This window comes from Streptomyces sp. NPDC051286, assembly GCF_044455345.1.
Taxonomy (GTDB): domain Bacteria; phylum Actinomycetota; class Actinomycetes; order Streptomycetales; family Streptomycetaceae; genus Streptomyces.
In genome coordinates, this window is sequence record NZ_JBITER010000007.1 from 1 (window position 1) to 113,917 (window position 113,917).

Consider the following 113,917-nt stretch of genomic DNA (forward strand, 5'->3'; position numbering starts at 1 on the left):
GTATCGGGGCGACCCTCCGCCTTGCGATCGCACGCACCAGACGCCGCCCGGCCCGCCCTACGGGCGGACGACGCTACTTTCGAAACACGCCCTAGGGCGTGTTTCGTCCTGGGGCCTCTTGTTCGGATCATGCCGGCCCGGCGCCCGTCACCAGCTCGATGATGCGCCCCCGGGCGAGCCGGCGCATCTCGTCCGCCGTGACCACCCGCTCCTCGTCGGGGTCATGGCCCAGCCTGGCCCGGATGCCGGCCAGCACCTGGTCCGGGTGCTCGGCGGGGCGGAAGGCGTCGAGGCAGATCACGAAGACATGGCCGAAGCGGCTCTCGTACGCGGCATGCGCGGCGCTCAGCGCGAGGTGCGCGGAGTGCGGTGCGGCGTGGTGCAGTCCCGGGGAGACCTCGGCGGCGAGCGCCTCGGCGAGATCCGCGGGCGCCATGTCGTACCCCGCCTCGTCTGCGGCGGCGAGGAGGGCGTCCAGATCGGGGTACGGGCGGTGAGCGGCCAGCCGCTGCGCCCAGCGGGCACTGCCGCAGCAGCCGAGCAGCGCGGCTTCGGCGTCGGCGGTGGGTGCGGTGTTGAACCGGTCGAGGCCGAGGGGGCGGGCACTGACGCAGGCCGGGGCCGGGCCGCGGTTCTGGGCGGGTAGCGAGGGCGGGCCGACCCGCCGCTGCGGTGGTTCCGGGAGGCCGGCGTGGGACTCGCTGGGCCTGGACAGCGTGGGACTCCTCGAAACATCGGCATCTCTGTGAGCCTGGTGCGGTGAGCGGGGTCGGAAACCAGGGAGACACAGGGTGAAGGGAGGGACGAATGTGCCCCAACGCTATCGGGGCCAGGCAACGGTTGTGCGACGGATGCACGAATTTCACCCGGAAGGGAGAGTTTCGGAACGCCTGATGGACGATTTGTCGTGGAGAATGCCCGGCTATCTCCTTATTTCTTCCCTTTATCCGCCACAACCGGAGGTTTCTGACCGATGTCGCCCTCGCGCGGAGCCCTCGCGGCCGGTGCGGCCCTCGTCGCGGCAGCCGCCGTGACGATCACCGTCGTCGTCTGGCCGGAAGGTGCGGACACCGGACGCACGGGGGAGGCGTCCGTGGCCGGCGTCTCCTCCCTCGCCCCCTCGCCGACCCGCAGTTACCCGCTCTCCATGGCGCCCCGGACCATCCCCGCCGTACGCGAGCACATCGCCGCCCGCGGTCCCGGCTGGCGGCCGGGCCCGACCAGCGGCGTCGTGATCGCCGGGGGCAGCGGATCGCTCGCGGACGAGGCGCAGCTGCTCGCCAAGGAGCTGAAGATCGGTTACCGGGGCGCCGTCCCGGCCCGTGCGGGCGATGTCGAGCTGGCCCTCGGCGCCCCCGGTGACGGGGCCCCCGAGTCGTACACCCTGAAGACCCACGACCAGCGGGTCGTCATTACCGGACCCGACCAGGCGGGTGTCTTCTACGGAACCCGCACGCTGAAGCAGTCGCTGCGCGCCGACGGCATGATGCCCGAGGGTGAGGTGCGCGACCGTCCCGACCGGCCGCAGCGCGGACTCAACCTCGACATCGCGCGCAAGTACTACACGGTCGGCTGGATCGAGGACCGGTTGCGCGACATGGCCGACCTCAAGCTCAACCAGCTCGGCCTGCACTTCTCCGACGACCAGGCGTTCCGGATCCAGTCCGACACCCACCCCGAGGTGGTGTCGCCCCAGCACCTCACCAAGGCGGAGGTCCGCCAGATCCTCGGCCTCGCGGGCCGGCTGCACATCGACGTGGTCCCCGAGATCGACTCACCGGGCCATCTGGGCGCCGTCCTGCGCGCCCATCCGGACCTCCAGCTGCGCGACACGGCGGGCGTGCGCTCGATCGGATCGCTCGACATCTCCAATCCGGGCGCGGCGAAACTCGTCGACCAGCTGATCGGCGAGTTCGCGGAGCTCTTCGGCGGTTCGTTCTGGCACCTGGGCGGGGACGAGTACCGCGCGCTGATGGTGAAGGACCCGGCCGCCTCGTACCCGCAGCTCCAGCGCGCCGCCCAGCAGAAGTACGGACCGGCGGCCGGGATCAAGGATCTCGCCACCGGCTGGCTCAACGACCGCGCGGCGGTGGTGCGCCCGCACGGGCTGCAGCCCAAGGCCTGGAACGACGGCTTCTTCCGCGGCGGAACCGTCCAGGCCGACAAGAACATCGAGGTCGAGTACTGGACGGGCAAGGAGTACGGCGCCCGGCCGCCGGAGGAGTATCTGAACGAGGGCCGGCGCGTAATGAACCTCAACGACGAGTTCCTCTATTACGTGCTCGGCCAGCCCCATGCGTTCGTCTACCCGACCGGGAAGCGGATCTATGAGCAGTGGACCCCGCTCGTCCTGCGCGGCACGCAGCCGGTACCGGCCCGCTACTCGAAGCAGATCCTGGGCGGCCGGTTCGCGGTCTGGGGCGACCTGCCGCAGGCGCAGACGCCGGCGCAGGTGGCGGCAGGGATCCGGATGCCGCTGCGGGCCACGGCCCAGAAGCTGTGGGATCCGAGGAGGCCGACGCTGAGCTGGGGTCAGTTCCAGGCGCTGGCCGGGGCGATCGACAAGACGGGCTGAGCGGGCGGTAGCGGATCACGATGGACAGCACCGTGGGCCGGGGGTGTGTTCGCCTGCCGCGCGCTCCGGGGAGGGGCGCGTTCCGTGCGCCTTCAGCTCAGAATCCTGGCGGTTCCACTTCATGCCCTTCGGCGGGGCGGGCCCACTGGACGATGTGATTCGGCCTCCCGTGGTGACGATTTTGAGCCATTCGGCGCTGAATGCGGTAACGGGAAGTGCCGTGTCCCCGTGCATGCGCGCAGGGGGACGGGTCGACGGGAGACGCCGATGAGCCTGCTGGAACTGATCGCCGCCGCCGACGAGCGGGGACTCGCCGCAAGCGCGGTCGCCTGCCTCGACCGCTGCCTGCCACAGCCCGCAGACGGAGCCGATCCGGATCCGCTGCGCCCGCTCTGGGTGGGGTGCGCGGACGGCTCCGGGTGGCCGGACCGCCTCGCCGAGGTGCGCGCGGTACTGGATGCCGCGGCCGATACGGAAGGGGCGGCGCCGCAGATCCGGAAGCTGCTGGGCGACGCGCCCGTGGACCGGGCGGCGCCGCAGCTGCGGGAGTGGGCGGATGCCTGCTCGCTGCTGGCCCTGGAGGTCCACCTCCGGCAGGACGCGGCGCCGCCCGCCGGGCTGGAAGCGGTGCGGTGCTGCCGCGAAGGTGATCCGGAGGGGGCCGGTCCGTTGCTGGCCGGGGAGTTGCGCCGACAGGTCCGGATCTTGGAGATGCTGGCGGAGACCATCGAAGCAGCGGGGGCGGGCGCCGGATTGCGTCAGGTGCTTGATGTCTCGACCGAGGGGCAGCGCGTGCTGCGCGCGGCGGTTTCGCGCCGGGCGCGGGGGCGGGGCTGACCCGGGGGACTCCGCACAAGGCAGGAGCCCCCCGGCCCAGGCGCCTGCGTCGAGGCCGGGATCAGGCCGGGTGCTCATCATCGCCATCGCCATCGGATGAGAGATGCGGAAGAGAAGCAGACCTTCGAGCAGAGGTGAAGGTTGCGCTTGCCGAACAGATTTGGCGTGTTCACAGCCGTGAGAACGAACACGATGGCCTTCGCGTGATGTTCCAGGGCCCCTGAGCGCTGGGTCAGTGTCGGTGATCGTCCGCACGGCGAAGGGCAGGGTGAATCATGAGCGGGGACGAGCGGACAACGTTTCCCGAGGCGGCGGTGATGCGCTCCTACACATCAGAGTTCGTCGCCCGGCTCACGGCGCGCAATCGGCTGCCCCTGGACTACTCGGTCGCCAGCCTCCGGCTCGTCGATCTGGTCGTCGACGGTCTGCGGCGGGACCAGCCGCAACGGAACCGGGTCGCCGGGACTCTGCTGGGGCTCGGGGCGTACACCGGCGAGGTGATCGTCCGTAGGGCCGGCGGGACATGGGTGGACTTCGACGCCGCACAACGGGAGCTGTTCCGGCAGGCGGTGGGCGTGCGGATGCCCGACGGACGGGTCTGGAATCCGCTCGGCAAGGTCGTCAACCGCTTCGAGTCGGGGGCGGAGGAATCGGTGCAGCGGCTGTATCTGCTGCTGCACGGACGGACAGCGCAGCAGAAGGCTGCATGCGGGTAGCTCGCACGTACGGGGAACCTGTGACGTTTCTGTGGTTGCGAGCGCAGAAGGAGAGAGGGGGGCTGCCTCGGCAGGAAACGGGCACGGCGGCCGGTGCCGGATCGGGCATCGAGTAGGGAAGTGTGTTGGGCACGGGCGGGGAGCAGCGCCGCAGGCAGATGTACGACGCCGAGCTCGGCGATGCCGTCGAGCGTGCCCAGCAGGGGGACAAGGACGCCTTCGCCGTCGCGTACCGGATGGTGCAGCCAGGCCTCCTCGGCTACGTCCGCGGACTGGTCGGCGACGACGCCGAGGACGTGACCTCCGACGCCTGGCTGGAGATAGCCCGCGATCTGGGACGGTTCCGCGGCGACGGAGCAGGGTTCCGCGGCTGGACCGCGATGATCGCCCGCCACCGTGCGCTCGACCACTTGAGGAAGCTGAAGCGGCGGCCCCGTACCACCTTGATCGAACAGGACGTGCTTCAGCTGCCCGGCGGCCACGACACGGCCGCCGCGGCCTTGGAGACGCTCTCCACCCAAGCGGCGCTGGAGTTCATCGGCACACTGCCGCGCGAGCAGGCCGAGGCCGTACTTCTGCGGGTGGTCGTCGGCCTGGACGGTCCTGCGGCGGCGCGCGTGCTCGGCAAGCGTGCGGGGGCGGTCCGCACGTCCGCGTACCGCGGACTCAAGCGGCTGGCGGGGCAGTTGTCCCCGGACCGGTCGGCAGGTGCTGTGACAAACAGGGTGAGCCGGACGCTGGGAAATGAAGAATGAGACACGAATCGCAGCGGCTGCCCGAAGCGCCGAAGACACCTGAACTTGCCGCCCTGCTCGCGGCAGCGCGGCGTACCGGGGCGCTCGCCCCCGGCGACGAGCAGCGCGCGACCGCCGCCTTCGTGGCCGCGCGGGACGAAGGCGCGCACGCCGCGGTGGTGCGGTGGCGGCGTCGACGTGACGACTGGCGTCCGGCGGAACGACGGCGCGGTGTGCGTTCGTTGCGGGTGATGCTCGGCGGCTTCGTGGCTGCGGCGGCGTTCGGCGGTGTCGCGGTGGCCGCGGGGTCGGGGGCGATTCCGGCACCTTTCGGCGGCGGTGAGCCCGACGGCGCGGCCGTACGCCCCACGCACACCTCTCCCGCAACTCCCGGTGGACGTCGCTCCAGTGAGGAATCGCTGCGGCCGGACGGCGACGGTACGGCGCTGGGGGACACGAATGCTCCGGGCGACGTGCACCCTTCCGGCCGGCCCGACCGGGCACAGGACGATGTCGCGCTGTGCCGTGTGTACCTCGGCGACCGGGGCAGGGGGAAGGCCAGGGACGCGGCCGCCTTCGCACGGCTGGAGGCGGCCGCGGGCGGTGCGTCGGAGGCGGCGGTGACGGCCTACTGCGACGGGCTCCTCGGACAGCCGTCACCGGGCGAGTCGAAGAAGGCCCAGGGCAACTGGGGCGTGAAGGGGAAGGCGGAGAAGAAGGCCGTGCCTGAGGGGAAGCAGGGCGGGCCGGCGCCTTCGAAAGAGAGCGGGACCCGGACCGGGAGCGACGGCAAGAACAGGGCCGCTGTCGACTGAATCGCCGACCGGTCCGTCACCTGGTTGGAGGGGCGTCCTCCGGGAACGGCGCCGGGCGGGATCCCGGACCGGCCGAACAGAGAGAACCGAGGGAGAACGAGGACGACCGGGGCCGCCACCCCCCACAGGAGAGGCCCCGGTCGTCTTCCGCGGGGCCGCAGGACGACCCCGTACTCTTCTCAGCGCCGTGAGTGCGTTTTCTGTCACACCTCACTGTGTCCGAGGACGTTGCGGCTTGTACAAGTCATGGACGCGGCCCCCACGGAGGACGTAGCGTGCGGAGTCGCGCAGGGTGGCGCGGTAGTGGTGACCAGCTGTGATTCAGGACAGCAGGGCGGGTTGAGGGAGTGCTGGGGGACGACGCGGAGCTGACCGCCGCGGTGCTCGCGGCACAGGACGGGGACGAGGACGCCTTCCGTTCTGTGTACCGCGCTGTGCAGCCGCGGCTGCTGGGCTACATACGAACGCTGGTGGGGGAGCCGGACGCCGAGGACGTGGCGTCCGAGTCCTGGCTGCAGATAGCGCGCGACCTCGACCGGTTCAGCGGGGACGCCGACCGGTTCCGCGGCTGGGCGGCGCGGATTGCCCGTAACCGGGCTCTGGACCATCTGCGCATGCGCGGCAGGCGCCCCGCGATCGGCGGCGACGAGACCGAACTGTCGGAGAAACCGGCCGAGTCCGACACCGCCGACGAGGCGATCGAGGCCCTGACCACCGGCCGTACCATGTCCCTCATCGCCCAACTGCCGCAGGATCAGGCCGAGGCCGTCGTGCTGCGCGTGGTGGTCGGCCTGGATGCGAAGAGCGCGGCCGAGACGCTGGGCAAGCGGCCGGGAGCAGTACGGACCGCCGCGCACCGCGGACTGAAACGGCTGGCGGAGCTGCTCCGCGCGGACAGCGACGACGACGGCGGCGACGAGAGCGGCGAGGAGGGCGGCGAGGAGGGTGCGTCGCGGGGAATTCTGCCGCACGGGAGCGCGGCAGGTCATGCGGCGGAGCTCGGCGCCGTACCCGCGCAGCGCCTTTCCCGGACCGGTCTGGCGAGGTCCGCCGGTGTGACGGATTCGCGTCAGTGGACGCAGAGGGACATGTGATGGCCGACGAGCAGGACGCATGGCTTGACAGGGACGCGGCGGAGCGACTGCTCCGTGGCGAACCGGTCGATCCCGGCGAGGGCCATGCGCGCGACGCCGCCGAACGGCTCGCGGCCGCGCTGGGCGCGGCTGCCCGCAGTGCCCGCCCGGCCACCGGTGAACTGCCGGGCGAGGCCGCCGCGCTGGCCGCGTTCCGGACAGTCCCGCGCACCGCGCGCGCAGGAACGAGGGCGACGGCATCGGCGGACGTCCCGTCGGCGGGACACACCGCGAAGGGCAGCGGGCCGCAGACGCTGGGACCGGTGCGCATCGGTCCTTCGTCCTCCCGGGGCGGCCGCACGCGTGCGCCGCGCTGGAGCCGTCCCGTCCGTTTCGGCCTTGCCGCCTCCCTCGCCGGCTGCGCGCTCGGCGGGGTGGCCGTCGCGGCAGGTACGGGTGTGCTTCCCGGTCCGTTCGGCAAACAGGCCGGCCCGCTGCCGGCCTCCTCGGTATCGGCGTCCGCGTTTCCGGAGGAACGGGACTCCGGGGACGCGTCCGGCACGACGACCGCCCCGCCGTCGGGATCGCCGGACGTGAACCCGTCCCCGGATTCTTCCGGGGGAACCCGCCAGGGCGAGGACGACCGGGACGGCACGCCCGGACCGGCCGGATCGCCGGACGGGAGCGATGCCCGGAACGGCGGGAGCGCCGGCCCCCGTTCCCCGGACGCGACCGACAGCAACGGCACGCCCGGCGGCGGCCAGGACGACACGTCGGGTGACTGGTTCGCCCGGACCCTCAAGGCGTGCCGCGACTACCGGGACGGCAAGCTCAACGACGCCCGCAGACGCCGCCTCGAAAAGCTGGCCGACGGCGCCGACAACCTGGACCAGTTCTGTCAGCGGATATTCGACGAGGCCGGTGACGAGGGCGACCAGGGGCAGGGAAACGGCGGCGCCGACGAGCAGAACGATGCGGGCGCAGACGCGGCGGGCCGGGCCGACGGCAGTGCGAACGCGCTCCAGTCGCTCTGGTTCGCGCCCGGTACCCCGGCCCCGTCGGCCTCGGAGTCCCCGACCGGTGTCGCCTCCCCGGAGGGCACGGATCAGGCTGTCCCGGTCGACGGCTGACAGCCTGTCGGGTGACCTTCGATCGGCGAGCGGCCACGCCGTGGCCGCCCGATCGGAGGTCGCCCGACAGGCTCTGAGCCGTTCCGGCCGCTCCGTCGGCACCGGGTGTGACACTTTTCGGCCCGTCGGCGCTGTACAGAGTGAGCCGACTGGTCATCGGCAGCGCACAGAGCCGGGGTTCCCCCCGTACCTTCGGCTCAGCGCATCTGGCGCGGGCGGGACACGTTCCCCCGGTCCCGCCCGCGCCCCCTTTCCTCGCCTCCGCTCACCAGTAGATGACGACCTTGTCGCCGTTGCGGACCTGGTCGAAGAGGGCGGCGATCTTTCCCTCGTCCCGAACGTTCACGCAGCCGTGTGACGCGCCGTTGTAGCCGCGGGCCGCGAAGTCCGCCGAGTAGTGCACCGCCTGACCACCGCTGAAGAACATCGCGTACGGCATGGCCGTGTGGTAGATCGTCGACACGTGGTGCCTGGACTTCCAGTAGATGGAGAAGGTGCCTTCGCGGGTCGGCGTGTACTGCGAGCCGAACCGCACATCCATCGAGGAGACGACCCGGCCGTCGATCATCCACGACAGGGTCCGGCTGTTCTTGCTGATGCAGAGCACTCGCCCGGTCATACAGCGCTTGTCGGGCCTGGCGGCGGGCCGGGAGGTCGGCGGGTTCAGCTCGGCGGCCGTCGGCTTCCGCGTCATGGCGACCAGCTTCTGCCAGGTGACGGTGTCCGTCCGGCCGGTACGGGACAGACCGCGCTTGCCCTGGAAGGACTGCACGGCGGCGACGGTGAGCGTCCCGTAGTAGCCCGTCGGGCTGCGGTCGAAGTGGCCGATCTGACGGAGCCGGGCCTGCAGCTCCCGGACCTGCTTGCCCTCGGAGCCGGTGGCCATCAGCGTCCTGCCCTGCGGAGCGGGCTTCGGTGCGGCGGGCGCCGACGGCGAGGGTGCGGCGGTCGGTGGCGAGGGGGTCGGCGGCGAGGGGGTCGCGGCGGGCTTGGCGTCGTCGGCCGCCGGGGCGGAGGTCTTCGGCGGCGACGAGGGCTTCGCCGCGGAACCGCCGGAGGCATGCGCCTGGCAGCCCGCGGTCGTGGCGGCCAGCGCCAAGACGGTTACGGCGGTCACCGCCGTAGCCCCTGTTCGGTGTGCCGTTCCTGCCCCGTGCCGGGTTCTGTGTATCCGCATCAGCCTCGGCCCCCTGATTCCTTCGTTGTCTCCTGGGACGGATTCCCGCTCTGCCCGGTTGCCAAAGCCCGCGCATGATGGTGAGTGCGGTGGCGAAGGCCGTAGGACGCACCCTGTGAGCAAGGTCCCAGCCGGTGCCCCTCCACCGGTCGCGTGCCCGCCGCTACAGTCCGTCGCGAGGACCGTTGGTTACCAGTTAGTAGCTTCAGTGGGAGGCACAGCAGATGACGCGCGAGTCGGAGTCGGGACTGCCCATCGAGCCGGTGTACGGGCCGGACGCACTCGACGGGTGGGACGCCGACGACAAGCTGGGAGAGCCCGGCGCCTACCCCTTCACGCGCGGCGTGTACCCCACGATGTACACCGGCCGGCCGTGGACGATGCGGCAGTACGCCGGCTTCGGCACGGCCTCCGAGTCCAACGCCCGCTACAAGCAGCTGATCGCCAACGGCACGATGGGTCTCTCCGTCGCCTTCGACCTGCCCACCCAGATGGGTCACGACTCCGATGCGCCGATCGCTTCCGGTGAGGTCGGCAAGGTCGGGGTGGCGATCGACTCGATCGACGACATGCGGGTGCTGTTCGGCGGTATCCCGCTGGACAGGGTCTCCACGTCCATGACGATCAACGCCCCCGCCGCCCTGCTGCTCCTCCTCTACCAGCTGGTCGGCGAGGAGCAGGGCGTCCCGGCGGACAAGCTGACCGGCACCATCCAGAACGACGTCCTCAAGGAGTACATCGCCCGCGGCACGTACATCTTTCCGCCGGGGCCCTCGCTGCGGCTGATCGCCGACATCTTCAAGTACTGCAGGGCCGAGATCCCGAAGTGGAACACCATCTCGATCTCCGGCTACCACATGGCGGAGGCCGGAGCCTCGCCCGCGCAGGAGATCGCGTTCACCCTCGCGGACGGCATCGAGTACGTCCGTACCGCCGTCGCGGCCGGCATGGACGTCGACGAGTTCGCCCCGCGTCTCTCCTTCTTCTTCGTCGCCCGTACGACCATTCTCGAAGAGGTCGCCAAGTTCCGTGCCGCCCGCCGGATCTGGGCCCGGGTGATGAAGGAGGAGTTCGGCGCGAAGAACCCCAAGTCGCTGATGCTCCGCTTCCACACCCAGACCGCGGGCGTCCAGCTCACCGCGCAGCAGCCCGAGGTCAACCTGGTGCGCGTCGCGGTCCAGGGGCTGGCCGCGGTCCTCGGCGGCACGCAGTCGCTGCACACCAACTCGTTCGACGAGGCGATCGCGCTGCCGACCGACAAGTCCGCCCGGCTCGCACTCCGTACCCAGCAGGTCCTGGCGTACGAGACGGACGTCACCGCGACCGTCGACCCGTTCGCCGGTTCGTACGTCGTCGAGAAGATGACGGACGACGTCGAGGCCGCCGCCTTGGAGTTGATGGGCAAGGTCGAGGACATGGGCGGCGCGGTCAACGCCATCGAGCGGGGCTTCCAGAAGAACGAGATCGAACGCAGCGCCTACCGCATCGCCCTGGAAACCGACAGCGCCGAGCGTGTCGTGGTCGGCGTCAACCGCTTCCAGCTCGACGAGGAGGAGCCGTACGAGCCGCTCCGCGTCGACCCGGCGATCGAGGCCCAGCAGGCGGCCCGGCTGACGAAGCTGCGGGCCGAGCGCGACCAGGGCGCGGTCGACGAGGCGCTGGGCCGGCTGAAGAAGGCGGCCGAGGGAACGGACAACGTCCTGTACCCGATGAAGGACGCACTGGCGGCGCGGGCGACCGTCGGTGAGGTGTGCAACGCGCTGCGGGAGGTGTGGGGGGCGTACGTGCCGTCGGACGCGTTCTGAGGCGATGTGCACCCGCGAGGGCGATCTCTCGCCGAATGTCCGTGGCCACGGATAAGCTCGTGAACAGTGGTCCCCGAAAGGAGGATGCCGTGGCCGTAATACAGCACGAGGAGCAGGTGCGGGAGCAGGAACAGCCCGAGCTGACGCTCGGCGAGGCAGCCGAGCAGCTCGCACGCTCGCTGCCTGGGCATCGCGTGGAGATTCTCCAGGGGAGGCTCACTGTGACACCACCGGCGGACGGAACGCACGCGCTGGCGCTGTCCTGGCTCAGCGAGGAATTCGGCGCCAAGGCACGCACGGTGGGGCTCAGGCTCGTCCAGGCGGTCGGCCTGTGGTTGCCCACCGGGCCGGACGACTACGCGATTCCCGATCTGTCGGTCGTCGAGGCAGACTTTCGGGACGCCCATGCAATGAAGAACTGCTACGCCGCCCACGCCTTCCGCATGGTGGTGGAGGTGACCTCGGCCAACTGGGCCGACGACCTCGGCCCCAAGGTTGAGGACTACGCCCAGGCGGGCATTCCGGTCTACGTCGTGGTCGATCGCAAGCATGACCAGGTGCTGCTCTGCAGCGATCCACGGAGCGGCGAGTACAAGAACAAGGTGTCCCACAAGCGCGGGACCTCGTTCACTGTGCCGGACGTGGTCGGCGTCGAGATGAAGCTCTCCGTGGACCGCCTCCTGGACGGCGGCGAGGACTGACCCCGGGACTTTCCGGACCCCCGAACCGTCCGCTGAGACACCCGAGCGGAGTGTCGTACCCCCGTGCGACACTCCTGCTCATGCTGGGTGTCACTGACCTTCCGACCTATCTCGTCGGCCTCGTGCTGATCGTTCTGCTGCCGGGGCCGAATTCGCTGTACGTGCTCTCGGTCGCCGCCCGCCGCGGTGTGCGGACCGGGTATGTGGCGGCTGCCGGTGTGTGGACCGGTGACACCGTGCTGATGACGCTGTCCGCGCTCGGCGCCGCCTCCCTGCTGCAGACGACGCCGGTGCTCTTCGCCGTCGTCAAGTACGCGGGCGCGGGCTATCTGACCTGGCTGGCGATCGGCATGCTGCGGGCCGCGGCGTCCATGTGGCGCGAGCGGCACCGGCAGATCGCCGAGCTGAGGGACGAGGCCGCCGGACCGGACGAGGCCGCCGGACCGGGCGGGACGAGGCCGACTGCCGGAACGGTGGAACGGCCGTACCGGCGGGCGCTGGTGGTGAGCCTCTTCAACCCGAAGGCGATCCTGTTCCTGATCTCCTTCTTCGTGCAGTTCGTCGACCCCGGGTACGCCTATCCGGCGCTGTCCTTCCTGCTGCTGGGCACGCTGCTGCAGATCGCCAGCTTCCTCTACCTGTCGACGCTCATATTCGGCGGCACCCGGCTGTCCGCCGCGTTCCGCCGCCGCAAGCGGCTGTCGGCCGGGGCCACTTCGGCGGCGGGTGTGCTGTTCCTCGGGTTCGCGGCGAAGCTCTCGCTCAGCAGCGTGTGACGTGACGTGACGTGTGACGTGACGGGGCGGGCGCCGATGCCGCGACGCCCGCCCCCGGCGCGGTGGATCAGTTTTCGGACGGCTTGGGGAGGACCTGCTCCTGGAACTCGGGCGCGGCCTGCTCGGTGCTCGCGGCGGTGCGTGCGAGGCCGTAGCTCTGCTTGGCGGTCGTGTAGATGAGATCCTGGTTGTCGGCGGTACGGAAGGTGTAGGCCCAGGTCTCGCCGTCGAGGGTGGTGTAGGGGAAGGCGGTCGGCACCGTGGCGGCAGCCTCGGACGACGCCCGCTGCCAGTCGCGCCAGACGCCGCTGGCCTGGAAGGTCTCGCCGGTGCTGTGGATGTAGCCGTCGGTGCCGCGCGCGACGATCTCGACGAGGCCGGTCTTCGGGGCGAGGACGGCGCTCGGCGCGCCGTCGGCGGTCAGCCCGTCGATCGTCTCCCAGGCGCTGTACGCGCCGTTCTCCACGGACTGGTGGGCGGTCACGATGTGGCCCTGGCCGTCATTGGCGAACACGTGGATGCGGTAGCCCGGGAAGAGGATGAGCGAGGGCGCGCCGCTGATGTGCTGGGCGCCGAGGCCGGTCCAGTCGGAGATGCTGCCGTCCTGGGTGAACCGGGCGGTCGTCAGCGTCCCGCTGGTGGTGGTGGCGAAGAGCTGGATGCCGTCCCGGACGGTGACGGCCTGGAGGGTGCCTTCGAGGCCGGAGCCCGTGAGCGGCATCCAGCCCATGAAGTCCGCATTGGCCCGCTGCTGGATGCGGTACCAGGGCTTGCCCTCGCCGTCGACGGCGAATTCGACGAGCAGCCCGGTGGGAGTCTTCGCGGTGATCGGGGCGTGGGCCATGGCTCCGGCCAGGTCGATCCATCGGTCCCAGCCGTCGCTCGCCTTCGCGGTCTGGTTGCGCTGCCAGATCCTGCCGGAGGTGTCCTGCGCGGTGAGGACCACGCGGCCGTCGCTGTGCTCGGAGACGGCGGGGCGTCCGGTGAACTGCTCGTCGATGAACGGGGACGACAGTGTGAACTTGAGGTTTGAGGCGTCCGCGATCCGGCTGTGCCGCAGGACGCCGGCCCCGTTCGTGTGCGCGAACTCCAGTGATCCGGTGGACGACTGGAAGACCGAGGTCGGGGTGTCGCTCTGCAGCGGCACCGGGGTGGACGCGGGGGTGTGGTCCGTGGTGATGCGGCAGGCGTCCGGGGCCCCGGAGACATTGGTGAAGTTCTGCCAGCCGGAGCTTCCGACGGTCTTCTTGTAGACCGGGAAGTCGCGGATGTTCTCGTCGAACCGGTAGTAGTGGGCGATGCCGGCCGACGTCACGCCGACCAGGGTGTCACCGCCGATGGAGGTGATCCCCTTGCTGTACTGCCGCCAGTCGGCCAGGCTCTCCACGACGTGCCGCTCGAGCCAGCGCTGGCTGGTGAAGTCGTAGCGCGAGCGGTAGAGCCGGCCGTCGGCGGCGGAACGGCCGTACACCACACCGGAGTCGGCGGCGACGATCAGGTCGTACCGGTTCCAGCCCTGGTCGATGATCTTGCCGCTGTCGGCGCTCCAGGTGTCGGCGGCGGAGTCGTACTTGAATGTGCGCAGCGCGCCCTCATTGTCCAGCACCCAGAGCCGGTCGCCCCGGTCGACGGTGACCTGGTTGCGGTCCGCGGCGTTGGCCAGCCAGCCGAAGTTGTCGCTGATCTTCTTGTGGTGGATGTCCCAGGTGCCGGTCGAGCCGACCCGGTGGCTCAGATACAGGCCGTCCGACTTGATTCCGTAGAAGCGCGCGCCCTGCCCTGCAAGCACCCGGCCGTATCCGTTCCAGCCGGTGTCGATCGTGCTGGGGGTCTCCAGACTCCCTCCACTGAGCGGAGTCGGCATGTCGTAACGCAGCAGCTTGCCCGCGGTGTCCACGGCGTATGTGGGACCCGTGGTCGTGCAGGTGGCGGAATCGGCCGCGTGCGCGGTACCGGGCAGGGCCACGAGCAACGGGAACGCGGCCACCACGGCGGTCATGGCAGCGGCCCAACGGGCGCCATTGAACTTCGAGTTGGCAGTCATGCAGCCGGACACTAGGCGAGCGGCGGTGAACGGTGCGGCATCGGATCGGTGAACAAGGCGACTCATTGATTGGCATGCGCATGAATATTTATGTCTGTCCCGGCGTGGGTCGGTCACGCCTCCGACATCAACCGGCCTGTTTTTTTCAAGCCGGTGGCGATGCACGCGTGTGCGCCGAAGGATCGCGCCCCGTCCGCTGATGCCCCGTGTGGCACGTGGAACCAGCGGTGGCTCCGTGGGCCTGGCCGTTGTCGTGACGCCGGCGTTCGGCTCGCCGTGGACGGCCCCTCGCGTGATGTGGTGGCCGGGGGAGTGTCCAGGCGCCGCCGGCAGGTGATGGAGGCACGTTCGAAGTGGGTGGCGGGGTCTCCGTCCCGCAGGCGGCCCGCCGTTGCCGCGATCACGCCGGGCGTCACGTGTGTGTCATCCAGAGTTCACTACCCGTCGCCCCGACGGCCACTCCGTCCTCGACGTGCCTGATTACGTTGAGCGGCTACAAGATCGAAGGCGAGGGCCGGCGTGCCGAAACTGTCCGTTGTCGTACCGCTCCACAATGTCGCCCCGTATGCCGACACCACACTGGGCAGTCTTGCCCGCAACGCGGCCGGAGACGTCGAATTCCTGCTGGTCGACGACTGTTCTACGGACGAGACGCCGTCCGTCATCGACCGCTGGGCCGCGAGACTGCCGCAGGCCCGGGTCATCCGGCACGACACGAACGTGGGGATCGCCACCGCACGCAACAGCGGGATCGAGGCGGCGAGCGGTGAGTTCCTCACCTTTCTCGACGGCGACGACTGGTACGCCCCCGGGCACCTGGACCGGCTCCTGGAAGCGGCGGAGGAACTGGGCGTCGACTTCGTCCGCAATGACCACGTCCAGGCGACGGGTACCAGCCGGGTGATCCGGCGCGCCCCCGCCCGGGTGCGGGACCGGGCGACGGACCCGCGGGCGGGGATCGCGTACCCGGCGATGGAGACGATGGTCGACTACCCCTTCGTCTGGGCCGGGCTCTACCACCGACGGCTCTTCGAGGACGGTGCCCTGCGTTTCGACTCCGCCCTGCGCACCGCCGAGGACCGGCTGTGGACCTGGCGGCTGCACCTGCGCGCTCGCACCTGTGCCGTCCTGGGGCTCCACGGGATCTTCTACCGGCGCGGTGTCACCACCTCGCTGACCCAGATCAAGGACTCCCGCCAGCTGGACTTCTTCCCCGCGTACGACACCCTGCTGGAGGAGCTGGCGCAGGACCCGGACGCGGAACTCCTCCTGCCCAAGGCGGTCCGTACGTACTGCGCGCTGATCGCCTTCCACAGCGAGAAGGCGGGCGAGTACGAGGCCGGCACCGCCCGCAGCCTGAGACGGGAGTCGATCGCCGCGCTGCACCGCATGCCCCAGCACGTACTGGACCACACACTGACGACGATGGACACGAAGCGCAGCACCTTGCTCCGACGCCTGCGTGACAAGCAGAAGGCCGCCTGATCCATGCCCACGCGCACCCAGATCTTCCAGGTGTCGACCCTGTACGGGGCCGCCACGCTCGCTGCCGCGCTCGACGCCGGCCAGTTCGGACCACCGGCGGAGAGCCGTCGGATCCTGCTGGTGTGCAACAACGCCCTGATACCGGAGACGGCCGCCGGACTGGACGCGATGCTCGGCTACGACCGCATCGCCGCCCGGTTCGACTCCGTCGTCAGCTGGAACGAGGCGATCCGCCCTTACCACCCGGGCGCCTGGGGTCCGCGTGCCGAGGACGTCGTGCTGTGGCAGCGCGCACTCCGGCTCGCCTGGGGGCTGGGCGAGGACCCCGTCGAACTCATCCTGGAATCCATCCAGGTCGACCCGGCCCGCGCACTCGGTGCGATCTTCTCCGAGAGCACCCTGCACGTCTACGCGGACGGCCTCATGAGCTACGGGCCGACCCGCACCAAGCTGCCCCAGACCATGGGCTGCCGCGTCCAGCGCGTGCTCCACCTCGACCTGGTGCCCGGGCTCAGGCCCATGCTCCTGTCCGAATTCGACGTGGAGACCGAACTCGTACCGGCGGACGCCTTCCGCAAGGTCCTCGGCGAGATCGCCGGTGCGGCGGACGGTGACCCGCAGCTTACCGACGCGGTGGAGCAGGCCCCCACCGCCGTGCTTCTGGGCCAGTACCTGGCCGCCCTCGACATCCTCACCGCCGACGAGGAGGAGGACCTGCACATCCGTATGCTGCGCGGGGCCGCCCGGGCCGGCCACACGTCCATCCTCTTCAAACCCCACCCCACCGCCCCCGCCCGCTATTCCGACGCCCTGGACCGCGCCGCCGCCGAGGCCGGGGTCCGGCTCGTCACGATGGACACCCCCCTGCTGGCGGAGACCCTCTTCGAGAGGTGCGCGCCCGCACTCGTTGTCGGCTGCTTCTCGACCGCGATGCTCACAGCCGCGGCGTACTACGGCATTCCCGTCGCCCGCGTCGGCACGGGCCGGGTGTTGGACCGCGTCGCCCCGTACGAGAACAGCAATCGCATTCCGCTGACGATCGTCGACCACCTCGTGCCCGATCTGGAGGACCACGACGGCGGCGCTGTGCCCGCACTGCCGCTCAGCTCACCGGCGACCCTGGGCCCCCTCGTCCGCACGGTCGGCTACTGCATGCAGTCCGAACTCCACCCGGAACTGCGCGGCGAGGCGGAGGACTGGCTGCGGGACCGGCTGGACGCCGGCACCCAGCGCTACTTCAAGCGCCGCCGTCTCGGCAAGCTCGACCTGCCCGGTGGCAGCGCCGAGGGCACCGCGGCCCGGCTGCGCCGGACGGTGCGGCGCACCCGCAACACCCTGAGCCGGTGACGGCCGCTCAGCGGGCACCTGTCCTTCACCTCCGCGCCATCCGCAGGAAGTGACTGTTCACCTCCCCGCAGTTCCCCGGGCCGCGGTGCGTTCATAGCCTTCGAAGACCATGTCATCCACCGTCTCCCCGGCCGGAACACCGGCCTCCTCGCTCTCACCCGCACCAGCGGACCCCCAGGCCGAGCGGGCCCAGGCGGCCCACCCGCGCCGCGAGCACCGTTACGACATCGATCTCATCAGACTGCTCTGCTCGGTCGGCGTGATCCTCTGCCATACGGGCTCCGCGTTCGTGAACGCCGTGGGCCGCAAGCCGTCGGGCGGCTCGGGCACCTACTGGGCAGGGCTGGCGGCGGACTCGGCGGGCCGGTTCGCCGTGCCCCTGTTCTTCGCGATCGCCGGGTGGGTCGTCCTCGTCGGCGCCCCGCCGAAGGACGGCGCGCGGCTGCGGCAGCGCATCGTCCGCATCGCGGTGCCGCTCGCCGTGTGGACGGCGGTGTACCTGGCGTGGGGTCGCTGGCGCGGTACCAATGACGATCCGGTCGGTGACCTGGCGCTCGACTCGGTCTTCGCCTCGGTGCGTCCCGCCTACCACCTCTGGTACCTGTACGCCTACATTCCCGTGATCATGCTCCTGGCCTTCGCGACGATGGTGAAGTCGGGCAAGCGGCCGTGGGGCCTGGGCGCGGCGCTCCTGGTCCTCGCCGTGGCACCGTCGTTCTTCGGTGACCTCTCCTCGGTCACGGGCTGGGACGTGCCGCGTTTCGGCTGGGGCTTCGGCCCGTACCAGTTGATCTACGCGGTGCTCGGCGCGCTCCTGTTCGCGCTGCCCGCCGGAGTCGTCGGTAAGCGACGCCTGCTGTGGCTGCTGCCGACGGCGGCGGCCCTGGCCGCGGTGATCGCCTACCAGTACAAGATCCACTACGCGATTCCGTACGCCAGTGTGCTGGTGGCCCTGTTCAGCGTCGGTGTGCTGCTCACCCTGCACCGGTTGAGCGTTCCCGAACGGCTGCGCCCCCTCCTGACCCGGCTGGCCGACGCCTCCTTCGGCGCCTACATGGTCCACGTCCTGATCCTCGGCGTGCTCACCGACCTGTTCGTCTCCGCCGACCTGACGTTGCCGGTGGCCGCTGCCCTGGTCGTCGCGGTGACCGCGGCGACGACGTTGCTGGCGTTCGGTGCGGCCCTGCTGTGGGCGCGGCTCGGGATGAGCCGGATGCTCGGCTGAGCCGCCGGGTCAGGACGAGCCGCACGTGGCGCGGGCCTGGAGGGCCGATCCGCCGCATGCGGCCCGTCCGAGGCCCAGACCGAAAGAACTCCGTCAGCGCAGTACGGTCCGCCCCAGCCGGCGGGCCCGGCGCGCCGTCCGTCGCAGGGCCGGATTGCGGGAGAGCGTGGCGAGTCTGCCGGGCAGACCGCCGGGGAGCCCGAGCACCGTCAGTTTGCGACGGGAGAAGAACTGCTGCTCGTCCGGTGTGACGCCGTCCTCCAGATATGCGACGGCGGCCGGCCTCAGATGCGGGTAGATCCGCGGCTGCATCATGAACCCCAGGGTGGTCACGAGCCGGCCCGGATCCCCGGGCGTCCGGGTGCGCCCCGTTTCGAGCTCGGGCAGCAGGGTGTGGGCGAGGACCGCCGGTACGCGATTGCTGTTCTGGTACGGGGTCAGGCGCTCCAGCAGCGTTCCCGTCCCGGTGCGGGCGGTGTCCAGACCGTACAGGTGCCGGGCGGTGAAGAGCGCGGTGGAGAAGCAGCCCACGACGAGTGCCGGGCGCAGCTGCTCGTACAGCGTCTCGGCGAGCACCGGTACGTCGAGAACGGTGAGTTCCACACCGAGCCGTTCGGCCTCGGACTCCAGGAGACGGGACCAGCGGGCGGGCGCCGTCGGATGGGGCTTGAAGACGATCTGCCGGTGCCCGAGCGCCGCGGCGCCACGCAGCATCCGCAGGTGGAGTTCCTCTTCCTCCTCCGTCGTGAGGATCTTCAGCGCCGAGAGGTACTGGCCGAGAAGGAGCGCCGGACTGTTGTACGGGACCTTCGGCGCGGGCGAGACCGCTCCGGCTTCCCCGAGGACCCTGCGGAAGGTGTCACCGGGGATGATCTGCGACTCCACGCCGAACTCCGTCAGCAACAAGGGCTTCAGACCCGGCACCAGATCGAGGTGGAGAAGGCGGCGCACGCGTGTACCGAGCAGCGGATTGATTCTGATCCGGGTGGGCCCGTAGCTCATCAGCCCGTCCGCGTACACGTCCACGGGCGCGCCCATGAAGATCCCGGTGATGGCGAGAGCCGGATTGACCTGGATGGATTCGACGGTGAGCTCGACGTCGTCGTCACCGAGCTCCCACAGCCTGCGCAGATGGCGTTCCCAGAGCGGGACGTCCTCGGGCCGTGGGGACCAGCCCGACGGATGGAACGGTTCGATCGCCGCGTTCCAGGAGAGCACGTCGTCGAACCGGCCGCGCAGCGCCTCGAAGCCCGGCATCGTGTCGAGCGCCGGTGCGACCTCGGGGACGGCGGCGTTGTTGCTGATCAGCAGGATGCGCCGGTCCGCGGGCCGGACCAGGCCCGCGTCGATGGCCGCGGCCAGGGTGGCCGCACCGTAGAGGGTGGAAGCGCAGAAGATCTGAGTGGTCATGCGGTGGCCCCCGCACCCGCGAAGGGCCGGCGGCGCAGCCGCCGCAACCGGGCGGACCTGTCGATGTCCATGGAGTCGATCGTCTCTTTCAGAATGTCCTGCGGCATACGGCGCAGTGCGGCCGCACTCATGTCGAGAAGACTGCGGGCCACGGTCGGTTCGAATTTGGAAATCGTCGCCAGATGATGGGAGATGATCGCGCAGTAGGTGCGTACGGCCTTCGGCAGCAGCGCGTCGGCCTCCGGATCCTGCGCGGTCTCCTCCAGTACCTGATCGAACGCGCGGATGAAGTCGAGCTGCCGGATGTCGCCGATCTGGGTGAGTGAGGAGGCGACACCGCGCCGGTAGAACACCCCGAGCAGCCCGACCGCGGCGAACGACTCCGCCTCCCGGTGCAGCCGCCAGATCCACGGCCGGTCCTCGGCGGTGCGCAGCCCGTCCGTGAAGTGGATCAGACCGCGCTCGACCAGGCGGCGGTGATAGGCACCGGCCCAGGCGAACGGGTAGTCGACGGAGGTGGTGCGGCCGACCGGGAGAATCGCGTCGCGCGGGCGCATCGGCACGTCGCGCAGGCCGTGGGGTACCCGTCGCACGGTGCGTGCCTTGGCGGTGCACTGCACATGGTCGGTCCGTACGAAGTCGCAATCCAGCCGGTCCATCGCGTCGACCAGGGCGGCGCAGTGTCCGGGAGCCAGCCAGTCGTCGCCGTCGAGGAACGTGACGTACAGGCCGCTCGACGCGTCGAGACCCGTGTTGCGGGCGCTCGCCAGCCCCTGGTTGTGCTCGTGCTGTCTCAGGACCACCCCCGGGATCTCGTCCCGCGCCCGGCGCAGGATGTCCGCGGTCCCGTCGGTCGAGGCATCGTCGACGAGGATGAACTCGAAGTCCTCGCGCGCGTTGGCACGCAGGCTTCTGAGGGTGTCGGGGGCGTATGTCTGCACGTTGTAGAACGGCACGATGACGGAGAGCTTAACCACCCGCGTCACGCTAAGTGCGGGTTCGGCATTTACCTTGTCCCGGAAAAAGACTGCGGGTGAACGGCGCATGTGGGAATAGTGAACCGGCGTGAATCCGTGGGTTGCCCGGCCGTTTTTGCGAGTCGATTAGCCAACCGTCGGTGGGCTGTTAACCATTTGTTGCCGTCACGTTGGGCCGCGAATTGAAATGCCTTCCTAAGTTCTGGGACGTGCCCCCACGTACCGATAAGACGACCGCCCTCCGGGTAGCCGTGCTCGCCGACTCCGACACCCGGTGGAAATGGGGCGCGCTCACCGCGCGCCGCCTCACCACCGGCGCTCCCGCGGGGTCGGCGCAGCGCGTCGAGATCAGCGGGCTCCTGCTGCGCGGCCGGGCCACCCCGACCCCGCGCCAGCTCGCCGAGGTCGGCGACGTCGGTATCGACGCCGACCGGGTGCGCGAGGTGACGGCCGTCGAGTTCCTGCACGCCGTGCGGGACGAGGGGTACGACGTCGTGGTCCTCGCCCTCGTCGGCGGCGCGGTCCAGGCCATGCTGCACGGCCTCGCCGCCCTGCGGCTGCCCGCCAGGCCCGTCGTCATCACCGGCTATGTCGGTGTCGTCTACGAGAAGCTCGCGGACGGTCTGCTGCTGCGCCACGGCGCGGACGTCGTCCTCGCCAACTCCCGCCACGACGCGGAGCGTTTCCGCGCGGTGTACGAGGGAGTGGGCGCCGATGCCTCGGCCGTCACGGAGGCCGCCCTGCCGTTCCTCGGCGGCGAGCCGCACCGCCCGCAGGAGGGCCGCGACACGGTCGTCTTCGCCGCCCAGCCCTCCGTGCCGGCCTCCCGCGCCGACCGCACCTATCTGCTGCGCAGGCTCGTCGAGCACGCCAGGCTGCATCCGAACCGCGAGGTGCTGCTGAAGCTGCGTTCCAAGCCCGGCGAGCACACCACGCACATCGAGGAGCTCCCGTACCAGCGGCTCGCGGAGAAGCTGCCCGGCGGACTGCCGCCCAACTTCCGTCTGGTGTACGGGCACATGGGCGAGGTCCTGGACCAGGCAGACCTGCTGGTCACGGTCTCCTCGACCGCCGCGCTGGAATCCCTGCACCGGCGCATCCCGACCGCGATCCTCACCGACCTCGGCGTCCGCGAGGCCCTCGGCAACCACCACTTCGTCGGCTCCGGCCTGCTCACCTCCTGGGACCACCTGGACGGCGGCCACCGCCCGGAGCCCGACGGCGCATGGCTGGCCGGCCAGGGCGTCGCAGCCGACGGCACGTACGCCACGGCCTACGACCACGCCCGCGCACGCGTCGAAGTCCTGCTCGCCGCCACCCGCCTGCCCGACCTCGCCCCGTACTACACACCCGCCACCGCCCCCGGCTACCTCCCCGGCATCCTCGCCCGCCACCACCTGGCCCCCGACGGCCACCCGCTGCCGGGCGCCGCGGCACCGCGCGAGACCGGCGGGGTGCGCGGCGCGGTCCGCGACGCGGTACGGGAAGCGGCGCGGGGCGCGTACCGGCAGGGCGTCCAGCGGGTCGCCCCCGTCATCCGACGGATGGGCGAGCTGTGACCACCTCCACTTCCACCACGACACCAGGAGCAGCGATGACGCCGCCCACCGTGCTCGCCGTGATCCCCGCCCGCGGCGGATCCAAGGGCGTCCCGGCCAAGAACCTCGCCCAGGTCGGCGGCATACCGCTGGTCGCCCGTGCGGTCCGCGCCTGCCTGACCGCCCGCGAGGTCACGGACGTCGTCGTCACGACGGACGACGCGGCGATCGCGGACGCGGCCCGGGCGGCGGGCGAGGCGCTCGGCGCCGCCGAGCGCGTGCACTGCGTCCAGCGCCCGCCGGCCATCGCGGGCGATACCGCCACCAGTGAGGCGGCGGTCCTGCACGCACTCGACGCGTACGAGGCGATGCACGAGCGCATCGCCGACGTGGTGCTGCTCGTCCAGTGCACCAGCCCGTTCGTCACCCGCGAGGACATCGACGGCGTGGCCGCCGCGGTCGCCCGCGACGGTGCCGACACGGCCGTCACCGTCGCCCCGTTCCACGGCTTCATCTGGCGCGACGGCAGCGCGGTCGAGGACGACACCTACGGCGTCAACCACGACAAGGCCGTCCGCCCGCGCCGCCAGGACCGGCCCCAGGACCTGCTGGAGACCGGCGCCGCCTACGCGATGGACGTCGCGGGCTTCCGTACCCACCGGCACCGCTTCTTCGGCCACACCGCGCTGGTCACCACCGACCCCGCCCGGGTCCTGGAGATCGACGACCCGCACGACCTGGCCCGCGCCCGCGCGCTCGCGTCGCTCCTGGACCCGTCACCGCTGCCCACCCGCGAGGACATCGACGCGGTCGTCCTCGATTTCGACGGCACGCAGACCGACGACCGGGTCCTGATCGACTCCGACGGACGCGAGATCGTCGCCGTCCACCGCGGAGACGGTCTGGGTATCGCCGCCCTGCGCAGGGCGGGCCTCGACCTCCTGATCCTCTCCACCGAGCAGAACCCGGTCGTCGCCGCCCGCGCCAACAAGCTCAAGGTTCCCGTCCTGCACGGCATCGACCGCAAGGACCTCGCCCTCAAGCAGTGGTGCGACGAGCACGGCATCGCCCCCGAACGGGTGCTCTACGTCGGCAACGACGTCAACGACCTGCCCTGCTTCGCCCTCGCCGGCTGGCCCGTCGCCGTAGCGAGCGCCCATGACTCGGTACGTGCCGCGGCGCGCGCCGTCACGACCACCCCCGGCGGCTTCGGCGCCATCCGCGAAATCGCGGCGTGGCTGCTCGGGCCCACCCTCACCAGCCACCTTTCCACCCCCACCAACCCCACCACCAAGTAAGGAAACACCCCCATGAGCACCTCCCGTCTGCGCACCCTCGGCACCCGCACCGCCGGCCCGGGTCAGCCCGTCTACGTCACCGGCGAGATCGGCATCAACCACAACGGCGACCTCGACAACGCCCTCGCGCTGATCGACGTGGCCGCCGAAGCCGGCTGCGACGCCGTCAAGTTCCAGAAGCGCACCCCGGAGATCTGCACCCCGCGCGACCAGTGGGACATCGAGCGCGACACCCCCTGGGGCCGGATGACGTACATCGACTACCGCCACCGTGTCGAGTTCGGCGAGGCCGAGTACCGCGCCATCTCCGACCACTGCGCCAAGCGCGGCATCGACTGGTTCGCCTCCCCGTGGGACACCGAGGCCGTCGCCTTCCTGGAGAAGTTCGACGTGCCCGCCCACAAGGTCGCCTCCGCCTCCCTCACCGACGACGAGCTGCTCCGCTCGCTGCGCGCCACGGGCCGCACGATCATCCTCTCCACCGGTATGTCGACCCCGCGCCAGATCCGTCACGCGGTCGAGGTCCTCGGCTCGGACAACATCCTTCTCTGCCACGCCACCTCGACGTACCCCGCGAAGGCCGAGGAGCTGAACCTCCGCGTCATCAACACCCTCCAGCAGGAGTACCCGAACGTCCCGATCGGCTACAGCGGCCACGAGACCGGCCTGCAGACCACCCTCGCCGCCGTCGCCCTCGGCGCCGCTTTCGTCGAGCGCCACATCACCCTCGACCGGGCCATGTGGGGCTCCGACCAGGCCGCCTCCGTCGAGCCGCAGGGCCTGACCCGACTGGTCCGCGACATCCGCACCATCGAGGCCTCCCTCGGTGACGGTGTCAAGAAGGTGTACGAGTCGGAGCTCGGCCCGATGAAGAAGCTCCGCCGCGTCGCGGGTGTCGTCGCCGAGAACACCGAGTCGGCCCCGGCCGCCGAGCCGGTCGCGGTCTGACGGGCCGACCGGTGAACCTCGCCTTCGTCGAGAGCCCGGTCCAGCTCCTGAACGTCCTGGAGTGGGCCTTCACAGAGGGAGGCGACGACCATGTCCTGGCGGACATAACGGTCGTCGTCCTCCCCCCGGTCGACCCGATGTCGCGCGGCCAGCTGCGCCGGATGGCGGAGCTGGCTCGCGACGAGGGCGTCAACGTCCGCTGGCAGGAGGCGCGCGGCGGGGCGAGCGCGCCACTGAAGACCCTCCGGGCCCTGACGGGACTGCTGCGCAGGGCGGACCGGATCGTGATCGGCGACCCGTTCTCCCGTTACGTGCAGCTCCTCCTGTCCATGGTCCGCGCCCGTCGGCTCACGGTGGTCGACGACGGCACGGCCACGATGGAGTTCGTCGCCCAACTCGCCCGTGGTGAAAGGCTGGTGCGCTGGCACCGGCGGGGCAGCTCGGGTCCGCGCGACCTGATCCTGGCCCCGGTCACGGCCACCGCCCGCCGCCGCTTCACCCCGTCCGCGACCCGCGAGGTCGAGGTGTTCACCGCCATGCCGGTCGAGGCTCCGGCCGGCGTCACGGTCACTCCCCACACCTTCGCCTGGACCCGCGCCCGTTTCGGCCCGCCGATCCTCACCAAGGGCGCGGACCTGGTCGGCACGTCCCTGGCCGAGACGGGCGTGATCGACCAGGCCCAGTACCTGGAGGCGGTCGCCGCCCTGGCCCGTACCCACGGCGCGACCCGCTACTTCGCCCACCGCCGGGAGTCCGCCGACAAGCTGCACGCCCTGGAGGCCGCCACCGGCCTGGAGATCGTCCGCCCGGACCTCCCTCTGGAACTCATCGCCCGCCGCGGCCCGATCGGCCGCACGGTCCTCAGCTTCCCGTCCACGGTGGTCCACACACTGCCGCTGGCGCTGGCGGGCACGGAGGTCAAGGTCGCGGTCTGCGACATCGCCCCGGAGTGGCTGCGCGACACGGCGTCGCCACGCGCGCAGGGTTTCCTGAGCGGTGTCACGGAGACGGCCCGCGACGTACAGCGCCTCGCCCCGTGGCGGGCGACTGCGGTCACGGAGGCCTGAGCCTGCCCCTGCGAAGGGCTGAGGCCGCCCGGGCGGACTGCCCGAGCGGCCTCGATGCATACGCGGGTGACCGGGCCCATCACCGGCGGGTCCGGGACAAGCCGGTGCGAGGTGTTCAGGGAACGCGCAGGAGACGGGGACTACTTCTCGGCGAAGATGTCCTCGATGGACGACGCGGCGGGGGCGCGCAGGAGCCAGCGGCTCAGGGTGTCCAGATCACTGCAGCCCGTAATACGCCGGCGAGCCTCATCGGGCACGTCGATGCCGGCCTGCGCAAGGAAGAGCAGGATGTCTTCCTTGCGGCCCTCCGCGCGGCCCTCCAGGCGGCCCTCTTCGCGGCCTTCGTCCCGGAGCTCTTCCGAGAGGGGCGACTTGTAGAAAGAAAGGTCCACGGCCACCAGGTTCCTCCACTGTTGTGCGGCCGGGCGGTTGCCCAGGCCCTGTGCGGTGAGTTCGACGATGGGGTCGACGATTGCTTCCGGAGCCTCCCGCAGAGCGGCAGACAGTGTTTTCAGTATGGCACCGATGTCCGGATCGCCGGCGTGTGTGATCGCGGCCAGTGTGGCGAGGGCCAGGTCCTTGCGGGCCTCGGCCACGTCGGTGATCACCGGCATGTTGTGCGGGCCCACGACGAGGGGGCACAGGGTGATGATCGGATGCCCGACGCCGCCGAAGACTGTCGGGCGTGCGGCCCATTCGGCGGTGGCGCGGTCCTGGCAGACGACCAGCAGCAGGGCCTGCTGCCGGTACTTATTGAGCAGGTACATGTAGTAGTAGCCCCAGCTGGCGGGCTTGTCGGGGTCCTTCTTGCCCTGGGCCTCGATGGCCAGAAGGAAGGGCTCGCTGTCCTCCATTTCGATGCGCAGCAGGGTGTCGACGCGTCGTTCGAGGGGCCGGTTCTCGGTGAGGTCGGTGGGCATGACAGTGACCGAGGTGGGTGGGGCGATCGCGACCCCCAGTACCTCGGAGACGCGGCAGAACAGTCCTGGGTACTCCTGGAAGATGCGGTGCATCGCCTCGTGGGGCGAGCTGACCATGGGGTTCGTTCCTTTGGTTGCGCGGGTGGGGTGGAGGCGTTCGCGTCAGGCGGCTTCGTGTACGTCCGTACGGCAGTCGCGGCAGCACCCCGGTTCCGGAGCGCGGAAGGGCCGGTCGCATCCGTCGCACTCCTGGAGGGGTTGCGGCCGTGGTGCGGATACGGGGGCCGGAGCCGCCGGGAGCGGGGGTGGCAGGTGCGTGGTGAGGCGGTGCGCGAGGAGGCCCGCGGGTTGTTTGAGGTGTTCGGGGAGGTTGGTGGTGAGGGCGTGCCGGACGGCGTCGGGGTGGGCGTCGCGTTCCAGCCAGGCGGCTACGGCGGGAGTCAGGCGGTGGATGTCGTTCTCGGCCAGGAGCAGGCGTGGTTCGTGGCGGCGCAGGTCGACCAGGAGCTCGGCGGCCGCGCGGTGACGCTCCAGGTCGGGCACCTGCGGCTGGGGCAGCAGCGGGCGCGGGGGTTCGGATGTCCGTTGCGGTTCGGGGGCGGGTGCGAGGGCCTGCGTGTCCGGCCGGGGTGTGGGGGCAGGGGTGGGCTCCGGTGCTGGAGTGGGGGGCGTGGCCGCGGCCGGACGCCTGGGCGCCGTGCGGCGGGGACCGAGCTCGGGCCTGGGCTGCGGCTCGGACACCGGCGTGCGGCCGGCCTCGGAGCTCGGCTGGTTGTACGAGACCGTGCGGGTGACGACCTGGCCGCTGGGGAGCCGTTCCCGGGTGCGCTGCAAGTAACCGTGGGCCTCGAGTTCGCGCAGGGCAGCGGCGATACGGGTCTCGCTCTCCGGGAAGCGGTCGGCGAGGAACCTGATACTGATCTTGGCTCCGGCGGGCAGCGACTGAATGTGCGCGGCAAGTCCGATCGCGGTGAGGGACAGCTCGCGATGCTGGGTGAGGTGGTTACCGACGACCGTGAACCGGCTGGTGTGCCGGGAGTTGATGTGCACGACACCGGACGACGGCGTGGCGCTCCCACGTACGCGGGACGGGGCGCGCGAGGGCGCGGTAATCTGCTGGGTATCCATCGGGAAGGCTCGACTTCCTCGTTGGTCAGGCCCTCGATCAGGATTGCAGTCCTGGCCGGGGGCCGTCGCATGTCTGGGGTTGTTGGTCGCCGCGAGCATATGCCGACCAACCAGGCGCGAATCCAGCCGAATTGGCCAAACTCACCCGTGTGAGTGACGGGAGGTCGGGTGGGGTTGGGAAGGGTGATTTCCCCGGGTACTTCATAGACCTTTACGTCGTGCGTCATGGCGTCGCGGTGCTCCGCGTCGCAGGAAACCGGGTCGTGGAATTCCGCGACTCGGTGGCGGCGGTCACGGTACGAGGGCGAGCTCCGCCCACAGGGTTTTCCGCGGCAGAGGCGTGGAAGTGACCCCCAGCGGTCGGCCAGTGCCCCGACGATCGGTCTTGATTCCCCAGCAAGGGCTGCTCGTTGATCGCCTCGACGGTTCCCCCGCGTCACCCTGGGATCTGGAGACGGGCGGTCTCACCGGCCGAGGAACGGCTGAGGCCGCCCGGGCGGACTGCCTGAGCGGCCTCAACTCATACACGAACTATGACCGGCGTTATGAGTTGTACCGTTCGAAGAACTTCACTCGGCCGAAGGTCCAGTTACCGGGGCCGTTTCCCAACTGCCGACGGGTTCACTGAGGCTGCCGTCGCAGGACGTGCCCGGTGCGATGCCGCTCGTCTACACCGTGGTGCCGATGCTGTTCTGGCTCGGGCTGCTGACCCTCGTCACGCTGCTGGCGTTCTTCCGGCGGGACGTCGTCAGGGGGTGGGCCCCGGTGCTGGTGCTGGCCGGGATCGTGCTGGCGGCCATGAGCCTGGATCTGCTGCCGGTCGGTGCCGTGTGCCTCGGGGCGGCGCTGCTGCCGATGCGCCGGGGGCTGCCCGAGGGCGGAGAGCGGCTGGGCCGGCCTCAGGGACGACCGGGCGCGGCGCGCAGCACGGAGCAGTCCTTCTCCGAGACAGCGCCGTAGTCGATGTGGTCACCGGGACCAGCCCTGCTGCCTGCCCGCCGCCCGCCCGTCCACCTGCCGTTGAGGATCCGGCGGGCGGGCGCACTACGGAGCCGGACAGCGGGGGCATCGGAGGAGAATGGGCGAGTTTACCCACCTCCATCTCACGGCACACGCTCCGACGCCGCATTTTGTTCCTCTATGCGGCTGAACTTTTGTTGATCTGTGGCCAGTTGAGGGGTGAAGGGGCCTACCCTTCACCAGGTGAACCAGTTGATGTCCCTCGAATCAGATGCCGACCTGCCCGAGGACCCCGCCCTGCCCGGCACGCTGCCCGAACCCCTGCGGGCTGAGCTGATCGCGTTCCGGCGCGATCTGCACATGCACCCCGAGCTCGGCAACCAGGAGTTCCGCACCACCGCTGCCCTCAAGGCACGGCTGGAGAAGGCAGGGCTCCGGCCCCGGGTGCTCGCCACCGGAACCGGGCTCCTGTGTGACGTGGGTACATCGGGAGGGGCGCGAAGCTCGAACAAGGGTGGCGGTGGGCGACGGGCGGGCAGCGACACCCGGCCCATGCTCGCCCTGCGCGCGGACATCGACGCCCTGCCCATTCCGGACACCAAGGCCGGCGTCCCGTATCGGTCCACCGTCCCCGACCGGGCGCACGCCTGCGGGCATGACATTCACACGACGACCGTCCTCGGCGCCGGGCTCGTGCTCGCCGAGCTCGACCGGCAGGGGCTGCTGCCGCACCCCGTGCGGCTGATCTTCCAGCCCGCCGAGGAGGTGCTGCCCGGCGGTGCGCCCGATGCGATCGAGGACGGGGTGCTGGAAGGCGTCGGGCGGATCATCGGGGTGCACTGCGACCCGAAGGTCGACGTGGGGAGGATCGGGCTGCGGGTCGGGGCGATCACCTCCGCCTGCGACCGGCTGGAGGTCACGCTCGACGGGCCCGGCGGGCACACCGCCCGGCCGCATCTGACCACCGACCTGGTCACGGCCGCCGCCAAGGTGGCCACCGAGGTGCCCGCGCTGCTGGCGCGGCGGGTCGACGCGCGGGCCGGGCTCGCCGTGACCTGGGGGCGGCTGGAGGCCGGGCACGCGTGCAATGTGATCCCGCAGCATGCCGAGCTGTCGGGAACGGTCCGCTGCCTGGATCTGGCGGCATGGCGGGAGGCGCCGGACCTGGTCCACGCCGTGATCGACGAGGTGGCCGGAATGCACCGGGCCAAGTCGGTGATCGACTACATCCGCGGGGTCCCGCCCGTCGTGAACGATCCGGCCGTGACCGATCTGCTGGCCGCCGCGATGACCGGGCGCCGCGGATCGTATGCGATCGAGGACACCGAGCAGAGCCTCGGCGGCGAGGACTTCTCCTGGTATCTGGAGCACGTCCCGGGGGCCATGGCGCGGCTCGGGGTGCGCACGCCCGGTGACACCCGGCGCCTCGATCTGCACCGGGGCGATTTCGACGCGGACGAGGAGGCGATCACCGTTGGCGTGGAGCTTTTCACCGCCGCGGCTTTGCTCGACGGCAACCGTCCGTAACCGGACAGGTCACCCCAGGTTCGCGACGATCCGATAACGGCTTCCGTACAGGGCTTTATCTGACATCTACGCGCGTTACGATCTCGGCGAAACCAGCGCCGGAAGAGGCGCTTCGGTCAGGTTTGAAGGAGCCTTCCCTTGCGCCGGGTATCCAAGATCACCGCTGCGTGTGCCATCACCGCGGCTTTCGCGCTCACCGCCACCGCGTGCGGCAGCTCGTCCGACGAGAGCACCAGCTCCGACAAGGGTGAGATGAAGATCGGCATGGCCTACGACGTGGGCGGCCGGGGCGACAACTCGTTCAACGACTCCGCCGCGCGTGGTCTGGACAAGGCCAAGGCCGAGTTCAAGGCCCAGACGAAGGAGCTCACCGCCAAGAACGGTGAGACCCCGGCAGACCGTGAGCAGCGTCTGCAGTCGCTCGCCGAGGGCGGCTACAACCCGGTCATAGCCATCGGCTTCGCCTACAAGGACGCGGTCGACAAGATGGCCGCGAAGTACCCGAAGGTCAACTTCGGTCTGGTCGACTCGGTCTCCGACGCGAAGAACGTCGCCTCCATCGTCTTCACCGAGGAGCAGGGCTCGTACCTCGCCGGTGTCTCGGCGGCGCTGAAGTCGAAGGACGGCCAGGTCGGCTTCATCGGCGGTGTGGACCTTCCGCTGATCAAGAAGTTCGCCGCGGGCTTCCAGCAGGGTGTCCTGGACACGAACCCGAAGGCCAAGGTGCAGATCCAGTACCTGTCCACCGGTTCGGACCTGTCCGGCTTCGGCAGCCCCGACAAGGGCAAGGAAGCCGCCAAGGGCATGCTCGACAAGGGCGCGGACGTCATCTTCGCCGCCGCGGGCGGCTCGGGTGCCGGTTCGATCGAGGCCGTCGCAGGCAAGAAGGGCGCCTGGTCCATCGGTGTCGACTCCGACCAGGCCCTGGACCCGGCGCTGGCGAAGTACAAGGACACGATCCTGACCTCGGTCGTCAAGAATGTCGACGGCGGTGTCTACGACCTGATCAAGTCCGTCAAGGACGGCAAGCCGGTGACCGGCGTCCAGTCGTACTCGCTGGCCAAGGGCGGCGTCTCGCTGACCACCACGGGTGACCACCTCAAGGACATCCAGGCGAAGCTCGACGAGGCGAAGAAGAAGATCGTCGACGGCACGGTCACGGTCAAGACCACGACCTGATCCGACCCGTCGACCGGGGCCCGGGCCAGGGGGTGCCCGCGACGTTCCGCCTGATCCGCCCTTCGGGCGGACGGCGGGATGTCGCGGGCGCCCCCTGGCCGCTTCGGCTGATCGGCCGGGCCCCGATTCGCGTACGGCTTCCGGCCGGGCCCGGAACGTAGCCGTACGCGCACCATCGGTCACCTGTTATCAGGTGGCCAACGATTCGGTGGCACTACGCGCGTAGCGCGTGCCGGGCGCGGTAACTTTTTCCGCCCCCACCCCATCCCGCCCCACCGCCTCCGCCCTCCGCCCTCCGCCCTCCGCTCCTGCCAAGGAGAGTGCGCCATCAACGCGTCCAGTAGTCCCCATGCCGTGGAGCTCCGCGGCATCACCAAGCGGTTCCCCGGGGTCGTGGCCAACCACGACATCGACATCACCGTGCGCCGCGGCACCGTCCACGCTCTCGTCGGCGAGAACGGTGCCGGCAAGTCCACTCTGATGAAGATCCTTTACGGCATGCAGAAGCCGGACGAGGGCACCATCGCGGTGGACGGCGAGCAGGTCTCGTTCCACAACCCGGGTGACGCCATCGCGCGCGGCATCGGCATGGTGCACCAGCACTTCATGCTCGCCGACTACCTCACCGTCCTGGAGAACGTCGTCCTCGGCTCCGAGAAGCTGTACGGGATCGGCGACCGGGCCCGCGCAAAGATCAAGGAGATCTCGGACGCGTACGGCCTCGGTGTCCGCCCGGACGCCCTGGTCGAGGACCTCGGCGTCGCCGACCGCCAGCGCGTGGAGATCCTCAAGGTCCTCTACCGCGGCGCCCGCACCCTGATCCTCGACGAGCCGACCGCCGTCCTCGTGCCGCAGGAGGTCGACGCACTCTTCGACAACCTTCGTGAGCTCAAGGCCGAGGGCCTGACCGTCATCTTCATCTCGCACAAGCTGGGCGAGGTGCTGTCGGTCGCCGACGAGATCACCGTCATCCGGCGCGGAACGACGGTGGGCACCGCCGACCCGAAGCGCACCACGACCAAGCAGCTCGCGGAGCTGATGGTCGGCAGCGAACTGCCGTCGCCGGAGACCCGCGAGTCGACCGTCACCGACACGCCGATGCTCACCGTCGACGACCTGCGGCTGACCGCCACCGACCCGGACGGGGTGGTGCGTGCCGTGCTCGACGGCATCACCTTCACCATCCACAAGGGTGAGGTCCTCGGGATCGCGGGCGTCGAGGGCAACGGCCAGTCCGAACTGGTCGACGCGATCATGGGGATGCGCCACCTCGACACCGGCGTACTGACCCTGGACGGCGTCGACATCTCCCGGACGCCGACGCGTAAGCGCCGCGAGGACGGCATGGCGGTCATCCCCGAGGACCGCCACCGGCACGGACTGCTGCTGGAGGCCCCGCTCTGGGAGAACCGCATCCTCGGCCATGTCACCGAGCGCCCCAACAGCAAGGGCGCGTTCCTCGACCTCAAGGCCGCCCGCGCGGACACCGAGCGGATCGTGCGCGAGTACGACGTCCGTACTCCCGGCATCGAGGTCACCGCCGCCTCGCTCTCCGGCGGCAACCAGCAGAAGCTGATCGTCGGCCGCGAGATGAGCCACGACCCGAAGCTGCTGATCGCCGCGCACCCCACCCGGGGCGTGGACGTCGGCGCGCAGGCGCAGATCTGGGACCAGATCCGCGAGGCGCGTCGCGAGGGCCTGGCGGTGCTGCTGATTTCCGCCGACCTGGACGAGCTGATCGGGCTCTCCGACACCCTGCGCGTCATGTACCGCGGCCGCCTGGTCGCGGACGCCGACCCGGCGACCATCACCCCGGAGGAGCTCGGCTCGGCGATGACGGGCGCCGCCACCGGCCGCCTCGAAGCCCCGGACGAGACAGCAGCACCGAACGAGACTGCAGCGCCGGTGGAGACAGCAGTGCCGAACCAGGCGACAGCACCGGACGACTCGGCTGCCGGAAACGGAAGCGAAAGCACCGACACCGACCCCCGGGACGGGGGAGAGGACCGATGAAGAAGATCGACAAGGAGCGGCTGCTCCTGGGGATCGCGGCCCCCGTACTCGCGATCGTGGTCGCCTTCCTGGTGACCGCCCTCGTGCTGGCCGCCACCGGCAAGGAACCGTTCAGCGCGTTCGGCATCATGTTCGACTACGGGGTGAAGTCGGACAGCCAGGTCTACATCCTCAACAAGGCGACGACGTACTACCTCGCGGGTCTCGCGGTGGCCGTCGGCTTCCGGATGAACCTCTTCAACATCGGAGTCGACGGCCAGTACCGCCTCGCCGCCTTCTTCGCCGCCGCCGTCGGTGGCGCGCTGACCCTGCCGGGCGCCCTCCAGATCCCGCTGATCATCCTCACCGCGATGATCGTCGGCGCGATGTGGGCCGGTATAGCCGGCGTCCTCAAGGTCACCCGGGGCGTCAGCGAGGTCGTCTCGACGATCATGCTGAACGCCATCGCGACTGCCATCATCGGCTATCTGCTCCAGCAGGGCCGCCTCGGTCACCTCGACGAGGCCGGCACGAAGATCTCCACCACCCCGCTCCCGGAGTCCTCGCACTTCTTCGAGTTCCCGACCACCCCTTCGCCCGTCTGGGGCTTCATCGTGGTCGCGGTCGTCGCAGGCATCGCCTACTGGTTCACGCTCTCGCGCACCCGGTTCGGCTTCGATCTGCGTACGGTCGGCCAGTCCGGCTCCGCGGCCGAGGCCAGCGGCGTCAACGTCAAGAAGATGGTCGTCACGTCGATGCTGATCTCCGGCGCGGTGGCCGGTCTGGTCGGCATGCCGACGCTGCTCAACGACAGCTACGAGTACAGTGGCGACTTCCCCATCGGCATCGGCTTCACCGGTATCGCCATCGCCCTCCTCGGCCGCAACCACCCCGTCGGCATCGCGCTCGGCGCGCTGCTCTGGGGCTTCCTGGAGCGCGGAACCGGAAAGCTCGAGTTCGAGGGGTACGACAAGGAAATCGTCGGCGTCATCCAGGGCGTCATCGTCCTGTGCGTCGTCATCGCCTACGAAGTCGTCCGTCGCTACGGACTCAAGCGCCAGCAGAGCAAGGTCGGCGCGGAACTCGCCGCACAGGCCGCCCGTAACTCCGACCAGCAGGAGGTGTCGGCGTGACCGCCACGGCGACTTCCACCCCGCCGCCCGCGGCCACCAAGGTCTCCGGTGGCAAGGACGGCCTCACCCGCCTCTCCTTCCCCGTCGTTCTGCTGATCGTCGCGGGCGTGCTACTCGCGCTGTCCGCGGTACGCGCCATCACCGGCGCCCAGGACGTCACCTCGGCCGGGCAGATCAGCGCGGCGCTCGCGATGGCCGTGCCGATCGGGCTCGCCGGTCTCGGCGGCCTGTGGGCCGAGCGGGCCGGTGTGGTCAACATCGGCCTCGAAGGCATGATGATCCTCGGTACGTTCTTCGGTGCCTGGGCCGGCTGGCAGACCAACCCCTGGCTCGGCGTGCTGGCCGGTGTCATCGGCGGCATGCTCGGCGGGCTGCTGCACGCCGTCGCGACCGTCACCTTCGGCGTCGACCACATCATCTCCGGTATCGCCATCAACATCCTGGCGCTCGGCTTCACCACCTACTTCGCCAAGCTCTGGTTCAACTCGGGCGAGGCGGCGGCCAAGGGCGGCAGCCCCAAGCAGTCGCCACCGTCCGACGACATCACCTCGGTGACGATCCCCGGCCTGTCCGACTGGCTGCACTCGATCGAGAAGCACCACTGGTTCTTCGTCTCCGACGTGGCCGGTGTCATCGGCGGTCTGGTCACCAATGTGTCGCTGCTGACGGTTCTGGCCGCGGTCCTCTTCGCCGTGACCTTCTTCGTCCTGTGGAAGACCTCGTTCGGGCTGCGGCTGCGTTCCTGCGGCGAGAACCCGATCGCCGCCGAGTCGCTCGGCGTGAACGTCTACCGCTACAAGTACATCGCGGTGATCATCTCCGGCGGCATGGCCGGACTCGGCGGCGCCTTCCTCTCCCTGGTCACCTCGCACATCTACAACGAGGGCCAGACCGGCGGCCGCGGATACATCGGTCTCGCCGCGATGATCTTCGGTAACTGGCGGCCCGGCGGACTCGCCATGGGCGCGGGCCTGTTCGGCTTCGCCGACGCGCTCCAGCTGCGCAACGGCGGCGAGTCCGTCCACGCGCTGCTGCTCCTGCTGGTGGTCGTGCTGGCCTTGCTCGCCGTCTGGAAGCTCTACCGCAAGAGCTTCGTCCAGGGTGCAGTCAGCGCCGTCATCGCCGCCGCTGTACTGGTCTGGTACCTCGCCACGGACACGGTGCCCACCGAGTTCGTGAGCGCCACCCCGTACATCGTCACGCTGCTCGTCCTCTCGCTCTCCGCGCAGCGGCTGCGGATGCCGAAGGCGGACGGCATGCGGTACCGGAAGGGCCAGGGCAAGTGACCGCGGCCGGCGACGTCGACTGGGACGCCCTGCGCGCCGCTGCCCGGGACGCCATGTCCCGGGCGTACGCCCCCTACTCGGGCTACCCGGTCGGCGTCGCGGCGCGCGTCGACGACGGCCGCACGGTGGTCGGCTGCAACGTCGAGAACGCCTCGTACGGACTCGGCCTGTGCGCCGAGTGCGGCCTGGTCTCGCAGCTGAACGCCACCGGCGGCGGCCGGCTGACCCACTTCACCTGTGTGGACGGGGCGGGCGAGATCCTGGTCCCCTGCGGCAGGTGCCGTCAGCTGCTGTACGAGTTCGGCGGACCGGAGCTCGTCCTGGAGACCCCGGACGGTCTCCGTACGCTCGACGAGATGCTGCCGCAGGCGTTCGGGCCGGACCATCTCAGGTAGAACTTTGCTTTCGGATCAGGCCGGATCAGGGTGCGCGCCAGTACCCGCGAGCCCGGCCTGATCCGAAAGAACAGGCCCAGAACTCCCGTGGCCCTCCTGAAACTTCGGGAGGGCCACACCCGTTTCCACCCTCTATGCGCGTAGAGTCATTCGGGACTCTTGCGCACGTACCGGCCGGAAGGACACCCAGGACATGGACGCCATCTCCGTCATCCGCACCAAGCGGGACCGCGGCGAGCTGAGCCCCGAGCAGATCGACTGGGTCATCGACGCATACACCCGAGGCGAGGTCGCCGACGAGCAGATGTCCGCGCTGGCCATGGCGATCCTGCTGAACGGCATGAACCGTACGGAGATCGCCCGCTGGACCGCCGCCATGATCGCCTCCGGCGAGCGGATGAACTTCGACGCGCTCTCCCGCCCCACCACCGACAAGCACTCCACCGGCGGCGTCGGTGACAAGATCACCCTGCCGCTCGCCCCGCTGGTCGCCGCCTGCGGCGCCGCCGTGCCGCAGCTCAGCGGCCGCGGTCTCGGCCACACCGGGGGCACGCTCGACAAGCTGGAGTCCATCCCCGGCTGGCGCGCCCACCTCTCGAACGCCGAGATGCTGAACGTCCTGGACACCACCGGCGCCGTGATCTGCGCCGCCGGTGACGGGCTGGCCCCCGCCGACAAGAAGCTGTACGCGCTCCGCGATGTCACCGGTACCGTCGAGGCCATCCCGCTGATCGCCAGCTCGATCATGTCCAAGAAGATCGCCGAGGGCACCGGGGCGCTCGTCCTGGACGTCAAGGTCGGCTCCGGCGCCTTCATGAAGACCATCGAGGACGCGCGCGAACTGGCCTCCACCATGGTCGCGCTGGGCAGCGACAGCGGCGTACGGACGGTCGCGCTCCTCACCGACATGGCCACCCCGCTCGGCCTGACCGCGGGCAACGCTCTGGAGGTGCGCGAGTCGGTGGAGGTCCTGGCCGGCGGCGGCCCGAAGGACGTCATCGACCTCACCCTCGCCCTGGCCCGCGAGATGCTGGACGCGGCCGGGCTCAAGGACGCCGACCCGGAGAAGGCCCTGGCCGACGGCTCCGCGATGGACGTCTGGCGCCGGATGATCTCCGCCCAGGGCGGCGACCCGGACGCCGCGCTCCCGGTCGCCCGCGAACAGCACGTGGTCACGGCACCGTCCTCCGGCGTACTGACCCGCCTGGACGCGTACGACATCGGCGTCGCCGCCTGGCGCCTCGGCGCGGGCCGGGCCCGCAAGGAGGACCCGGTGCAGGCGGGTGCGGGCATCGAGCTGCACGCCAAGCCGGGCGACCCGGTGACCGAGGGGCAGCCGCTGCTGACGCTCCACACGGACACCCCGGAGAAGTTCGACTACGCACTGAAGGCCCTGCCCTCCGCGTACGACATCGCCCCGGCCGGTACGGACTTCACGGCCACCCCCGTGGTGCGGGAACGTATCGCCTGACCTGCGGCTTACTCGTCCGGGTGAACGGGACCGGTGGACTGCCGCCGGTCCCGTTCGGCATGCTGGACTCGGTGACGCACCGATAGAGGAGACCGCCATGAGCGCACTCACCGTCGACCCCGCGCCGGGCCACGGCCAGGACTGGGACGACCTCGTCCGGATCTGGGAGGAGACGGACGCACCCGAGGGCTGCAAGGTGGAGATCATCGAGGGGATCGTCACCGTGTCGCCACCGCCGTCCAAGGACCACAACACCACCGCGGAACTGCTGCAGCGCAGGCTCTACACCGTGATTCCGGAGGACTGGGGGATCTATCAGACCCTCGGTGTCGCCGTGCCGGGCCGGGCCGGGCTCTACGTCCCCGATCTCGTCGTCGTGCCGCGTGCCGTGGCGACCGGGCCGGGCAACCGCGTACCGGCGGAAGAGGCCCGGCTCGTCGTCGAGATCACCTCGCAGGCCAACGCCAACCACGACCGCATCGGCAAGGCACACGGGTACGCGAAGGCCGGTGTCGAACTCTTCCTGCTCCTGGACCCCTGGCACTCCGGCCGCCCCACCGCCACCTTGTACGGGGAACCCGCCGACGGCACCTACCGGGTCCTGGACGCGGTCGAGTACGGGGAAAAGCTGACGCTTCCCGAGCCGTTCGCACTGGTACTGGACACCGGGGTCTTCCCGGCCGGCTGAGAAGCGATGCCGCACCGGTCCCGTCGTTGCGCGAACGGCCCGCCAGGACGGAGTGATCCGTCCTGGCGGGCCGCCGTCATGCGTCGCCGCCGGGGTGCCTACTTGCCGAAGTAGGCGTGGTAGATCGACACCGACGATGTGTTGCCCTGCTTGTCCGTGACCTTGGCCCTGAAGGAGATCGACTTCCCCTTGGCCGGGTTCTTCACGGAGATCCTGCCGGACTTGACCGTGACCTTCTTCCAGGTCTTGCCGGCGTTGTAACTGACATAAACCGTCAGCGACTTGAGGTTCTTTCCGGCGGCCGCACCCTGCACCTTCACCGGCACCGACGCGGTCCGGCCGGCCGTGACCTTGCTGTCCAGCGTGACAGGGGGCGTGAACCGCACCGTGGAGGCGGGAAGTTGGACGAACTCGCTGGTCTTCTTCGACCGGAACGTCCAGCTCGCGTCGATCCGGGTGGAGACGGCGGAGATCCTCACGTTGCGCTGCACCGAGGTCGTCACCTTGTAGTCGGCGACGCCGGACGGCACGGTGAAGGGGATATCGCCCTCCAGCGGGTCCTTGTTCTGGGCGAACTTGGCGCCGTTGCGGTACAGGACGGTCTTCACCGAGCTGTACGCGGACCTGCCGATGTTCCCGTTGCCGTCGGCCACGAGCGGCAGGACGCCGAGGATCTCGTTGCCCTTGCGGAAGAACCCGTACCCCTCGGGGAGCGCGGGGCCGAACACCGCGGTGTTCACCCGCTTCCGGTACGTCTTGCCCGCCTTGAGGGTCTGCGAGTCACCGAGCGAGTAACCCGCCTCGGCGTCCGGGAAGCGGTCCCGCTTGCCCCGCTGTTCGAAGTCGAAGTTCCACTTCACCTTGTCGGCGGTGGAGACATAGACGGTCTGGGTCCCGGGGGCCGGCTGCCCCGTCGACGTGGCCCAGCCCCCGTCCATGTCGGGCAGCGTGCCCCAGGCGGTGATCGATCCGGTCTTGCCCTTGCCGGACGCGCCGAGACCGATCGTGACCTTCGCCAGCTGGCTGCTGGTGAACTTCCGGGTGTAGCCGGTCGCCGCCTGCGTCACCGGACCGCCGACCGTCACGTCGTAGCGGGTCGAGGAACCCTTGGCCCAGGTGCCGAGCCAGTGCTGGGAGAGCGAGCCGTCGGTGACCTTCGGGCCGACGTGCGCGGTACGGAAGCCCTTGTACGAGTTCAGCACCCAGCCGAAGCCGGCACCGCTGTCCTTGCTGTCGAGCTGGAGGTCGGGGGCGGCCAGCAGGGACTTCGTGCCGGTGGCGGGAAGCGTGAACGTCACCGGCTTCGTCTTCCGGGCGTCCAGCGTCACGGTGAGGTTCTTGGTGACGTCCAGCTTCGGCTGGGTGATCCAGTCGGTGCCCTTGGCCATGTCGTTCGGGTCGACGTAGACGGACGAGTTCAGCACGTAACCGCCCTTGGGGACACGGACCTTTGCCGTCCCGTCGGGGCCCGCCGGGTTCAGCCAGACGCCGGCCGCGGTGCCGGAGAGGCCGCAGAGAGTGTTGTCGTAGTACGTGGCGGGCTTGCCGTCACGCCCGATGTTCTTGATCGTGACGTCGTACGACTCGATCTCCCGCTCGACCGCGGCCGCGGTGCGGACGCTCTGCCCGCCGCCGGTGGCGACGACATACGCGGAGTAGGCGCCGTCCGCCGTGCCGCCGAGTTTCGTGTTCACGGTGAGCGGTACCTCGGCCGTGCCGCCCGCCGGGACGGTGACGTGCTCGGTGCCGAGGGTGAAGAAGCCGGCCGGGGCCGGCTTGCCCTTCGGGCCGGTGGCGGTCAACGCGAGGTCGAGGGTGACATCGGTCGTCCCGAGGTTGCGGTACGTCACCTGCTTGGTGACCGGCGCGTCATCGGTGTGCGGCCACTGCTGCACCCCGAAGCCGACCGAGACCGGGTCGGCGATGACGGTCTGGGCAATCGCCCTGTCGACGGCGATCCTGCCCGTGCCCTGCTCGAACGGCGTGTACGCGCCCGGCTTGGTGGAGGCCGCCAGCGCGCCCTTCAGCTCGGTGTTCCTCCACTCCGGGTGCTCCTGCTTGAGCAGCGCCGCGGCGCCCGCGGCATGCGGGGCCGCCATCGACGTGCCGGAGATCGTCAGATAGCCGGGCGGGTTCTGGCCGACCTCCTGGTCGATCACGGAACCGGGTGAGGCGGCCGCCGTGATGTCCACGCCGGGTGCGGTGACATCGGGCTTGATGCCGCCGTCGCCGACGCGCGGTCCGCGGCTGGAGAATTCCGCCAGCTTGTTGTTGTCGTCGACAGCGCCGACGGTCAGTGCGGCGTCCGCACTGCCCGGGGAGCCGACCGTGCCTGCGCCGTCGCCCTCGTTGCCCGCCGAGATGGCGAACAGGACGCCCTTGTCGGCCGACAGCTTGTTGACCGCTGCTTCGAGCGGGTCGATGTCGGGGCTGTCGGGGCCGCCGAGACTCAGGTTGATGATGTCGGCGCCCTGCGCGACCGCCCACTCCATGCCGGCCAGGATGCCGGAGTCCCCACCGAAGCCGTTGTCGTCGAGGACCTTGCCCTCGAGCAGCTTGGCGTCCGGTGCGACCCCCTTGAACCTGCCGCCCGACTTGGCGCCCGTACCGGCCGCGATCGAGGACACATGGGTGCCGTGCCCGAACCGGTCCTTGGTGTCGGGCGACTCGGAGAAGTTCTTCGTCTCGAGGATCTGCCCCTTGAGGTCCGGGTGGGTGGCGTCCGCACCGGTGTCCAGGACCGCGATCTTGATGCCCTTGCCGGTGTAACCGGCCTTCCAGGCGGTCGGCACACCGATCTGCGGCACGCTCTTGTCGAGGCTCGCCCGGCGCACCCCGTCCAGCCAGACCCGGTCGATGCCGGCCGCGGTGGTGCGCTGGGCGCCCCGGGAGGCCTTGCTGGTGAGCGCCTGCCAGATGTCCTTGGCGTCGCTCTTCGGAGTGGTCACCGACTGGGCGTTCAGCGACTTCAGGGTCCGGACGACCCGGGTGGCGCCCGCGTCCCGGACGTCCGCCTTCGCGGCGGCGGCCTGCGCGCCCTTGTAACCGACGATCAGCTTCAGGCCGGTGTGCTGGGCCCGGCGGTTCTCCGGACGGTTCAGCTCGGTGACGTCGAACAGGCGGCGGTCCAGCTTGCCGGAACTGATCAGCCGGTGGGCGTCAGCCGGTATGAGCAGGGTGTGCCCGTCATGTATCTGCCGCTGCACGGGTATCTGCTCGCGCCCCTTGGCGGGACGGAAGTCCACGACTCGGCCCTTCGCGTCCACCGAGACTCGGTCGCCGGTGATCAGCGTCAGCTGATGCCGGGTCACGGACTTGGTTCCGGTGGCCGGACGGGCCTGCTCCGGCTGCGCCATGGCCGGGGTGGTCATCCCGGCCGCGAGCGCCACAGCGGCTGCCGTGGCGATGGTCGAAACACACGCGTTTCTCACGTGTCTGCGCAACTCTCCCCCTGAAGAATGAGGTGGTCTCTCGGAACCGTTCACCGGCACGCACTGATGTGGCATCGGTGGTCGTCGGTTCACGTACCTAGAGGGGAAATTGGCCTCACGGGTTCACACGAGTGCTGCTGCTGAACGTAGTTGACGGAAATGCGTCGATTCGCGGTGGGGGTAGGCCGATGGACCTGACGTGTGGATGGGGCGGACAGCAGGTCGGCGCCGGAGAGGAAGAGCGCGACGGCGCACCGATGAGTTTCGGCCGCCGGGCCGGTCTCCCTGATGTGGAATCCAAGACCCCGATCGTTCTCGTCGTCACCGGCCGCGTCACACGCGCGGCCGTGCCGGGACTCTGCGCCGAGCTGGAGGCGCTGCTCCACGACCCCGAGGGGGCCGCCCGTGACCCGGACGCGGGGGTGGACTGTGATGTGGGCGGGGTCGTACAGGCGGATCTGGCCCTGGTCGAGGCGATAGCGCGGCTGGGGCTCATCGCGCGCCGGGCGGGCGGCCGACAGTTGCGGCTGCGCAATGTGCCGCCCGGACTGCAGCATCTGCTGGACCTGGTGGGGCTGGCCGATGTGGTGGACCTGGGGGAGCGGGGCTGAGGTGCCCGGCCCCACTCCCCGCAGTCAGCCCGCCCGCGCGCAGACCACCGCCACCAGGGGGGCCGCCGAGGCCGGGGGGTGCGGTGCAGGCGTCGCATTCGCGTCGCCTGCGCAGGCGACGTCATACCAGTGCTCCGGCTGCGGTCCCGGTTCGGCGCCGGGGGCAGGGGGAGAGACCGGGCCGGGCCCTTCGGTGGCGACGGGCTCACCCAGCCACTGCGTGACCACCCAGCCGCCGAGCGCCAGCACCACCCAGCCCGCCACCAGCGCGTGTCGCAGCCGCGGCCGCCGCGTCACGCCGCCTCGGCCGCGAGGTGGTCGGGCAGGCCGAAGAGCGGGAACCAGCGGGGCGCGTCGAGGAAGCAGTGCAGGCCGGTGATCGCACCGTCCGAGATGTCGATGACCTGCACTGCCCACGGTACGAATCCCGGACCGTCCGGATCCGGCTTGTAGTGCGCGAACGCCGGGGTGCCGTTGGCTATGGTCGCCACCAGGCGGGAACCCGCGCAGCCCGCACCGAGGGTGCGCATGAAGCCCGTGATGTCGTCGTGCCCCTGCAGCCAGAGGTCGAACGGCGGCATGGTCATCACGGCGTCCTCGTGGAGCAGCGCGGTCAGCGCCGTCATGTCGTAGCCCTCGAACGCCGCGACGTACCGCTCAAGGAGCCCTCGCTGCTTCTCGTCGAGCGGATCAGCGGTGTCGGTGGCCGCGCTCCGATGGTCCGTGAGCGTGGCCCGCGCCCGCTGCAGGGCGCTGTTGACCGAGGCGACCGACGTGCCGAGCAGTTCGGCGACCTCGCTCGCCTTCCACGCCAGCACCTCGCGCAGGATCAGCACGGCACGCTGCCTGGGCGGCAGATGCTGCAGCGCGGCGACGAACGCCAGCCGCACCGACTCCCGCGCCACCGCCGCCTCCGCCGGGTCGGCCACCGACGGCAGGATCCGCCCGTCCGGCATCGGCTCCAGCCAGGTGTTCTCCGGGAGCGGGTTGAGCGCGGCCTGGGCGAGCGGTGTCGGGTCCGTCAGGTCGACCGGGCGGGCCCGCTTCTTCCCCGCGTTCAGCATGTCCAAGCAGACGTTGGTGGCGATCCGGTACAGCCAGGAGCGCAGCGAGGAACGGCCCTCGAACGTGTCGAAGTTCCGCCAGGCGCGCACCAGCGTGTCCTGTACCGCGTCCTCCGCGTCGAAGGCGGAGCCGAGCATGCGGTAGCAGTAACCGGTGAGCTCGACCCGGTGTCCCTCCAGGCGGCTGTCGATATCCGCCGGTGCCGTCAGATCACTCATCGTTCCACCCCTGTTGTGCTGTGACGCCGCTCACTTCGTTACTTCGGAAGCTACCGCAGGCCACTGACAACGGAGGGCGGGAAGCGCCGAAGCCGCCCGCTCTCCGGCCACGTCCCCGGTTCCGGTCACGTTCCGGGCTTGCGCCCGTACACGTACACGTCGTCGCCGTTCTTCAGCAGGTTCCAGTACGTCCTCGCGTCCGCGTCCCGCATGTTGACGCAGCCGTGCGAGCCGGGCGGGTTCCACATCTTCAGATTCACCGAGTGGAACGCCTGCCCGCCGTCGAAGAACTGGGAGTACGGCATCCACACGTGGTAGACCGACGACCAGTGCTTGATGTGCCGCATGTAGATCTTCTTCGAACCGGTGCGCGTCTCGTACCCGTTCCGCCCGCTGCGGATCGGCACCGGACCGAACTTCAGCTTCGATCCGTCCTGGATCCAGCTCAGTTGCCGGGTCAGGTCCACACACGCGATGCGCCCCTTGTTCGTGGGGCACTTCTTGTCCTTGTTGGGGTTCTTGCCGGCCGCCTTCTGGGCCGTGAGCGTCTTCATCGTCTGCCAGGTGACCGGTCCCGCGTACCCGATGTCAGGGGTGACCCCGTAGGTGCGCTGGAAGGACTGGATCGCCTTGCAGTCGGCGGCCGACTGCTTCCCGTCGACCGGCCGGTTCAGATAGTTCTCGACCTGCTTCTGGTACGGCCCGGTGGATGTGGTGCAGGAGGACGCCGCCTGCGCCGCCGTGCCACCGCCCAGGACGAGCGCCGACGCCGCCGTCAGCCCGGCGACGGACAGCGCGACCGCACGCCGCGTCCGGACTCCCCGTATTTTCCCTACGACTGCCATGTACGCCGACTTCCCTTCGCGTCGAGTTGCGTTGATTACGCCTGATAGACGCGCGAAGGGGAGCTGGTGGTTGTGCGGGTGTATGTCTCAGTTCTGTACTGAAGCCATCGGGACGAGGCGCCGCCGCTCGGCGCGGGCGATGCGCGACCCGTACAGCGTGATCGAGACGACGCCGAGGACCGCGAGCAGACCCAGCGTCACCGTGCCCGCCCAGCCACCGGAGTGGAAGGCGATCGCGCCGAGCGTGCCGCCCGCGCTGGAGCCCAGGTAGTACGCGGACTGGTAGAGCGCCGATGCCTGCGCCCGGCCGGTCGTCGCGGTCCGGCTCACGGACGACGAGGCGACTGCGTGCCCGGCGAAGAAGCCGGCCGTGATCAGGACCAGACCGAGAAGTACGGCGATCAGCTGGTCGGCGAGGGAGAGCAGCAGACCGGTGGTGGTGGTGGAGACGGCCAGGTAGAGGGCGCCCCGCCGGCCGAGCCGTGCGACGAGCCTGCCCGCCGCCGCCGACGACACCGTACCGACGAGGTAGACCAGGAAGATCGAGCCGATGACGCCCTGCGGGAGGTTGAAGGGCTCCCCGACCAGCCGGTAGCCGATCACCGTGTAGACCGCGCCGAACACCGTCATGAACAGTGCGCCGATCGCGTACAGCCTGCGCAGCAGCGGGTCGGCGAGGTGCCCGCCCACCGTCTTGGCCAGGGCCTTCGGGTTCAGCGTGCCGGGCGTGAAGTGACGGGCCCTCGGGATCATGACGTGGAAGACGACCGCGCAGGCCACGGCCAGCAGCCCGACCGCGCCGAGCGCCGCCCGCCAGCCCCACAGCTGGGCGATCCAGCCGGTGAGGATGCGGCCGCTCATGCCGCCGATGCTGTTGCCCGCCACGAACAGTCCGATCGCGGCGACCAGCGCCCTCGGCCGCACCTCCTCGGCGAGGTACGCCATCGCGGAGGCGGGAAGTCCGGCGAGGGCCGCGCCCTGGACGGCGCGCAGGGCGATCAGCCAGCCCAGCGAGGGGGCGAAGGGGACGAGAAGCCCGACCAGTACCGCGACCGTCAGCGACGCGGTCATCATCTGCCGCCGCCCGAACCGCTCGGAGAGCGCGCTCATCGGCAGCACGCACAGCGCCAGCGCACCCGTGGCCGCCGAGACCGTCCAGCTGGCCTGTCCGGCCGTGGCGCCGAATCCGGCGGAGACGGCGGGCAGCAGGGCCTGGGTGGAGTAGAGGAGTGCGAACGTCGCGACACCGGCGGCGAAGAGCGCGAAGCTCATCCGGCGGTAGCCGGGCCGGCCCGGCTCCAGCCGGTCAGGGGAGGAAACGGGCGCGACGGGCGATGACGGGGCTGAGGCGTCCAGCGTGAGCGTGGACGCCTTGGTACTGGCAGGAGGCATACCTCGAAAGTAGGTCTCTCCGATTCATGCGTCCAATGCACGAACTTGCGATAATCAATCCCATGGCGCATGAACACAGCTCACAGCCTCGGCTGTCACCGAGTAGTTACGAAGAAGACATTCGCGCAGTGCTCGCGCCGCGGCTCGCGTACTTCGAGGCGGTGGCCCGCCACGAGCATGTGACGCGCGCCGCGCACGAGCTCGGTGTCCCGCAGTCCACGCTGTCGCGGGCCATGGTCAGGCTGGAACAGGACCTGGGCGTCGCCCTGTTCGCCCGCAAGGGCCGTACCGTCTCGCTCACCCCCGCGGGCCGCACCTTCCTGGGCTCCGCCGAGCGGGCCCTCACCGAGGTGGAGCGGGCCGCGGACTCGGTGCGGGCGGACGCCGACCCGACGGCGGGCAAGGTCGCCTTCGGCTTCCTGCACACCATGGGCTCCGAGACCGTCCCCGCCCTGCTCCGCGCCTTCCGCGCCGACCACCCCCGGGTCCGCTTCCAGCTCGTGCAGAACTACGGCGAGGCGATGATCGAACGCCTCCGGGCCGGCGGCCTCGACCTCTGCCTCACCTCCCCCGTCCCGGACGCCCCCGACCTGGTCGCCCGCCGCCTCGACGAGCAGCGGCTGCGTCTGGTCGTCCCGGAGGACCACCGCCTCGCCTCCCGCAGGCGGATCCGCCTGGTGGAGGCGGCGGACGAGGCATTCGTCACCCTTGAACCCGGCTACGGCCTGCGGCGGATCACCGACGACCTGTGCGCGGAGGCGGGCTTCACGCCACGTGTCGCCTTCGAGGGCGAGGAGGCGGAGACCCTGCGCGGCCTGGTCGCGGCGGGCCTGGGCGTCGCCCTGCTGCCGCCCCCGGCAGTGGCCCGCCCGGGCGTGGTCGAACTGACGGTCACGGCGCCCCGCGCGGCCCGCGAGATCGGCGTGGCCTGGCTGGACGGCCACCCGGACACACCTCCGGTGGCGGCGTTCAAGCAGTTCCTGCTGTCGCGCCGGGGGCACCTGCTGCCCGACTGACCCGCGGCCGGGGATGCGGCGCCGGAGCCGTCCGCACCGTCCTAAGACCTCAGCGACCGCCCGAAGCCGGCAGCCAGCGGCATCCGCAGCCCCAGGGGCGGCGGCGCCGCCAGGGCGTCGGCGACCGGGCGGGCGTAGGCCCGGCCGAACAGTGATCCCCGGACGAAGTCCACGGCCAGTGCCACCACTTCGGACCGGTGCTGGCGCAGGCTGTGACCGTCCGAGTGGACCTCGAAGCGGCAGGTGTCCCGGTTGGTCTTCTTGGCACGCTGGGCCAGCCGGAACGACAGCTCCGGGTCGGACCGGTTGTCGTTCGTGCCGTGGACGAGCAGTACCTGGCGGCCCAGCAGGTGCTTCACCGGTTCCGGTTCCGCCGAGGCTTCCCCGGGCAGCCAAGGCGCCATCGCCAGAACGGAGGTGACCGCCGCGTGGCCACCCGCGCGCAGCGCCGCCCGGCCGCCCATGCCGTGGCCGGCCAGGCAGACGGGGATGTCGCCGTAGCGTCGTACGACCTCCTCCACCGCCCACTCCGCGTCCGCCGCGAGCTGCGCGTCCGTGGCGTTCCAGCCCCGGCAGCGGTAGTGCACGACATGCGCGGCCAGCCCGTCGTCCTGGCCCGCGCGGGCCAGGGTCCGGGCGAGCGGCAGCTGCAGTGCGTACGCCAGGGAGGAAGGGCGGCGGCGCGAGTCGGCCTCGCCGTCCGGGAGCAGCAGGACCACTCCGCTGACCGCAGGTTGTGCTCCGGCCGTTTTCACGGCCCGTCCCAGCCTCGGAGCAGGCAGGGGAATTGCGCGCTGTCCCATAGCAGAACAGTGTCAGAAGAAGAGATGTACTCCACCCCTATTCGCGGTCACTGTTACGCATCGGTGGGCAGCGCTCTACGCGCGTAGGCGCTACAGTGCCCAGATGATGAGCCCGACCCTCCATGTGCCCGACACCGACCAGATCCGACGCGCCCCCAAGGTGCTGCTCCACGACCACCTCGACGGCGGTCTGCGCCCCGGCACGATTGTCGACCTGGCCCGTGACGCGGGCTACGAAGCCCTTCCCGAGACCGAGCCGGACAAGCTCGGCATCTGGTTCCGCGAGGCGGCCGACTCCGGCTCGCTGGAGCGTTACCTGGAGACGTTCGCCCACACCTGTGCCGTCATGCAGACCCGGGACGGCCTGTTCCGGGTGGCTGCCGAGTGCGCCGAGGACCTGGCCGCGGACGGTGTCGTGTACGCGGAGGTGCGATACGCCCCCGAACAGCACCTGGAATCCGGGCTGACCCTCGAAGAGGTCGTCGAGGCGGTCAACGAGGGCTTCCGCGAAGGCGAGCGCCGGGCCCGTCGGGACGGCAACCGGATCAGGGTGGGCGCCCTGCTCACCGCGATGCGGCACGCCGCGCGTTCCCTGGAGATCGCGGAACTCGCCAACCGCTACCGCGACCAGGGCGTCGTCGGCTTCGACATCGCGGGCGCCGAGGCGGGCTTCCCGCCCACCCGCCACCTCGACGCCTTCGAGTACCTCAAGCGCGAGAACAACCACTTCACCATCCACGCGGGCGAGGCCTTCGGTCTGCCGTCGATCTGGCAGGCGCTCCAGTGGTGCGGCGCCGACCGCCTCGGCCACGGCGTCCGCATCATCGACGACATCGAGGTCGCCGAGGACGGCAGCGTGACGCTCGGCCGCCTCGCCTCGTACGTACGGGACAAGCGCATCCCGCTGGAGATGTGCCCGACCTCCAACCTTCAGACCGGCGCCGCCGCCTCGTACGCCGACCACCCCATCGGGCTGCTGCGGAAGCTCCATTTCCGCCTCACCGTGAATACGGACAACCGGCTGATGAGTGGTACGAGCATGAGCCAGGAATTCGAGCGGCTGACCGAGACCTTTGGGTACACGCTCGACGACATGCAGTGGTTCACCGTCAATGCGATGAAATCAGCGTTCATTCCTTTCGATGAACGTCTCGCGATGATCAATGACGTGATCAAGCCCGGATATGCCGAGCTGAAGTCCGAGTGGCTTTTCGAGCAGACCGCTGCGACCAGCGGCTCTTCGTCCCCCGCGGGCTGATTCGCGGTCTGCGCCGAACGGCCGGGACGATCAAATCCCGGCCGTTCGGCCTATCCGGCATGTTTGCGGGACGGGTTGTGGGCTGACTAGTTTGCAGAGCCGCTCACATCCACTTCTCCAAGGATGAATTCCACATGAAGCAGTCTGCTGCCAGGACTCTCGGTGTCGCCGCTCTCGGCGCCGCTTTCGCCGCTGCCGCCGCCGGTACCGCTTCCGCGTCCGCGCTGCCCGTCGGCGCTGCGTCCGCGCTGCCCACCCCCAAGCTCTCGGCTCCGCTCGAGCAGGGAGGCGCCCCGTTCGGCTCCGCGCTGGGGACCGCCACCCGGAGCGTGCCGGTCCAGGACACGGCCACCAAGCTTCTCGGCAGCGGTCAGACGAAGGTCGTCCACGACGCCACCTCACCGCTGGGGGGCCTGCTCGGCGGACTGCCCGCAGGCGGTGTGAAGGCCAACGGTCTGTCGACCAACGGTCTTCCGCTCGGCGGCTGACCCCGCGCACCCACGCACACGTGGGGCGGACACCCGGCCAGGGTGTCCGCCCCACGTGTGCGTCCAGGGACCAGGGGATGTCCGGCCAGGATCCGCCGGACGCCCCCCAAGGGCCGTCCCGCAATCCCTGGTGGGTGCACGACGACAGCTACGGCACCTCGCTGCGTTGTCGAGACGTCCGAATACACCCAGTATGAGGACGCTCCTCCGCCTTGCGATGCACCGCATCTGACGCCGTGCGCTGATCCACCGGGGATTCCGGGACAGCCCTTACCAGTCGGTCGCCGCCGACGAGTTCTCGGCCGGCAGCAGCAGCCACAGCGCCAGGTAGAGCAGGAACTGCGGGCCGGGCAGCAGGCAGGAGACCAGGAAGATCACGCGCATGGTCCCGGCGGACGTGCCGAAGCGCCGTGCCAGCGCTGCGCACACTCCGCCGATCATGCGTCCGTCACGGGGGCGGGCAAGTGCGGCCATGGTGGGCTCCTTCGTGAACCGTCTGCTAGTGCCCCTCCCGGCAAGCTTTGCCCCGTCGCGTCGGGCAAACATTGCCGGTCACGGCACGGGGAGCAGCTCCGTTGTGCTCCCGATGTCTCCATGGTGGCTCCGTGAACGGGGGCAAGCGTCGCTCTACGGTGCGATACCGACCCTGGAAATCGTCGGGGTCGACCCCTGAGAGCCTTCCTCCCGCTGGCGGGGAATTGCTCCCCGCACCAGTTGCTCCTGCTTCCGGCGGCGCAGCCGCTTCCGGAACACCGGCACCACCAGCAGATGGGCCGACGCCACCCCGACCGTGTTCAGCAGCAGCGAGTCGACGTCGACGACCTGCCCCGGCACTCCGGTCTGCGCCAGCTCGATGGTCAGCGAGATCAGCGACCCGGCGGCGACGGTACGCGCCAGCGAGGCCCACGGGGAGACGTAGAGCCGGCCCCCGGCCATCGGCAGCAGCACTCCCAGCGGTGCCAGCAACAGCAGTCCCTCACCGATCCGGTGCGCCGCCTCGGCCGGGCCGAGGGCCAGGTCCGCCTTGATGCCGGCGAGCGGTTGAAGATTCGCGGCTGTCACCCACGGGACGTCCAGCGGGCGCAGAGTCAGCCACCCGACCAGCAGCAGATGCGCGAGGAGGAGGAACCCCCCGGCCGCGCGGAAGCGGATGACGGCCTGGCCGTCCGAACCTTGACCCACGCCCCCCAAGACGCCCCTGCCGGCGGGATCGGTTCCGCCCCCGCCCCAGGAAACCCGGGCGGGGGAGGCCGTCAGGGCACCTTGAGCGCGGCGAGCGTCGGCACGGACTTCGGCCGGGCCTTCGTCTCCGAAGTGCACAGATAGCCACGCGGCGGGTAGTTCCCCGGTCCGCCGAGCATCACCGTGCCGTCCGGGGCGAGCGACTCGCTCTCCGCGTAGGTGCACACGATCTGCGCCAGCGCCTGCGACGGCAGGTCCTCCGGCTGCTCGCTGAGCCGCAGGGCGGTCGCCGGATCGCCCCGGCGCGCCTCGCTGATCCGGAGCGTCGTCGGCACGGTCGTGGAGAAGCCGGCCTGGCGCTCGTCGACGGCCGGTTCCCGCTGCAGCTCGTCGAGGAACGCCTGCGCCACCTGGATCCGGTCCGACTTCGCGTCGTGGACCTGCACCGCGCGGTCCACCGTGACCAGCTGCGAGGCGCAGACCAGATATATCTGGACCGGGATGCCTTTCAACGCCTGTGTGCCGACGTCCTCCGCGGACATCGAACACGGCACCCGCGACGGCGCGGCGCCGGCGTCGACCGGCACCGAGGTGGTCCTGATCCCGCACCCGGCGGCCAGCACCGCACAGACGACGGCGCCGGCCAGCGCCCCGGCCGAGCGGCGCGCCCGGCACCTGCCACGGTTGCTGCGCGTCACGTCGCGTCTCCCTCCTCGTCCTGGACCTCCGCGTCGTGATCCTGCACGGTGCGGGTGAGCCGTTCGGCATCGCGCGGCAGCCGCAGGACGAACACCGCGCCGTCACCGTCCGGCGAGTTCGCCGCAGTGATGTCACCGCCGTGGATGTGCGCGTTCTCCATGGCGATCGACAGACCCAGCCCGCTGCCCTCCGAACGCGGCCGGGAGGCACTGGCCTTGTAGAAACGGTCGAAGACGTGCGGCAGGACGTCCTCGGGAATGCCCGGCCCGTGGTCGCGTACCTGGATGACGAGTTCGTCGCCCTCGGTCCGTACCGCGACCCGTACCGGCGAACCGCCGTGCTTCAGCGCGTTGCCGATCAGATTGGCCAGGATCACATCGAGCCGGCGCGGATCGAGGCGGACCATCATGCCGCGTTCGGCGTCCAGATCCACCGCGTCCAGCCAGGCGCGGGCGTCGATGCAGGCGGTGACCTGGTCGGCGACATCGACCGTGTCGAGGACGAGCCGGGCGGTACCCGCGTCGAAGCGGGTGACCTCCATCAGGTTCTCCACCAGGTCGTTGAGCCGCCGGGTCTCGCTGACCACCAGATGCACGGCGGGCGCGATCATCGGGTCGAGGCTGTCGGCCTCGTCCTCCAGAACCTCGGCGACCGCGGTGATCGCGGTGAGCGGGGTCCGCAGTTCGTGCGACATGTCGGCGACGAAACGGCGGCTGGACTCCTCCCGCGCGCTCATGTCCGCGACCTTCTTCTCCAGCGAGCTCGCGGCCTTGTTGAACGTGTGGGAGAGATCGGCGAGTTCATCGGTGCCGGACACCACGAGGCGGGTGTCGAGTTTCCCCTCGCCCAGCTTCCGCGCCGCGTCACCGAGTCGCTGCACCGGCCGCAGCACCGTCGTCGCGGCGGCCTGCGCCAGCAGCGCGGAGCCGACCAGGGCGAGAGCCGTGGCGATTCCCAGGGACCACGCAAGGGAGTTGAGGTCCTGCCGTTCCTGGTCGAGCGACTTGAGCATGTAGCCGGTCGGACCACCACCGATGATCTGCGTGCCGGCCACCAGGTACGGCGTACCGCGGATCGAGGTCCGCTGCCAGAACAGGTGGTACGCGTACTTGTTGCCCGCCTCCACCGGCTGCTTCCGGTTGACCTGCCGCTGCAGCGAGAGGGGCACGTTGTCGAGCGTGAACGAGTCCAGATCGGAGTTGCCCACGATCGGCTTGCCGCCGTCACGCTTGTCGACGAGCAGCACGCTGTAGCCGGGGCTGCTGCTCGCCATCTGCACCGCGGTGTTCTGCAGGTCGTCCTTGGTCGGGCGCAGCGGCAGCGAAGCCGCCCGGTTCTGCATCTCCTGCCGGAAATCCCCGAGCGCCGCATCCTGCGTCCGCGTCAGGACCGCCTCGCGGTTGAGCCAGTACGCGATTCCCGAGGCCGACACGGCGGCGGTCAGCGCCACCAGTGCGAACACGACGACGAGCCGCAGCCGCAGACTGGTCCAGCGAAGTCCGGCGAGCAGGCTGCGTTTGGCGACAGCACTCACTGAGGCGAGTCCAGCCGGTAGCCCACGCCGCGTACGGTACGGATCAGGGTCGGCGAGGACGGCACGTCCTCCACCTTGGCGCGCAGCCGCTGCACACAGGCGTCGACCAGCCGGGAGTCACCGAGATAGTCGTGCTCCCAGACCAGCCGCAGCAACTGCTGGCGTGACAGGGCCTGTCCGGGGCGACGGCTCAGTTCGAGCAGGAGCCGCAACTCGGTCGGCGTGAGCTGCAGGTCCTCCCCGTTCTTCGTCACGGTCATCGCGGAACGGTCGATGACGACACTCCCGAACGTCGCCGAGTCCGTGGACTCGCGCTCACCGCGGCGCAGCACCGCACGGATCCGGGCGTCGAGCACCCGGCCCTGCACGGGTTTCACCACATAGTCGTCGGCGCCGGACTCCAGTCCGACCACGACGTCGATGTCGTCGCTGCGCGCGGTCAGCAGAATGATCGGCAGCTGGTCGGTGCGCCGGATGCGGCGGCACACCTCGAAACCGTCGATACCGGGCAGCATCACATCCAGCACGATCAGGTCCGGCCGCTGCTCGCGCAGCAGTTTCAGGCCGTCCTCTCCCGTCGCCGCGGTGGCCACGCGGTGGCCCTGGCGCGACAGCGAGAGTTCGAGGGCCGTGCGGATGGCGTCGTCGTCCTCGATCAGCAACAGGAAAGGCACGGATGTCATTCTGGCCCATGGTGGAGCTTCAGTTCGACACTTGAAGCGCTCTCATACGTCCGGCGCACCGGTGGGAGGACCTGTGACAGGTCTGTGACAGTCGGCGGACAGCGCCATGAAACAGCCCGGGCAAGCTCGTTGGCACAAGGAACGGACGGACTCCACCGACGGGGGGCGCGGGATGAATGCACTGCACAGCACGACCACAAGCGCAGTTGTCACGCGTCTCCACGACGTCGGCAGGGGCACCGAGAAGTCCGGCACCGGAGGGGGTGCCTCCCTGCTCGAGCGGAACCGAGAGCTCGGGGGCGGCCGTGGGTGCGTTCGTGGCGCCGGGCGTCAGCACACGGCCTGCATGACGGTGGTCGACGCACCTGCGTCAGTCGGCGGGGGAGCCGCGTACGGGGAGGTCACGGGGGAGCGGACGTCCCGGACGGAGAGCTCGGACGCCGAAGCGGCGTTCACGGCCTACGTCCAGGAGCGCCGCGCCTCCCTGTACGCAACCGCCTACCACCTGACCGGTGACCGGTTCGAGGCCGAGGACCTGCTGCAGAGCGCCCTCTTCTCCACGTACCGGGCGTGGGACCGGATCAGTGACAAGGCGGCGGTCGGCGGGTACTTGCGCCGCACCATGACCAATCTGCACATCAGCGCGTGGCGCCGACGCAAGTTGAACGAGTACCCGACCGAGGAACTGCCGGAGACGGTGGGCGACACGGACGCGATGCGCGGTACGGAACTGCGCGCCGTGCTCTGGCAGGCGTTGGCGCGGCTGCCGGAAATCCAGCGCACGATGCTGGTCCTGCGGTACTACGAGGGGCGCACGGACCCCGAGATCGCGTCGATCCTCGACATCAGTGTCGGCACGGTGAAGTCGAGCATCTGGCGGTCGCTGCGGCGGCTGCGTGAGGACGAGGTGCTGAGCTTCGGCCGTGACGAGGAGGAGTCCTTCGGCGAGCTGGTGGCCTGAAGGCAGCGGGGGAACCGGGGGATCCGGGGGCTGCTGCTCCGGGGGGAAGCAGCGGGCTTACGGGGGAACGCAGCGGGGTCGGATGGGCCGGGGGGTCCTGTCCGGCCCTGCGGTGCGTCCCGGGCGGGCGTGGGGAGGGCAGGGGGCCTCGCGGGGGCTTTGCTACCGGACCCCGGTCCGGGGCCGCGCCATGGCCTTGGATCCGGGGCTCTGTCCCGGGAGCCCGGGACGACCAGGCCCGTGGGCAGGGCTGGGAGTGCTCGCGGGATGGGCCGTGGCCGCGCTCCTGGGAGGGGGCCGGTCCTGAGGCTGCGGACGCGTGAGCCCCCGGCGTCCGACCGGCTAACCCACCTCGCGCGCCACCGGTGCCCGGCGGCACCGCCCTGCCGCAGCTGCCGCCAGCCGCCCGAGCGCCTCCTGCTTCCCGCACGGGTGAGCGCCCAGCGCCGTCTGCCGTGCCACGATCCGCCGCTCCGCGCGCATCAGCCGCCATCCCCGTCGCAGCAGGAACGGCACGGACTTGCGGCCCTCGCGCAGATCCCGCAGCAGCCGGCGGCGGAACGTCGTCGTCGGGCGGCCGCGCAGGCACAGCGCGTCCGCCAGGACACCCAGTTCCTGGCATCGCTCGACTATGTCCGCCGCGAAGATGCCCTCGGCCACGAACAGCGGCGTCCGCTCGATGTGGAACGCCTCGCGGTCGATCCGGGAGCTGGTCGCGATGTCGTACACCGGGACGTGGGTACGCCCCGTGCGGCACAGCTCCGTGATGGCGGCGACCGCCGCATCCGCGTCCCAGGACTGTGCGGAGTCCCAGTCGATGTCCGAACTGCCCGGTACCAGCGGCAGTGTGGGGTCGTCGCCCTCCTTGTAGAAGTCGTCCAGGCGCAGCACCGGAAGGTCGGTGCGGGCGGCCAGGGAGGACTTGCCGGAGCCGGAGGGGCCCGCGAGCAGCACGACGCGGGTCGGGATCGGTTGGGAACTCACAGGACACGAGTGTGAGGCATTGGCCCGCGCAGGGGATCCCCCGGTGCCCGTGTTGGTATCCAGCATCACACCTCAACTACTCTACGCATGCAGATGATTACTCGATCGGTACCGATCAGGTGGGAACTCCATGGCACGACATGCACTTTCCAGGTCCCGGCGCCGCGCGCTGCTGCGCGCAGGTCTGACCGTCACCGCGGTGGGCGCGGCGCTCGGTGCGGCGGGGGGTGCGGCGGCCCAGGCGGCGCCGCTGCCCATCGCTCCGGCCCCGGGCGCCGACAGCAGCCTCGACGCGGTCGGTGAGGCGACCGGGGGTGCGGTGACCGGGGCACTCGGGCACGGGGTCTCTCCGGCCACGAACCTTCAGCTCGACCCGCTGGCCAAGACGGGAGTGGACCCGCTGAGCAACAGGGTGGGGACGCAGATCGCCGACTTCAAGCCGGTCACCACGGGCACCGTCACCGACCCGCTGAGCAGTGGTGGTGCACTGAACGACCAGCCGTTGGTGGGGCAGGTGACGGGGCCGGTGCACGGCTGATCCCGGCGCACAGGGCTGCGGCCCGCCCCTCCGCGGTGTTGCCGGAAGGGCGGGCCGCAGCCGCGACGGTCAGTAGGACGAACCCGAGGCGCCGAGCGCACCCGTGGGGTGCCAGACCGTCTTGGTCTCCAGAAACGCCGTCAGGCGGTCCGTGCCCGGGTCCGCCGACCAGTCGTCTCCGTCCACAGCCTGGGGGCGACGGACGCGCTTCAGGTTGTCCGCTGCCGCGATCTCCAGCTCCTTCGCCAGACCGGCGTCGGCGCCCGTGAGATCGATCGCGTTCACGTCCTGGTGGGATGCGAGCGGGGCCGCGAGCTCCGCCGTCTTCCCGGACAGGATGTTCACCACACCGCCCGGCAGGTCGGAGGTGGCCAGCACCTCGCCCAGGGACAGCGCCGGGAGCGGGGCGTCGGCGGACGCGATGACGACCGCTGTGTTGCCGGTCGCGATCACCGGCGCGACGACGGAGACCAGGCCCAGGAACGACGACTTCTGCGGCGCGACGACCGCGACCACGCCCGTCGGCTCGGGCGTGGACAGGTTGAAGAACGGGCCCGCGACCGGGTTCGCCCCGCCCACGATCTGGCCGATCTTGTCGGTCCAGCCCGCGTACCAGACCCAGCGGTCGATCGCCGCGTCCACGACGGCCACCGCCTTGGACTTCGACAGCCCCTCCGCGTCCGCCACTTCCCGTACGAACTGGTCCTTGCGGCCCTCCAGCATCTCCGCGATGCGGTAGAGGATCTGGCCGCGGTTGTACGCTGTCGCGCCCGACCAGCCGCCGAACGCCTTGCGGGCGGCCACGACCGCGTCCCGTGCGTCCTTGCGGGAGGATTGCGGGGCGTTCGCCAGCCACGTGCCCTTGGAGTCCGTCACCTCGTACACCCGGCCGCTCTCGGAGCGGGGGAACTTGCCCCCGACGTACAGCTTGTAGGTCTTGAAGACGCTCAGACGGTTATCGGACATCGAGGTACGCCTCCAGGCCGTGACGGCCGCCTTCGCGGCCGAAGCCCGACTCCTTGTATCCGCCGAACGGCGAGGTCGGGTCGAACTTGTTGAACGTATTGGCCCAGACGACGCCCGCCCGGAGCTTGCTCGCCACCGCGAGGATGCGGGAGCCCTTCTCCGTCCAGATGCCGGCCGACAGGCCGTACTGGCTGTTGTTGGCCTTGGCGACCGCCTCGTCCGGCGTACGGAACGACAGGACGGAGAGCACCGGGCCGAAGATCTCGTCGCGGGCGACGGTGTGCGCCTGGGTGACGTTCGTGAACAGCGTCGGGGCGAACCAGTAGCCGGAGGACGGGAGTTCGCACGGGGCGGACCAGCGCTCGGCGCCCTCCGCCTCGCCCGTCTCGACCAGTGCCGTGATGCGGGAGAGCTGCTCCGCGGAGTTGATCGCACCGATGTCGGTGTTCTTGTCCAGCGGGTCGCCGAGGCGCAGCGTGGACAGCCGGCGCTTCAGGGAGTCCAGCAGCTCGTCCTGGATCGACTCCTGTACGAGGAGGCGCGAGCCCGCGCAGCAGACTTGCCCCTGGTTGAAGAAGATGCCGGTGACGACACCCTCGACGGCCTGGTCGATCGGTGCGTCGTCGAAGACGATGTTGGCGCCCTTGCCACCCAGCTCCAGGGTGACCTTCTTGTCGGTGCCCGCGATCTGGCGGGCGATGGCCTTGCCGACCGCGGTCGAGCCGGTGAAGGCGACCTTGTTGACGTCCGGGTGTTCGACGAGGGCCGCGCCCGCGTCGCCGTACCCGGTGAGGATGTTCACGACGCCCTTCGGCAGCCCCGCCTGGCGGCAGATGTCCGCGAAGAAGAGCGCGGAGAGCGGGGTCGTCTCGGCGGGCTTCAGGACCACGGTGTTGCCGGTGGCGAGCGCAGGGGCGATCTTCCACGCCAGCATGAGCAGCGGGAAGTTCCACGGGATGATCTGGCCCGCGACGCCGAGCGGGCGCGGGTTCGCGCCGAAGCCAGCGTGGTCCAGCTTGTCGGCCCAGCCCGCGTAGTAGAAGAAGTGCGCCGCGACCAGCGGGAGGTCCGCGTCACGGGTCTCCTTGATCGGCTTGCCGTTGTCGAGGGTTTCGAGAACGGCGAGCTCGCGGGAGCGCTCCTGAATGATCCGGGCGATCCGGAAGAGGTACTTGGCGCGCTCGGAGCCCGGCAGCGCCGACCACTTCTCGAATGCCCTGCGGGCCGCCTTCACGGCCCGGTCGACGTCCGCGGCTCCGGCCTGCGCGACCTCGGAGAGCACCTCTTCGCTGCTCGGCGAGACCGTCTTGAAGACCTTGCCGTCGGCCGCGTCGGTGAACTCGCCGTCGATGAAGAGGCCGTACGAGGGCGCGATATCGACGACCGAGCGCGACTCGGGGGCGGGGGCGTACTCGAATGCAGATGCCATGGGGATCAGTCCACCGTCACGTAGTCGGGGCCGGAGTAGCGGCCCGTGGCCAGCTTCTGGCGCTGCATCAGCAGGTCGTTGAGCAGACTCGACGCGCCGAAGCGGAACCAGTGGTTGTCCAGCCAGTCCTCGCCGGCGGTCTCGTTGACCAGGACGAGGAACTTGATCGCGTCCTTGGAGGTGCGGATGCCGCCGGCGGGCTTCACACCGATCTGCACCCCGGTCTGCTCCCGGAAGTCGCGCACGGCCTCCAGCATCAGCAGGGTGTTCGCGGGCGTGGCGTTGGTCCCCACCTTGCCGGTCGACGTCTTGATGAAGTCCGCGCCCGCCAGCATGCCGAGCCAGGAGGCGCGGCGGATGTTGTCGTAGGTGGACAGCTCGCCGGTCTCGAAGATGACCTTGAGGCGGGCGTCGGTGCCGTCAGCGCGGACGCACTCGGCCTTTACGGCGAGGATCTCCTCATACACCTTGAGGTAGTGGCCGGAGAGGAAGGCGCCCCGGTCGATCACCATGTCGATCTCGTCGGCACCGGCGGCCACGGCGTCGCGGACGTCCGCGAGCTTCACGTCGAGCGCGGCGCGCCCGGCGGGGAAGGCCGTCGCGACGGACGCCACCTTCACGCCGGAACCGGCCAGCGCGGCGGCGGCCGTCGCCACCATGTCGGGATAGACGCAGACCGCGGCGGTGCGCGGGGTCGTGCGGTCGGTCGGGTCGGGATTGACGGCCTTGGCGGCGAGAGCCCGGATCTTGCCCGGGGTGTCCGCGCCTTCCAGCGTCGTCAGGTCGATCATCGAGACGGCGAGGTCGATGGCGTACGCCTTGGCCGTCGTCTTGATCGAGCGGGTTCCGAGAGACGCGGCGCGCGCTTCGAGGCCGACGGCGTCGACGCCGGGCAGCCCGTGCAGGAAACGGCGCAGCGCACTGTCGGACGCGGTGGCGTCGGAGAATGCGGGTGCAGTGGTGGGCATGGTCACCAGGAGAGCATATCTACGCGCGTAGCGACCTGTATAGGGGGAGGGGCACCGGCGTGGGGGTGCGGTGCCGTCCGGGTGCGGGGTGGCCGCTTCGGCGGGGCTTGTGCACGTCAGGCAGAATCGGTCTCATGACGAGCCCCACACCTCCCACCGAGCCGACCTACGCCGACCGGACCTTCCGGTCGTCCGCCGGGATGGTGGGCGGTGTCCTGCTGCTCCTGATGGTCGGCTGGCTCGGCGTGGATGCCCTGATCAGGGGTGACGGGCGGGTGCCGTGGCTGGCCCTGGCCGGGCTGCTGACGGCTGTGCCGCTGATCGTCGCGTTCACGCTGCGGCCCGTCGTCTTCGCCAATGATCGGCGCATCAAGATCCGTAACCCGTTCCGGACGATCACGATGCCGTGGACCGCGGTCGCGGATCTGCGGGCCGGGTATTCGAGCGAGCTGTTCACCGAGGACGGCACCACGTATCAGCTGTGGGCGGTGCCGGTGTCGATGCGCCAGCGGAAGAAGGCGGTCAGGCAGCAGTCCCAGCGGTCGCTGGACGACCCGTACGACCGCACTTCCGTGCATGCGGACGTCCGTGACACCACGTCCCGGATGGCGGCGGCCGACCAGACCATGGCGGACCTGCGAGAGCTGGTGGAGCGGGCGAAGGCGGGCGCGGGTCCGGGGGAGTCGTCGAAGTCCGCGGCGACTTCGGAGCCTTCGGCATCCTTGGTCTCGGTGCGCTGGGCGTACGAACTGATCGCACCGGCGGTGGTGGGCGCGGTGGCGCTGGTGGTGCTGCTCGCGACGGGCTGAGGCCGCAGAGCAGCCCCGTCCTCCCGGCCTGTCCCTCGGAGACCGGCCGGTACGTGCACCCGTGCTCGCCGGTGACCGTGGAGACCGGCTGTGCGCAGCACACCCCCGTCGGGGAAGATCGCCTTTCCGCCGCTGAGGATCACCGGCGCGACCATGAGCCGGAACCCGTCGGCCAGGCCCTCGCTCGGCACCAGGGCGACGTTGACCGGCTTGCGGGCCCAGCCCGCACGTACGTGCCTCATATCCATGTGTGCGACTGACGCCCTGAACGTGACATATGTGGCATGTGTGGAAACATGGCATGCGTGGCATTTGGTGCTGGCGGGAACCTCTTTACTGAACCCTCAGCCGGGAGGGCTCAGACAGGCGACAGGAGTGCATCATGATCGCCAAGCTGCTCGGCAAGCTGTCCTTCACCCGCCACTACGGTGCGTACGGGGCCCATGAATGGGATGCGTACGCCGGCGACGACGAGGGCTGACCGCACTGCGGGTGCCCCCGGGCGCCCGCAGGCTCCCAGTCACGCTGTCGACGATATCGGCCTGGACAGGTACGAGAGTCGGGGACGATCTCATGGGCCGAATGAATGAGCCACCGCGGTTGCCCGAAGGCGGCTTCGCGGCCTGGAGCCGCGACCGGCTGGGACTGGCGCGCCGTGGTGCTGAGGAGTGCGGGGACGTCTGGCAGTTGGAGCCGGGTGTCTACGTAGCCGCTACGGCCGGGCCATGTGAAGAAGTCCTGCGTCGCGCGCAGGACTTCTTCAAGGCATCCTCGCCTCTCTTCCCACCGCTGAAGCGGTCGAGCGGAGCACCGACGGCTGAGGAGCGTGCGCACGCTCACGCCGCCCGCATGCGCGGACTACGCGCGCAGGCGGTTGCAGCCCGGATCGGTGAGATCGCGCCCAGGGCCGCTCGATTTGCTGACCAGTGGCCCACGGGCCAGGACGTCGAGATTCTGCCCCCGGTCCGGCGCACCCTGGCAGAGATCGGCGTGCACTACCTCTTCTCCGAAGACGCTCCCACCCTGCTGCCCTTTGCCTCACGGCTCTTCCTGGCCCGGGAGGTGCTCGTACGCCCCTCGCGCTGGGCATGGCCGCGCTGGATCCCCACACCGGCACGGCGGTTCCGCACACGGCAGCAAGTCGCCTTCACCAACGCTTTGCGGCCCATCGTCCGCCGGCGCCGTTCATCGGGCCGGCTCGGTGACGACGTGCTGGGACAGATGCTCCGGCCCTCCTCCCGCCACGGCCTACTGCCGGAAGAGGCCATCCTCGACACTCTCCCCGGAATCACCGTCGCCACCTTCGAGACGCCTTCCCGGGCAGCCGGATGGATCCTGCTCTACTTGGCCCGGCACCCCCAGGCAGCGAACCGCGTCGCGGCCGAAGCCGCCTTGCTGCCCGCGGACCCGGCTGCGACGACCAGCACCCACCTCGACAGCCTGCAATACACCCAGGCACTGGTACGCGAGGTGCTCCGACTGCACCCCCCGAGCTGGCTGCTGACCCGGCGCGCCACGCGACGGACTCAGCTGGCCGACTACACCATCGACGCCGGGTCCACCGTTCTCGTCTGCCCCTACACCGCTCACCGCGACGCACGGGAACACTCCGAACCGGACCAGTTCCAGCCCGAGCGCTGGCTCGATGATTCGGGCTCACCGGCGAAACCCGGGGTCTTCCTCTCCTTCGGCACCGGGCCGCATGGCTGTGAGGGAGCCGCTCTGGCCATGGCGATGCTGACGCTCCTGACCGCGCAGACCGCCCGCCGCTACCACGTGAGCGAGCCGCCCGGGCCGGAACCCGGCTACCAGGTCACCACCTTCGAAGGTCTCGCAACTGTCGGCTTGCGCCTGCGTGCCACCGTGCGCAGCTGAGGGCGGCCCTGCTTTCAGTGACAGGCCGCGTCCGACGGCCGCGGGGTCGCGCCGGCCGGGGACGGTCAGCACACCGAGGCAGGCGATGACGAGCACGATCCCGGCCCAGCCGAGGGCGGGCAGGTGTTCGCCCACGACCAGGACCGCGAACACAGCCGCTACGGCGGGCTCCAGCAGGGACAGGGTCGTCGCGGTGCTGACGGGGATGCGGGACAGGCCGAACCCGAACAGGACGTACCCGGTGAACATCGGCACCAGCGCCATGTACAGGCCGACGCCCGCATTCGTCCAGGAGGCGATCAGCGGTGTGCCGGTGGCCGACAGCACCGGCACGAGCATCAGCCCGCCGAGTCCGAACACCGCTCCCATGGCCGCGCGTGAGGTGATGCCGCGTGTGATGAGGCGGTGCGCGGCCCACGCGTACACGGCGTACGTCACGCCCGCGACCAGCCCGAGCCCCACCCCGGCGACGGTCTGCCCGGCAGAGCCCGTACCGGTTCCGGAACCGCCCTGGGCGGCCTCGGCCGCACACAGCAGCACGGTGCCGGCCAGCCCCAGGGCGGCACCGGCCATCCATCGCCGGGACAGGCGCCGCCGGTCGATGATCCGCTCGATCAGGGCCGATGCCAGTGGGGCCGAGCCGATGGACACGACCGTTCCCACCGCGACACCGGCCAGATGCATGGAGGTGTAGAAGGCCAGCGGATACAGGGCCACGCCCGATCCCCCGACGAGCACGATCCGCCACTGCGCCCTGAGCGCCGCGCGGGCCTGCGCGATGCGAGGCCCGGCCACCAGAGCCTGCAGCAGACCGCCCAGGCCCATCGCGGCGGCGCCGATCGCCAGCGGCCCCACCTGCGGTGCGAAGGTCGCCGCAGTGCCTGTGGTGCCCCACAGCACCGAGGCCAGCAGTACGGCGAGTGCGCCCGCCCCCGGTCCGGCCGCCGTGTGACCGGCGCGCCCCGTCACAGGCCGTCCACCAGGCGCGCCGCCATGTCGCGTGCGCGCCGCATGCGTACGTCGTCTCCTTCGAGGCCCGCGCGCACGATGGCCCCTTCGAGCAGGAACGCCAGGTGTTCCGCTGCGGCGCCGGCCTTCTCGTCCTGGCCGGGCAGCAGCTCCTGGAGGTGGGTGGCGAGCAGGCTTTCGACTTCCTCCTTGTGGTGGCGCACCACCGTCCGGCCCTCGTGTCCGGTGGGCAGCTCGGCGGCCGCGTTGAGCAGCCCGCATCCGCGGAAGCCGTGCTCGTAGGCGAGGCCGGCATGGTCGGCGTAGGCATCGAAGACGGCCAGTACGGCCTCCCGCGGGCCCTGCGCGCCGGCCAGACGCCGCCGGTAGAGGCCGAGCCACTCCTCGTGCCGGGCCTGGAGGTAGGCCGAGACGAGGTCGGCCTTGGAGGTGAAGTTGTTGTAGAGGCTCATTTTCGCCACACCGGCCTCGGCGGTGATCGTGTCGATCCCGGTCGCCGCCACACCGTCGGCGTAGAAGCGTCGCGCCGCGGCCTCAAGAATCCGCCCGCGCGCAGGCCCCTGCCGCCGCTTTCCCGGCTGCTTCCCGGAAGCCCTCGCGTCCGTCATGCTGCTCCCTCTCTCACGATTAGGTAGACCAGTCTACCTAATCGTTTGGATGCTGCCAGTGGATGTTGCCGACAGGGCGCGACTGTGATGATCCGGTGCAGCAGGTAGCCCTTCCCGCGAGCGAACGGTGCCCATCTGGCAAGATCGTGCGCTCGAACATGCCCCGGCTGCGGGGGCTTTGCCGCCCGGCCGGGCAACGGGAATGTTTCAACGGGGAGATCGAAGAAGATATGCGCACGTGGAATCGTGCTGTGCCGGCGGCGGTGGGTGCCCTGGCGCTGGCCGTGGTGCTGACCGGTTGCAACGACTCTGATTCGGGGAAGAGCGGGCGCAGTTCCAGCTCCTCCTCGTCAAAGGACAAGACGACCTACCGTCTGGGCGAGGCCAGTCCGCCGCAGGAAAGCTCCATGCAGAACTCGAAGGGCAGCACGTTCACGGTCACGCCCACGAAGGTGCAGACCGGAACGAAGGCCGACATGGACAACTCCGGCCTGGAGAAGGACAAGGACGAGGCCCCCAAGGTCCCCGTGTATGTGTTGTCCACCCTCACCCATAAGAGCGGCAAGCCCATGGAAGTCGGCGACATGGATGACGACCTGGTCGTCAAGACGGACAAGGGCGAGCGCACCAAGGCCCTCATCGTCATCATGGGTGACGCCAAGTGGCCGAACTGCCCGGCGCCCGACACCGGGAAGAAGGTGAGCCCGGGACAGTCGGAGAAGATCTGTACCGCCTTCCTCATCCCCGAGGGCCAGAAGGCCGCCGCGGTCGAACTGAGCCAGGGCTTCTACAACGACCCGCTGGAGTGGCCGGTCAAGAACTGACGCTTGGCCGGGGCCTGGCCTCCCTTCACGCGTCCTGGAAGATGCGGGCCTGCACCACGCCGGGTGGAGGGACTGGCCGGGCTTGAGCAGATCCTGTGGCGCAATGCCCACGAGACCGGGAAGCCCGTTCACGCTCCCTGGCGGTCCACCGAGCCCAGCCACTGCGTCAGGGCATTGCGTACCTCGTTCGGGTCGGGGTCCTGGGCCGCCCACGCGGCATAGCCGTCGGGCCGGACCAGGAGGGTCGGGCGCAGACCGGTCGCCGGGGAGACTGTCACCACTCGCCCCGCCCACGGCGTGGCAACCGCAGCGACAGCGCGGCCCACCAGCACGAACTTGCCCTCCCGCAGTGCCTCATAAAGCCGGGCCGGTTTCTCTGCCAGGCGGAGGTCCGGTACCCGGCGTCCGACGAGCGGATGAGAGCCGCGGGGTGCCCGGTAGGTGATCCCGATGCCGGAAATGCCGCGTGATGCGCGCGCCTCCACCACGACCAACTGGTGCACGACGGTAGCCAGTGCGGCCCGCAACGCGCGGATCAGAGGTGACCCGGCGGCGACGGCCGTGAGGAGTGCGTGACTGATGCGCAGGACCATGCGCCCCACCGGATGACGTTCCGCGTGGTAGCTGTCCAGCAGTGCGTCACCAGCCCAGCCGTGCAGGACGGCTGCCAGTTTCCAGCCAAGGTTGGCGGCATCCTGGATCCCGGTGTTCATACCCATGCCGCCGGCGGGCGAGTGGACGTGTGCGGCGTCGCCCGCGAGGAACACTCGTCCCTGCCGGTAGTGGGGTACCTGCCGCTCGTCGCTGCGGAAGCGGGAAAGCCACCGCGGGTCGTGCATCCCGAGGTCGTCGCCGATCGTTCGTCTGGTGATGTCCCGGACATCCTCCAAGGCGATCGGCGCATCCTCAGGCACCTGTTCACGCCGGTCCCAGGCGACGATCCGGTACCAGCCGTCCCCGAACGGTGCGAAGAACGTGAAACCTTCTTCATTCGAGCTGAACTTGAAGATCTCATCAGGGGCGCGGTCGAGCAGCACATCAGCCAACATCACGGAGCGAATGGCCGACTTCCCGGGGAACGGCATACCCAGGCTCTGCCGGACGGTGCTGCCCGCCCCGTCCGCACCGACGACGTAACGGCCCCGAAGCGTGGCCATGGTGCCGTCCGGATGGCGCACGTCCACGTCAACGCCGTCCGGGTCCTGCCGTAGCCCGGTGACCCGAGCCCCACGGAGGATGGTGGCTCCCGCTTCCTCGGTCCGGCGCAGCAGGGCCCGCTCGACCTGCCACTGAGGAATGGTGAGGATGAAAGGGAAGCGCGTTCGCAGCCTGGAGAAGTCGATACTGAGACGGCCGAACGGATGCAGCGCCCGGGTCGGTGTACCGATACGGAGGAGTCCGTCGGCCAGGCCTCGGGCGTCGAGCTGCTCCAGGGTTCGCGCATGGAGGCTGAAGGCGCGGCTCAGATCGGATTCGTGGTCGCGTCGCTCCAACAGTGTGACACTGACCCCGGACTTGGCGAGGTCACCCGCGAGCAGGAGGCCGGTCGGACCGGCCCCGACCACCAAAACGTCGGCGTCCGGTGCCCCGTGTGAGTTCGAAGAGACATTTGGTGACATGTCCGTCGTGTTCATATTTCCGAGTGTCAACCCCGATCGGGGGCGCCGCACCGCGAGATCCGGATCGGTGGCGCGGCCGCGGGCGGGCCGCCAATGAGTGTTGCCACTACCTCCGCCGGTGCCCCGGAACCGCACGGTCAGCGGCTTCCGGATGCATGGCCGAACCACCTTGCCTACACGCAAGGGTGATCGGCGGGGGCTTTCGACCGTAGTCATGCGATGACGGGCCGATCGCGGTGGCGTCAGCCCGTCCTTGAACTTCTGCGGAGCAGTTAGTGCCGTGACCGTGACCGGCAATGTCTGCCCCGTGAGGAGTGTCGTCCGGTGCGTGCGATCGCAAGGCGGAGGCTCGCCCCGATACCGGTCGTATCGGGGCGAGCCCGACAACGCAGCGAGCGTGTGTGCCAGGCGTCGCCAGGCAGGCGGGACTTTCGGACCCTCCTAGTGCTCCGGGAGCCGGGCCCAGAAGTGGTTGACGATGTCGTCGATGTAGCGTCTCCCGTTTTCGCCGGAGGCGGTGGTGCCGCCGGCTCGGCTGAGGGTGGCGGCCATGAGGGTCTGGTACTCGTGGTGCATGTCGCGCAGGGGGTCTTGCAGGTCGCGGCGTTCCATGGAGATGAGGCGGGCGATGGCGCGGATGTGGGCCTGCCAGCGGGTGGATACGGCATCGGTGAGGAGGCGGGCGAGTTCGTCCTCCAGGCCGGTGACGGCGATGAAGTCGCGCGGGGGCAGGTTGAGGACGGCGCCGAGTTTGGCGGACTGTCGTTTGTCGCCCGTCCATTGGCCGGCTTCTTCCATCTGGTGGTAGGCGTCGAGGGTGAGGCCGGTGGCGCGGGCGACGTCCTCGACGGCCAGTCCGTGGGCGAGACGGTGTTCACGCAGGGTGCGGGGAGCGCCCATGAGTTCGCGGGGGTTGCACCACAGGGCACCGGCCAGGGCGGTGAGTTCGCTGGCGGTGGGCAGTGCGGTGCCGCGTTCCCACGCGGTGATGTGGTCGGGGGTGATGTGGGTCGTGCCGTAGGAGGCGCGCATGCCGTAAGCGACGTGGCCGGGGGCCATCCCGAGTTTCTCGCGCAGGATGCGGGCGGCGCGCGCGTTGAAGGGGAGCGGTGGATGCACGGAACGAGAGTAGGGAGTCACCCGGGGTGAACTCCATGGCTGCTGTCGCCCGCATCCCGGTTTGACTGGATAGGTCGCCGGTGATTTTGGAGGAACCGACAAGGGGTGGTCCTGGAAAGTCAACTAATGCTTTCCCTAAAGCAATTGAGATCACGTTCCTGCCGCGTATGATCCGCTCGCAAGGCGCCGTACGTGTGTTCGTACAACCGACTGACACACGCTTCCGGCGCCACTGCCATATTCCCTCGTACTTGCAGGTCCAGGAGACGCAGTCATGCACACCAGCACGACAGGCCCGGCCGAAACGCCGACAATCAGACCCGGTGGCCCGCTCAACCGGTTCTTCCGCATCGGCGAACGCGGCTCGACGTACGGCCGTGAGATACGCGGCGGGTTCGCCACCTTCTTCACCATGGCGTACATCCTCGTACTCAACCCGATCATCCTCAGCAGTACCGAGGACAAGTTCGGCCACCAGCTGGACGCCGGTCAACTGGCAACCGCCACCGCCCTGGTGGCCGCCGTGATGACCGTGATCATGGGTGTGGGTGGCAACCTGCCGCTCGCTCTGGCCGCGGGCCTGGGTCTCAATGCCGTGACCGCCTTCCAGATCGCCCCTCTGATGAGCTGGGACGACGCGATGGGCCTCATCGTGCTCGAAGGCCTGTTGATCTGCGTACTGGTGATGACCGGCCTGCGTGAGGCGATCATGCACGCCATTCCGCAAGCTCTCAAACAAGCCATCAGTGTCGGCATCGGCCTGTTCATCGCCTTCATCGGCTTCGTGGACGCCGGCTTCGTCACCCGCATCCCGGACGCCGCGCACACCACCGTGCCCGTGCAGATCGGCACAGGCGCCCTCACCGGCTGGCCCATGCTCGTCTTCTGTCTCGGCGTGCTGATGACGATGATCCTCCTGGCCCGCAAGGTGCAGGGCGCCATCCTCATCAGCATCGTCGTGATGACCGTCGTCGCCGTCGTCATCAACGGGATTGCCGACATCAAGTCCTGGGGCCTGACCGAGCCCTCGCTGCCCGACAAGCCCGTTGCCGCGCCCGACTTCGGACTCCTGGGCAAGTTCGATCTGTTCGGCTCGTTCGGTCAGGTCAGCGTGCTGACCGTCGTCCTGCTCGTCTTCACTCTCATCCTGTCCGACTTCTTCGACACGATGGGCACCGTCGTCGGCGTCACGGCCGAAGCCGGACTCCTCGACGAGCGCGGCCAGGTCCCCGGTCTGGGCCGTGTGCTGCTCATCGACGGCGCAGCCGCCGTCGCCGGCGGCGCCGCCTCCGCCTCGTCCGCCACCACCTACATCGAGTCCGCCGCCGGTGTCGGCGAAGGCGCACGCACCGGCTTCGCCAACCTCATCACCGGCGGCCTGTTCGCCCTCGCCCTCTTCTTCACCCCCGTTCTGACCATCGTGCCCCTCCAGGCTGCGGCCCCCGCCCTCATCGCGGTCGGGTTCCTGATGATGACCCAGGTCAAACACATCGACTGGGACCGGTACGAACTCGCCATCCCCGCCTTCCTGACCATCGCCGTCATGCCGTTCACCTACTCCATCACCAACGGCATCGGCGCCGGCTTCGTCGCCTACGTGGTCATCAAGGCGTTCCTGGGCAAGGCCCGCGAAGTCCACTGGCTGCTCTGGGGCACCGCGGCGCTCTTCCTCGTCTACTTCGCCATCGACCCGCTGGAGCAGTTGCTCAACGTCAAGTAGCCGACGTGGTGGAACCGAAACAGAGCGGGGGACGCCCCACGATCAGCGACGGAGTGTGTGAGCACATCGCGTCCGCCTGATCGCCGGGACGTCCCCCGCCGGCCGGGAGGCCGCTGCCTGCCTTCGCCGGTGCGACTCCCGCGCCGCCGAAGGCAGGCTCATCAGCTGTCGGCCCGTGGACAGTTCGAGGACCACGGGCACCGGCACCGGGATGTCTCCGTGCACCGCCCGCACCCGGCCGGACCCGAGCGAGACCCGGCTCGCGGTGAACCTCCGTCCGCGACAGCCGTGCGCTTCGGGGAATCACCGCCGCGACCGCCGTCTGCACCACCGGCAACCCGGCGCCCGCGTCGCAACAGCCCCCGCGCCGGGAACACCCCCGTGTATGAGGGGCGCCCTACGGGCAACTTCCGCGTGAAAGCCGACCGCGTCGCCGGTTTCCGGTCCCACTGGTCACGTCCGTCTCCATACATTGCGCGTGCCGCCCCGACTTCCGATGCGGGCGGCGGGGGGTGGGGCGAGATGACGGACGCCGACGGTTCCGGCAGAGCGGACACCAGTGGTGCGCGCTGCCGGATCGACATCGACATGGACGGCGGATACGGCTGGCGGATGATCGCGCAGAACGGTCGCGTGGTCGCGGTCTCCGCGCTCTCGTACGGCGAGTACGGCACGTGCCGTGCCGCGTTCGAGGAACTGTGTGCCGGTCAGCAGGAGTTAGTGGGCGGGGTGCAGCACGCACCGGAGGGCAACGGCTGGGTGTGGTTACTCCGCGACCGGGACGGCCGGGCCACCGTCGTCTCGGCGCGGGCGTACGAACGGCACTCGACCTGCCGGGCGGCGTACGAACGGTTCCGCACGCTGCTCGGTGAGCTGGGAGGCCTCACCGGAAGTTGCCTTTAGGGCACACCTCGTTCACACCTCGGAGCGCGCATGTCCATGACGCGCCGCCAGCGTCGACCGCGTGACGAGAGATACGAGTGGGGCCGAGGCGCAGGACCTGCCTCGGAGGCTGTACGCGGACCCGGGGCTGCCCGACCGCGTCTTCCGGGGGGTGGCCCGCAGCGGCGGCGGGCTGGTGCTCGCGGTCATGCTGCTGGTCGGCGGGTTTCTGCTCTACCGGGCCTGGCAGGCGCTGTCCCGGGCCGGCTGGTCGTTCCTGACGACGCAGGCCTGGGAGCCGGACGCCGGACGCTTCGGGATCGCCGCCGTGCTGGTCGGGACGGTACTCATCGCGCTGGTGGCCGTTGCCGTCGCCGTACCGCTGGCGATCGGCGGGGCGCTGTACATCTCCGAGTACGCGCCGCCCCGCCTACGGCAGACGCTGATCAGCGTCGTCGACCTGATGGCGGCTGTGCCGTCCGTCGTCTACGGGCTGTGGGGGCTGTTCTTCTTCGAGGGAAAGATCCTTCCCACCGCCCGCTGGATCGCCACCTATCTGGGCTGGATCCCGCTCTTCCGCGTGGATGGCGCGGACCCGTCGGACCCGCTCGCCCCGGAGACCGTCTACACCTCGTCGACGCTGGTCGCGGGGGTCGTCGTGGCGCTGATGGTCGCGCCGATCGCCTGCTCGGTGATGCGCGAGGTCTTCTCACAGGCACCGGTCGGTGAGCGCGAGGGCGCGTACGCGCTGGGCGCCACCCGCTGGGGCATGATCCGCAGCGTCGTCCTGCCGTTCGGCAAGGGCGGCATGATCGGCGGCACCATGCTCGGGCTCGGCCGGGCGCTCGGCGAGACGATCGGGGTCTACCTGATCATCTCGCCGGTCTTCGTGATCCAGTGGCATGTGCTGCAGAACGGGGCGAGTTCGGTCGCCGCGCTGATCGCCCTGCGCTACGGCGAGGCCAGCGAGTTCGGCATGTCGGCCCTGATGGCCGCGGGCCTCGCCCTCTTCCTGATGACTCTCGTCGTCAACTTCGCCGCGTCGTCGATCGTCGCCCGCAGCCGGTCCGGCGCGGCGAGTGAATGAGGAGACATCGCTGATGACCATCGCACCCGAGAGGCCCGTCGCGGCCGAGAGCGCTCCCGTGCCGGCCGTGGGGGAGCGGCGGCGCTCGCTGACATTGCTGCGCGCCACCGATGTGTACGCCCTGCTGGCCGCCGCGGCCGCCGCGCTCTCCCTGACCTGGCTGCTGTTCGCCCGGCTGCTGCCGTTCAGCGGGACCGTCGGCTTCCTGGTGGTCGCGTACGTGCTGTTCCTCGCCCTGTACGGGCTGGTGGTCTCATTCGACGAGGACGGCCCCGCCGTACGGGACCGGCTGGCCGCCGTCGTCGTGCAGAGCCTCGGCCTGGTCATGGTCGTCGCGCTCGGCTTCGTCATCGTCTTCACCCTGTGGGAGGGCCGCAAGGCGCTGCCACACCTGAACTTCTTCACCGAGGACATGGCGAAGGCCGGCCCGCTGGACCCGCTGTCGGTCGGCGGCATCCTGCACGCGATCCTCGGCACGCTGGAACAGATCGCCATCGCGCTCGTGCTGACCGTGCCGAGCGGGATGGTCTGCGCGGTGTTCCTGAACGAAGTGCCGGGCCGCTTCGCCCGGTTCGTAAGGACCGTCGTCGAGGCGATGACGGCGCTGCCGTCGATCGTGGCGGGCCTGTTCATCTACGCGACCGTCATTCTCGCGCTCGGCTTCGACCGGTCCGGGCTCGCCGCGTCCCTCGCACTGGCCGTGATGATGCTGCCGATCATCATCAGGGCGGCGGACGTGGTGATCCGGCTGGTGCCGGGAACGCTGCGCGAGGCCTCGTACGCCCTCGGCACGTCGCGCTGGCGCACGGTCTGGCATGTGGTGCTGCCGACCGCCAGGTCCGGGCTGACCACCTCGGTGATCCTCGGGACCGCGCGCGGGGTCGGCGAGACCTCCCCCGTGCTGCTGACCGCCGGATTCACCGCCGAGATCAACACCGATCCGCTGTCCGGGCCGCAGGTCTCGCTGCCGCTCGCCACCTTCGAGTTCGTCAAATCCCCCGAGCCCACGATGATCGCCCGCGGTTTCGGCACGGCGGCGGTGCTGATGGCGCTCGTCCTGCTCCTGTTCATCGTCGCCCGCGTCGTCGGCGGGCGCGGCGCAGGACAGTTGACGCGACGTCAGGAACACCGGCGGGTGATGGCGTCACGCCGCGACGCCGAACGGTTCGCCGCCCGCGCGAAGTCCGGGATACCCAGATATACGAGGAGTGAGCAGTGAGACCGGCATCCGTCTCCCGAGTGACCATGGCGGTGGCGGCACTGGTGTGCGCGCTGCTCGCCGTCCCTCCGCCCGCGGCCCTGGCGGCCTCGTACACGAAGATCAGCGGCGCGGGCTCGACCTGGAGCTCCAACGCCCTCGACCAGTGGCGCCGCAACGTCGCTGCCAACAGCGGCATGACGGTCAACTACGCGGCCGTCGGATCCTCGGTCGGCCGTGAGCAGTTCAAGAACGGCACCGCCGACTTCGCCGTCTCCGAGATCCCGTACGGACTGACCGAGGCCGGCATGCGGGACGCGCCCCCGAAGCGCGGCTACGCCTACATGCCGATCGTCGCGGGCGGCACCGCCTTCATGTACAACCTCAAGATCGGTGGCAAGAAGGTCACCAATCTGCGGCTTTCCGGCGAGGTCGTCACCAGGATCTTCACCGGGAAGACCACCATGTGGAACGCCCCGGAGATCCGGGCGGACAACCCCGGACTCACGCTCCCCGCCCGCCGCATCATCCCCGTCGTACGCTCCGACGGCTCCGGTACGACGGCCCAGCTGACCACCTGGATGGCGAAGGAACACGCCGGTCTGTGGGACGACTACTGCCGGCGGGCGGGCCGGTCCACGCCCTGCGGCATGACCTCGTACTTCCCCGTCGTGCCCGGCTCCTCGCACATCGCCAAGTCCGGTTCGCTCGGCGTCTCCGGCTATACGAAGCAGTCGCACGCCGAGGGCGCGATCACGTACGTCGAGTACTCATACGCGATCAAGACCGGCTTCCCGGTGGCGAAGATGCTCAACTCCTCCGGCTACTACGTGGAGCCGACCGCGTCGAGCGTCGCCGTGGCGCTGCTGAAGGCCCGGATCAACAGCGACAAGAGCTCCGAGAACTACCTCACACAGATCCTGGACGGCGTCTACCGCTCGGCGGACCGCCGCACGTACCCGCTCTCCAGCTACAGCTACATGATCGTGCCGACCAAGGCCGAGCAGCCGTTCACCACGGCCAAGGGCAAGACGCTCGGCACCTTCGCCAACTACTTCCTCTGCGACGGGCAGCAGCAGGCCGAGGAGCTCGGCTACTCGCCGCTGCCGAAGAACCTCGTCGAGGCCGGAATGGAGCAGGTGCGCAGGATCCCCGGCGCACCGACCGCCAGCATCAACATCAAGAGCTGCCGCAACCCCACTTTCTCCTCGGACGGCTCCAACACCCTCGCCAAGAACGCCCCGTACCCGAAGGCCTGTGACCAGCGCGGCTCCCAGCAGTGCGCGGACGGCACGGCGGGCGCCAAGCAGGAGACACCGGTCAAGTCCGGTGCATCGGGCGGAGGTTCGGGCGGTGGTTCGGGCGGCGGCAGCGGAAGCGGCGGTGGTACGGCGAGCGGCTCAGGCTCCGGCGGCGGTACGGGCGGCTCCACGGCCGCCGGTTCGACCGGGGGGGCGGGCTCCACGGACGGGGCCTCCGGCGGTACAGCGGGCAGCTCGTCCGGCGGCGTCATCGACCCCGACACCGGTGAGGTGATCGGCACCGACTCCACCGGCGACGCCTCCGTCGTCGGCAACCCGGTCACCCTCGCCTCCGACGACTCGGTGGGGCTGCGCGGCGTGCTGATGGCTCTGTCGGCGGTGCTGCTGCTCGGCGTGGTCGTCGGGCCCCCGATCACCGCGCGGGCACTGGCCTCGCGCAACCGACGCAAGGAAGGGTTCCGATGAACAGCAGACGCCTCACGGCGGGCATCGGCGCGCTGCTCGCCGCCCTGGTGGTGGCGCTCCTGCCGCTGCCCGCCACGACACCCGCGCAGGCGGCGACGGGCTCCGCGGTCACCGTGACCGGCAAGAAGGGGAAGTTCGACGACTTCTCCGGGCTGAAGGTGACCGTCGACCAGACCAAGCAGCTGCGGGCCCAGGGAGTGCGGATCACCTGGACCGGCGGCAAGGCGACGGAGAGCTTCGACTACAACTACCTCCAGATCATGCAGTGCTGGGGGGACGGCTCCGAGGGGCCCTCGCGCGAACAGTGCCAGTTCGGCAGCGGGATGGCGCAGGGTGGCAACTGGACCTCACTGCGCGAGATCGGCGGTGTGGCCGATCCGGCCGAGAAGGAGTACGACAAGAACGGGCCGAGCGGCGAGTCCTATGTCCCGTTCCGGCCCGCGGACGGCGGGCCCGCGACCACCGCAGCCCGCGACTGGACCTACTTCAGTTCGCTGGACACCAATGAGGAGCCGTACGCGGTCACGCAAAAGGACGGCACGGGGGAGTTCACCTTCCAGATGCAGACCGCGCAGGAGGCGTCGCAGCTCGGCTGCGGCGCCCCGGTGAAGAAGTCCGGTGTGGTCAGGGGCCGTTCCTGCTGGCTGGTCGTCATACCGCGCGGGGAGCACGACGTGGACGGCGCGACGGGCTCAGGCGAGCGGCTGGAGTCGTCGCCCCTCACTGCCTCCAACTGGGCGACGCGCATGGTGGTGCCGCTGGACTTCCTTCCGGTCGGCAACACCTGCCCGGCCGACCGGGCCGAGCGCCGGGCGATCGGCTCGGAGCTGGTCACCGACGCGATGAGCTCGTGGCAGCCGGCGGTCTGCTCGAAGAGCGACGGTGCGAAGTTCGCGTTCAGTCAGAGCGGCGAGGAGAACGCCCGGCAGACGATCGCCTCGCCGAGCGCCAGTGCACCAGGGCTGGCCTTCACCGTCGACCCGATCGAGCCGGCGGCGGATGCCGGGACGGACGGAACACCCGTACAGGCTCCGGTGGCTGTCAGCGCGCTGGTGATTGGCTTCTTCGTCGAGCTGCCGGACTCCGGACAATTGAAGTCGATGAAGCTCACCCCCAGACTCGTCGCGAAAATGCTCACCTCCTCGTACCAGAAGGATGTGACCCGCAGTCGGAAAACAATTCCCGAACACATCAGCGGCAATCCGCTCAGCCTGTTCCATGACCCGGAATTCCAGGAGCTCAATCCGGAATTCAAGGACTGGGCGGAGACGTCTCTGCCGCCCATGAGCCTCATGGTGCAGCTGGAGAGTTCGGACACCACCAGAATGCTCTGGCACTGGCTCCAGTCGGACACCGAGGCAAGGAAATTCCTGGCCGGCACGCCCGACCCCTGGGGCGCGAAGATCAACCCGTACTTCGAGGAGCTCGGCCTCGCCACCGACACCTCCCTCTCCGACTTCCCCAAGGCCGACCCGACGCGTACCGTCCTGACGATCGGGGACGAGCAGCTGGAGTACGGGACCACCGAGGTCGCCCCCTACGTCCAGGACATGCACGACGGTGCGCTGCGCACCCGGCGGGGCAACAGCCTGGCCGCGACCACCGCCGCGCTGGGCGGCAACGGTACGCCCGCCAAACTGGTCAACACCCCGCCGCTGCCTGGCCAGCGGATGGTCCTCGCCGTCGTCGACGCGGCATCCGCGGCCCGTTACGGCCTGCAGACGGCCGCCCTGCGCAACGCCGACGGCACCTTCGTGACCCCCACCGCCACCTCCCTGCTCGCGGGGGTCGCCGCGATGAAGGACTCGGCCGTGCCGGGCGTGCCGGCCCCGGCCCCGGGCGCTGCGAAGGGGAACGCTTACCCGCTGACCGCGGTCGCCTACGCGGCCGCGTACCCGACCCTCGCGGCGGCCGACCGCAAGGACTACGCCTCGCTCATCCGGTACGCGGCGGGCGCCGGCCAGACCCCGGGCCTGTCGCCCGGACAGCTCCCGCCCGGCTACGCCCCCCTTCCCGCGGAGCTCCGTTCCCAGGCACTCGCGGCCGCGGACCGGCTGCAGGACGGGACGGGCGACAGCGGGAGCAGCGGCGGCAATGAGGCCGCCGCCCCATCGAGTGGCGGCGCCCGCGGATCCTCCGGTTCCGGCGGCGGAAGCGGAGGTGCGGACGGCGGAAGCGGAGGTGCGGACGGCGGTACGGCAGCGGGCGGCGCCGATGCCCCGGCCAACCCCGACACCGCGGACTCCGCCGCGCCCTCGGTGTCCCCGACCGACCCGAAGCAGCAGAACGTCGCCGAGTCCGGCGGACTGACCCCTTCGACCGTCCTCGGAATCATCCGCTGGGTCCTGCTGGGAGTGCTGGTCGCGGGCGGAATCGCGGCCCTTTCGGGTCCGATTCTGCTACGGCTTTCGGTACGGAAATCCGTGCGCGCCGGGTGAGTTCTCCAGGTGTCACCTCGTAAATGATTTCGTAACCTGATCAACCGTAACCGTTGGTGGCCGCCGATGACCGGATAGGGAAAAGTTGTCGGTGGCCGGTCGACGGGCCGGTGGTCAAAAGAATTCCGAATTCTGCTTGAGCGTCCATTCCTTCCGATCCTCGTACCCGTCATGCACGGAGGAGAACAGAAGTGAACGTCAAGTCCCGCGCACGTATCGGTGCCGTTGTCGGTACTGCAGCCCTCGCCCTCGGCGCCCTTTCCGCCCCGGCCTTCGCCAACCCGCCCGCCGGCAACTTCCGGGTACTCGCCGGCGTCGGTTCCGACACCACCCAGGACGTCATGAACGGCCTGGGCAACGCCATCGACAACGGCAGCCTGATCGCCTCGTACGACGCCACCGGCACGTCCCCGATCAAGACGCGTGCCGTCGGCTGCGAGATCGCCCGTCCCAACGGCTCCTCGGCCGGCATCAACGCGCTGCGCAACGCCGTCGACAACAAGACCGGCTGCCTGGACTTCGCACGGTCCTCGCGCGGTGTCGCCGACAGCTCGACCACCGATCTGACCTGGATCCCGTTCGGCAAGGACGCGGTGACCTACGCCGTACGCGGTGACAGCGCGCTGCCCAAGGCGCTGACGAAGGCACAGCTCGTCAACATCTACACCTGCAAGACCAAGTCCCTGAACGGCGTCCCGCTCACACCGCTGCTGCCCCAGTCCGGTTCCGGCACTCGTTCCTTCTTCCTGGGGCAGCTGGGCCTGACCGAGAGCACCTTCGGCTCCTGCGTCGACGACACCGTCCAGGAGCACAACGGCGAGGCGCTGGACAGCGCGGGCGACATCGCCCCGTACTCCGTCGCCCAGTACATCGCCCAGGGCAACGAGATCCCCGGGGTCGTCGACCGGCGCGGCGCAGCGGTGCTCGGTTCGCTGAACGGGGTTCAGCCCCAGCTGGCCGACGGCACCCTCAACACGGCCTTCCCCTTCAACCGTGACATCTACAACGTCGTTCCCACCGCCAAGGTGACCGGCGCCGACCCGACCATGACCGCCGCCTTCGTCGGCTCCACGTCCAAGGTCTGTGCCCAGACCGCCGTGATCAAGACCTACGGCTTCGGCACGATCGCCAACTGCGGCGACACCACCCTCAAGGGCGAGAGCTGACCACCAACCGCTGACCGCGCAACGGCCGGGCACCCCCAGGGTGCCCGGCCCCACGGCGTACCCGCGGAACACCCCGCCGGGCACCCACCGTCCGACCACCGCATCCCATTGGGGGGATCCTCACCATGAGACACCTCGCACCACCCAGAACTGCCGGCGCCCTGCTGGTCTGCTGCTCGCTCCTGCTTGCCGCGGCGGCGGCGTTCCTCGGCCTGACCGCTCCCGACGCGCGCGCCGCCGATGTGCTCGGCAAGCTGACGCTGCCGACCGCGTCCGGAAAGATCGCCGACAGCCCGACCTTCCCCAAGGTGGCGACGGACGGCCCCTGCCCCTCCACCAACGCTCAGCAGGTCTCGCTGGTCGTGTTCAATCCGACCGGCACCGGCACATTGCCGCTGGGCAAGACGGCTGTCGGCGCCCCCTTCGACACGGGACCGATCGCCGCGGAGCTCACCACCGGAACCTCGCTGGAGACACAGCTGCGCTTCTGGATCCCCAGCGGATCGCTGGACGGCACGTACGAGCTCCGGCTGATGTGCCGCACCGCGACGAACGTCGGCAGCCAGTACTTCACCGCCCAGGTCCAGGTCACCGGTGACTCCTGGGCCTTCAAGACCGCTGCCGCCACCACCACGACCCTGGTCGCGACCCCCGCCGCCACTGCCCCCGTCGGGGCCGAGGTCACGCTGAGCGCGGCCGTCACGCCCCCGGCGGCCGCGGGCACAGTGACGTTCCTGGACGGGACCACCGAGCTCGGCTCGGCCGATGTCGCTTCGGGAGCCGCCGAGTTGAAGACGTCGGCGCTCGCCAAGGGCACCCACACGCTGACGGCGAAGTTCGCCCCGACGGACACCGCCGCGTACATCGCATCCGACTCCACGGCCGTCGTCTACACGGTCACCGAGCCGAGCTCCTCGCCCTCGCCGACCCCGAGCGACACCACGAGCCCCACGCCGACCGAGCCCGCCGACCTCGACGTCACCGACGAGGACGGCACGGCCCTGGACGTCAACCCGACGCTCACCGCCGGGCAGAAGGTCCTCGTCACCGCCCGCGGCTACACCAAGGACGCCAAGGTGAAGGTCGTCCTCGCCGACAGCGAGGCCACCTTCCCGGACGCCACGGCCGATGCCGAAGGGACCGTCTCCGCCTACGCGTTCACCGTCCCCAAGGACATCGCCGACGGCTCGTACACGCTCAGCCTCACCGAGGACAAGGCGGACGGCCACAGCGTCGAGTTCGTCTTCACCATCGGCGACGCACCGGACCCCGACCCCAGCCCGAGCGACTCGGCGAGCGACGACGGCGGTGCGACGGCCGGGTCCGACGGCGGTGACACCGGCGGCTCCTCGACCGGAGGTGACGGATCGGGCGGCGGCGACACGCCCTCCGGTCCGCTCGCCTCGACCGGCACCAGCGCCCTCGCGCTCGGCATGGCCGCGCTCTCGCTCTGCGGACTCGGTGCCGCGTTCGTGATGCACGCCCGCCGCAGGGGCCTGCTCAGGTTCTGACGTACGGGGGCGGGGGCTCGCGGCTCCCGCCCCGTACTTCTCCCCGTACACCGTCCCGCCCCAGCGAGGAGCGCATCCGACGTGACGACCGTGCTGACCCCGCCCCCACCGGCGGCCCCCCTGCCCCCGCCACCGCCGTCCCGGCCGCCGGGCCCCGCCGGGGGCTCCCGGCCTCCCGCCCGCCCCGGTCTCGCCCTGGCCGGGGCAGTGCTGTGCGTGCTCGCCGCCGTGCTCCTCGGCTTCGCCGCCAACCTCACCGTTGTCGGTCACCTTCAGCACGCCCGCGACCAGCAGACCGCCTATGACGAACTGCGCAAGCAACTCGCCCTCGGGACAGCCCCGGTCGGCCAGCGCACCTTCGACAACAAGCCTCTCGCGATGGGTGCCCCCGTGGCCCTGCTGCGCATTCCCGTCCTCGGGCTGCGCGAGGTCGTCGGCGAGGGCACCACGTCCGGCGTCCTGATGTCCGGCCCCGGCCACCGCCGCGACACCGCACTGCCCGGCCAGGCGGGCACCAGCGTGATCATGGGCCGCCAGTGGGGCTACGGCAGCCCGTTCAACGCCCTCGCCAAGCTTCCGGCCGGGTCGAAAATCGAGGTGACGACCGGTCAGGGGAAGGCGGTGTACGAGGTGACGGGCGTGCGTCGCCCAGGCGACAGGCTCCCCGTCCCGGCCGGCCAGGACCGCGGCCGGCTCACCCTGATGACCGCGTACGGCTCCCCGTACACCCCCGAGGGCATCCTGCGCATCGACGCCACGCTCACCACCCCCGTCCAGCTCAGCCCGCCCCGGTACGTCCGGCCCGGCTGGACGGGACCCGCCGAAGAGGCGCTCGCCGGCGAGAACGACGCCTGGCTCGCGGTCTTCCTCTGGTCGCAGGCCCTGCTCGCCGCCGCCCTGCTCACTGTCTGGCTGCACCGGGTCTGGGGGAGCTGGCAGACCTGGATCACCGCTGGACCCGTGCTTGCCGCACTCGGTATCGCGGTCGCCGGGGCAGCCACCCGCCTCCTCCCCAACCTGCTCTGAAAATCAAGGAGTTGACCGACAACATGGCTGCCGAGACGATCCCGCTGCCCACTGCCGTACCGCGCACCGTCACCGCGTCCCCCGCCACCCTCGAAGCCGAGTCCGTCTCAGCATGGTTCGGCGACCACAAGGTCCTCGACCGGGTCTCGCTCACCATGCCCGCCCTGGAGGTCACGGCCCTCATCGGCCCGTCCGGGTGTGGCAAGTCGACGTTCCTGCGCATCCTCAACCGGATGCACGAACTGATCGGTTCCGCCTCCCTCGCCGGGCGTGTACTGCTCGACGGCGACGACATCTACGACCGCGGCCGCCGCATCACCCGGGCCCGCCGAGAGATCGGCATGGTCTTCCAGAAGCCCAACCCGTTCCCCGCCATGTCCCTGTACGACAACGTCCTCGCCGGTCTGAAGCTGAACGGCATCAAGGCGGCCAGGGGCGGCAAGGACGACCTCGTCGAGGAGTGTCTGACCAAGGCGGGCCTGTGGCGCGAGGTCAAGGACCGGCTCCGCCAGCCCGGCGGCGCACTCTCCGGAGGCCAGCAGCAACGCCTGTGCATAGCGAGGTCGTTGGCGGTACGGCCCCGGGTCCTGCTGATGGATGAACCGTGCTCGGCGCTCGACCCGACCTCCACCCGCCGGATCGAGGAGACGATCGCCGACCTCAAGGAGGAGGTGACCATCGTCATCGTCACGCACAACATGCAGCAGGCGGCGCGGGTCTCCGACCACTGCGCGTTCTTCCTCGCCGAGCAAGGCACGCCGGGCGTCATCGTCGAGCACGGAACGACCGACGACATGTTCGACTCACCTCAGGACGCCCGCACCGCCGACTACGTGAACGGCCGCTTCGGATGACAGCTCGCGGGTGCGTGGCGGCTGCGCTGTCGGTGGTGTGCGCCGCGCTGCTCACGGGGTGCGGCGCGGGCCCGGCGGACCCGCAGGCGGTACGGGCTCCCGCCCCGCCGTCCGCCGGGCCGGCATCGCGGCCACCCGCGCCCGTACGTACGACACCTCCTGTCACCACAACCCCGACCCGAACCCCGCCCCCGACCCGTACCCCGCCCGGACCGACGAGGCGCCCCGCCACCTCACTGTCCGGTCCCGACTTCTCCCGTACGACCCCTGCCGCCCCACCCGCGAAGCGAAGCCCCACCCCCACCCCGGTCGCCTCGACCGGGAGCGACGGACGCCGGGCCGCGCCGGCCATCACCCTGCGCATCGGCACCTGGTCCGCCCGCATCGTCCGCGGCGGCCAGGACACCATCGACGCCTGCCGGGACGCCGTCCAGTGGGCGGGCCCCGACTTCGGCAACGAGGACGGCTACAAGATGCGTACGATCGTGGTCGTCGGCCACGACTACTGCGGGTTCAGCCAGTTCGCGACCCTGCCCGTCTCCACGGTGGTCACCGTGGAGACTCCTCGCACCGTCCTGCGCTACAAGGTGTACGCGCGCCATCTCACCCCGGGCCGCGGCACCCCCGCCCACGGCCTGTACTGGGGCGATCTGACGCTCCAGTCCTGCGTGGGCCCGGACACCGGCTTCACGTACTTGATGCGTACGTGAAGCCGGCGGTCACAACAGGTCAGATCCCGGCCGCCGCCGCCAGGTCCCGCTTGATCCCGGCGAGCAGCTCCGCACCCCTCGCACGTGCCGCGGGCAGCTCGTCCGCCGTACCGACCGGCACCACGACCTCCAGGTAGCACTTGAGCTTCGGCTCGGTGCCGCTCGGCCGGACGATCACCCGGGCACCCTCCAGGTGGTAGCGAAGTCCGTCGGTGGGCGGCAGCTGCTCCGTGCCCTCCGACAGATCCTCGGCCGAGGTGACGGCGAGCCCCGCGAGCGCGGTCGGCGGGGCCTCGCGCAGCCGCCGCATGGCGTCCGCGATGACCGACAGTTCCTCCACCCGGACCGACAGCTGGTCGGTGGCGTGCAGCCCGTGCTCGACCGCGAGGTCGTCGAGGAGGTCGAGGAGCGTGCGCCCCTGCTCCTTGAGCACGGAGGCCAGCTCGGCGACGAGCAGCGCCGCCGTGATGCCGTCCTTGTCGCGTACGCCGTCGGGGTCGACGCAGTAGCCGAGCGCCTCCTCGTACCCGTACCGCAGGCCGTCGACACGGGCGATCCACTTGAAGCCCGTCAGCGTCTCCTCGTACCCGTTCCCCGACTTCTCGGCGATCCGGCCGAGCAGCGACGACGACACGATGGACTCGGCGAAGACACCGGTGGCGCCGCGGGCGACCAGATGGGCGGCGAGCAGCGCGCCGACCTCGTCACCGCGCAGCATCCGCCAGCCGTCGTCCACGGACGGGTCCGGGACGGCGACGGCGCAGCGGTCGGCGTCCGGGTCGTTGGCGATGACGATGTCCGGGTGCGCGCGCCGGGCGGTGGCGAACGCGAGATCCATCGCCCCCGGCTCCTCCGGGTTCGGGAACGCGACCGTGGGGAACGCCGGGTCGGGCTCGGCCTGCTCGGCGACGAGCACTGGCTCCGGGAACCCGGCGCGGGCGAAGGCCGCGGTCAGGACGGACGTGCCGACGCCGTGCATGGCGGTGTACACGACCTGGGCGGTACGCGGGGACCCGGCGTCGAGCACCGCGTCCGTACGGGCCAGATAGGCGTCCAGGACCTCGTCGCCGAGGATCTCCCAGCCGCTCTCCGGCCGGTCCACGCCGGCCAGCGGGCCGACCGCGGCGATCGCGTCGGCGATCTCCCCGTCCGCCGGGGGCACGATCTGCGAGCCGTCGCCCAGATAGACCTTGTAGCCGTTGTCGCGCGGCGGATTGTGGCTCGCGGTCACCTCGACGCCCGCGACGGCCCCCAGGTGACGTATGGCATACGCCAGGACAGGGGTCGGGAGCGGGCGGGGGAGGACCGCCGCGCGCAGCCCCGCACCGGTCATCACGGCCGCGGTGTCGCGGGCGAAGTCGGCGGACTTGTACCGGGCGTCGTACCCGATGACGACCGTGCCGCCGGTCTGCCCCTTCGCCTTCAGATAGGCGGCGAGCCCGGCGGCGGCGCGGATGACGACGGACCGGTTCATCCGCATCGGCCCGGCCCCCAGCTCACCGCGGAGCCCGGCGGTGCCGAACTGCAGCGTGCCGGCGAACCGTGCGGCGAGCGCGTCGAGGTCCTCGGCGTCGATGAGCTTGGCGAGCTCGTCGCGGGTCTCGGGGTCGGGGTCCTCGGCGAGCCAGGTCCTGGCCTGCGTGATGAGGTCCTGCTGCACGGTGTCCGCCTTTCTGCGGGGTGAGGTGTTTTCCGGGTGCGGGTGGGTGGCACGCCACGCGAGGCGGTCCCGGGCGGGAGACACCGCCCGCCACAGGGCGACGCCCGGTCAGATGCGGTCGAGCACCCGCGCGAGCAACGACCCCATCCGGGTCGCCGAGTCCCGCCCTGCCTGCAGTACCTCTTCGTGGTTCAGCGGCTCGCCGCTCAGCCCGGCGGCCAGATTCGTGACGAGCGAGATGCCCAGCACCTCCGCCCCCGCCTCCCGCGCGGCAATGGCTTCGAGCACCGTGGACATGCCGACCAGGTCGCCGCCCATGACCCGGACCATGTTGATCTCGGCCGGGGTCTCGTAGTGCGGACCGGGGAACTGCACGTACACGCCCTCTTCGAGGGTGGCGTCGACCTCCTTGCACAGCGCGCGCAGCCGCGGCGAGTACAGGTCCGTGAGGTCGACGAAGTTGGCGCCGACGATCGGGGACGCCGCGGTCAGGTTGATGTGGTCGCTGATCAGGACCGGCTGCCCGGGGCGCATGCCCTCGCGCAGACCGCCGCAGCCGTTCGTCAGGACGACGGTCTTGCACCCGGCGGCGACGGCGGTACGGACCCCGTGCGCGACGGCGGCGACGCCGCGGCCCTCGTAGAAGTGCGTGCGGCCGAGGAAGACCAGGGCGCGCTTCTCGCCGATGCGGTACGAGCGGATCGTGCCGCCGTGGCCCTGGACGGCGGGTGGCGGGAAGCCGGGCAGTTCGGTCACCGGGAACTCGGCCTCCGGAGTGCCGAGCGCGTCGCCCGCAGGTGCCCAGCCGGAACCCATCACGAGGGCGACGTCGTGGGTCTCGGCACCGGTCAGCTCGCGCAGGCGGGCAGCGGCGTCGGCAGCGGCGGCGTGCGGGTCGCCCTGGATGTTGTCCGGAATAACAGATGCGTTCACGCGGAAGAGGGTAGCCGGTGATTCCCTACGCGCGTAGATGCCTTTGCGCCGAGTCTGCCCGCGCCTGCTTGTACATTCATGCAAAAGTGCTGGTCCGGCGGGTCAGCAGGGGCGTTTGCGCAGTTCCATCACATAGTCGTGCGGCGCGCCCGCCGACTCGGCGGCGTCCGCGATCTCGCCCAGATAGCGGGCGGACGGCAGCCCGCCCTCGTACCCGTTCAGCACATACATCCAGGCCGGCTCCTCGCCGTCCAGGGTGTGCACCCTGACCCGCATCCGCCGGTAGACGTCGAGGCCGACACCCTCCCAGCGGTCCATGGAGTCCTCGTCCATCGGCGCGAGGTCGTACAACGTCACGAAGACCTGCGAGCGCGGCGCCTCGACCACCGTGGCCAGCGCGCCTTCCCAGCCCATCTGCTCCCCGCCGAAGGTCAGCCGCCAGCCGTTGAGCCAGCCCGTGCCGCGCAGCGGGGAATGCGGTGCGCGGCGCGTCATCAGCCGCGCGTCGAGGTTGCCGGCGTACGCGGCGTAGAGCGACATGGGATCGAGGGTACGGGAGGTGACCCCGAGAGCGGCGATTCCTGCGCGGAAGACCCGGTCGGCGCCCCCGGGGAGAACCGGTGGAGGCCTCTGCGAGGGGACCTCACCGCCCTCCTTCCGCGGTCCTGGCTCCCGTATGGAGGGCCCCGGGGCGAAGCATGTTGGCGCGTGCGGGACAATGGAGTACGTACTGCATACCCCCGGGGTGATCCCCCGGACCCCCGGCCGGGGCGGCAGACGGCCGCGGGATGACATACGCGAGGCGGACTTTTCGTGACCCGGATCGTGATCATCGGCGGCGGACCCGGCGGCTACGAGGCGGCACTGGTGGGCGCCCAGCTCGGCGCGGAGGTGACCGTCGTCGACTGCGACGGCCTCGGCGGCGCGTCGGTACTCACCGACTGCGTGCCCTCGAAGACCCTGATCGCGACGGCAGAGGTGATGACCACCTTCGACTCTTCGTACGAGGAGTTGGGCATCATCGTCGCCGACGACACGCCGTACGTCGAGCAGGCGGCGCGGGTGGTCGGTGTCGACCTCGGCAAGGTCAACCGACGGGTGAAGCGCCTGGCGCTCGCCCAGTCCCACGACATCACCGCCTCCGTCACCCGTGCGGGGGCCCGGGTGACGCGCGGCCGCGGGCGTCTGGAAGGGCTCCAGGCCGCCGACGGCTCCCGCACGGTCGTCGTGACCGCGGCCGACGGTACGGAGGAGAGGCTCACCGCCGACGCCGTGCTGATCGCGACCGGCGGCCACCCCCGGGAGATCCCGGACGCGCTCCCCGACGGCGAGCGCATTCTGAACTGGACCCAGGTCTACGACCTCGACGAACTCCCCGAGGAGCTCATCGTGGTCGGCTCCGGCGTCACCGGTGCCGAGTTCGCCGGTGCCTACCAGGCGCTCGGCTCCCGCGTCACGCTCGTCTCGTCCCGCGACCGGGTGCTGCCGGGCGAGGACCCGGACGCGGCCGCCGTGCTGGAGGACGTCTTCCGGCGCCGCGGCATGAACGTCATGGCCCGCTCCCGCGCCCAGGCGGCGAAGCGGGTCGGCGACCGGGTCGAGGTCACCCTCGCCGACGGCCGGGTCATCTCCGGTTCGCACTGCCTGATGGCGGTCGGCGCGATCCCGAACAGCGCGGGCATGGGCCTGGAGGAGGCCGGGGTCAGGCTCAAGGAGTCCGGCCACATCTGGACCGACAAGGTCTCCCGCACCAGCGCCCCCGGTGTGTACGCGGCCGGTGACGTCACCGGCATCTTCGCGCTGGCCTCGGTCGCCGCGATGCAGGGCCGGATCGCGATGTACCACTTCCTCGGTGACGCGGTGGCTCCGCTGAACCTGAAGACGGTCTCCTCGAACGTCTTCACCGACCCCGAGATCGCCACCGTCGGCTACAGCCAGGCCGACGTCGACTCCGGCAAGATCGACGCCCGGGTGGTCAAGCTGCCGCTGCTGCGCAACCCGCGCGCCAAGATGCAGGGCATCCGCGACGGCTTCGTCAAGATCTTCTGCCGGCCCGGCACCGGCATTGTGGTCGGCGGCTGTGTCGTCGCGCCGCGGGCGAGCGAGCTGATCCACCCCATCTCGATCGCGGTCGACAACAATCTGACGGTGGAGCAGATCGCAAACGCTTTCACCGTGTATCCGTCCCTGTCGGGATCGATCGCGGAAGTGGCTCGTCAGTTGCACACCCGTAAGCTCGCGGGCGAGGCGTAAGCGCCTTCGGGCACCCGGCACTCCCCGGCAACCCCTGGCAACTCAGGCGGGCGGGAAGCCGTCGGACGATCAGTACGGGACAACAGCGAGGCCGCCTATATCACTTGGCGGCCCCTTGTATGTACAACTTCTGTTATTCGGCGCAAACTGCTGAAAACTATCGGGTGGTCACGTTACTGTCAGTTTCGTGTTCGCTGCAGAACGTCGTCAATTGATCCTCGAAATGGTGCGCGCCAACGGGGCGGTATCGCTCCGTGAGCTCGCCCGCGTCGTCCAGACCTCCGAAGTGACCGTACGGCGGGACGTGCGGGCACTGGAGGCAGAAGGACTCCTCGACCGCCGGCACGGCGGTGCGGTTTTGCCGGGCGGTTTGACGCGGGAGTCCGGCTTTCCGCAGAAATCCCATCTCGCCACCGCGGAGAAGACGGCCATCGCCGACCTGGCCGCCGGTCTCGTCGAAGAGGGCGAGGCCATCGTGGTCGGAGCCGGTACGACCACGCAGGAGCTGGCCCGCCGGCTCGCGCGGATCCCCGGCCTGACCGTCGTCACCAACTCACTGCTGGTCGCCCAGGCGTTGGCCCATGCCAACCGGGTGGAAGTGGTGATGACCGGAGGCACCCTGCGCGGTTCCAACTACGCCCTGGTGGGCAGCGGTGCGGAGCAGTCGCTCCAGGGGCTGCGGGTGTCGCGCGCGTTCCTGTCCGGGAGCGGACTCACCGCCGAGCGGGGGCTGTCGACGTCCAACATGCTCTCGGCGAGTGTCGACCGGGCGTTGGTGCAGGCCGCTGCGGAGGTGGTGGTCCTGGCGGACCACACCAAGCTCGGCTCCGACACGATGTTCCAGACGGTGCCCACGGACCTGATCACCCGTCTGGTGACGGACGAAACTCCGGCCCACGACGAGCGGTCCGCCACCGAGTTGCAGGCACTGGCCGACCAGGGCGTACAGATCGCGGTGGCCGGGGCGGGGATGGGCCCGGTCGGGACCGACTCCCACCCGCCGGGGCGCCAGGCGCGCCGCGACATGCCCCTGCCCGGTCAGCGGCGCACGCATGGCGGTCCGGGGCCGCAACTGCGCAGCGCGGCTTCGGCCCTGACGGATCAGCCCCCGGGCGACCGGGCCCGCGTGGCGGACCTGCGTCGCCGCTGACGGCCTCCCCCCGGGGTAGGGGGTGGACCAGCGAGCGGCGGCGTGCGGCTTCGGTGGCAAGGCGGAGGACGGAGTCGACGCGGAGGGGGCACCTCCCACGCGATTGCGGAGCGGTCTCAGCCTGCCGCCGCCCGCGGCCCCTTCAGCCCCTGCAACGTCAGCGTCAGCAGTCGCCCGGCCAGCGCCGGATCCTCCGGCGCCTGCTCCGCCGCCAGCGCGATCGCATTCGTCAGCTGCATCAGGTCGGCGATCGACACGTCCGCCCGCACCGTCCCACTCTCCTGCGCCCGTGCGAGCAGCCGTGCCCCCGCCTCGCGCAGCGGCACGTTGCAGTCGGACAGGGCCGAAGTCTCGTCCCGTGACGTCGACATGAGTGCCTGCGCGAGCCCGCGGTACTCACCCGCATGGGTGATGATCGCGCCGAGCCAGTCCACCAGACCCGCGCACGGATCCGCCTTCGCCAGCTCGTGGGAGCGGGCGAGCAGTGAGGCGACCGCTTCCTGGAACACCGCGCTCATCAGCGCGTGCCGGTTCGGGAAGTGCCGGTACAGCGTGCCGATCCCCACGCCCGCCCGGCGTGCGATGTCCTCCAGCGAGGCATCGGTGCCATGCTCCGCGAACGCCGTACGGGCCTCGCGCAGCAACCGGTCGTAGTTGCGGCGCGCGTCGGCGCGCATGGGCCGGCCCGGCGTCTGTGCCGTGCTCATCGCCATTGCGCAGTCCTCCCTTTTCCGCCCCCGAGGTCCAGGATGCCATTGCGTGAACTTACGGCCTCCCCCGCGACAGGGAGCGGGCTCCCGCCGCGGCACCGGGACGGCGCCGGCGGACGGCAAGGGCCCCTGCGGAGTCGTTCGCACGACTCCGCAGGGGCCCCGGGACGGCTCCGTGGATCAGTCCTTGATCTCGCAGATCACGGCGCCGGACGAGACCGAGCCGCCGACCTCCGCGGCCAGCCCCTTGATCGTGCCGGCGCGGTGCGCGTTGAGGGGCTGTTCCATCTTCATGGCCTCCAGGACGACGATCAGATCGCCCTCGTTGACCGCCTGGCCCTCCTCGACGGCGATCTTGACGATCGTGCCCTGCATCGGGGACGCGAGGGTGTCGCCGGAGACCGCGGAGCCGCTCTTCTTCGCCGCGCGGCGCTTGGGCTTGGCGCCCGCCGCGAGTCCGGTGCGGGCCAGGCTCATGCCCAGCGACGAGGGCAGGGAGACCTCGAGACGCTTGCCGCCGACCTCGACGACGACCGTCTCGCGGCCTGCCTCCTCCTCCGCCTCCGTCTCGGCGGGGGTGGTGAAGGGCTTGATCTCGTTGACGAACTCCGTCTCGATCCAGCGGGTGTGGATGCGGAACGGGTCGCTGGTGAACGCCGGGTCGGCGACGACCGCGCGGTGGAACGGGATCGCGGTGGCCATGCCCTCGACGTTGAACTCGGCCAGCGCGCGCGCCGCCCGCTGCAGAGCCTGCTCACGCGTCGCACCGGTCACGATGAGCTTCGCGAGCAGCGAGTCCCAGGCGGGGCCGATGACCGAGCCGGACTCGACGCCCGCGTCCAGGCGGACACCCGGACCGGCCGGCGGCGCGAACACCGTCACCGTGCCCGGGGCGGGCAGGAAGCCGCGGCCCGGGTCCTCACCGTTGATCCGGAACTCGAACGAGTGCCCGCGTACCGGCGGGTCGTCGTAACCGAGCTTCTCGCCGTCCGCGATCCGGAACATCTCGCGGACCAGGTCGAGACCGGTGACCTCCTCGGTGACCGGGTGCTCGACCTGCAGTCGGGTGTTGACCTCCAGGAACGAGATCGTGCCGTCCAGACCGACCAGGAATTCCACGGTGCCCGCACCGATGTACCCGGCCTCCTTCAGGATCGCCTTCGACGCCGCGTACAGCTCCGCGTTCTGCGCCTCGGACAGGAACGGCGCGGGAGCCTCCTCCACCAGCTTCTGGTGGCGGCGCTGCAGCGAGCAGTCACGGGTCGACACGACGACGACATTGCCGTGGCTGTCGGCCAGGCACTGCGTCTCCACGTGCCGCGGCTTGTCGAGGTAGCGCTCCACGAAACACTCCCCGCGCCCGAACGCCGCGACCGCCTCGCGGACCGCGGAGTCGTACAGCTCCGGGATCTCCTCCAGCGTCCGGGCCACCTTCAGCCCGCGACCTCCGCCGCCGAACGCCGCCTTGATCGCGATCGGCAGCCCGTGCTGCTCGGCGAACGCCACGACCTCCGCGGAACCCGATACCGGGTCCGGGGTGCCGGCGACCAGCGGCGCACCGGCACGCTGCGCGATGTGCCGGGCCGCGACCTTGTCGCCCAGGTCCCGGATCGCCTGCGGCGGCGGACCGATCCACGTCAGCCCGGCGTCCAGCACGGCCTGGGCGAACTCGGCGTTCTCCGACAGGAAGCCGTAGCCCGGGTGGATCGCGTCCGCCCCCGAGTCCTTGGCAGCCTGCAGCACCTTGGCCATGTCCAGGTAGCTGGCGGCCGGTGTGTCACCGCCCAGAGCGAATGCCTCGTCGGCCGCACGCACATGCAGAGCGTCCCGGTCCGGGTCGGCGTAGACGGCCACGCTCCCGATCCCGGCATCCCGGCACGCCCGAGCAACACGGACAGCAATTTCGCCACGGTTGGCGATGAGCACCTTGCGCACGATGGCTCCCTCCTTGAAACAAGCTGAGTTTAGGGACTACCGACACGGCCTTACGACCCGTCCCCATTGGTGAGCTTGCCCACACGGAGCGTGATTCGAGGCCTGCTCGAAGCGCGAAATCCCTTGTGGCACCACGGTACGCCGGGTTTCATGACCGCACAGTAGCCACGAGGTGTGGTCCGGGTCTCTGTTCATAGGAGTGCTGGCTTCTGGCGTTTCTTTGTTGAGTACCTACTAACGGGCGGGGTTTTCTTTGCGTGACGCACGAGGGGCACGACAACGCGGAGTTCGTGCGGCGAGTGTGATCCGTGTCCGGGTGCGGAAAGTGGGAGGCAGGGCGGTCTGAACTCTTGTCCGAAGGATTACCCGTTAGTAGGGTCCGCGCTATTGCGCGTACTGCAGGTAACAGGGGGTGAGCGCCGTGGTGCGCAGACCGGTGGCTTTCGTGGCCGCAATCGTGCTGTTCGTGGAAGCCGCGGGCATGGTGCTCGTCAACGGCATCCTGGCGACGGTCGTCGACAACCAGGAGATGTCACTGGCGGGGCTCGATCCCGCCGCCATGTCCGCCGGGGCGTGGGCGATGGGTGGCGTGGCCGGCCTCTATCTGGTGCTGTGCGGTCTCGTCCTGCTGATGACCGGCATCCGTGACCGCGCCCCCGGCCGGGCCGGCCGGTTCGCCCTGATCGGCTGCGCCGTGGTGCACGGGGTGCTGGGCGCGCTGACCGTGGGGCTGGTCGGCTGGGCCGCGTTCGCCTGCATGATGGTCGTGCTCGGACTGATCGTGCTGGCTCTGGTGGCGTACGGGACCGTGCGCGAGAAGGGCGACGGCGAGGCGGACGGGAACGGCGGCGGCGCCGAAGAGGGTGCTCCGGCGCCCGCGTGACCCGCCCGCGCGTCAGACCCACAAGTCGGTGACGGAGAAACCCAGTTCGCCCAGGAGTCGGCGCAGCAGCGGCAGTGAGAGCCCGATGACATTGCCGTGGTCGCCCTCGATGGAGTCGATGAACGGTGCCGAGCGCCCGTCCAGCGTGAAGGCGCCCGCGACATGGAGCGGCTCGCCCGAGGCGACGTAGGCGGCGATCTCGGCATCCGTGGGCTCACCGAACCGTACGACGGTGGACGCCGTCGCGGACGCCGTACGCCCGGTCGCCGTGTCGATCACGCTGTGGCCGGTCTGCAGGATCCCCGACCGGCCGCGCATGGACTTCCAGCGGGCGGTGGCCTCCTCGCTCTCGGCCGGCTTCCCGAGCGCCTCGCCGTCGAGTTCGAGGACCGAGTCGCACCCGATGACCAGGGCCCCCGCGGCCTCCGGACGGCCGGCCACGGCGGCGGCCTTCGCCTCGGCGAGGACAAGCGCGAGCTCGCCCGGTGTCGGGGCGGTCAACGCGTCCTCGTCCACACCACTGACGATCACCTCGGGTGCGAAGCCGGCCTGGCGCAGCAGGCCGAGACGGGCGGGGGAGGCGGAGGCGAGCACGAGACGGCGCTGATCAGTCATACCGGCCATCGTAGAAGGGCCCGCCACGCCGCAGTACCACGCATCCACAGCCTCGGCGCACGCCGCGGCACCGGGCGCCCACGGCGTCAGCGGGTGCCCAGCGCCAGCATGATGACGACCATGGCGAGCGCAAGCACCAGCCACACACGCCGCATCATGTCCTGGGCGTCGCGCAGCTCTTTCGGGGGCTTGTTCTCGGGGTCGGACCACAGCATGATCCCGATCCTGCTGCGGCCGCCCCCGCGGCGCCTGAGTACGGGTACTCAGGCGCCCTGGTGCGTACGCACCGGATCGTGCCGCGACCGCACGGCGGAGGCCCGGAAGCCGCCACGGCGGGTTCCGGGCCTCCGAGGACACCGTGCGGCCGGACCGTTACCCCGGCCAGTACGTCCGCGCCCAGGCCAGCGGGCCAGGCCGGTGGCGCTCCCGGCGGGCGATGCGGCCCGGGTCGGACCACCGCTCGGGCAGCGCGGGCGCGCCGGACGACACAGCGGCCGTCGCCGCGGCGCGCGCCTGGACCACTGCCAGTGCGGCGGCCAGCTCCTCCGGGGTCGGGTTGCCCCGTACGACCTTGATCATGGTCAGGACCCTTTCTAGAGGGGGATGTTGCCGTGCTTCTTCGGGGGCAGCGACTCCCGCTTCGTACGCAGCTGGCGCAGCCCCTTCACCACGTGTGTCCGGGTGTCGGACGGCATGATCACCGCGTCCACGTAGCCGCGTTCGGCCGCCACGTACGGGTTGAGCAGCGTGTCCTCGTACTCCTGGATCAGCCGCGCCCGGGTCGCCTCCTCGTCCTCCGCCTCTGCGATGGTGCGGCGGTGCAGGATGTTGACGGCGCCCTGCGCCCCCATCACCGCGATCTGCGCGGTCGGCCAGGCGAGGTTGATGTCGGCGCCCAGGTGCTTGGAGCCCATGACGTCGTACGCGCCGCCGAACGCCTTGCGGGTGATCACCGTGATCAGCGGGACGGTCGCCTCCGCGTACGCGTAGATCAGCTTGGCGCCGCGCCGGATGATGCCGCCGTACTCCTGGTCGACGCCGGGCAGGAAGCCGGGGACGTCGACGAAGGTCAGCACGGGCACGTTGAACGCGTCGCAGGTACGGACGAAGCGTGCGGCCTTTTCGCTCGCGTTGATGTCCAGACAACCCGCGAACTGCATCGGCTGGTTGGCGACGATGCCGACGGGGTAGCCCTCGACACGCCCGAAGCCGGTGATGATGTTCGGCGCGAACAGGGCCTGCGTCTCAAGGAACTCGCCGTCGTCCAGCACATGCTCGATGGCGGTGTGCATGTCGTACGGCTGGTTCGCCGAGTCCGGGATGAGGGTGTCGAGCTCACGGTCCTCGTCGGTCACCGTGAGATCCGCCTCCTCCGGGAAGGCGGGTGCCTCGGAGAGGTTGTTCGACGGGAGGTAGGACAGCAGCGACTTGACGTACTCGATGGCGTCCTTCTCGTCACCCGCCATGTGATGCGCCACACCCGAGGTGGTGTTGTGCGTACGGGCGCCGCCCAGCTCCTCGAAGCCGACGTCCTCACCGGTCACCGTCTTGATGACGTCGGGACCCGTGATGAACATGTGCGAGGTCTGGTCCACCATCACCGTGAAGTCGGTGATCGCGGGGGAGTAGACCGCACCGCCCGCGCACGGGCCGACGACCAGCGAGATCTGCGGGATCACCCCGGAGGCATGGGTGTTGCGGCGGAAGATCTCCCCGTACATGCCGAGGGCCATGACGCCCTCCTGGATACGGGCGCCGCCGGAGTCATTGATGCCGATGACCGGGCAGCCGGTCTTCAGTGCGAAGTCCATCACCTTCATGATCTTCTGGCCGAAGACCTCGCCCAGGGAGCCGCCCAGGACCGTGAAGTCCTGGGAGAACACCGCCACCGGGCGGCCGTCGACCGTGCCGTAGCCGGTGACCACACCGTCGCCGTAGGGGCGGTTCTTCTCCATCCCGAAGTCGGTGGAGCGGTGACGGGCGAATTCGTCGAGCTCCACGAAGGAGCCCTCGTCGAGCAGGAGATCGACCCGCTCGCGGGCGGTCAACTTGCCCTTGGCGTGTTGCTTTTCGACCGCGCGTGCGGAACCGGCATGTGTCGCCTCGTCGATACGGCGCTGCAGGTCCGCGATCTTGCCCGCGGTGGTGTGGATGTCGATCTCTTCCGGCTCGGACATCGGGTGGCGGCTCCCTGCCTGGTCACGGGGACGACTGACTGGTGGGTTCTACGGCTGCGTGCGCGGCCGGGTGCGCGAGGACGGCCGGGCGGGCAGCTGCCGAAGGTGCTGACTGGCTACTGATCCGTAGCGTATCGGCGCGGATACCGTTCGGCAGTGCGTCGTTTGCCACACCTAGGGTGGCTTGCATGACACCTCCGGATGCGTCACAGAACCGCTGGTCGGACCTGGACCGGCCGCCCCTGAACGTCGCCGCGCTGCGCCGCGGACTGCTGCGGCCGGGCGGACTGTGGACCTCGCTCGACGTCGTGGACACGATCGGTTCCACCAACTCCGACCTCGCGGGACGGGCCGCGGAACTCACTGAGGGCACGGTCCTGATCGCCGAGGAACAGACCTCGGGCCGAGGCCGCCTCGACCGGACCTGGACGGCGCCCGCCCGCTCCGGCCTGTTCTTCTCCGTCTACCTGACCCCCGGCGAGGGCGTACCGGTCCATCGCTGGGGCTGGCTGCCGCTGCTCGCGGGTGTCGCGGCGGCGACCGGTCTGGCAAAGGCGGCGGGCGTCGACATGGCGCTGAAATGGCCGAACGACCTGCTGGTCACGGTGGCGGGCGAGGAGCGGAAGGCGGGCGGCATCCTGGCCGAGCGCGCCGCGAACGGCGTCGTGGTCGGTATCGGTATCAACGTCTCCCTGCACGTGGACGAGCTTCCCGTCCCCACGGCCGCCTCCCTCGCCCTGGCCGGAGCGATCTCCACCGACCGGGAGACGCTGCTGCGGGGCGTGCTGCGCTCGCTGGAACACTGGTACGAGGAATGGCGCGCGGCCGACGGCGACGCGGCGGAGAGCGGCCTCCAGGCGGCGTACGCGGCGGGCTGCGCGACGCTGGGGCGGACGGTGTGCGCCCAGCTTCCCGGCGACCGCTCCCTCACCGGTGAGGCGGTGGCGATCGACGGTGACGGCCGCCTGATCCTGTCCACCGAGGAGGGCCTCCAGGAACCGGTGTCGGCGGGCGACATCGTCCACCTCAGGGGCACTGGCTAGCGCCGTACCGGGGCGCCCACCGGTGGCGCCGCCGGGCGGCGGGGACGGCCCGAGGCCCGGTGACCCCGCCAGTACGGGGGTCGCCGGGGCCCCACCACCCACAGCCCCCCACGCCCCCGGCGCGGGCCCGCCCCGTACCGGGGTGTCCGGTCCGGCGGTTGTCCCTGTGGAGGCCGTCCACCGGGGAGTGGCCCCCCGCGCCTGCGGCTCGGGCCTGCCCCGTATCGGGGTGTCCGGTCCGGCGGTCGGCCCTGTGGAGGCCGTCCGCTGGGGAGTGGCCCTCTGCGCCTGCGGCTCGGGCCCGCCCCGTACCGGGGTGTCCGGTCCGGCGGTCGGCCCCGTGGAAACCGTCCACCGGGGACCAGCCCCCCACGCCCCCGGCCCGGGCCCGCCCCGTACCGGGGTGTCCGGTCCGGCGGTTGTCCCTGTGGAAACCGTCCACCGGGGAGTGGCCCCCCACGCCCCCGGCCCGGGCCCGCCCCGTACCCGGGCGCCCTCATTTAGTGAGGTAGCGCACACCTGCCGTATCGTTGAGGCGATCCACCGACAGATCGGCAGGGCAGTGCGCAGGGAACGGGCAGGAGGCGGCTGGTGACCGTCGACGACACGAGCTCCGGCGCGGGTGCGGAGCCCCCATCGGAACCCTCGGTCCACGCGACGCCGCATCACGAAGTCGACCACACGGCGGAACCGACCGACGATCCCCTCGCGATCCGGCTGGAACAGCTGATCCTGGGGGCCGACCGCCGCTACACCCCGTTCCAGGCGGCCCGTACCGCCGGTGTCTCGATGGACCTGGCGTCACGGTTCTGGCGGGCCATGGGGTTCGCCGACATCGGGCAGGCGAAGGCGCTCACCGAGGCGGACGTGCTGGCGCTGCGGCGGCTCGCCGGACTCGTGGAGGCGGGACTGCTCAGCGAGCCCATGGCGGTGCAGGTCGCCCGGTCCACCGGGCAGACCACCGCCCGGCTGGCGGAATGGCAGATCGATTCCTTCCTGGAGGGGCTGACCGAGCCGCCCGAGCCCGGCATGACCCGCACCGAGGTCACATATCCCCTGATAGAGCTGCTCCTGCCGGAGCTGGAGGAGTTCCTCATCTATGTCTGGCGGCGCCAGCTCGCCGCCGCGACCGGCCGGGTGGTGCAGGCGGCCGACGACGACGAGATGGTGGACCGCAGGCTCGCCGTCGGCTTCGCGGACCTGGTCGGCTTCACCCGGCTGACCCGACGGCTGGAGGAGGAGGAGCTCGGCGAGCTCGTCGAGTCGTTCGAGACGACCTGCGCCGACCTGGTCGCCGCGCACGGCGGTCGGCTCATCAAGACCCTCGGTGACGAGGTCCTCTTCGCCGCCGACGACGCGGGCACGGCGGCCGAGATCGCGCTGCGCCTGATAGAGGCAATGGCCCAGGACGAGACGATGCCCGCGCTCCGCGTCGGCATCGCGTTCGGCACCGTCACGACCCGGATGGGCGATGTCTTCGGCACGACGGTGAACCTCGCCAGCCGGCTCACCTCGATAGCGCCCAAGGACGCCGTGCTGGTGGACGGCGCCTTCGCGGAGGAGCTGACGCGTACGGGCGACGCCCCGGCCTCCGAGGCGCAGGCGGCGGAGGAGGCCGCGGCGGCCGAGAAGGAGCGCGAGGACGGCATGGAGCCGTCGGCCGTGCCGAAGTACCGGTACGGGCTGCAGCCGATGTGGCAGCGGCCGGTGCGTGGGCTCGGCGTGGTGGAGCCGTGGCTGCTGGCCCGGCGCGGTACGTCCTGACCCACCCCCCCCGGCGCGCTCGCGGACACCCCCCAGGATCCCCCTAAGATCCCTCCGGTAACGCTCGTTAACCGGAGGGGTGCAGTCATGACCGTCACGTCCGAGCAGCGGTTCGGGGAGTTCGTCGTCGTACGGGTCCACGAGGGCCAGGACCATGTCGCCGAACTGGTTCTGGACCGGCCCAAGGCCATGAACGCCGTGTCCACGGACATGGCCCGCTCGATCGGTGCCGCCTGTGCGGCGCTCGCCGCCGACCCCGCCGTACGGGTCACCATTCTCACGTCCAGCCACGAGCGCGCCTTTTGTGTGGGTGCGGACCTCAAGGAACGGAACTCCTTCACCGACGCCGAGCTGGTGCGGCAGCGGCCCACCGCACGCGCCGCCTATACCGGCGTCCTCGACCTGCCGATGCCGACGGTCGCCGCCGTGCACGGGTTCGCCCTCGGCGGCGGATTCGAGCTGGCTCTCTCCTGCGATCTGATCGTCGCCGACCGGACCGCCGTGGTGGGGCTGCCGGAGGTGTCGGTCGGCGTCATCCCGGGGGGCGGCGGCACCCAGCTGCTGCCGCGCCGGATCGGGGCGGCGCGCGCCGCCGAGCTGGTCTTCACCGCCCGGCGGGTGGAGGCCGCGGAGGCAAGGGAGTTGGGCCTCGTCGACGAGCTGGTGGAGGCCGGGGAGGACCGGACGCAGGCGCTCGCGCTCGCCGGGCGGATCGCGGCCAACTCGCCGGTGGGTCTGCGTGCTGCGAAGCGTGCGCTGCGGCTCGGACACGGGCTCGATCTGCGGGCCGGACTGGAAGTGGAGGACGCGGCCTGGCGCTCGGTGGCCTTCTCCGGGGACCGGGCCGAGGGCGTGGCCGCGTTCAACGAGAAGCGGAAGCCGAACTGGCCCGGCGAGTAACGGTACGTCGTGGCTCCGACGCGCAGAGCAGGAGATTCGCGGCTTCAAATTGATCAAATCACCACAGATCTACATACGATGTAACGATGGGTGGTGAAGATGTGCGGCTGCGGGCCGTCGTATCGCTTGCGCAGTCGATGGCTGCGGCGCAGGCCCCGCGCGAGTCCTGGCGGGCGGCCGCGCTGGGGGCGTGCGAGGCGTTGGGTGGCAGCTTCGCCGCGCTCTCCGTGTGGGAGCGTGGGCCGGGGCGGCTCCGGGTGCTGGTGAACGCGGGTGAACGGGCCGAGGGGGAGGAGGAGTTCCCCGATGAGGAGACGTACCCGGTGCACGAGTTCCCGGAGATCACCGAGTTCCTGCACGAGCGGTGGGCGGGGGGCGGTGAACCGGACGCCTGGGTGGAGACGGCCGACGGGCCGGCCGGCGAGGACGGTGTCGCGTCCGACGTGGAATCGGCGGGTGCGGGCGAGCCCGGGAGCGGTTACCGCCATGAGCGCGTGGCGGCTCTGCGCCGCCGCAGGCGCGGCTGCTGTGTGGTCGCGCCGATCGTGCTGCACGGGCGGGCCTGGGGTGAGCTCTATGTGGCGCGACCGGTGGGGGTGCCGGTGTTCGGGCGGGAGGACGCGGACTTCGCGACCGTGCTGGCAGCCGTCGTCGCCGCCGGGATCTCCCAGACCGAGCGCCTCGAAGAGGTTCGCAGGCTCGCCTTCACCGACCCGCTGACGGGGCTGGCCAACCGTCGCCTCGTCGATGCGCGGCTCGACGAGGCGGTGGAACGGCACCATGCCGACGGCTCGGTGGTCAGCCTGGTCGTCTGCGACCTGAACGGCCTGAAAGAGGTCAACGACACGCTCGGCCACGCGGTCGGTGACCGATTGCTGGAACGTTTCGGCTCGGTGCTGTCACGGTGTGGCGCGATGTTGCCGGGCGCGCTCGCGGCCCGGCTCGGCGGTGACGAGTTCTGTCTGCTCGCCGTGGGCCCCGAGGCGGACGAGGTGATCCGGGTGGCCGCCGAACTTTGCGACCGGGCATCGGGGTTGGAGCACGGCGACGGGGTCGCCTGCGGGATCGCGTCGACCGGCGACCCGATCGGTCCGGTGGTCTCGGCCCGGCGGCTCTTCCGGCTGGCGGACGCCGCCCAGTACCGGGCGAAGGCGGCCCGCTCGACGAAACCGGTGGTGGCGGGGCGGGACGGCGAGGTCATCCGGCTCGCCGACTCGCCACCGAAGTCCGCCCATGACCGCCGTCGGCTGCGCGGCAGCCGCCCGTAGCGGTCGCGCGGAACCGCGATCGAGATCGGTAACGGCCGGGAGCCCGCTCGCTGTCGTGCACCCGGCCGTAAGGGGCCAGCCGCACAACCACTAGTGACATGGGGAGATTCAGTCCGTACGCTTCTGAATATGGATATGCACACAGTCGTGGTGGGGACGTCCGGTACCACCGCAGAGGACGTCATCGCCGTGGCTCGCGCGGGAGCCCGCGTCGAGCTCTCCGCAGCCGCAGTCAGCGCACTCGCCGCCGCCCGCGAGATCGTGGACGCGCTGGCCGCCAAGCCCGAGCCGGTCTATGGCGTCTCCACCGGCTTCGGCGCGCTCGCCAGCCGGCACATCAGCCCCGACCTGCGGGCCCAGCTCCAGCGCAACATCGTCCGCTCGCACGCGGCCGGGATGGGCCCGCGCGTCGAGCGCGAGGTCGTGCGGGCGCTGATGTTCCTGCGCCTGAAGACGGTCTGCTCCGGCCACACCGGCGTACGCCCCGAGGTTGCCCAGACCATGGCCGACGTACTGAACGCGGGCATCACCCCCGTCGTGCACGAGTACGGCTCGCTCGGCTGCTCCGGCGACCTGGCACCCCTCTCGCACTGTGCCCTGACGCTGATGGGCGAGGGCGACGCCGAGGGTCCCGACGGTGTCGTACGCCCGGCCGGTGAGCTCCTCGCCGCGCACGGCATCGCCCCTGTCGAACTGCGCGAGAAGGAGGGTCTCGCCCTCCTCAACGGCACCGACGGCATGCTCGGCATGCTCGTGATGGCCCTCGCCGACCTGACGAACCTCTACACCTCCGCCGACATCACCGCCGCGCTCAGCCTGGAGGCACTGCTCGGCACGGAGAAGGTCCTCGCCCCGGAGCTGCACGCCATCCGCCCGCACCCGGGCCAGGGCGTCAGCGCCGACAACATGCTGCGGATGCTGTCCGGGTCCGGCCTCACCGGTCATCACCAGGACGACGCGCCGCGCGTCCAGGACGCCTACTCCGTGCGGTGCGCGCCCCAGGTCAACGGCGCCGGGCGGGACACCCTCGCGTACGCCGGGATCGTCGCCGACCGCGAGCTGGCCTCCGCCGTCGACAACCCGGTCGTCCTGCCGGACGGCCGCGTCGAGTCCAACGGCAACTTCCACGGCGCCCCGGTGGCGTACGTACTCGACTTCCTGGCGATCGTCGCGGCCGACCTCGGCTCGATCACCGAGCGCCGCACGGACCGGCTGCTGGACAAGAACCGTTCGCACGGGCTGCCGCCGTTCCTCGCCGACGACGCCGGTGTCGACTCGGGTCTGATGATCGCTCAGTACACGCAGGCCGCCCTGGTGAGCGAGATGAAGCGGCTCGCGGTCCCGGCGTCGGCGGACTCGATCCCGTCCTCCGCGATGCAGGAGGACCACGTCTCCATGGGCTGGTCGGCGGCGCGCAAACTCCGTACCGCGGTGGAGAACCTCGGCCGGATCATCGCCGTCGAGCTGTACGCGGCGACCCGTGCCATCGAACTGCGCGCCGCCCAGGGGCTCGCCCCGGCGCCCGCCTCCCTCGCCGCGATCGAGGCGCTGAGGGCGGCCGGCGTCGAGGGGCCCGGCCCGGACCGGTTCCTGTCGCCGGATCTGGCTGCCGCGGACGCGTTCGTGCGGAGCGGGAAGCTGGTCGCTGCGGTGGAGCCGGTCACCGGGGCACTGGCGTAGGGCGCGTCCGCAAAGTCCCGCCCGGCCCGCAGAGTTGCCGGGATACCCAAGTGGCTCCGCTGCTCGGGAATCCCGGCGCCCTGCTTCGGGCCTGCCAGGCGTCGCCTGGCAGGCGGGACTTTCGGAACACGCCATAAGGGCTGTTTCGTAATCCCTGGTGGGCGCACGACGACAGCTACGGCACCTCGCCGCGTTGTCGGAACGCCCGAATACGCCCAGTATGAGGGCGCTCCTCCGCCTTGCGATGCACCGCATCTGACGCCGTGCGCTGATCCACCAGGGATTACGGGACAGCCCTTACGGCCTGGTGCACGATAGCGAGTGGATCAGCGAGCGGCGTCATGCGGCTTCGAATCCAAGGCGGAGGAGGGAGGCGACGCGAAGGGGGCCCCTCCCGTGCCTTCAAGGCCATGGCGTTGTCGTCGACTGACGACAACGCCGGAGGCGGAGTCGCATGACGCCGGGAGCCCGCTCGCTATCGTGCACCAGGCCGTTAGGCGCCCGCGCGGCGCCCCGCGTGGGCGACGAACGCTGCGCCGATGGCCAGGAACGCTGTGCCACCTATCAGATACGGAGTGGTGTCGACCCCGGCCCCGGTCTCGGCGAGCGCCGGCCCGGACACCTCGTCCCCGGCGTTCGTGACCGCCAGTGTGCTCGGCGCACTGGCCGCACCGGCCGCACCGTCGGCACCGTCTGTCGCCTTGGCCGACGGGACGAACCACAGGGCGCACAGCAGCGTGGCCGCCGCGGTGGCGGTCAGGAGCGGACGGCGGGCCATGGGCACGGAATCGATCCCCCTTGTGACAGCAGTGAGTTAGCCGGGTGCGCCGATGCTAATGAAAGCAGCGGGTCGCGGGAAAGCCGGGGGAGCCTTTGGCCCTACGCTCCGGCGTATGAGCACTTCAGAGACATCACGGTTTGTTCGCCTTCGCGTGGAGATGGTGCTGGAGATCACAGACGCGGACGCCCTCGGCGGTACGGCACTGGAGAGCATTGCCGCCGAGTACGGCGAGCCCGGCGGCGAGTCGGCCGAGGAGCGCATGCATGCCGAGTCCGCGGTACGGGAAGACGGTGCGGAGGCCCTCGCCTCCCTCATCGACCCGTTCGATCTGGTCGGCGAGGTGCCAGGGGTCGAGCTGGCCCAGGCCTCCTGGACCAGCGAGATCATCGACTACGACCCCGAGGAACCGGACGCCTGGGACCTCGACGACGAGGACGAGGGATACGGCGACCGTGACGAGGACGGCGACGACGTCGCGCACAATGGGGAGGAAGACGTCGACGGGGAACAGCGGTCCAGCCGGTGAACACACCGGTCCCGGCCCGTTTCCGGTGGGCAGTGGTCACCAGGTGTTCGGCCCCTGGAACCACAGCCGCCACGGCTGCGTCGATGAGTGGTGTTCCCCACATCTTTGACGGATGCGGAACGGAGGGCCCCCTCCCGGGTGTTCCTGGAACATTGACGGGGTACCGCCGGCCGGCGGCTTCGTGCGGGGTTATGGGGGATACGGCAACGATGGAGAAGCGTGTGATGACGGACAGCAAACGACGCAGGGGCCTGATGGCCGCGTCCGCACTGCTCGGCGGCGTGCTGGTGCTCACCGGCTGCAGCGACGGCGGCGACAAGGGCGGCAGCGCCGGGAGCTCGAAGGAGTCGCAGACGGCGGAGGTCGACAAGGCGGCGGCCCAGGACGCTTCGGAGGCGCAGATAGCGATCTCGCCGAAGAACGGCGCGACCAACGCCAGCATCAACAACGACGCCAAGGTCACCGTGGCCAAGGGCAAGCTGACCGAGGTCACCATGACCACGGCGGCCGGCGCGAGCGTCCAGGGCACCCTGGCGGCCGACGGCACGAGCTGGAAGCCGAGCGGGCAGCTGGAGCGCTCGACCACCTACAAGATCAATGCGACGGCCAAGGACTCGAAGGGCCGCGAGGCTCACGAGAACTCCTCGTTCACCACCGTGTCGCCCGCCAACAGCTTCATCGGGAACTTCACCCCCGAGGACGGCTCCACGGTCGGCGTCGGCATGCCGGTCTCGATCAACTTCAACAAGCCGATCACGAACCAGAAGGCCGTCCAGGACGGGATCACCGTGACGACCAGCAGCGGCCAGCAGGTCGTCGGCCACTGGTTCAACTCACAGCGTCTGGACCTGCGCCCCGAGCAGTACTGGACGGGCGGCTCCACCGTCACGCTGAAGCTGGCGCTGGACGGCGTCGAGGGCTCGAACGGCGTCTTCGGTGTGCAGCAGAAGACGGTCACCTTCAAGGTCGGCCGCAACCAGGTCTCGACGGTCGACGCCAGCACGAAGATGATGACCGTCACCCAGAACGGCAAGACGATCAAGACGATCCCGATCTCGGCCGGTTCCCCGGCCAACCCGACGTACAACGGTCAGATGGTGATCTCCGAGAAGTTCAAGGAGACCCGGATGAACGGTGCGACGGTCGGCTTCACCGACGCCGACGGCAAGGGCGAGTACGACATCAAGGACGTGCCGCACGCCATGCGGCTGTCCTCGTCGGGCACCTTCATCCACGGCAACTACTGGGGCGCGCGGTCGGTCTTCGGCGGCGCCAACACCAGCCACGGCTGCGTCGGCCTCGCCGACGTCAAGGGTGCGGGCGACGCCAACCAGCCCGCCGCGTGGTTCTACAACAACTCGCTCGTCGGCGACGTGGTCATCGTCAAGAACTCCCCGGACAAGACCATTACCCCCGACAACGGCCTCAACGGCTGGAACATGAGCTGGGCCGACTGGCAGGCAGGCTCCGCAGCCTGACCCCGGAGGGCGTCCCCGGACGCCCTCCGTATCCCACGCTCGACCGCGTACCCGCGCAATCCCCGACGCCACGTACGTACGCGAGGCGGCGGCACCCCGGATCCCCTCGGATCCCCGGTGCCGCCGCCTTCGTCGTCCGGAAGCGTTCTCATCCCGATCTCATCGCGGCCTTAACTCGCCATCACAACCCGTCCATAGCGTCGCGCCATGTTCTTCACCTACCTCCGGCGCGAGCTGCGCCGCCGCAGAAAGGCAGCGCTGGTTGTCTCCTCAGGGCTCGCCCTGGGTATTGCGCTGGCCATCATCGTCAGCTCGGTCTCCTCGGGCATGAACAAGGCCCAGGACAAGGTCCTGGAGTCGCTGTACGGCCTCGGTACGGACATGACGGTCACCAAGGCCGCCGCCGCTCCGGGCTCCAGCAGTCAGCCCCCCAGGTTCAAGTTCGACGCCAAGGGCGATGACTCGAAGCAGAGTTCGGACCGCGTCATGGTCCAGGGCTTCCACACGTTGTCCTCCACCACGGTCGACAAGGTCGGCAAGCAGAACGGTGTCGCGGACGCCGTCGGCGGGCTGAGCCTGAACGTCCTGAAGGTGGACGGCAAGTTCAAGCGCGGCGAGTGTGCGGACGCGTACGCGTGACGCTCGGACGCACCGGCTCGGGCACAAGGGCCTTCCGTCCAGGGGCACCGGCGCCAGCGCCGTTGCCCCTGGACGGCATTGACGGTTCCGCAGGCGGTCCGGTACGCGGCCGCGTAAGCGGCGCCATGGCACGATCGCGCCCGCTCACGTTCGCTCATCGCATTAATCTCGCAGTCATGACCGCTGCCATCACCGCCATGATCACCGCAGTCGTCGGTGTGCTCGGCACCCTGTTCGCGCCGATGCTCGCGCAGCGGATGACCGCGCGGGAGCGCCAGGCGGAGGCCGAACTGGCCGACGCCAGGCGGAGGTTCGAGGAGCGGCGCGCCCAGTACACGGCCATGAACCGGGCCTCCCGGCAGTTCCACACACTTCTCAAGGACGCCCTGCACCGGATCAGGGACGGCGTCTACACGGAGCAGGAGCGCACTCAGCTCGAAGAGGCCCGCCTCGACCACCGCGACCGCTACGCCGAGGCGCAGATGATCGTCCCGGAGCGGATCCTGCAGGCCTCCCGCGACCTCAACCAGGTCCTCGCGAGCGCCGACGGGGCAGTCAAACGCCTGGACCGCGGTCTCGCCCGCGACGGCGAGACCGTGGCCCGGATCCTGGAGAACCTGAGGGCGGCGAGTCCGTACCTCGACACGATGCGGGAGCTGATGCGGGAGGACCTGGGCATCACCGACTGAGCCCGCCCTACCCCGGAGGTAATCGACGCTCAGAACGCCCCCGGGCAGCATGGTGCACACCGGCTGACGGAGACACGGCAGCACGCAGATCCCGGAGGGCGAGACCATGACCGCATACGCCATAGCCCACCTGCACCCCGCCGCCCACCCCTGCGAGGAGGTTCTCACCTACATCGAGCGCATCCAGTCGACCATGGACCCCTTCGGTGGCCGCTTCCTCGTCCATGGCGCGCAGGTCGAGGTCATCGAGGGCGAGTGGCCGGGTGCGCTCGTCATCATCGGGTTCCCGAGCATGGCGGCTGCCCGCGGCTGGTACGAGTCGGACGCCTACCGGGAGCTGCTGCCGCTGCGGACCCGGAACATGGCGGGCGATGCGGTGCTCGTCGAAGGTGTCGGACCGGAGTACGACGCGGCGGCGACCGCGGCCGCGATGCGGGCGGCGGCAGCGGCCGTAGAGGCATGACGGGCAACGGCCCGGAACCCGTACGGTGACCCGGGGCCGGTCCGACGGCGCTGAGCGAGGTGTAGCTGGGTACACCGCCGTTCCGGGGGAGGGGTCCCTCGCTGCGGCGCGCCCCGCCCGGGAGAATGGATCACATCGGATCAACCATGAAGGGAACCCCCATGAAGCCGCTGCTCTGGCTCGTGCTCTGTCTCGCAGTCGTCGCCAATGTCGGCCTCAACCTGATGGAGGACACCGGGCTGCACATCGCCCTGAGCGTCGTCTCGGGCGTGGTCGTCCTCGCGTCCGGTGTGGGGCTGTGGATGCTGCGGGACAGGCGCCAGGAGGCCTGATCCCTCCGCCCCGACCGGCGGCATCCGGTGCGGATTGCGCCACACGCCCGGTGTCGGAAGGCCCGGGAAGGGCTCAGTATGTGGATGCGGCCGAGGATCTTGCGACTTCCCTGGGACACTCGATACGTCACAGCGGTCCCGTACGTCGCATTGGTGAGTGCGCTTCTCACGATGTCTGGGTGACGTCCTCAATGGGGAGGGGGACCGGCGGTGCCCCTGGGGACGGGGGCGCCTTCGCGCATGTTGCCGACCCACGGAAGGTCTTGATCAGATGCCGGCCATCCCTGTTTCCTCGGAGCCGCACGCAGCCGAGATCCGTGTCATCGAGCCGCTGTACGCGGAGATCCTGCGCCGCAATCGGGGCGAGAGCGAGTTCCATCAGGCGGTACGGGAAGTCCTTGAGACGCTCGGCCCGGTCCTGGCGCAGCGACCGGAGTTCGTGGACGCCCGGATCATCGAGCGCATCTGTGAGCCGGAGCGTCAGCTCATCTTCCGCGTGCCGTGGTCGGACGACTCCGGCGACATCCATGTGAACCGCGGCTTCCGGGTCGAGTTCTCCAGCGCCCTGGGACCGTACAAGGGCGGGCTGCGCTTCCACCCCTCGGTCGACCTCGGCATCGTGAAGTTCCTCGGATTCGAGCAGATCTTCAAGAACGCCCTCACCGGCATGCCGATCGGCGGTGGCAAGGGCGGCGCCGACTTCGACCCGAAGGGCCGCTCCGACGCCGAGGTCATGCGGTTCTGCCAGTCGTTCATGACCGAACTCCACCGCCATCTCGGCGAGTACACGGACGTCCCGGCCGGTGACATCGGCGTCGGCGGCCGCGAGATCGGCTACCTGTTCGGCCAGTACAAGCGGATCACCAACCGGTACGAGTCCGGTGTGCTCACCGGAAAGGGCCTGGGCTGGGGCGGTGCCCAGGCGCGCACCGAGGCCACCGGCTACGGCTGTGTGCTCTTCACCGACGAGATGCTCAGGAGCCGGGGCGGATCCCTCGACGGCCGGCGGGTCGTCGTGTCGGGCTCCGGCAATGTCGCGATCTACGCGATCGAGAAGGCCCAGCAGCTCGGCGCGACCGTGGTGACGTGCTCCGACTCCGACGGCTATGTCGTCGACGAGAAGGGCATCGACCTCGCCCTGCTCAAGGAGGTCAAGGAGGCCGGTCGCGGCCGGATCTCGGAGTACGCGCAGCGGCGCGGTGCACACGCCGGCTTCGTCGCCGGTACGGGCGTGTGGAACGTCCCCTGCGACGTGGCCCTGCCGTGTGCCACGCAGAACGAACTCCACGAGGCCGATGCGCTGACGCTCGTACGCAACGGGGTGCAGGCGGTCGCCGAGGGCGCCAACATGCCCACCACCCCGGAGGCCGTGCGGGTCCTCCAGGAAGCGGGCGTCGCCTTCGCCCCCGGCAAGGCCGCCAACGCAGGCGGAGTGGCCACCAGCGCGCTGGAGATGCAGCAGAACGCGTCGCGCGACTCATGGACCTTCGCGCACACCGAGGAGCGGCTCGCGGAGATCATGCGCCACATCCACGACTCCTGCTTCACCACGGCGGAGCGCTACGGCAGCCCCGGCAACTACGTGGTCGGCGCGAACATCGCCGGTTTCGAACTGGTCGCGGACGCGATGCTCGCGCAGGGGCTCATCTGACCCTGCCGGTCCGACGCCACACCGGCCCGGCCGCCCCCCGCGGCCGGACCGCTGTCATGTCAGGCAGCCGGCACTCCGCGCATCGGTGTGCGGCGCCGAAGGGTCTCCGCCAGGGCCGTGTTCACGACCACCACGGCTCCGAAGAACACCGCCGCCACCGGATGGCCCACCGCGTGGACCGCGTACACACCGCCGCCGAGCACCACGGCCTTGACCAGCAGAACCCCCGCGAGAGGCGGCCGGAATCGGGCGCGAGGGGCGGCGAACATCCCCCAGAGCGCGATGGCTACGGCGGGCGTTCCGAGCCCCAGCAGCAGCCGGGCAGCGGCGCCGTCCCCGGTGGTGAATCCCCACCGGGCCAGAGCGGCCAGCGCGGCCAACTCGACGACGAACGCCACGACTTCATTGGCCATGAACCAGGGCCGCCCGACCGGGACGGAAGGACTGCCGCGGCCTTCGCTCGTCATCGCTGGAGAGCTCCTCTTCGTTCGGTGGTCAATCCCCGCCGGAAGCGGTGATCGATTGGGGGGTGACCTTCATCCGGTTCCACCCGGAGTGTCGGGAGCGCCCCTGGCTCGGGTGAACACCCGATGCCTGCCGTCAGGGCTGACTGCTCGATTGCCGACCAGCCAGACGGGACAGAGGTGCAGGACCGTGCTTGACCAGGGCGCGTCCGCAACGGATCGCGCTGCCGACAGGGATCCTTGAAGGGCCTGAACCACGCCTGTCATGCGCCGGCGGGAGCGATTCCCACCGGGCAGGAGACGCCCGTCCCGCCGATCCCGCAGTAGCCCGCCGGGTTCTTGTCGAGGTACTGCTGGTGATATGCCTCAGCAGGCCAGAACGTGCGGCCCTGGGCCGGGAGGATCTCCGTGGTGATCGCGCCGTGGCCGGAGGCCGTCAGGACCTTCTGGTACGCCTCGCGGGACGCGGCCGCGGCCGCCTCCTGCTCGGGGGAGTGGGTGTAGATCGCCGACCGGTACTGCGTGCCCACGTCATTGCCCTGGCGGAAGCCCTGCGTGGGGTCATGGGACTCCCAGAAGAGCTTCAGCAGCTCGGAGTACGTGACGGTCTTCGGGTCGAAGACGACGCGGACCGCTTCCGTGTGCCCCGTCAGGCCCGAGCAGACCTCTTCGTACGCGGGGTTCTCCGTGTAGCCGCCCTGGTACCCGACGAGCGTCGTCCAGACGCCGTCCGTCTGCCAGAACGTGCGCTCGGCACCCCAGAAACAGCCCAGCGCGAAGTCCGCGACCTCCAGGCCGTCCGGGTACGGGCCCAACAGCGGATTGCCGAGGACCGTGTGGCGGGACGGGACGGTGAATTCGGGGGTGGGGCGGCCGCGCAGGGCCTCCTCCGGGGTGGGGAGCTGCGGGGTGCGGCGGTGCAGGAACATGCGGGGGCTCCTCCGGGGTAGGGGTGTGCAGCCCGTACAACGCGGCGGGGCCGCCGCGGATTCCGGCGCCCCCGCCGCTTCGCACCGGTCAGTTCCCGCCCGCCGCCAGGACCTGTGCGGCGCTGAAGTCGCGGGCCTGGACGTAGCGCTTCTTCGGGGCCCCGGAGTACGTCCACGGGGCGCTGCCGATATGGCCGTCGACCGCGCGGAACTGCTCCACCGCTTCCTCGTACCGGTCCTGCCAGTACAGCAGCCAGGCGAGCATGTGGCGCACCCCGACGATCCGCCGGTCGCCGGGGTCGGCCTCCGCGGCGGCCGCGACATCGATCAGACAGGCATCGACCGCGGCGATCAGCTCGGGGCTCTTGTAGTAGACGTCCGGATCCACGCCCTGCTCCGCCGTCTCCTGCTCGAACGCGGCGTAGAGCGGGAGGAAGGAGAGGAGCCGGCCGGGGCTGCCCTTCGCCGCCGCCTCGCGCGCGAACCGCTCGGCCAGCTCGTGCGAGCCGCGCCACTTGCGGCACCAGTACTGGAGCGCCGAGGTGTGAGCCGCGAGGTGGTATGCGTCGCGCTTCTCGATCTCGGCCCACAGGGCGCGGAAGTCGTCGTGTCCGTAGCCGAGGCCCAGGGCGCACGAGATCTCGGCGGTGTACGGGCACGGGTCGTCGCCCGCCAGCTCCTGGGCCTCGTGGCAGGCCACCCGGGCCTGGGCCATCATCCGGTGGAAGCCGGCGAACTGCTCCTGCGTGGTGTACTTCGCCTGCTTGTCACCACGGATGTCCGCCGCCACGCTGATCAGCGCGCCCGCGTGCACGAGGGCGGCGCCCGCGTCCTTCGGCTGCGCGGTGCGCCAGGCCAGCAGCCAGGTGTCGTCGGCCGCGGCCTCGTCCTGGAGGACGCCGGCCCGCCGGTAGCGCTCCTGCCAGTCCCGGCCCGCGCCGGCAAGGAAGTCGGCGCCCGCCTGCCAGTTCCCGGCCCGGACAGTGGCGCGTACCTCCTCGTCGTGCGGGTCGGGGGCGGCGGCGTGGGCGGTGTCGAGGGTGTTGGCCGGGACGAAGCCGAGCTCCGCCGCGGCCCTCGCCGGGTCGGACTTCCGGCTCCGGCGTTTGCGGGGCGCGGAGGGGGCGGCGCCCGAGGCGTCTTCGGACGACGCCGTGCTCTTCCGTGCCTTCAGCCAGAAGTAGACGCCGAACGCGAGCGCCAGCAGTGGTATCAGTCGTGCCACAGGAAGTACCGGTCCAATCCGGGAAGATGTGTGCCGTTCAAGGGGCGAGCAGTTTGCGCAGCGGCTCGGTGTCCGGGATGTCTGCCACGGCGGCGTCCAGCGCCGCGGGGAGCTCCTGCGCGTACCCGTGCGGCAGCTCCAGCGTGGCGGAGTCGGACCAGGACAGCTGCCACCGGGCCCGTCCCTGCCGTACGTACTCGTTGCTGACCAGCTGCGACAGGCCGGACCGCAGCCGGGGCCGGGCGAACTCGCGGGCCGCCCGGCCGGTCGCCGCGGCGGCCTCATCGGACTTGGGCAGCCGGTCGGCGATCTGCCACAGCGCACCCGCGTCGATCGCGTCGAGCGTGGCGGAGAGCGAGCCGTCGCTGCCGGTCGCCCCGGCGACCACCGCGCCGAACCCCTGCGCCGACCGTTCGGTGTGCGAAGCCATCGACTCGTGCACCAGCTCCGGCCAGTCGGCACGGCGCAGCCCCAGCGCCTCGGGCGTGAGGACTGCCTCTTCGACGGCGGCGAGCGCACGCTCGGGATCGACGAGCAGGGCCAGGGACGGTTCCACCGGCTCCGACGCACGTCCATCGTCCGGCAGCGCCTCGATCCGGGCGACGCGCTCCGCGATCGGCGGATGCGAGTCGTACGGGGAGGACGGCTCGGTCGGGAGGGAGCCGCGCATCTCGTCCAGCTCGTCCCGGCGGGCGGCCAGCAGATGCCGTACGCCTCCGAGTACCTGGCCGGGCAGCGGCAGAATTCCTGCCTCGACACCGAGTGTGGCGTACGCGTTCATGTAGAAGCCGTGGGCGGCGTCGAGGGCCGGGAGCTCGCGCAGGGCGGACGCGGTCGCGTCACGGCCCGCGATCCGGGCCGCGGCGACATCGGCCGCGAGCTCCTCGCGGCGGGCGCCGGAGAGCGTGGCGCGCATGTAGAACTTCGCGTACGCCGTGTAGATCGCCGCCATCGCGCGGTACGTGACACCCGCGCCACCGGTGTCGATCTCCTTGGCCTTCTTGCCCTTGGCGAGGGCCTTCGCCGCCTTCTTCTCCTGGCGCGCCTGCTCCTTGGCGACGGTCCTGCCCGCCCGCTCCTGGAAGTGGGCGATGGTGCGCATCACCTGGATGCGGCCGCGCGCGGTGATCGCGGTGAGGCGGGTGTCGGAGTTGCCGTAGTGGCCCATCTCATGGGCGAGTACGGAACGCAGCTGGGCCTGGGACAGGCCGGTCATCAGGGGCAGGCCGAGGTAGAGCCGGCGTCGCCCGCCGACCAGGCCGAGGAACCTGGCGTCCTCGCTGACCGCGGCGTTCACATCACCGGTGAGCACGATCTCGTCCGGCGCGCGGGTGCCGACCTGTTGCGCGATGTCACGGACGGTGGCCCAGAGCCGAGGTTCATGGGTGTCGTCGACCGGCAGTCCGGCCAGGCCCTCGTCCTTCGGCGTTCGCAGCATGAACACGCCCCGTACGATCGGCACGGCCAGCACGACGCTGAGGACGAACAGCTTCGCGGCGACGCTGCCCGTCGTCCACGCGAACGCCGCCCAGTCGAGGGCTCCCAGGGCGGCGAGCAGGACGACGCTCAGCAGATAGAAGCCGGCGAGCAGGACAAGGGCGCGCGCGGCACGCAGAGATGGGCCCATCAGGCGATTCCCCCCACGGGAACGAGAAACGTATGGCGAACGGCAGAGCCGGGGCGGTGTGCGTTGTGGGGGGAACCGGAGTATGTCCTACCGCGAGCGGATGCGGCAACGTGGTTCGGTGACGGGACGGAGCCGGTGGCGGAACACGGGCTGACCAGGGGGGAACCGGCGGCGGAACACAGGCTGACCAGGGGGGAACCGGCCCCGCGTCACCGCGGGAGTGTCGCCGGGCTGCCGCCGTTCGCCTCGTACCCGGCGACCGCCAGCGCCCGGTAGACCGTGTACTCGGCGGCCGGGTCGGGGTTCTGCGTCCACGGCAGGGCGCCCACGTGCCCGTCGATGTGGACGAGCTGGTGCATCGCCTCCGCCCAGCGTTCCATCCGGACGAGGAACAGCACCAGCAGATGACGGACATGGGCGAGCATCGGGTCGTCGGGGCGTGCCGCGTGCACCGCGAACAAGGCGCCTTCGACGGCCTTCGTCACCACGGCGCCCCGGTAGAAGCCCTGCACCAGATTGACCTCGGGCAGATGCTCGTACACCGCGAACAGCGGCAACGCGGCCAGCAGCGAACCCTGCGGGGCGCGGGCCGCGGCGGACGTCGCGAACCGCTCGGCCTCCTCGCGGGAGCCGTGCCACTTCTCGCACCAGAAGTGCAGCGCGGCGATGTGCGCGCCCATGTGCGCCGGCGCGCGGTCGATGATCTTCGCCCAGAGCTGGTCGAACTGCTCGTGGGAGTAGCCGAGTCCACGCGCGACGGCCAGTTCGACGATGTACGGGACCGGGTCGCCGGGCGCCAGCAGGGCCGCCTCGCCGCAGACCGTACGCGCCTCCTCCAGGATGATCCGGAAGTCGTCCGTCCCCGCGGAGGAGGACCGCCAGGCCTGCTGGACCAGGAACTCGGCGTGCACCGCGGCCCCACCCGCGTCCTTCGGCGACTGGGCGCGCCACGACCGCAGCCACGCACCACCGACCCCGGGTGCCTGCATCAGCTCCAGCGAGGCGGCACCGGCGAACGCCTGCATGCGCTGCCACCGCACCTCACCCTCCTTCGGCGTCCCTGCCAGCAACTGAGAGGCGGCGCGCCAGTCCTGGGTGCGCTGCACGACGTCGAGGACATCGAGGAGGTCCTGGTCGGGGCCCGGCATCCGGATGTCCAGCTGCTCCTGGCGTACGAAGCCGTACGTGTCCGGGTCGGCGGCGTCGGGGGAGCCCGGCGCGACCTGGCGGATACCGGAGCGGCGACGCAGCACGAAGGGGCCGAGGGCCGCGGCGAGCATGCACAGCGCGATCAGGAACCAGAGAATCTCCATGCACCCATTGTCACCGGACGGCGCAGTGGCCGTGGATCACCCCTGTGACGAACTACGCTCGGGCCCCATGAGCGACCAGCAGAGCTTCGAGACCCTCGCGATCCACGCGGGCAACACCGCCGATCCCCTCACCGGCGCCGTTGTTCCGCCCATCTATCAGGTGTCCACGTACAAGCAGGACGGCGTCGGCGGACTGCGCGGCGGCTACGAGTACAGCCGCAGCGCCAACCCGACGCGCACAGCACTGGAGGAGAACCTCGCGGCCATCGAGGGCGGCCGCCGCGGTCTCGCTTTCGCGTCCGGGCTCGCGGCGGAGGACTGCCTGCTGCGCACGCTGCTCCACCCCGGCGCCCATGTCGTCATCCCGAACGACGCCTACGGCGGCACCTTCCGGCTCTTCGCCAAGGTCGTCAAGCGGTGGGGCGTCGACTACTCCGTCGCGGACACCTCGGACCCGGCGGCGATCCGGGCCGCGGTCAACGACCGTACGAAGGTCATCTGGGTCGAGACGCCGTCCAACCCGCTGCTCGGCATCACCGACATCGCCGCGGTCGCGGACGTGGCGCGCACCGCGGGTGCCCGGCTGGTCGTCGACAACACCTTCGCCAGCCCTTATCTGCAGCAGCCGATCGCGCTCGGCGCGGACGTCGTCGTGCACTCCCTGACCAAGTACATGGGCGGCCACTCCGACGTCGTCGGCGGCGCGCTGATCACCGCCGACGCGGAGCTCGGCGAGGAACTGGCGTACCACCAGAACGCGATGGGCGCGGTCGCCGGACCGTTCGACTCCTGGCTGGTGCTGCGTGGCATCAAGACGCTGCCCGTCCGGATGGACCGGCACAGCGAGAACGCGGCCAAGGTCGCCGAGCTGCTGACCCGGCACCCCAAGGTCACCCAGGTCCTCTACCCGGGGCTGCCGGAGCACCCGGGGCACGAGATCGCCGCCAAGCAGATGAAGGCGTTCGGCGGCATGGTCTCCTTCCGGGTCCAGGGCGGTGAGGAGGCGGCGGTCGAGGTCTGCAACCGGGCCAAGCTCTTCACGCTCGGCGAGTCGCTCGGCGGCGTCGAGTCGCTGGTGGAGCACCCGGGCCGGATGACGCACGCCTCCGTGGCCGGCTCGGCCCTGGAGGTACCGGCCGACCTGGTCCGGCTCTCCGTCGGCATCGAGTCCGCGGACGACCTGATGGCCGACCTGACGCAGGCTCTCGGCTAGGGCGTCCCGGTACGGGGTTGGCCCGGGGCGGGGGCCGTGGGGGGTT

General features: G+C 70.4%; 101 protein-coding genes and 3 pseudogenes. 62 read left to right on the plus strand and 42 right to left on the minus strand.

Annotation, left to right across the window (positions count from 1 at the left end; all coding sequences use genetic code 11):
* Nucleotides 1–127: 127 nt before the first annotated feature.
* A complete protein-coding gene (locus tag ACIBB8_RS09440) occupies nt 128–715 on the minus strand; it encodes a 2-oxo-4-hydroxy-4-carboxy-5-ureidoimidazoline decarboxylase (protein WP_398950520.1) in 588 nt (195 codons plus the stop codon).
* 258 nt (nt 716–973) lie between these two features.
* Here ACIBB8_RS09440 and ACIBB8_RS09445 point away from each other — a divergent pair, with 258 nt between their 5' ends.
* The 7 genes from ACIBB8_RS09445 (at nt 974) to ACIBB8_RS09475 (ending at nt 7,880) form a co-directional block, all read left to right on the plus strand.
* The gene (locus tag ACIBB8_RS09445) at nt 974–2,575 is read left to right on the plus strand and encodes a glycoside hydrolase family 20 protein (RefSeq protein WP_398950134.1); all 1,602 of its coding nucleotides are present in this window, start codon (nt 974–976) and stop codon (nt 2,573–2,575) included.
* Nucleotides 2,576–2,842: 267 nt separating this feature from the next.
* Nucleotides 2,843–3,412 (plus strand): hypothetical protein, encoded by a 570-nt coding sequence (locus tag ACIBB8_RS09450; protein ID WP_398950137.1) that lies wholly within the window; start codon nt 2,843–2,845, stop codon nt 3,410–3,412.
* A 275-nt stretch (nt 3,413–3,687) separates the two neighbouring features.
* On the plus strand, nt 3,688–4,128 hold the full coding sequence (locus ACIBB8_RS09455; protein WP_398950139.1) for a hypothetical protein: 441 nt from the start codon (nt 3,688–3,690) through the stop codon (nt 4,126–4,128).
* A gap of 125 nt (nt 4,129–4,253) precedes the next feature.
* On the plus strand, nt 4,254–4,883 hold the full coding sequence (locus tag ACIBB8_RS09460) for an RNA polymerase sigma factor (RefSeq protein ID WP_398950141.1): 630 nt from the start codon (nt 4,254–4,256) through the stop codon (nt 4,881–4,883).
* Nucleotides 4,880–5,677 (plus strand): hypothetical protein, encoded by a 798-nt coding sequence (locus ACIBB8_RS09465; protein WP_398950144.1) that lies wholly within the window; start codon nt 4,880–4,882, stop codon nt 5,675–5,677. Before ACIBB8_RS09460 ends, ACIBB8_RS09465 begins: the two co-directional genes overlap by 4 nt.
* A 347-nt stretch (nt 5,678–6,024) precedes the next feature.
* Complete coding sequence (locus ACIBB8_RS09470; RefSeq protein ID WP_398950146.1) at nt 6,025–6,771, plus strand: RNA polymerase sigma factor; 747 nt, start codon at nt 6,025–6,027, stop codon at nt 6,769–6,771.
* Complete coding sequence (locus tag ACIBB8_RS09475) at nt 6,750–7,880, plus strand: hypothetical protein (protein ID WP_398950149.1); 1,131 nt, start codon at nt 6,750–6,752, stop codon at nt 7,878–7,880. The genes ACIBB8_RS09470 and ACIBB8_RS09475 overlap by 22 nt, the downstream gene beginning before the upstream one ends.
* A 265-nt stretch (nt 7,881–8,145) precedes the next feature.
* On the opposite strand, the gene ACIBB8_RS09480 is transcribed toward ACIBB8_RS09475, so the two are convergent.
* Complete coding sequence (locus tag ACIBB8_RS09480) at nt 8,146–9,057, minus strand: L,D-transpeptidase family protein (RefSeq protein WP_398950151.1); 912 nt, start codon at nt 9,055–9,057, stop codon at nt 8,146–8,148.
* Nucleotides 9,058–9,281: 224 nt separating this feature from the next.
* Here ACIBB8_RS09480 and ACIBB8_RS09485 point away from each other — a divergent pair, with 224 nt between their 5' ends.
* The 3 genes from ACIBB8_RS09485 (at nt 9,282) to leuE (ending at nt 12,339) form a co-directional block, all read left to right on the plus strand.
* Nucleotides 9,282–10,862, plus strand: a complete 1,581-nt coding sequence (locus ACIBB8_RS09485) for a methylmalonyl-CoA mutase (RefSeq protein WP_398950153.1) — start codon at nt 9,282–9,284, stop codon at nt 10,860–10,862.
* Between the two features lie 89 nt (nt 10,863–10,951).
* Nucleotides 10,952–11,563, plus strand: coding sequence for a Uma2 family endonuclease (locus ACIBB8_RS09490; RefSeq protein WP_398950155.1), 612 nt, complete (start codon nt 10,952–10,954; stop codon nt 11,561–11,563).
* 80 nt (nt 11,564–11,643) lie between these two features.
* Nucleotides 11,644–12,339: a leucine efflux protein LeuE gene (gene leuE, locus ACIBB8_RS09495; protein ID WP_398950157.1), complete on the plus strand. Its 696-nt coding sequence runs from the start codon at nt 11,644–11,646 to the stop codon at nt 12,337–12,339.
* A 67-nt stretch (nt 12,340–12,406) separates the two neighbouring features.
* Here the strand turns inward: leuE and ACIBB8_RS09500 are convergent, their stop codons facing one another.
* The gene (locus ACIBB8_RS09500) at nt 12,407–14,383 is read right to left on the minus strand and encodes a tachylectin-related carbohydrate-binding protein (protein WP_398950159.1); all 1,977 of its coding nucleotides are present in this window, start codon (nt 14,381–14,383) and stop codon (nt 12,407–12,409) included.
* A 519-nt stretch (nt 14,384–14,902) separates the two neighbouring features.
* Between ACIBB8_RS09500 and ACIBB8_RS09505 the strand changes: the two genes are divergently transcribed.
* The 3 genes from ACIBB8_RS09505 to ACIBB8_RS09515 all read left to right on the plus strand — a co-directional run bounded on the left by ACIBB8_RS09505 (nt 14,903) and on the right by ACIBB8_RS09515 (nt 18,440).
* Nucleotides 14,903–15,868 (plus strand): glycosyltransferase family 2 protein, encoded by a 966-nt coding sequence (locus ACIBB8_RS09505; RefSeq protein WP_398950161.1) that lies wholly within the window; start codon nt 14,903–14,905, stop codon nt 15,866–15,868.
* Nucleotides 15,869–15,871: 3 nt separating this feature from the next.
* Nucleotides 15,872–17,215, plus strand: coding sequence for a polysialyltransferase family glycosyltransferase (locus ACIBB8_RS09510; protein WP_398950163.1), 1,344 nt, complete (start codon nt 15,872–15,874; stop codon nt 17,213–17,215).
* A gap of 109 nt (nt 17,216–17,324) precedes the next feature.
* Complete coding sequence (locus tag ACIBB8_RS09515) at nt 17,325–18,440, plus strand: acyltransferase (RefSeq protein WP_398950165.1); 1,116 nt, start codon at nt 17,325–17,327, stop codon at nt 18,438–18,440.
* A gap of 93 nt (nt 18,441–18,533) precedes the next feature.
* Here ACIBB8_RS09515 and ACIBB8_RS09520 read toward each other — a convergent pair whose 3' ends face one another.
* On the minus strand, nt 18,534–19,850 hold the full coding sequence (locus ACIBB8_RS09520; RefSeq protein WP_398950167.1) for a polysialyltransferase family glycosyltransferase: 1,317 nt from the start codon (nt 19,848–19,850) through the stop codon (nt 18,534–18,536).
* Entirely contained in the window at nt 19,847–20,827 is a 981-nt protein-coding gene (locus ACIBB8_RS09525; protein WP_398950169.1) for a glycosyltransferase family 2 protein, read from the minus strand. Before ACIBB8_RS09525 ends, ACIBB8_RS09520 begins: the two co-directional genes overlap by 4 nt.
* Before the next feature lie 209 nt (nt 20,828–21,036).
* On the opposite strand from ACIBB8_RS09525, the gene ACIBB8_RS09530 reads away from it, so the two are divergent.
* The 4 genes from ACIBB8_RS09530 to ACIBB8_RS09545 are packed head-to-tail and all read left to right on the plus strand — an operon-like array spanning nt 21,037 to nt 25,678.
* On the plus strand, nt 21,037–22,386 hold the full coding sequence (locus ACIBB8_RS09530; RefSeq protein ID WP_398950171.1) for a DUF6716 putative glycosyltransferase: 1,350 nt from the start codon (nt 21,037–21,039) through the stop codon (nt 22,384–22,386).
* Nucleotides 22,387–22,421: 35 nt separating this feature from the next.
* Complete coding sequence (locus ACIBB8_RS09535) at nt 22,422–23,663, plus strand: cytidylyltransferase domain-containing protein (RefSeq protein WP_398950173.1); 1,242 nt, start codon at nt 22,422–22,424, stop codon at nt 23,661–23,663.
* A gap of 12 nt (nt 23,664–23,675) precedes the next feature.
* On the plus strand, nt 23,676–24,611 hold the full coding sequence (locus ACIBB8_RS09540; RefSeq protein ID WP_398950176.1) for an N-acetylneuraminate synthase family protein: 936 nt from the start codon (nt 23,676–23,678) through the stop codon (nt 24,609–24,611).
* 11 nt (nt 24,612–24,622) lie between these two features.
* A complete protein-coding gene (locus ACIBB8_RS09545; RefSeq protein WP_398950178.1) occupies nt 24,623–25,678 on the plus strand; it encodes a hypothetical protein in 1,056 nt (351 codons plus the stop codon).
* Nucleotides 25,679–25,818: 140 nt separating this feature from the next.
* On the opposite strand, the gene ACIBB8_RS09550 is transcribed toward ACIBB8_RS09545, so the two are convergent.
* Both ACIBB8_RS09550 and ACIBB8_RS09555 read right to left on the minus strand, forming a co-directional pair.
* Nucleotides 25,819–26,715, minus strand: coding sequence for a hypothetical protein (locus ACIBB8_RS09550; protein ID WP_398950180.1), 897 nt, complete (start codon nt 26,713–26,715; stop codon nt 25,819–25,821).
* 45 nt (nt 26,716–26,760) lie between these two features.
* Nucleotides 26,761–27,726 carry a helix-turn-helix domain-containing protein gene (locus tag ACIBB8_RS09555; RefSeq protein WP_398950182.1) on the minus strand — a complete coding sequence of 322 codons (966 nt, stop codon included), beginning with the start codon at nt 27,724–27,726 and terminating at the stop codon, nt 26,761–26,763.
* Between the two features lie 657 nt (nt 27,727–28,383).
* Here ACIBB8_RS09555 and ACIBB8_RS09560 point away from each other — a divergent pair.
* The 9 genes from ACIBB8_RS09560 (at nt 28,384) to ACIBB8_RS09600 (ending at nt 38,357) form a co-directional block, all read left to right on the plus strand.
* On the plus strand, nt 28,384–28,686 hold the full coding sequence (locus ACIBB8_RS09560) for a hypothetical protein (RefSeq protein ID WP_398950184.1): 303 nt from the start codon (nt 28,384–28,386) through the stop codon (nt 28,684–28,686).
* Between the two features lie 255 nt (nt 28,687–28,941).
* On the plus strand, nt 28,942–30,213 hold the full coding sequence (locus ACIBB8_RS09565; protein WP_398950522.1) for an amidohydrolase: 1,272 nt from the start codon (nt 28,942–28,944) through the stop codon (nt 30,211–30,213).
* A 138-nt stretch (nt 30,214–30,351) separates the two neighbouring features.
* Nucleotides 30,352–31,392 carry a BMP family protein gene (locus ACIBB8_RS09570; RefSeq protein ID WP_398950186.1) on the plus strand — a complete coding sequence of 347 codons (1,041 nt, stop codon included), beginning with the start codon at nt 30,352–30,354 and terminating at the stop codon, nt 31,390–31,392.
* 354 nt (nt 31,393–31,746) lie between these two features.
* Nucleotides 31,747–33,405: an ABC transporter ATP-binding protein gene (locus ACIBB8_RS09575; RefSeq protein ID WP_398950188.1), complete on the plus strand. Its 1,659-nt coding sequence runs from the start codon at nt 31,747–31,749 to the stop codon at nt 33,403–33,405.
* Nucleotides 33,402–34,517, plus strand: a complete 1,116-nt coding sequence (locus ACIBB8_RS09580) for an ABC transporter permease (protein ID WP_398950190.1) — start codon at nt 33,402–33,404, stop codon at nt 34,515–34,517. The genes ACIBB8_RS09575 and ACIBB8_RS09580 overlap by 4 nt, the downstream gene beginning before the upstream one ends.
* Complete coding sequence (locus ACIBB8_RS09585; RefSeq protein ID WP_398950192.1) at nt 34,514–35,803, plus strand: ABC transporter permease; 1,290 nt, start codon at nt 34,514–34,516, stop codon at nt 35,801–35,803. The genes ACIBB8_RS09580 and ACIBB8_RS09585 overlap by 4 nt, the downstream gene beginning before the upstream one ends.
* Nucleotides 35,800–36,198: a cytidine deaminase gene (locus ACIBB8_RS09590; RefSeq protein WP_366691105.1), complete on the plus strand. Its 399-nt coding sequence runs from the start codon at nt 35,800–35,802 to the stop codon at nt 36,196–36,198. Before ACIBB8_RS09585 ends, ACIBB8_RS09590 begins: the two co-directional genes overlap by 4 nt.
* A gap of 193 nt (nt 36,199–36,391) precedes the next feature.
* Entirely contained in the window at nt 36,392–37,669 is a 1,278-nt protein-coding gene (locus tag ACIBB8_RS09595) for a thymidine phosphorylase (protein WP_366691106.1), read from the plus strand.
* A 97-nt stretch (nt 37,670–37,766) separates the two neighbouring features.
* On the plus strand, nt 37,767–38,357 hold the full coding sequence (locus tag ACIBB8_RS09600; RefSeq protein ID WP_398950195.1) for a Uma2 family endonuclease: 591 nt from the start codon (nt 37,767–37,769) through the stop codon (nt 38,355–38,357).
* A gap of 98 nt (nt 38,358–38,455) precedes the next feature.
* Here the strand turns inward: ACIBB8_RS09600 and ACIBB8_RS09605 are convergent, their stop codons facing one another.
* Nucleotides 38,456–41,728 (minus strand): S8 family peptidase, encoded by a 3,273-nt coding sequence (locus ACIBB8_RS09605; protein WP_398950524.1) that lies wholly within the window; start codon nt 41,726–41,728, stop codon nt 38,456–38,458.
* Between the two features lie 248 nt (nt 41,729–41,976).
* On the opposite strand from ACIBB8_RS09605, the gene ACIBB8_RS09610 reads away from it, so the two are divergent.
* On the plus strand, nt 41,977–42,399 hold the full coding sequence (locus tag ACIBB8_RS09610) for an STAS domain-containing protein (RefSeq protein WP_398950197.1): 423 nt from the start codon (nt 41,977–41,979) through the stop codon (nt 42,397–42,399).
* 24 nt (nt 42,400–42,423) lie between these two features.
* Here ACIBB8_RS09610 and ACIBB8_RS09615 read toward each other — a convergent pair whose 3' ends face one another.
* From ACIBB8_RS09615 to ACIBB8_RS09630, 4 genes are all read right to left on the minus strand, one after another.
* Nucleotides 42,424–42,696 (minus strand): hypothetical protein, encoded by a 273-nt coding sequence (locus ACIBB8_RS09615; protein ID WP_398950199.1) that lies wholly within the window; start codon nt 42,694–42,696, stop codon nt 42,424–42,426.
* Nucleotides 42,693–43,682, minus strand: coding sequence for a sigma-70 family RNA polymerase sigma factor (locus tag ACIBB8_RS09620; protein WP_398950201.1), 990 nt, complete (start codon nt 43,680–43,682; stop codon nt 42,693–42,695). The genes ACIBB8_RS09615 and ACIBB8_RS09620 overlap by 4 nt, the downstream gene beginning before the upstream one ends.
* Before the next feature lie 125 nt (nt 43,683–43,807).
* The gene (locus ACIBB8_RS09625) at nt 43,808–44,527 is read right to left on the minus strand and encodes a L,D-transpeptidase family protein (protein ID WP_398950203.1); all 720 of its coding nucleotides are present in this window, start codon (nt 44,525–44,527) and stop codon (nt 43,808–43,810) included.
* Between the two features lie 87 nt (nt 44,528–44,614).
* Entirely contained in the window at nt 44,615–45,919 is a 1,305-nt protein-coding gene (locus tag ACIBB8_RS09630; RefSeq protein WP_398950205.1) for an MFS transporter, read from the minus strand.
* 62 nt (nt 45,920–45,981) lie between these two features.
* Between ACIBB8_RS09630 and ACIBB8_RS09635 the strand changes: the two genes are divergently transcribed.
* Nucleotides 45,982–46,935 (plus strand): LysR family transcriptional regulator, encoded by a 954-nt coding sequence (locus ACIBB8_RS09635; RefSeq protein WP_398950207.1) that lies wholly within the window; start codon nt 45,982–45,984, stop codon nt 46,933–46,935.
* A 41-nt stretch (nt 46,936–46,976) separates the two neighbouring features.
* Here ACIBB8_RS09635 and ACIBB8_RS09640 read toward each other — a convergent pair whose 3' ends face one another.
* Nucleotides 46,977–47,738, minus strand: a complete 762-nt coding sequence (locus ACIBB8_RS09640; protein WP_398950209.1) for an alpha/beta hydrolase family protein — start codon at nt 47,736–47,738, stop codon at nt 46,977–46,979.
* A 103-nt stretch (nt 47,739–47,841) separates the two neighbouring features.
* Here ACIBB8_RS09640 and ACIBB8_RS09645 point away from each other — a divergent pair, with 103 nt between their 5' ends.
* Nucleotides 47,842–48,996: an adenosine deaminase gene (locus ACIBB8_RS09645; protein WP_398950211.1), complete on the plus strand. Its 1,155-nt coding sequence runs from the start codon at nt 47,842–47,844 to the stop codon at nt 48,994–48,996.
* A gap of 134 nt (nt 48,997–49,130) precedes the next feature.
* Nucleotides 49,131–49,484 (plus strand): hypothetical protein, encoded by a 354-nt coding sequence (locus ACIBB8_RS09650; RefSeq protein ID WP_398950214.1) that lies wholly within the window; start codon nt 49,131–49,133, stop codon nt 49,482–49,484.
* Between the two features lie 270 nt (nt 49,485–49,754).
* Here ACIBB8_RS09650 and ACIBB8_RS09655 read toward each other — a convergent pair whose 3' ends face one another.
* From ACIBB8_RS09655 to afsQ1, 5 genes are all read right to left on the minus strand, one after another.
* Nucleotides 49,755–49,958 (minus strand): PspC domain-containing protein, encoded by a 204-nt coding sequence (locus ACIBB8_RS09655; protein ID WP_398950216.1) that lies wholly within the window; start codon nt 49,956–49,958, stop codon nt 49,755–49,757.
* Between the two features lie 153 nt (nt 49,959–50,111).
* Entirely contained in the window at nt 50,112–50,666 is a 555-nt protein-coding gene (locus ACIBB8_RS09660; protein ID WP_398950218.1) for a VanZ family protein, read from the minus strand.
* A 71-nt stretch (nt 50,667–50,737) separates the two neighbouring features.
* A complete protein-coding gene (locus tag ACIBB8_RS09665) occupies nt 50,738–51,364 on the minus strand; it encodes a hypothetical protein (protein ID WP_398950219.1) in 627 nt (208 codons plus the stop codon).
* Complete coding sequence (locus ACIBB8_RS09670) at nt 51,361–52,899, minus strand: ATP-binding protein (RefSeq protein WP_398950221.1); 1,539 nt, start codon at nt 52,897–52,899, stop codon at nt 51,361–51,363. Before ACIBB8_RS09670 ends, ACIBB8_RS09665 begins: the two co-directional genes overlap by 4 nt.
* Nucleotides 52,896–53,573, minus strand: coding sequence for a two-component system response regulator AfsQ1 (gene afsQ1 / locus ACIBB8_RS09675; RefSeq protein WP_208857454.1), 678 nt, complete (start codon nt 53,571–53,573; stop codon nt 52,896–52,898). The genes ACIBB8_RS09670 and afsQ1 overlap by 4 nt, the downstream gene beginning before the upstream one ends.
* Before the next feature lie 181 nt (nt 53,574–53,754).
* On the opposite strand from afsQ1, the gene ACIBB8_RS09680 reads away from it, so the two are divergent.
* Nucleotides 53,755–54,543 carry a SigE family RNA polymerase sigma factor gene (locus ACIBB8_RS09680; RefSeq protein WP_398950223.1) on the plus strand — a complete coding sequence of 263 codons (789 nt, stop codon included), beginning with the start codon at nt 53,755–53,757 and terminating at the stop codon, nt 54,541–54,543.
* Between the two features lie 342 nt (nt 54,544–54,885).
* On the opposite strand, the gene ACIBB8_RS09685 is transcribed toward ACIBB8_RS09680, so the two are convergent.
* Nucleotides 54,886–55,593, minus strand: coding sequence for a uridine kinase (locus ACIBB8_RS09685; protein ID WP_398950225.1), 708 nt, complete (start codon nt 55,591–55,593; stop codon nt 54,886–54,888).
* Nucleotides 55,594–55,657: 64 nt separating this feature from the next.
* Here ACIBB8_RS09685 and ACIBB8_RS09690 point away from each other — a divergent pair, with 64 nt between their 5' ends.
* Nucleotides 55,658–56,065, plus strand: coding sequence for a hypothetical protein (locus tag ACIBB8_RS09690; RefSeq protein ID WP_398950227.1), 408 nt, complete (start codon nt 55,658–55,660; stop codon nt 56,063–56,065).
* A gap of 69 nt (nt 56,066–56,134) precedes the next feature.
* Here the strand turns inward: ACIBB8_RS09690 and ACIBB8_RS09695 are convergent, their stop codons facing one another.
* Genes ACIBB8_RS09695 through deoC form a run of 3 tightly spaced genes read right to left on the minus strand, consistent with a single transcriptional unit; the run spans nt 56,135 to nt 59,428 of the window.
* Nucleotides 56,135–57,031, minus strand: a complete 897-nt coding sequence (locus ACIBB8_RS09695; RefSeq protein WP_398950229.1) for an aldehyde dehydrogenase family protein — start codon at nt 57,029–57,031, stop codon at nt 56,135–56,137.
* On the minus strand, nt 57,021–58,460 hold the full coding sequence (locus ACIBB8_RS09700) for an aldehyde dehydrogenase family protein (protein ID WP_398950231.1): 1,440 nt from the start codon (nt 58,458–58,460) through the stop codon (nt 57,021–57,023). Before ACIBB8_RS09700 ends, ACIBB8_RS09695 begins: the two co-directional genes overlap by 11 nt.
* Before the next feature lie 5 nt (nt 58,461–58,465).
* On the minus strand, nt 58,466–59,428 hold the full coding sequence (gene deoC, locus ACIBB8_RS09705; protein ID WP_398950234.1) for a deoxyribose-phosphate aldolase: 963 nt from the start codon (nt 59,426–59,428) through the stop codon (nt 58,466–58,468).
* Nucleotides 59,429–59,562: 134 nt separating this feature from the next.
* On the opposite strand from deoC, the gene ACIBB8_RS09710 reads away from it, so the two are divergent.
* Nucleotides 59,563–60,237, plus strand: coding sequence for a PH domain-containing protein (locus ACIBB8_RS09710; protein ID WP_398950236.1), 675 nt, complete (start codon nt 59,563–59,565; stop codon nt 60,235–60,237).
* Between the two features lie 849 nt (nt 60,238–61,086).
* A pseudogene (locus ACIBB8_RS09715) lies at nt 61,087–61,980 on the plus strand (cytochrome P450); the annotation flags it as partial.
* Here the strand turns inward: ACIBB8_RS09715 and ACIBB8_RS09720 are convergent.
* Together ACIBB8_RS09720 and ACIBB8_RS09725 are read right to left on the minus strand one after the other, a co-directional pair.
* Entirely contained in the window at nt 61,894–63,081 is a 1,188-nt protein-coding gene (locus ACIBB8_RS09720) for a DMT family transporter (protein ID WP_398950238.1), read from the minus strand. The pseudogene ACIBB8_RS09715 and the gene ACIBB8_RS09720 sit on opposite strands and share 87 nt — an antisense overlap.
* Entirely contained in the window at nt 63,078–63,689 is a 612-nt protein-coding gene (locus ACIBB8_RS09725; RefSeq protein WP_398950240.1) for a TetR/AcrR family transcriptional regulator, read from the minus strand. The genes ACIBB8_RS09720 and ACIBB8_RS09725 overlap by 4 nt, the downstream gene beginning before the upstream one ends.
* Before the next feature lie 230 nt (nt 63,690–63,919).
* Here ACIBB8_RS09725 and ACIBB8_RS09730 point away from each other — a divergent pair, with 230 nt between their 5' ends.
* On the plus strand, nt 63,920–64,513 hold the full coding sequence (locus ACIBB8_RS09730) for a hypothetical protein (protein ID WP_398950243.1): 594 nt from the start codon (nt 63,920–63,922) through the stop codon (nt 64,511–64,513).
* A gap of 128 nt (nt 64,514–64,641) precedes the next feature.
* Here ACIBB8_RS09730 and ACIBB8_RS09735 read toward each other — a convergent pair whose 3' ends face one another.
* Together ACIBB8_RS09735 and ACIBB8_RS09740 are read right to left on the minus strand one after the other, a co-directional pair.
* Complete coding sequence (locus ACIBB8_RS09735) at nt 64,642–66,147, minus strand: FAD-dependent monooxygenase (protein WP_398950245.1); 1,506 nt, start codon at nt 66,145–66,147, stop codon at nt 64,642–64,644.
* A gap of 426 nt (nt 66,148–66,573) precedes the next feature.
* Nucleotides 66,574–67,251, minus strand: a complete 678-nt coding sequence (locus ACIBB8_RS09740) for a helix-turn-helix domain-containing protein (protein ID WP_398950247.1) — start codon at nt 67,249–67,251, stop codon at nt 66,574–66,576.
* A gap of 274 nt (nt 67,252–67,525) precedes the next feature.
* Here ACIBB8_RS09740 and ACIBB8_RS09745 point away from each other — a divergent pair, with 274 nt between their 5' ends.
* On the plus strand, nt 67,526–68,971 hold the full coding sequence (locus ACIBB8_RS09745; protein WP_398950249.1) for an NCS2 family permease: 1,446 nt from the start codon (nt 67,526–67,528) through the stop codon (nt 68,969–68,971).
* A gap of 42 nt (nt 68,972–69,013) precedes the next feature.
* Here the strand turns inward: ACIBB8_RS09745 and larC are convergent.
* A pseudogene (gene larC / locus ACIBB8_RS09750) lies at nt 69,014–69,235 on the minus strand (nickel insertion protein); the annotation flags it as partial.
* 258 nt (nt 69,236–69,493) lie between these two features.
* Here larC and ACIBB8_RS09755 point away from each other — a divergent pair.
* From ACIBB8_RS09755 to ACIBB8_RS09800, 10 genes are all read left to right on the plus strand, one after another.
* The gene (locus ACIBB8_RS09755) at nt 69,494–69,874 is read left to right on the plus strand and encodes a hypothetical protein (RefSeq protein ID WP_398950251.1); all 381 of its coding nucleotides are present in this window, start codon (nt 69,494–69,496) and stop codon (nt 69,872–69,874) included.
* 61 nt (nt 69,875–69,935) lie between these two features.
* On the plus strand, nt 69,936–70,940 hold the full coding sequence (pstC, locus tag ACIBB8_RS09760) for a phosphate ABC transporter permease subunit PstC (RefSeq protein ID WP_398950253.1): 1,005 nt from the start codon (nt 69,936–69,938) through the stop codon (nt 70,938–70,940).
* Between the two features lie 13 nt (nt 70,941–70,953).
* Entirely contained in the window at nt 70,954–72,159 is a 1,206-nt protein-coding gene (pstA, locus tag ACIBB8_RS09765) for a phosphate ABC transporter permease PstA (RefSeq protein WP_398950255.1), read from the plus strand.
* Nucleotides 72,156–73,865 (plus strand): phosphate ABC transporter substrate-binding protein PstS, encoded by a 1,710-nt coding sequence (gene pstS / locus ACIBB8_RS09770; protein WP_398950257.1) that lies wholly within the window; start codon nt 72,156–72,158, stop codon nt 73,863–73,865. The genes pstA and pstS overlap by 4 nt, the downstream gene beginning before the upstream one ends.
* The gene (locus ACIBB8_RS09775) at nt 73,862–76,303 is read left to right on the plus strand and encodes a hypothetical protein (RefSeq protein ID WP_398950259.1); all 2,442 of its coding nucleotides are present in this window, start codon (nt 73,862–73,864) and stop codon (nt 76,301–76,303) included. The genes pstS and ACIBB8_RS09775 overlap by 4 nt, the downstream gene beginning before the upstream one ends.
* A 191-nt stretch (nt 76,304–76,494) precedes the next feature.
* Nucleotides 76,495–77,469, plus strand: coding sequence for a hypothetical protein (locus ACIBB8_RS09780; protein ID WP_398950261.1), 975 nt, complete (start codon nt 76,495–76,497; stop codon nt 77,467–77,469).
* A gap of 125 nt (nt 77,470–77,594) precedes the next feature.
* Nucleotides 77,595–78,980, plus strand: a complete 1,386-nt coding sequence (locus ACIBB8_RS09785) for an Ig-like domain-containing protein (RefSeq protein ID WP_398950263.1) — start codon at nt 77,595–77,597, stop codon at nt 78,978–78,980.
* Between the two features lie 81 nt (nt 78,981–79,061).
* A complete protein-coding gene (locus ACIBB8_RS09790; protein WP_398950265.1) occupies nt 79,062–80,006 on the plus strand; it encodes a sortase in 945 nt (314 codons plus the stop codon).
* A gap of 23 nt (nt 80,007–80,029) precedes the next feature.
* Nucleotides 80,030–80,860 (plus strand): phosphate ABC transporter ATP-binding protein, encoded by an 831-nt coding sequence (locus tag ACIBB8_RS09795; protein WP_398950267.1) that lies wholly within the window; start codon nt 80,030–80,032, stop codon nt 80,858–80,860.
* The gene (locus ACIBB8_RS09800) at nt 80,857–81,570 is read left to right on the plus strand and encodes a hypothetical protein (protein WP_398950269.1); all 714 of its coding nucleotides are present in this window, start codon (nt 80,857–80,859) and stop codon (nt 81,568–81,570) included. The genes ACIBB8_RS09795 and ACIBB8_RS09800 overlap by 4 nt, the downstream gene beginning before the upstream one ends.
* 19 nt (nt 81,571–81,589) lie before the next feature.
* Here the strand turns inward: ACIBB8_RS09800 and ACIBB8_RS09805 are convergent, their stop codons facing one another.
* The 3 genes from ACIBB8_RS09805 to ACIBB8_RS09815 all read right to left on the minus strand — a co-directional run bounded on the left by ACIBB8_RS09805 (nt 81,590) and on the right by ACIBB8_RS09815 (nt 84,703).
* Complete coding sequence (locus ACIBB8_RS09805) at nt 81,590–83,230, minus strand: phospho-sugar mutase (RefSeq protein ID WP_398950271.1); 1,641 nt, start codon at nt 83,228–83,230, stop codon at nt 81,590–81,592.
* A gap of 108 nt (nt 83,231–83,338) precedes the next feature.
* Complete coding sequence (locus ACIBB8_RS09810; RefSeq protein ID WP_398950273.1) at nt 83,339–84,163, minus strand: purine-nucleoside phosphorylase; 825 nt, start codon at nt 84,161–84,163, stop codon at nt 83,339–83,341.
* Between the two features lie 102 nt (nt 84,164–84,265).
* On the minus strand, nt 84,266–84,703 hold the full coding sequence (locus ACIBB8_RS09815; RefSeq protein ID WP_393300009.1) for a gamma-glutamylcyclotransferase: 438 nt from the start codon (nt 84,701–84,703) through the stop codon (nt 84,266–84,268).
* A gap of 273 nt (nt 84,704–84,976) precedes the next feature.
* Between ACIBB8_RS09815 and ACIBB8_RS09820 the strand changes: the two genes are divergently transcribed.
* Nucleotides 84,977–86,416, plus strand: a complete 1,440-nt coding sequence (locus ACIBB8_RS09820) for an NAD(P)H-quinone dehydrogenase (protein ID WP_366690077.1) — start codon at nt 84,977–84,979, stop codon at nt 86,414–86,416.
* Between the two features lie 187 nt (nt 86,417–86,603).
* Nucleotides 86,604–87,566 carry a DeoR/GlpR family DNA-binding transcription regulator gene (locus ACIBB8_RS09825; RefSeq protein WP_398950276.1) on the plus strand — a complete coding sequence of 321 codons (963 nt, stop codon included), beginning with the start codon at nt 86,604–86,606 and terminating at the stop codon, nt 87,564–87,566.
* 116 nt (nt 87,567–87,682) lie between these two features.
* Here ACIBB8_RS09825 and ACIBB8_RS09830 read toward each other — a convergent pair whose 3' ends face one another.
* Complete coding sequence (locus tag ACIBB8_RS09830) at nt 87,683–88,279, minus strand: TetR/AcrR family transcriptional regulator (RefSeq protein ID WP_398950278.1); 597 nt, start codon at nt 88,277–88,279, stop codon at nt 87,683–87,685.
* Nucleotides 88,280–88,456: 177 nt separating this feature from the next.
* The gene (locus ACIBB8_RS09835) at nt 88,457–90,211 is read right to left on the minus strand and encodes an acetyl/propionyl/methylcrotonyl-CoA carboxylase subunit alpha (protein WP_398950280.1); all 1,755 of its coding nucleotides are present in this window, start codon (nt 90,209–90,211) and stop codon (nt 88,457–88,459) included.
* Nucleotides 90,212–90,623: 412 nt separating this feature from the next.
* Here ACIBB8_RS09835 and ACIBB8_RS09840 point away from each other — a divergent pair, with 412 nt between their 5' ends.
* A complete protein-coding gene (locus ACIBB8_RS09840) occupies nt 90,624–91,094 on the plus strand; it encodes a hypothetical protein (RefSeq protein ID WP_398950282.1) in 471 nt (156 codons plus the stop codon).
* A 12-nt stretch (nt 91,095–91,106) separates the two neighbouring features.
* Here the strand turns inward: ACIBB8_RS09840 and ACIBB8_RS09845 are convergent, their stop codons facing one another.
* From ACIBB8_RS09845 to ACIBB8_RS09860, 4 genes are all read right to left on the minus strand, one after another.
* Entirely contained in the window at nt 91,107–91,718 is a 612-nt protein-coding gene (locus ACIBB8_RS09845; RefSeq protein WP_398950284.1) for a nucleoside triphosphate pyrophosphatase, read from the minus strand.
* Between the two features lie 77 nt (nt 91,719–91,795).
* Nucleotides 91,796–91,924 (minus strand): morphogenic membrane protein MmpB, encoded by a 129-nt coding sequence (gene mmpB, locus ACIBB8_RS09850; protein WP_358857824.1) that lies wholly within the window; start codon nt 91,922–91,924, stop codon nt 91,796–91,798.
* 157 nt (nt 91,925–92,081) lie between these two features.
* Entirely contained in the window at nt 92,082–92,288 is a 207-nt protein-coding gene (locus ACIBB8_RS09855) for an acyl-CoA carboxylase epsilon subunit (RefSeq protein WP_366690072.1), read from the minus strand.
* A gap of 14 nt (nt 92,289–92,302) precedes the next feature.
* A complete protein-coding gene (locus ACIBB8_RS09860; RefSeq protein WP_398950286.1) occupies nt 92,303–93,886 on the minus strand; it encodes an acyl-CoA carboxylase subunit beta in 1,584 nt (527 codons plus the stop codon).
* Nucleotides 93,887–94,074: 188 nt separating this feature from the next.
* Between ACIBB8_RS09860 and ACIBB8_RS09865 the strand changes: the two genes are divergently transcribed.
* The 5 genes from ACIBB8_RS09865 (at nt 94,075) to hutH (ending at nt 100,541) form a co-directional block, all read left to right on the plus strand.
* Nucleotides 94,075–94,929, plus strand: a complete 855-nt coding sequence (locus ACIBB8_RS09865) for a biotin--[acetyl-CoA-carboxylase] ligase (protein ID WP_398950288.1) — start codon at nt 94,075–94,077, stop codon at nt 94,927–94,929.
* A 591-nt stretch (nt 94,930–95,520) separates the two neighbouring features.
* Nucleotides 95,521–96,693, plus strand: a complete 1,173-nt coding sequence (locus ACIBB8_RS09870; protein WP_398950290.1) for an adenylate/guanylate cyclase domain-containing protein — start codon at nt 95,521–95,523, stop codon at nt 96,691–96,693.
* Between the two features lie 87 nt (nt 96,694–96,780).
* Nucleotides 96,781–97,593, plus strand: coding sequence for an enoyl-CoA hydratase/isomerase family protein (locus ACIBB8_RS09875; RefSeq protein WP_398950292.1), 813 nt, complete (start codon nt 96,781–96,783; stop codon nt 97,591–97,593).
* A gap of 86 nt (nt 97,594–97,679) precedes the next feature.
* Nucleotides 97,680–98,861 carry a diguanylate cyclase domain-containing protein gene (locus ACIBB8_RS09880; RefSeq protein WP_398950293.1) on the plus strand — a complete coding sequence of 394 codons (1,182 nt, stop codon included), beginning with the start codon at nt 97,680–97,682 and terminating at the stop codon, nt 98,859–98,861.
* A 129-nt stretch (nt 98,862–98,990) separates the two neighbouring features.
* Nucleotides 98,991–100,541, plus strand: a complete 1,551-nt coding sequence (hutH, locus tag ACIBB8_RS09885; RefSeq protein ID WP_398950295.1) for a histidine ammonia-lyase — start codon at nt 98,991–98,993, stop codon at nt 100,539–100,541.
* Between the two features lie 493 nt (nt 100,542–101,034).
* Here hutH and ACIBB8_RS09890 read toward each other — a convergent pair whose 3' ends face one another.
* Nucleotides 101,035–101,319: a hypothetical protein gene (locus ACIBB8_RS09890; protein ID WP_398950526.1), complete on the minus strand. Its 285-nt coding sequence runs from the start codon at nt 101,317–101,319 to the stop codon at nt 101,035–101,037.
* A gap of 160 nt (nt 101,320–101,479) precedes the next feature.
* Between ACIBB8_RS09890 and ACIBB8_RS09895 the strand changes: the two genes are divergently transcribed.
* The 7 genes and pseudogenes from ACIBB8_RS09895 (at nt 101,480) to gdhA (ending at nt 107,100) form a co-directional block, all read left to right on the plus strand.
* The gene (locus tag ACIBB8_RS09895) at nt 101,480–101,848 is read left to right on the plus strand and encodes a hypothetical protein (RefSeq protein ID WP_398950528.1); all 369 of its coding nucleotides are present in this window, start codon (nt 101,480–101,482) and stop codon (nt 101,846–101,848) included.
* 209 nt (nt 101,849–102,057) lie between these two features.
* Nucleotides 102,058–103,326, plus strand: a complete 1,269-nt coding sequence (locus ACIBB8_RS09900; protein WP_398950297.1) for an Ig-like domain-containing protein — start codon at nt 102,058–102,060, stop codon at nt 103,324–103,326.
* A gap of 207 nt (nt 103,327–103,533) precedes the next feature.
* Nucleotides 103,534–103,944 (plus strand): annotated as a pseudogene (locus tag ACIBB8_RS09905) (ABC transporter permease); the annotation flags it as partial.
* Between the two features lie 197 nt (nt 103,945–104,141).
* Nucleotides 104,142–104,654 (plus strand): hypothetical protein, encoded by a 513-nt coding sequence (locus ACIBB8_RS09910; RefSeq protein ID WP_398950299.1) that lies wholly within the window; start codon nt 104,142–104,144, stop codon nt 104,652–104,654.
* A gap of 106 nt (nt 104,655–104,760) precedes the next feature.
* Entirely contained in the window at nt 104,761–105,117 is a 357-nt protein-coding gene (locus ACIBB8_RS09915) for a DUF1330 domain-containing protein (protein ID WP_398950301.1), read from the plus strand.
* Nucleotides 105,118–105,263: 146 nt separating this feature from the next.
* Entirely contained in the window at nt 105,264–105,449 is a 186-nt protein-coding gene (locus ACIBB8_RS09920; protein WP_398950303.1) for a hypothetical protein, read from the plus strand.
* Between the two features lie 271 nt (nt 105,450–105,720).
* On the plus strand, nt 105,721–107,100 hold the full coding sequence (gene gdhA, locus ACIBB8_RS09925; RefSeq protein ID WP_398950305.1) for an NADP-specific glutamate dehydrogenase: 1,380 nt from the start codon (nt 105,721–105,723) through the stop codon (nt 107,098–107,100).
* 59 nt (nt 107,101–107,159) lie between these two features.
* Here gdhA and ACIBB8_RS09930 read toward each other — a convergent pair whose 3' ends face one another.
* From ACIBB8_RS09930 to ACIBB8_RS09950, 5 genes are all read right to left on the minus strand, one after another.
* Nucleotides 107,160–107,567, minus strand: coding sequence for a YrdB family protein (locus tag ACIBB8_RS09930; RefSeq protein ID WP_398950307.1), 408 nt, complete (start codon nt 107,565–107,567; stop codon nt 107,160–107,162).
* A gap of 260 nt (nt 107,568–107,827) precedes the next feature.
* Nucleotides 107,828–108,493 (minus strand): peptide-methionine (S)-S-oxide reductase MsrA, encoded by a 666-nt coding sequence (gene msrA / locus ACIBB8_RS09935; RefSeq protein WP_398950309.1) that lies wholly within the window; start codon nt 108,491–108,493, stop codon nt 107,828–107,830.
* 88 nt (nt 108,494–108,581) lie between these two features.
* A complete protein-coding gene (locus tag ACIBB8_RS09940; protein ID WP_398950311.1) occupies nt 108,582–109,718 on the minus strand; it encodes a hypothetical protein in 1,137 nt (378 codons plus the stop codon).
* Nucleotides 109,719–109,755: 37 nt separating this feature from the next.
* On the minus strand, nt 109,756–111,345 hold the full coding sequence (locus ACIBB8_RS09945; protein ID WP_398950313.1) for a M48 family metallopeptidase: 1,590 nt from the start codon (nt 111,343–111,345) through the stop codon (nt 109,756–109,758).
* Between the two features lie 209 nt (nt 111,346–111,554).
* The gene (locus ACIBB8_RS09950) at nt 111,555–112,658 is read right to left on the minus strand and encodes a hypothetical protein (protein ID WP_398950316.1); all 1,104 of its coding nucleotides are present in this window, start codon (nt 112,656–112,658) and stop codon (nt 111,555–111,557) included.
* A 67-nt stretch (nt 112,659–112,725) separates the two neighbouring features.
* On the opposite strand from ACIBB8_RS09950, the gene ACIBB8_RS09955 reads away from it, so the two are divergent.
* Nucleotides 112,726–113,871, plus strand: coding sequence for a cystathionine gamma-synthase (locus tag ACIBB8_RS09955; RefSeq protein WP_398950318.1), 1,146 nt, complete (start codon nt 112,726–112,728; stop codon nt 113,869–113,871).
* Nucleotides 113,872–113,917 lie beyond the last annotated feature (46 nt).

Bases quoted from the DNA above. Each gene is read 5' to 3' on its own strand.
- ACIBB8_RS09445 (WP_398950134.1), top strand. From the start codon at position 974: ATGTCGCCCTCGCGCGGAGCCCTCGCGGCCGGTGCGGCCCTCGTCGCG.
- ACIBB8_RS09450 (WP_398950137.1), top strand. From the start codon at position 2,843: ATGAGCCTGCTGGAACTGATCGCCGCCGCCGACGAGCGGGGACTCGCC.
- ACIBB8_RS09455 (WP_398950139.1), top strand. From the start codon at position 3,688: ATGAGCGGGGACGAGCGGACAACGTTTCCCGAGGCGGCGGTGATGCGC.
- ACIBB8_RS09465 (WP_398950144.1), top strand. From the start codon at position 4,880: ATGAGACACGAATCGCAGCGGCTGCCCGAAGCGCCGAAGACACCTGAA.
- ACIBB8_RS09480 (WP_398950151.1), bottom strand. From the start codon at position 9,057: ATGCGGATACACAGAACCCGGCACGGGGCAGGAACGGCACACCGAACA.
- ACIBB8_RS09485 (WP_398950153.1), top strand. From the start codon at position 9,282: ATGACGCGCGAGTCGGAGTCGGGACTGCCCATCGAGCCGGTGTACGGG.
- leuE (WP_398950157.1), top strand. From the start codon at position 11,644: ATGCTGGGTGTCACTGACCTTCCGACCTATCTCGTCGGCCTCGTGCTG.
- ACIBB8_RS09500 (WP_398950159.1), bottom strand. From the start codon at position 14,383: ATGACTGCCAACTCGAAGTTCAATGGCGCCCGTTGGGCCGCTGCCATG.
- ACIBB8_RS09510 (WP_398950163.1), top strand. From the start codon at position 15,872: ATGCCCACGCGCACCCAGATCTTCCAGGTGTCGACCCTGTACGGGGCC.
- ACIBB8_RS09515 (WP_398950165.1), top strand. From the start codon at position 17,325: ATGTCATCCACCGTCTCCCCGGCCGGAACACCGGCCTCCTCGCTCTCA.
- ACIBB8_RS09520 (WP_398950167.1), bottom strand. From the start codon at position 19,850: ATGACCACTCAGATCTTCTGCGCTTCCACCCTCTACGGTGCGGCCACC.
- ACIBB8_RS09535 (WP_398950173.1), top strand. From the start codon at position 22,422: ATGACGCCGCCCACCGTGCTCGCCGTGATCCCCGCCCGCGGCGGATCC.
- ACIBB8_RS09540 (WP_398950176.1), top strand. From the start codon at position 23,676: ATGAGCACCTCCCGTCTGCGCACCCTCGGCACCCGCACCGCCGGCCCG.
- ACIBB8_RS09550 (WP_398950180.1), bottom strand. From the start codon at position 26,715: ATGGTCAGCTCGCCCCACGAGGCGATGCACCGCATCTTCCAGGAGTAC.
- ACIBB8_RS09555 (WP_398950182.1), bottom strand. From the start codon at position 27,726: ATGGATACCCAGCAGATTACCGCGCCCTCGCGCGCCCCGTCCCGCGTA.
- ACIBB8_RS09560 (WP_398950184.1), top strand. From the start codon at position 28,384: ATGCCGCTCGTCTACACCGTGGTGCCGATGCTGTTCTGGCTCGGGCTG.
- ACIBB8_RS09565 (WP_398950522.1), top strand. From the start codon at position 28,942: ATGTCCCTCGAATCAGATGCCGACCTGCCCGAGGACCCCGCCCTGCCC.
- ACIBB8_RS09580 (WP_398950190.1), top strand. From the start codon at position 33,402: ATGAAGAAGATCGACAAGGAGCGGCTGCTCCTGGGGATCGCGGCCCCC.
- ACIBB8_RS09595 (WP_366691106.1), top strand. From the start codon at position 36,392: ATGGACGCCATCTCCGTCATCCGCACCAAGCGGGACCGCGGCGAGCTG.
- ACIBB8_RS09600 (WP_398950195.1), top strand. From the start codon at position 37,767: ATGAGCGCACTCACCGTCGACCCCGCGCCGGGCCACGGCCAGGACTGG.
- ACIBB8_RS09605 (WP_398950524.1), bottom strand. From the start codon at position 41,728: ATGACCACCCCGGCCATGGCGCAGCCGGAGCAGGCCCGTCCGGCCACC.
- ACIBB8_RS09610 (WP_398950197.1), top strand. From the start codon at position 41,977: ATGGACCTGACGTGTGGATGGGGCGGACAGCAGGTCGGCGCCGGAGAG.
- ACIBB8_RS09620 (WP_398950201.1), bottom strand. From the start codon at position 43,682: ATGAGTGATCTGACGGCACCGGCGGATATCGACAGCCGCCTGGAGGGA.
- ACIBB8_RS09625 (WP_398950203.1), bottom strand. From the start codon at position 44,527: ATGGCAGTCGTAGGGAAAATACGGGGAGTCCGGACGCGGCGTGCGGTC.
- ACIBB8_RS09630 (WP_398950205.1), bottom strand. From the start codon at position 45,919: ATGCCTCCTGCCAGTACCAAGGCGTCCACGCTCACGCTGGACGCCTCA.
- ACIBB8_RS09635 (WP_398950207.1), top strand. From the start codon at position 45,982: ATGGCGCATGAACACAGCTCACAGCCTCGGCTGTCACCGAGTAGTTAC.
- ACIBB8_RS09640 (WP_398950209.1), bottom strand. From the start codon at position 47,738: ATGGGACAGCGCGCAATTCCCCTGCCTGCTCCGAGGCTGGGACGGGCC.
- ACIBB8_RS09645 (WP_398950211.1), top strand. From the start codon at position 47,842: ATGATGAGCCCGACCCTCCATGTGCCCGACACCGACCAGATCCGACGC.
- ACIBB8_RS09650 (WP_398950214.1), top strand. From the start codon at position 49,131: ATGAAGCAGTCTGCTGCCAGGACTCTCGGTGTCGCCGCTCTCGGCGCC.
- ACIBB8_RS09655 (WP_398950216.1), bottom strand. From the start codon at position 49,958: ATGGCCGCACTTGCCCGCCCCCGTGACGGACGCATGATCGGCGGAGTG.
- ACIBB8_RS09680 (WP_398950223.1), top strand. From the start codon at position 53,755: ATGAATGCACTGCACAGCACGACCACAAGCGCAGTTGTCACGCGTCTC.
- ACIBB8_RS09685 (WP_398950225.1), bottom strand. From the start codon at position 55,593: ATGCTGGATACCAACACGGGCACCGGGGGATCCCCTGCGCGGGCCAAT.
- ACIBB8_RS09690 (WP_398950227.1), top strand. From the start codon at position 55,658: ATGGCACGACATGCACTTTCCAGGTCCCGGCGCCGCGCGCTGCTGCGC.
- ACIBB8_RS09695 (WP_398950229.1), bottom strand. From the start codon at position 57,031: ATGTCCGATAACCGTCTGAGCGTCTTCAAGACCTACAAGCTGTACGTC.
- ACIBB8_RS09700 (WP_398950231.1), bottom strand. From the start codon at position 58,460: ATGGCATCTGCATTCGAGTACGCCCCCGCCCCCGAGTCGCGCTCGGTC.
- deoC (WP_398950234.1), bottom strand. From the start codon at position 59,428: ATGCCCACCACTGCACCCGCATTCTCCGACGCCACCGCGTCCGACAGT.
- ACIBB8_RS09710 (WP_398950236.1), top strand. From the start codon at position 59,563: ATGACGAGCCCCACACCTCCCACCGAGCCGACCTACGCCGACCGGACC.
- ACIBB8_RS09725 (WP_398950240.1), bottom strand. From the start codon at position 63,689: ATGACGGACGCGAGGGCTTCCGGGAAGCAGCCGGGAAAGCGGCGGCAG.
- ACIBB8_RS09730 (WP_398950243.1), top strand. From the start codon at position 63,920: ATGCGCACGTGGAATCGTGCTGTGCCGGCGGCGGTGGGTGCCCTGGCG.
- ACIBB8_RS09735 (WP_398950245.1), bottom strand. From the start codon at position 66,147: ATGAACACGACGGACATGTCACCAAATGTCTCTTCGAACTCACACGGG.
- ACIBB8_RS09745 (WP_398950249.1), top strand. From the start codon at position 67,526: ATGCACACCAGCACGACAGGCCCGGCCGAAACGCCGACAATCAGACCC.
- ACIBB8_RS09755 (WP_398950251.1), top strand. From the start codon at position 69,494: ATGACGGACGCCGACGGTTCCGGCAGAGCGGACACCAGTGGTGCGCGC.
- pstA (WP_398950255.1), top strand. From the start codon at position 70,954: ATGACCATCGCACCCGAGAGGCCCGTCGCGGCCGAGAGCGCTCCCGTG.
- ACIBB8_RS09775 (WP_398950259.1), top strand. From the start codon at position 73,862: ATGAACAGCAGACGCCTCACGGCGGGCATCGGCGCGCTGCTCGCCGCC.
- ACIBB8_RS09785 (WP_398950263.1), top strand. From the start codon at position 77,595: ATGAGACACCTCGCACCACCCAGAACTGCCGGCGCCCTGCTGGTCTGC.
- ACIBB8_RS09795 (WP_398950267.1), top strand. From the start codon at position 80,030: ATGGCTGCCGAGACGATCCCGCTGCCCACTGCCGTACCGCGCACCGTC.
- ACIBB8_RS09800 (WP_398950269.1), top strand. From the start codon at position 80,857: ATGACAGCTCGCGGGTGCGTGGCGGCTGCGCTGTCGGTGGTGTGCGCC.
- ACIBB8_RS09815 (WP_393300009.1), bottom strand. From the start codon at position 84,703: ATGTCGCTCTACGCCGCGTACGCCGGCAACCTCGACGCGCGGCTGATG.
- ACIBB8_RS09830 (WP_398950278.1), bottom strand. From the start codon at position 88,279: ATGGCGATGAGCACGGCACAGACGCCGGGCCGGCCCATGCGCGCCGAC.
- ACIBB8_RS09845 (WP_398950284.1), bottom strand. From the start codon at position 91,718: ATGGCCGGTATGACTGATCAGCGCCGTCTCGTGCTCGCCTCCGCCTCC.
- mmpB (WP_358857824.1), bottom strand. From the start codon at position 91,924: ATGCTGTGGTCCGACCCCGAGAACAAGCCCCCGAAAGAGCTGCGCGAC.
- ACIBB8_RS09855 (WP_366690072.1), bottom strand. From the start codon at position 92,288: ATGATCAAGGTCGTACGGGGCAACCCGACCCCGGAGGAGCTGGCCGCC.
- ACIBB8_RS09860 (WP_398950286.1), bottom strand. From the start codon at position 93,886: ATGTCCGAGCCGGAAGAGATCGACATCCACACCACCGCGGGCAAGATC.
- ACIBB8_RS09865 (WP_398950288.1), top strand. From the start codon at position 94,075: ATGACACCTCCGGATGCGTCACAGAACCGCTGGTCGGACCTGGACCGG.
- ACIBB8_RS09875 (WP_398950292.1), top strand. From the start codon at position 96,781: ATGACCGTCACGTCCGAGCAGCGGTTCGGGGAGTTCGTCGTCGTACGG.
- ACIBB8_RS09880 (WP_398950293.1), top strand. From the start codon at position 97,680: ATGGGTGGTGAAGATGTGCGGCTGCGGGCCGTCGTATCGCTTGCGCAG.
- hutH (WP_398950295.1), top strand. From the start codon at position 98,991: ATGGATATGCACACAGTCGTGGTGGGGACGTCCGGTACCACCGCAGAG.
- ACIBB8_RS09890 (WP_398950526.1), bottom strand. From the start codon at position 101,319: ATGGCCCGCCGTCCGCTCCTGACCGCCACCGCGGCGGCCACGCTGCTG.
- ACIBB8_RS09895 (WP_398950528.1), top strand. From the start codon at position 101,480: ATGGTGCTGGAGATCACAGACGCGGACGCCCTCGGCGGTACGGCACTG.
- ACIBB8_RS09900 (WP_398950297.1), top strand. From the start codon at position 102,058: ATGGAGAAGCGTGTGATGACGGACAGCAAACGACGCAGGGGCCTGATG.
- ACIBB8_RS09910 (WP_398950299.1), top strand. From the start codon at position 104,142: ATGACCGCTGCCATCACCGCCATGATCACCGCAGTCGTCGGTGTGCTC.
- ACIBB8_RS09915 (WP_398950301.1), top strand. From the start codon at position 104,761: ATGACCGCATACGCCATAGCCCACCTGCACCCCGCCGCCCACCCCTGC.
- ACIBB8_RS09920 (WP_398950303.1), top strand. From the start codon at position 105,264: ATGAAGGGAACCCCCATGAAGCCGCTGCTCTGGCTCGTGCTCTGTCTC.
- gdhA (WP_398950305.1), top strand. From the start codon at position 105,721: ATGCCGGCCATCCCTGTTTCCTCGGAGCCGCACGCAGCCGAGATCCGT.
- ACIBB8_RS09930 (WP_398950307.1), bottom strand. From the start codon at position 107,567: ATGACGAGCGAAGGCCGCGGCAGTCCTTCCGTCCCGGTCGGGCGGCCC.
- msrA (WP_398950309.1), bottom strand. From the start codon at position 108,493: ATGTTCCTGCACCGCCGCACCCCGCAGCTCCCCACCCCGGAGGAGGCC.
- ACIBB8_RS09945 (WP_398950313.1), bottom strand. From the start codon at position 111,345: ATGGGCCCATCTCTGCGTGCCGCGCGCGCCCTTGTCCTGCTCGCCGGC.
- ACIBB8_RS09950 (WP_398950316.1), bottom strand. From the start codon at position 112,658: ATGGAGATTCTCTGGTTCCTGATCGCGCTGTGCATGCTCGCCGCGGCC.
- ACIBB8_RS09955 (WP_398950318.1), top strand. From the start codon at position 112,726: ATGAGCGACCAGCAGAGCTTCGAGACCCTCGCGATCCACGCGGGCAAC.